The organism is Wocania arenilitoris, assembly GCF_021728535.1.
In the GTDB taxonomy this organism is placed as follows: Bacteria; Bacteroidota; Bacteroidia; order Flavobacteriales; family Flavobacteriaceae; genus Wocania_A; species Wocania_A arenilitoris.
Genome location: NZ_JAKKDU010000015.1, coordinates 1 through 98,888 on the forward strand (window position 1 = coordinate 1; position 98,888 = coordinate 98,888).

Here is a 98,888-nt window from a genome sequence, read left to right on the forward strand (position 1 = left end):
GATTTAAATCCAATAGAGAAAAAATGGGCACAAGCAAAAGCAATTAGACGTAAATACAATTATAATCCTGATGAACTATTTTTTTATGCAAAATTATGACGTTTTATTTTGATTTAACTATAGTTGCTCAAACACGCAACGAAATCATACACTAGACCGTTAAACGAACTTTTCAAAATTAAATCTAAAGCACCAAACATTTAGCCAAAGTATCCTCATAAATGGCTTCGTATTGCGGTACAATGTTATGGATATCGTATTTTAAAGATTCTTGTCTGGCGTTATTTTTAAAAGTATGTAATCTACTTTCATCACTTAAAACATGTAAGGCGTTTTTTGTCATATCATCAACATCACCAACATTACTTAAAAATCCAGAAACACCATGTGTATTTACTTCTGGAATTCCACCTGTGTTACTAGAAATAACAGGTACTCTAGATGCCATAGCTTCTAGCGCTGCTAAACCAAAACTTTCGGTTTGTGATGGCAATAAAAACAAATCACTAAAACATAAAATTTTGTCTATCTCGTTACTTTTTCCAAAGAAAATAACCTTATCGGTAATGCCTAATTGCTGACAACGCCATTCTATTTTTTCACGCTCTGGACCTTCGCCAACCAACATGAGTTTTGCAGGTATTTCTTTTTGAATATTATAAAATATGCTAATAACATCTTGCACGCGTTTTACTTCGCGTAAATTACTAATATGGGTAATTATTTTTTCATCTTCATTTGCCATTATCTCTCGTTGACAATCTGTAAACCCATGATTATATTTATCTAAATCAATAAAATTGGGCACAACACTTATCTTATTTTTAATATCAAATAAACGCTGTGTATCCTTTTTTAAACTCTTTGAAACCGCTGTTACAGCATCCGATTTATTGATACTAAAAGTAACTGCTGGTTTGTAAAATGGGTGGCTACCAACAAGCGTGATATCTGTACCGTGCAAAGTAGTAACAATGGGCACATAAATATTTTCTTCAATTAGCATTTTTTTTGCCATATAGGCGGCGTAAGCGTGTGGAATAGCGTAATGCACGTGTAAAATTTCAATTTTATGAAGCTTTACCATATCTACCAACTTACTTGATAACGCCAACTCATAGGGTTGATAATGAAATAATGGATATTCTGGTACAGTTACTTCGTGGTAGTGTACATGATTGCTTAACAACTCCAATCTAACGGGTAGATTATAAGTAATAAAATGAATTTCGTGTCCGCGTTTAGACAACTCTAAACCTAGTTCTGTGGCAACAACACCACTACCGCCAAATGTAGGATAGCAAACAATTCCTATTTTCATATTTAAGTTTTACGTCTCTAAAATGTCTAAAGTGCCTACAGTTTTTATTCAACTTTAAATACTTTTAACTTTTAACTTTTAACTTTTAACACTAAGTACTTTATTCTTCAATCGCTTCGTAAATTAAACGTTGAATATCTGTTCTTATGTTCTTTTTTAGCAATATATTTTTTCCAGCTCTGGGATAGGTTCTGTTGGCTAAAAACACATAAACAATTTCTTCTTCTGGGTCTGCCCATGCGTAAGTTCCTGTAAATCCTGAGTGCCCAAAACTCGTCATAGATATACAACCACATGTTGGCCCTTCTTCACCTAATTGGGGTTTGTCAAAACCAACACCTCTTCTATTATTATTTTCGCAAAAATAACAGGTGTTAAATTGATCTACGGTTTCAGGTTTTAAAAACCTTTTACCTCCGTAAAACCCTTTTTGCAAGTACATTTGCATAATTTTAGCAACATCGTTAGCATTGCTAAAAACACCTGCATGACCGCCCACTCCATTTTGCATTGCTGCGCCCATATCGTGCACATAACCATGTACTTTTTGATACCTAAAATAATCATCAACTTCTGTTGGAACGATTTTTTTATTACTTATTTTATGGTACGGGTTATACAAGGTATAATTAGCTCCTAATGGTTGATAAAAATGATTTTGAACAATTTCGTCTAAACCTTTGTCGTAATGTTTCTCTATAAATTTCTTTAAAATATAATATGGAAAATCGCTATAGCGATACCTGAGTCGATCTAGTAATTCTGAATCTTTAATAATGCTATTTATTGAATCTTTATAATCGGTTCTTAAAAACAAATTTTTGGTGACTTCTATATTAAATTTATCACTTTTAGTGGTTCGGTAATATTTTGGACTTGGTTGTCTTGTAACCGAATCTAATGTTTTATAATAAAAAGGTTCCCAAGGTCTTAATCGTGCATAATGAGATAACATTTGTTTAATAGTAATATCCTTTTTATTAGATTTTTTATACTCAGGCAAAAGCTCTGAAAGTTTGCTGTTTAGCGATACAAGCCCCTGCTCCACCATTTGCATAAGCACTGGTAATGTTGCTAATATTTTGGTTAATGAGGCTACATCGTAAACATCGTCAAAAGCTACTTTTTCTTTTCCTTTATAGGTATGTTTTCCGAAGTTTTTGTTATAAATAACATTGCCGTGTCTTGCTACCAGTAATTGAATACCTGGTGTCATCATTGAATCTACCGCTTTTTGCGCTATAAAATCTATTCTACTTAGTTTTACCGAATTCATCCCCACACGCTCTGGAATGGTATAACCTAATCGTTTTAATGAAAATGTATTAATGCCATCACCTACTTTAAAAAACTCTCCTGCCGAAACTGGTAGTGTTCCTTTTGCTGCAATAGCTCCAAATATGATTTGCGCCGATTTTTTTTGTGCAATCTCACTATTTTGATAACTCACCACTATGCTTTCAATATTTTCAATCGTTTTTAAATCTGAAAGCGCATACGGCTTAACAAAAACATCTAGTATTACAGTATGTGTCCTAGCTATTTCGTAGAGCCAAACCAATTCTTTATCAGTGAATTTATATGCTTTCCATGGGGTTTCGTTTGAGCGATGTAAACCAATTACAACAGTATTATAAGGTTGCAACTTATTCATTAAATCATCTAACTTTTCAGCTTCAATAGCATGAACTTTAGTGTATTTTTTTAATTCGTTAAAAAATGCTGTACCGCTGTCATCACCTAACTTAACATAAGCCATAGCTTTGGTTTCTAAATTACGAATTGGCAACAAATCATTCTTATTTTTTATTACCGTAATAGCATTTTCAATAAGGTCTTCATACAAAACATTATCTTCAATTCTGTTTAAATCTTCTGCTAAATTCGCTAAACCAATTGGTTTGTAATTGTTTAAACCAACTTTATACTTTGCTTGCAATATTTTTTTCACTGAATGTGCTAAACGCTCTTCTGTAATATCGCCTTTTTCATAAGCTTCGGCAATTTTAGAAATACCTGTTGAAACATCTTTTGAAATTAATAAGCCATCATTACCTGCCTTAAAAGCGGCTAAGTCAATTTCTCCCGATTCGCTAAAATCTGATGCACCTTTCATGTTTAAGGCATCTGTAAAAATAATGCCTTTAAAACCCAAACGTTCTTTTAAAATATCTGCAACAATATGCTTTGATAATGATGACGGATAACCAGGGCGCGATTCTAAACTAGGAATATTTAAATGGGCAACCATCACACTAGATAAACCTTTTTCAATTAATTTTTTATACGGATATAACTCAATAGAATCTATTCGTTTTTCACTAAAACTAATTGTTGGCAAGGTTTTATGCGAGTCCTGATCGGTATCTCCATGACCCGGAAAATGTTTTGCGGTTGCTAAAACACCAGCGTTTTGCATGCCTTCCATAAATGCTGAAGCTTTTGCAGTAACATTATCACGATCTTCTCCAAACGAACGGTTACCTATTATTGGATTTTTAGGATTTGTATTAATATCTGTTACAGGTGCAAAATTAAAATGAACGCCTAAACGTTTACAATGCTCGCCAATATGTTTACCAGTTTGCTTTATCAAATCGTTGTCTTTAATAGCTCCTAGTGTCATATTCCAAGGAAATGAATAGGTAGAATCTAATCGCATACCTAAGCCCCATTCTGCATCCATACCAACTAATAATGGTACTTTAGAGGTTGCTTGTAACAGATTATTTAATTTAGCCTGTTTTACTGGTCCACCAAGAGAATAAATAACACCTCCTAATTTAGTGTCTTGTATAAGTTTAACATTGGCATCAATGGCTTTTTTATCTTGATTAGTAAAAATCATAATCATAAATAACTGCCCTATTTTTTCTTTTAGTGTTAATGAATTATAAATGCTATCAACCCATTTTTTTTGAGCCTCGACATCCTCATGCAGTAAAGGGTTTGATTTGTTTTGACTAAATGACAGTATAATTGTAAAAAACAAAAGCAACGAAAGTACAAAATGGCGCATATAGTAATTCTTAATTATTGACTGAAAATTTTTTACAGAAATAACTATGCCAAAATAATACTTTTAAAAAGAAGAAAAAAAGACTTTATGATAGAATTATAATAAGATTATAAACAGAAGATATACATTATATAAGTTATAAGTTACTCTAATAAATCGATATGCCTGTCATGGTAACCTAGTAAATACAGCACACCATCTAATCCAATACTAGAAATAGCGCTTTGAGCATTATCTTTTACTTTTGGCTTAGCATGAAAAGCAATACCCAAGCCTGCCAAATTAAGCATTTGCAAATCGTTTGCACCGTCTCCAACCGCAATGGTTTGGCTTATATCGATATTTTCTTTTTTAGCTATTTCTTTAAGATATTCTGCCTTTTTATTACCATCTACAATATCGCCAAGGTATCCTCCTGTTAAAACACCATTTTTAATTTCTAATTGGTTGGCGTAAACATAATCTATACCTAATTCTTTTTGTAAATAATTGCCAAAATATGAGAATCCACCTGATAAAATAGCGGTTTTAAATCCATAGCTTTTTAAAGTATCAATAAGTCGTCGTGCTCCTTTTGTTATGGGTAAATTAACAGCAACGCTTTGTAATACATCTTCACTCAAACCTTTTAAAAGTTTCATACGTCTTTTAAAACTTTCGTTAAAATCTATTTCGCCATTCATAGCAGATTCTGTAATAGCTTTTACCTCTTCGCCTACTCCTGCTAGTTCTGCTAATTCATCAATAACTTCAGTTTGGATTAAGGTTGAATCCATATCGAAACAAACTAAACGCCTGTTTCGTCTATAAATATTATCTTCTTGAAAAGCAATATCGACATCTAAATCATGTGATATTTGCATGAATTTTTCTGTGAATTCTGTTTTATTATCAATTTTACCTCTAATAGACAATTGTATTGAAGCTCTTGGGTATTCTTCATCTTTAACAAGAGACAAACGTCCTGTAAGTCTTTTTATAGAATCGATATTTAAATTCTTTTCTGAAATTATTTTAGTAACTTCAGATATCTGTTCTGCAGCTAATTTTTCTCCTAATAAGGTAACAATATACCTGTCCTTGCCTTGTAAGCTCACCCATTTTTCGTAGTCTTTAAGTGAAATGGGTATAAATTTAGCTTTAATACCAAGTTCATAAGATTTAAAAAGTAAATCTTTTAAAACAGGTGAAGATTCCTTACCAGCCTCAATAACAAACATAATACCCAAAGACAGTGTGTCGTGAATGTTTGCTTGACCAATATCTAATACTTTTGCGCCATATTTTGCTAAAACACCAGTTAATCCAGAGGTTAAACCAGGTTTGTCTTGTCCTGAAATTTTTAATAAGAAAATCTCGTTAGCCATAATGTAATTTTACCTTGAAAGACGTAAAAATCATTATTCTATTTGAGAAATAAAAGTTTTTTTAAATTATAATACGCAATAATTTCTATTTTTGATAATCAGCTAATCAAATCGTGAAGAAATAAACAAAACCATAATGAAATGAAAACTATTTAAGAGAAGTGAAAGTAAGCTTATTTTATAAAACGATTATGCCAGCTATCACTTGCAGGGACTTCCCAATTCTCTTTAAATTCGGCAATATTATTTACTAAATTATTAAAAACAATGGTGTTTTTAGATATGGCTTTATCTTTTGCCATTTTTCTAAAATCTGTAAGTGTTTTATATGCTACATACTCGCCTTGTTTGTAGGACACATTCATTTTATCCATTAAATCAACCTTGTAATCCTTTTCTAATTGCTGAATGAAATGAACCGAGGCGTCAATAGAACAGCCCGTTGCTTTATTTAAATCTTGGTTTAAACCAATTACAATAAATCGCTTGTATTTTATAGTATAACCAGCTTGTAAATCACTTCCATGAGCCGTCCAGTTTTCAATAAAAATATTGAGTTTAGATTGAATTTCTTCCAGTTCGGCCTCTGTAAGCGAACGGTTGGCTTGATATATCCAAACACGAGATTCTTCGGGTAATGTGTTAAAATCTACTAACATTTATTTCTCTTTCTTATTTTTAATTCGTGCAACAATAATCATTCCTATTCCAAAAAGAACGAATCCAATAATAAATTTTTTTAAATCAAATTCTTTATCTCTGTAATAATCTACAATAGCAATAAAACCAGCATAAACAAAGCCTGATATAATGCCATAAATAATTTGAGATTTTAAGTCTTTTGGAGTCATTTATAAATCTTGTGCATTGGCAATAAGTTCTGCAACATCCATAACTCGAACTTGGGTTTCTTTTTCTTTAGCTTTTACGCCATCTGTCATCATGGTATTACAAAACGGGCACCCTGCTGCAATAATTTCTGGTTTTACATCTAAAGCTTGTTCGGTACGCTCAACATTAACATCTTTATTACCTTCTTCTGGCTCTTTAAACATTTGTGCACCACCTGCGCCACAGCACAATCCATTGCGTCGGCAGTTTTTCATTTCTATCAATTCTGCTTCTAACTTTTGGATTAATTCGCGTGGTGCTTCGTAAACATTATTAGCACGACCTAAATAACATGGGTCGTGAAATGTAATACGCTTACCTTTAAATTTTCCACCTTCAATTGTTAAACGCCCATCTTCTAAAAGTGTTTTTAAAAATTGAGTATGGTGCATTACTTTGTAATGACCTCCTAATTCTGGATATTCATTTTTAATGGTATTAAAGCAATGCGGACAAGCCGTTACTATCTTTTTTACTTCGTAGGCATTTAAAACCTCAATATTGGTTACCGCCTGCATTTGAAACAAAAACTCGTTCCCTGCTCTTTTTGCAGGATCGCCAGTACAACTCTCTTCGGTGCCTAACACAGCAAACTCAACATTGGCTTTGTTTAAAAGTTTTACAAAAGCCTTAGTTATTTTTTTTGCTCTATCATCAAAACTACCGGCACAACCTACCCAAAATAAGACTTCGGGTTGTTTTCCTTGTGCCATAAATTCGGCCATTGTTGGTACTTTTAGTAATTCGCTCATATTTATAAAAATTAAATTTAATTGCTATTTCACAATCAATCAATTGAATCTTTCTTGTTTATATTGTAAAAGTCTTCTCTTTTTACTCTTATTACAATTGTAAGTCGTTTTTCCCCATTAACCAATCTGTTTTTAGGTTTTTTAACCAGATTGTTAGAAAGTTTTAATCCTGTTTGACCTAATGCTGTGGTTTGTTCTTTAGAACAATAATCACAGAAAACCCTATTTAGTTTTATACTCCTTACACGAGAATCCTTAAAAGTTGCAATAGTATAAACTTTAAATTGTAATGAGTCTTTTGTGTAACTCTGTGCAAAACCATTGTAGTTACATATTGCTAACAAAACCCCAATAGACAAGAAAAATTTATTCATTTTTCCAGTTTAACCTATCCATTTGATTATATGGCCATGGCGCTCCATTATTTTCAATATTAGTCATCATGTTATTAAGCTCGGTTGGTGCCGCGGATTGCTCCATAACTAAATAACGACGCATATCTAAAATAATTGATAAAGGATCAATGCTAACAGGACAAGCTTCTGTACAAGCATTACACGATGTGCATGCCCAGAGCTCTTCGCGTGTAATATAATTATCTAAAAGTTGTTTTCCATCTTCTTTAAACTCGCCTTTATTGATATCTATATTTTTTCCCACTTCTTCTAAACGGTCTCTGGTGTCCATCATAATTTTACGAGGCGATAACTTTTTGCCAGTTTGGTTAGCAGGACATTCGCTAGTGCATCGTCCACATTCTGTACAAGTATAGGCGTTTAATAGCTGTACCCAATTTAAATCTTGAACATCACTAGCTCCAAATTTTTCTGGTGCTTCGCCATCATCTTCAGGCACTGCATAAGGATCGGCATCAGGATCCATCATAAGTTGCACTTCTTTTGTTACCGCTTCTAAATTATCTAATTGCCCTTTTGGTGCTAATTTACCGTAATAAGTATTTGGGAATGCTAATAAAATGTGTAGGTGTTTTGAAAAGTACAAGTAATTTAAAAATACTAGAATACCAATAATATGAAGCCACCAAGCGCCTCTTTCTATAAAATGAAGTGTACCTTCGGATAAACCGTTGAATAATGGTGCGATATGTTGACTAATTACATTACCTGAATTTAACTCTTGAAAATGCACATCGGTAGCATTCATAATTAAAAACAATGTCATTAACACCATTTCGAAATACAGAATAAAATTACCATCATTTTTTGGCCAACTGGTCATCTCTCTTTTCCAAAAACGAGCCAGTTTTATAACATTTCTGCGAACCCAAAAAACAATAACCGATATAAATACCAAAATAGCAAGCACTTCAAAAGCTCCTATTAAAAATCCGTAAACTGATTCTGGCAATACTTTTAATCCAATTCTGTGGGTTCTGAATATGCCATCTATAATAATTTCTAAAACTTCTATATTAATGATAATAAACCCAACATAAACTATAAGATGCAAAAAACCAGCTACAGGACGACGTACCATTTTACTTTGTCCAAGGGCAATCATAGTCATGTTTTTAAAACGTTGTGATTTATTATCACTAACATCAACATCTCGACCTAATTTAATATTGCGAATTAATTTTTTTACATTTTTTGCAAAATAACCAATACCAATAATTAGTAGGATTGCAAAAAGTATATTAGGCAAATATTCCATTTTAATATTTAGTTAGTTTCTGGTTCTTTATAAGGGATTTCTTTTTTCGAAAGAATTCTAAAATAACGCTTTGGATGCAGTTTTATATCTTTTAAAAGTGCTTCTAATTCTTCTGTGGCACCTTCCATATTTTTATACAAACCATCATCCTTAAGTAGTTTTCCTAAAGAGCCTTTGCCATTATCTATAGTTGTTAAAAGCTTGTTTAAATTATTTAATGTTGTATTTAAGGTCTCTACAGTGGCTCCAACATTTGCATCTTTTAATTGAGTTACTAATAAAGATAAATCAGTACTAGTTGTTTTAAAACGCTCAAGAATGGTTGTAATATTATCATCATTCTTAGCTATAACACTATTTAAGGAGTTTGATGTGCTTTTAAATGATATTAAAGTTTTGTTTAATTCTTTTAATGTGCTTTTAAGCCCATTTTCTGAATCATCTGTAACAAATCTATTTAAACTTGTCATTAGTGTGTCTGTTGATCTTAAAGTGGAATTTAACTCGCTGCTTAAACCAGAAAAATTCTTTGAAAGACTAGCTACAAGCCCCTCTTCTACTTCAGATTTTAAAATAGAGCCAGATTTTGCTATGTCGCCATCTTCTGCTAATATTATGGCTATGGCATTGCCTCCCATTAAACCAGCTTCATACATTCTTACAATACTGTTCTTTGAAATTTTTAATTCACCATTTACAAAAAAAGCAACTTTAGTTTTACCTGTTTTATAATCGTAACTTATGTCTTTTATTTTACCGACTGAATTCCCTTTAACAGTTACTAATGAAGACGTGGTTAGTGCATTGTAATCGAATTCTGTATAGTAAACATGACTATCTTCAAATAAATTTTGACCCTTTAAGTAATTGAATCCAAAAATAAAAAGGAATATTCCTGATAATATTAATATACCCGTTTTAACTTCTTTTGATATCTTCAAAATAAAATATTTAGTTAAACAAATTTAAGATAAATTTAAAAAGAATGAACCTAATTAGCAGTTGTTTTTAGCGCTTCGGTTAAAGATATTTTTTTACCGTCTTTAAATGCCACAATATAACCTGTCTTAAAACCAGCAGCTTTTGCTTCTTCTTCAAGCTTTTTTATAGCGCTATAATTTGAAGTTTCACCATAAAAATATTTGTATAAATTATTTTCTTTTGCTCTGGAAATATTATCTAACCCTTTAAAATTATAAGGCTTTGTTTCTAAAGCTTTTGAGCTTGCTGCTATTTGAACTTTAAAAATAATATTGTTATATGTGGTTTCTGGTTGCTCTATTGTTTGCTGTTTTTCTTCAGTATAAACTTGGTTACTCACATTTAAATACAACGCTTTTTTATACTCTAAAATAGCATCTTTTATGGCTAAAGCCATTTCTCGTTGTCCTTTGCTAGAGTTTAGATAAATACCTTCCCTTTTATTAGTTAAAAACCCAAGTTCTACTAAAACACTAGGCATAACAGTTTGGTGCAATACTATAAAACCTGCTTGTTTAACTTTTCTGTCTTTTCGTTTTAATCTGTTAGTAAAATTATTTTGAATTAAACTAGCCAATTGTATGCTTTGATCTAAATACTCTTCTTGCCCCAGCATAAGACTGATAAGTGATTCGGGGGAATTAGGATCGAATCCATTATAGTTTTTTTCGTGATCTTTTTCATAAAAAATAGCAGAATTCTCTTTTTTAGCAACCTCAAAGTTTGTTTTATTCCTATGAGTACCTAAAACAAATGTTCCTGCTCCATAAGCTTGACTAGTATGCGAATCGCAATGCACAGAAACAAACAAATCTGCATTGGCTTTATTTGCTATTTTTCCTCTAACAAACAAATCAATAAGCTTATCTGTTTTTCTAGTGTAAACAACTTTTATACTTGGATCTTGCTCTAGAGCTTTACCTATTGCTAAAACTACTTTTAAAGCAATGTCTTTTTCTTTATAACCATTACCTAAATTCCCTGGGTCTCTTCCACCATGGCCAGCATCTAAAACCACAACAAATTTATCAGAGTTCTGATTATCATCAACATTTATAAAAGATGAAAATGTTAATACTATTATAAAAGATACGAAAACTAATATTTTATTCGTTTGCATAAGTGTTTTAACGCGTAAAAATTCGGTTTATTACTCATTAATATTGAGCAAATATTTAATTTTAAATTTTTCCGTTGAATAATAAATTATCACAGAAAAATATATGTAATTTTGGCAATTCAAAAACCGAGCCATACTTTTACAAAAATACATTTAAAAGCGTTGCATACAAACAACTTTAAAATACTTTTTGCCTTAAGTTTTACAGTGTTTATTAACATGTTTAGCTTCGCTCAAGATATTCCTAAACCAACAGACAGTATTAAGCCTGCTGTTAAAGATAGTTTGGTTATTAATGCTAAAGACTTAATTAAAAACGAAGCTCCTGCTGAAAAAGCGCAAGACACCACTAAAACAGACTCTATAAAACCTAAAAAAGAACTATTAGAGCATATTGTAAAATATACAGCTACTGATTACACATCCTTTAATCAAAAAAAACAAAAACTTTATTTATATAATGAAGCCGAAATTGACTATGGAGACATCAACATTAAATCTGGTAGTATTACCATAGATTATAGCACCAATACGGTTTACGCCAAAGGTATTTTGGATTCTATTGGAGAATATACTCAAGCGCCAATATTTACTCAAGGTAGTAATGTAGTTGAACCCGATTCTATTATTTTTAATACCAAAACCGAAAAAGCTTTAATTTATAATTCTAAAACTGAACAATCTGGTGGTACTGTTATTGCTCAAATAACAAAAAAGGAGAACGACTCTGTTTATTTTATACATCGAGGAAAATATACTACCGCCGAAGATTTAGAAGACCCAGAATATTACATCTTGTTAAGAAAAGCAAAAGTTGTTCCAGGTAAAAAAATTGTAACGGGTTTAGCAAATCTGTTTATTTACGAAGTACCAACACCTATTGGTCTTCCGTTTGCTTTTTTCCCGCAAAGCGAAAAACAAACTTCTGGTATTTTAATACCTAGTTTTGGTGAGCAAAACGATCGTGGTTATTTTTTACAAAATGGTGGTTATTATTTTGCTATAAGCGACTATATAGATTTAGCTGTTTTGGGCGATTATTATACCAACGGAAGCTACGGATTGCGTTTAGAAAACAACTACGCAAAACGTTATAAATTTAGAGGTAATTTAGGATTTCGTTACGAAAATTTAATTACTAGCGAACGTGGTTTCCCCGATTACGCAAGATCTACGGTTTACAATTTGCGTTGGTCGCACAGTCAAGATAGTAAAGCTAGTCCCAGCTCACGTTTTTCGGCTTCGGTAAATTTAGGTAGTAGCACCTATTATCGCCAGTCATTAAATCAAATTAATACAGGTAATTTTTTAAATAACACCTTAGCCTCATCTGTATCGTATTCTAAAACTTTTGAAGGTGAGCCGTCAGTAAATTTTAGTGTTACAGCTACGCATTCACAAAACACAAACACCGAGCAAATCAACATGACACTGCCTACATTTCAAGGTAACGTGAGTAGAATATTTCCCTTTGCACCTAAAGTTGGATCGAAAAAAGGAATTATTCAAAATATAAATTTACAATATAGCGTAAGAGGAGAAAACAGAATTCAAACTACAGATTCGTCGTTCTTCAAAAAGGAAATGTTTGACGATGCCAAAACAGGTTTTCAACATTCTATCCCTATTAGCACAAACTTTAAAGTTTTTAAACATTTTAGTTTAAGTGCTTCTACAAATTTTAATGAAACATGGACTTTTAAAACCATTAATAAGGTTTATGACAATTTAAATGATGAACTTATTACAGAAACTGTAAATGGTTTTGATGCCTTTAGAAGCTATAATTTTAGCACCAGCTTAGGTACCACAATTTATGGTATGTTTAACTTTAAAAACGAAAAAAAGGAAAACCCAAAAATACATGCTATTCGTCATGTTATTCGCCCATCAATAAGTTATAATATTAATCCTGCTTTTGATAGATATTATGAGTCTGCCGAGGTTATTAATGCCGATGGGCTTACACAAGCCGATATTGATATTCTTCAAAACGACCCAAGTTTACAATACTCTAGATTTGAAGGTGGACTTTTTGGAGTTCCTGGCAGAAACTTCTCCAGCTCTATGGGAATTTCTCTTGCTAACAATTTTGAAGCCAAAGTACGCGATAAAGATAGTACCGCAACTGAACCTAAAAAAATAGTTCTAATTAATAACTTAAATTTTTCTAGCTCGTATAATTTTGCTGGTGATTCATTGCAATGGAGCCCTGTAAGAATGAGTGGTGGCACACAATTATTTGACAATAAACTAAGCTTAAACTTTGGTGCAACTTTAGACCCTTATGCTTTAGATAATAACAACAATAGAATAAATAAATTTAATATAGATAACGGAGGAAGCCTTTTTAGATTAACTAGTGCTAATGCTACTATGAGCTACTCCTTATCGGGAGGAAAAGATGGTAAAGGACAAAATGATAGTAGCGATGCAGCATTAAATAACCCTGAAGACGTATTACCCAAAAATTTAGATTTTGCAAATCAGCAAATTGGCGTAGATTCAGATAAGGATGAGGATGACGATGATGAAGCTGAAAAAAGTGCTTTTTATAATTTTAAAATCCCATGGAGTTTACGTTTAGCTTATGCTGTTAACTATTCAAACTCAAGACGACAGAATGAAATATCTTCACACTCACTCATGTTTTCTGGTGATATTGAATTATCCCCTAAGTGGTCTGTTGGTGGGTCTTCTGGTTTCGATTTAAAAAACAAAGGGTTCACTTTTACGCAACTACGATTTGAGCGTGATTTATTAAGCTGGCGTATGAATTTTAGTTGGGTACCATTCAGCGCAAGAAGCTCATGGAATTTCTTTATAGGAATAAAATCGAATATTTTAAAAGATTTGAAATACGAAAAGCGTAGACAGCCTGATCAACGGCTTTAAACTAAAAAGGTAAATACAATAAGATTTCCTCCTTCGAGGTAATAACAAAAATGCCAATTCAATGAAAAAAATAATTTCTACAACAAGTGCTCCTACTCCTATTGGTCCATATAGTCAAGCTGTTTTAACAGGAAACACTCTTTATGCTTCGGGGCAAATTGCATTACATCCAGAAACTGGCATATTGGTTTTAGATGATATTAAAACTGAAACCAAACAAGTTATGGAAAATATAAAAGCGGTTTTAAAAGCAGCAAACATGACTTTTGATAACGTTATAAAATCCTCAATATTTATTAGTGATATGAATAATTTTGGAGAAATAAATGCTGTTTATGGGAGTTATTTTAACGAAGTTAATGCACCTGCTCGCGAAACAGTAGAAGTATCTAGATTACCAAAAGATGTAAATGTAGAAATTAGTATTATAGCTGCTAAGTAACTACGCTGGTCTATCTACTGAAGCATATTTTATAAGTAACTTTTTTAACTTATCAACCTCAATGGGTTTTGCTAAAAAGGCATCAATACCAGCTAATTTAGCATTCTCGATATCCTCTTCAAAAGCGCTTGCAGACACTGCTATAATTGGTGTTTTAAGTTTAGTGTATTTTCTTGTTCTTTTAATTTTTTCAGTGGCTTGGTATCCATCTAAATCTGGCATGTAAATATCCATAAACACCATATCAAAATCAAGTATTTTATACAAGTCAACTGCTTCTAAACCATTTTTAGCAAAGGTACAATCGGCACCTTGTTGCTCTAGCAAAAACTTAATCACTTTCTGGTTCATCATGTTATCTTCAGCAACCAATACATTAAATGTATTAAGAAGTACAGGTTTAACCTCTGCACTAGGCATTTGAATATTTAATGTTTTTTTTAGTTGTAAACTAAAGTAAAATGTTGTGCCTTTGTTTTCTTTGCTTTCAATTTTAAGCTCTCCTCCCATTAATTTTACTAGATCTCTAGAAATTAATAACCCATAACCTCCACCTCTGTAATCATTAAATTTAGAAACATCCACTTTCTTGGAGTTTTTAAGAATTCTTTTAACCTCGTAAGAACGCATACCAACACCAGTATCTTTAATATAAAAAGTAACAATTTGATCGTCTTCAATACCAACTGTTTGATCAACAATAATTGTAATTTTTCCATTATTTGTAAACTTAATCGCGTTATTGATTAAGTTAATAAGTACTTGTTGAATCTTTGCTATGTCGCCTAAAACATAAAACTTTTTTTCGCTTTCAAACAAAAAATCAAACTCAAGTTCTAACCCTTTATCCCAAGCTTGATATTCGAAAATTTTAAACAATCTGGATAAATCAGTTTTTAAATTTATTGCAGCTAAATTAAGTGTCGCATCAGCTTCATCAACTTTAGAATTATCAATAATCATGTTCACTAACTGTAGTAAATGCTCTGAAGAATAATCGGCAATTTCAACTTGTGCTTTTTGGTCAGCATCCAAATTAGTTTGTTTTAGCATATTTAACATTCCTAAAACCGTATTTAAAGGCGTTCTAATTTCATGACTCATATTAGCCAAATAAATAGATTTGTAATCAGCGGTGTCTAATGCATCATTTAATTTTTGCTTTAAATCAATTATAATATTAGTTAAATTATCAACTTCTAACTCGTTTGAGTATTGATTTTTAAAAAAGTGAAATGCAACATTAACCAGAACAATTATTAATACAGCAAATAATAAAGTGATGTTTCGTAAGTCTGTATTCTCATCAATAAAATTAAACCCAACAAAAAAAATAGCCACAAAAGCAATAACTACAAAAACAGACAAAATAACTTTTACTTGTGTAGGTTTTATTTGATTTTTAAAAAAAAGCATGATTGCGTTTAAAATTTATTTATAAATATACTAAATATCAAAGTTATAATTACAAATAAATAGTGCTATAAATTATTACGAAGATTTAATAATATTACCTATCGAACCGGTATTTTTTGGCTGTAATTGATAAATATAATTGGGGTTAATTAAATGCGCTTCATTTCGGTGCGAAACGTACAAAATAGCTGTATTACTCTCTGAAGCTATTTTGTTTACTAATTTGCAAAATAATGCAGCATCGTTATCATCTAAACCATTTGTTGGCTCATCTAAAATAAGTAATGGCGGATGCTTAACCATAGCTCTGGCAATTAGCACTAAACGTTGATGCCCTACAGACAAGCTTAAAAAACTTTTGTCTTTTATATGAAACATGTTTAACACCTTTAGCCACTGATGAGCTAATGTAAGTTGTCTTTCATTTGGAATTTTATAAAGCCCAATAGAATCGAAAAATCCTGATATAATCATTCTTTCAATAGGTTGCAAACGTTCAAAACCTCGTAGATATTCTGAAGAAAAATAACCTATTTTCCTTTTAATATCCCAAACACTTTCTCCGCTCCCTTTTTTAATACCAAATAATGTAATATCTTGATTGTATGCTTTGGGATTATCACCAGAAATAAGACTTAAAAGTGTGCTTTTTCCAGAACCATTTGGACCTATTAATTGCCAAAACTCACCTGGTTTAATTTCCCAATTAATACCATTTACAATTGTTCTACTACCGTAACATATTGTAACATTTTTAAATTTAACCAATGAACTAAACTGGTTGTTGGTTTGATTATAAGGTTTTGGTAAACTTAATAGAAAATCTTTAGGCTTATCATCTATTAAAGAATCTTTATTTTCACATAAAATAGGTATACTATGCTTTAATTTATAAAGCTGATTTACAAAAGGCAGTATATCTTCTACTCTATTAGTAATTTGAATAATAGGTGTTTTTTGACTTAATTGTGTTAGCGTTATTTCAATATTTTTTTGAGACTCAATATCTAAATTTCCAAAAACGTTATCAACTAAAATATATTCTGGATTTTGAGAGATAAGATGCTGTAGTAATGCCTTTTTTCGTTCGCCTTCAGAAGAATTTAACAAACTGTTATTTGCACTTGTAACGACGTTAAATTGACCATGGCGAACTTCTTCATCTATAAACTTATCTAAAGTTTTTTTTGAAAAAATAGCGCCTTTTAAAGTAGTAAAATCACCAATAAAATTCTCTGATATAATGCGCTTGATAAGTTGTTCTTTATCATCATTATTAGAAATATAAAGCGCAATATGCTTATGCAAAAACTAATTTTTTACAGATTATTAGTATGATATGCAACTAAACCTTCAATGGGTCTTCTTTCAAAATTACCAACGGTAAAACCCATTTCGTTAGCAACTTCTTTAATTTCATCTTGAGCAAAAAATGCAATAGAACCAGCAAAATGTACTGGAACTGTTTTTAGCTCTTCTTTGAATTGCATAATCATATTAGTTGCAAATAAACGTATCCCTTTTTTTATAAGATCGATAATATAATCTGAATCTTTATGCAAGAATATAAACTCTGCAAAACTTGCTAAATATGCATTGGGATTGGGTTGCTTGTACAAATTGTATTTTATATAATCGTCTTCTACGTTATATTTTGTTTCAAAAGCAATTCTAATATTTTCTGGCATGTGATTAAAATAATAATCTCTTATTAATTGTCTTCCATAATAATTACCAGAAGCGTCATCCATAATAGAATACCCCAAAGATTTTACTTTTTGATGTTCCTCTTTACCATCAAAATAGCTACAGTTAGAACCCGTACCTAATATACACACAACAGCAGCTTCATCTTTTTTATTTATTGTAGAATATACCGCTGCCAAAGTATCTTCTTTTACTTGAATTTCGGCATTAAAAAAAATATCTTTTAATACTTCTCCTAAAAGTTGATTTGGTTTTTCTGTACCGCAACCTGCTCCATAAAAAAACACGTTGGTTACGGCAGCACGATTATCTTTTAACTCTTGACTATTTTTAATTCGCTTTCTTAGTTTTTTTTCTGGCAATGTTGCTGGATTTAATCCTTTAGTTCGAATTTTTGGTAATAATTTATTCCCATTACTATCTACAGCTATCCAATCAGCCTTTGTAGAACCACTATCAACAATTAAAATCATAAGTCAAAAGAAAAAAATCCACAGAATCATCTTATTTATTTAGGATAACTCTGTGGAAATATATTAATAATTATATAGCACCTATATGTTGTGCTAAATCAACTAATTTAGTTGAGTACCCGTATTCGTTATCGTACCAAGATACTAATTTAACAAAATTATCGTTTAGTGCCATACTTGCATTAGCATCAAATGTGCTCGTTTTTGGTTCTGAAACAAAATCTTGAGATACAACACCCTCTTCAGTATAACCTAAAACACCATTTAATTCGTTTTCTGAGGCATGCTTTAAAGCTGCTTTTACTTCATCAAAAGAAGCGCTCTTTTCTAAACGACAAGTCAAATCAACAACTGATACATCAACAGTTGGTATTCTAAAAGCCATACCTGTTAATTTTCCGTTTAATTCTGGAATTACTTTACCTACTGCTTTAGCAGCTCCTGTAGAAGCTGGCACAATGTTATTTAAAGAAGCACGACCCAATCTGTAATCTTTTCTAGATACACCATCAACAGTAGATTGTGTAGCAGTTGCAGCATGAACTGTTGTCATTAAACCTTCTGCAATGCCAAATTTATCGTTAATTACTTTAGCTAAAGGTGCTAAACAGTTAGTTGTACATGATGCGTTAGATACAATAGTGTCTGCTGCAGTAATCTTATCATGGTTTACACCCATAACAAACATAGGAGCATCTGCAGATGGTGCCGAAATAGCAACTTTTTTGGCACCAGCTTTAATATGTGCTTGTGCTTTATCTAGGGTTGTAAAAATACCTGTACAATCTAAAATAACTTCTGCTCCAACTTCGTCCCATTTTAAATCTTCAGGATTGCGCTCAGCAGTAATTCTAATTTCGTTACCATTTACTATTAGTTTTCCGTTTTTGGTTTCAATTGTACCATCAAACTTACCGTGTACCGAATCATATTTTAATAAATATGCTAAATGCTCTACATCTAACAAATCGTTAATTCCTACTATCTCAACATTTGGTCTTTCAGCAGCTACTCTAAAAGCTATTCTTCCTATTCTACCAAATCCGTTAATTCCAATTTTTAATTTTGACATAATCTTATTTATTAATGTTTAAGTGCTCATAATGTCTGAGACACGCAATAATTCTAAATTTATTTTTGTTTTTCCTTTTATGGCGTTATCGAAAGGTGTTAATTCCATTTTTGTGTTTTGCAAACCAACCATGTAATTAGATTTTCCTTCTAATAATGATTCTACAGCTTTTACACCCATCCTACTTGCTAAAACCCGATCGAAACAAGATGGTGAACCACCGCGTTGCATATGCCCGAGTACAGATACTCTAACATCGTAGCCTTCCATATTATCATCAACAAAATCTTTAAGTTCAAAAATATTTTTACCTATTTTATCACCTTCAGCAACAATAACAATACTCGATGTTTTTCCTGATTTTCTGCTACGTCTTAAAGACTCTACCAATCGATCTAATCCTAAATCTTCTTCAGGAATTAAAATTTCTTCAGCTCCGCCAGCAATTCCAGCGTTCAAAGCAATGTGTCCTACGTCACGCCCCATAACTTCTATAAAAAAAAGCCTGTTATGTGAGCTCGCTGTATCTCTAATTTTATCAATGGCATCGACTACGGTATTTAGAGCTGTATCGAAACCTAAGGTATGTGTTGTTCCAACAATATCATTATCAATAGTTCCTGGAATTCCCATAACTGGAAAATCGAACTCATCATTTAGTATCATTGCGCCAGTAAAAGAACCATCTCCACCTATTACAACTAAACCGTCAATTCCTGCTTCTACTAATTTTTTATAGGCTTTTTGTCTACCTTCTACTGTTCTAAATTCTTTTGAACGTGCCGATTTTAATATCGTACCTCCTTTGTTAATGATACCTTTTACACTTCTGGCATCCATAGGTTTAAAATCTCCTTCTATTAAACCTTCATATCCTCGGTAAACACCTATGCATTCTAAATCATGATATGCACATGTTCTTACAACCGATCGGATTGCTGCATTCATCCCTGGTGAATCCCCTCCAGAAGTTAAAACAGCTATTCTTTTTATCTTTTTTGGCATTAATTTTTTTATTACGAAGTAAAATTAGTAAACAAATGTTATAATTATATAACATATATCATATTTTAACTATAGCTGTTAAACTATAACGTTTTAGTTAATAAAAAAAATAGTTTTTATAAAAAATATGAAGCAAAAAGCTAAAAAACTGCTAATTATCTTTTTTTGAAGATGTTTTATGAGTTACAAAACTTGGGGAAGTATCACTATCATCTTCTTTTTCCTTTTCAGTAGATAATACTTCTTTGTCATCCGTTTTCTTTTTAAAAAGCCTTTGGATTAGTTCTTTGAAAGTATCAAAATCTACATTATATGATAAACCAACGCCTTGTGTATAGCCTATAGCTTCGCCAAAATTACGAATACTATTCTCTCTATTAAAAACTTTTGCGGTTAATGTACCTTCTTCATTAAGTAAAAAATTAATTTCTACATCTCCAGCAATTACAGTTTCGGTTGCTCCGCCAACTGGTACTCCCAACTTACCATTAATAAATACTTTATCGCTTATTTTTGTTTGGATAGTGGCACTTACCCTATCGTCTGTTTTATAATCTGGTCTATTTTCTCCAACTTCATAATTAAAACCAAAGTCGAATTTACCATTTTCACTAGAAAAAATACCATTTACAATACCATTAAGCCTTTCTGCAATGGTTCCAGAAAAATTAAGGTCGTTTAAACCACGTGAAAACGCTCCTGTTGATAATAAATATAAAGCTTGATTTTGTCTATCATCTGGTGATTCTAATCGATATTGTAGCTCCGATTTTATTGCAGAAGTCACTGTTGGAAAATCGAACTCAAACAAAGGGTCTGGTTGTTCTAACTCTCCTGTTAAGCTAATATTTAATTCAACTGGTATACTTCTATTAATAGGATTATCTAAAAGTGGTGATGGGTTAGCATTTGTTTTATAAGTAGCTTGCATATTAATTAGTGCTTTTAAAGGCTCGCCATTCCATGCTAATGTTCCTCCAGGTTGTACAATAAATTCTTTTTGTACAATACCACCAAAAGCAAAATTATAAACACCTTCAAACACCGAAAAATCGCCCCACATATTAAACTTTCCATTGGTATTAATTTCAACTAAAAGTCCGCCGCTTCCTCGTCCTTTTAAAGCGTGTCCTGTATTTTTATCTATAATAATTTCTACTTGGGCATCTTCTGTAATATCTAAGTCAAAGGCTAATTCTAATCCTTTTATATCTTCAAAAACAAGATCTACACCTTGCTCTTTAGCTAATTTTTCTTCTTTAGTAATAAAATGAATAAAAGAATTATCGCCAAAAGACTCCGTATCATTAAGGGGTATATTAAAAATTGTACCTCTCTTAGTTTCGCCAATAACATTAATGGTGAGCTCGTCTGCTGGTCCTTTTATAGTAGCACTACCACCAATAAAACCTGTTCCGTAGTATAATGCTTCTTCTGTCTCTTTGGTGTCTAAAACTAATAACCTGTTGTCTCCAATATTGGTATCAATACTTAAATCTAAAGCCCATTTAGATAAATTCACATGACTTAATTTACCATTTAATGTACCTTGAGAATTAAATTTAGTATCGGTTAATTGTAGATTCTTAAAAACGAAACTCTGATTTTCTAATGTAACTGAGGTTTTATCATTAAAGTTATAATCTACATTTAAATAAGGAATTCCAAGTCCAGATTTATTTAAAGCAAGTTCTCCATTAATATCAGGTCGCTTTAAATTTCCAACAACATTGGCTTTACCAGAAACTTGTCCTCTAATATTACTTAAAACGCCATCTAGCAATGGATTTAGAGGTTGTAAACTAAAGTCATCAAAAGTTAAATTAACATTAATGCTTGATTTTTTACCTACTACATCTATTTCTCCTATGGCACTAAATGAATTAGATAAATCGTTTTTAATAGTGGCATCAACTGTATAGTTCGTTAAATTTTCATTCCCTTTAATATTAGCATCAAAATCTCCTAACGGAAAATTGTTTACTTTAAAATTAGATATATCTATTTCAGATTCTGGCTGATAATTTCCATCAATTTGAAAAATTTTTAAATAACCATTTACATTTCCCGCTAACGACAAGCTATCTATGTCTGGTGTTATTTTAGCAAGATTTACATTTTTAAAATTAAGTTTTAAGTCTTTTTGAGTGGAATCTTTTAAAGATCCTGAAAGCTTAATTTCTTCATTATTATGACTAATCTTGAAGTTATTTAAATTGAATTTGGTCAAGCCTTTATCAAACGACACATTATTAAGAGTGTCATTTTTGTTATTTACAAACCACTTTCTGTTTTTAATGGTGAAGTCTGATTTTTTGAATCCTAAAACAGATTCGCTTTTTTTATTAATAGTATGGTAAAAACTTAAATTAAATATATCGTTATTTCGCTTACCACCCTTAAATTCTGAACGCATAAACAAGGTGTCGTTTACCGTAACGTTAATTAGATTGAATTTTGAGACTTTATAAAAATCGGTATTAATACTATCTACTTCAACATAGGTGTTAAATAGTGGGTTGTTATTATCAACCTGCAATTCTATATTATTTGCAAAGTGCTTTTTGAATTTAATTTTTGGTGATTTAAATGTAAGACCAAATGCATCTTCTTCACTCTCTACAGTACCACGAACAAAAGTATTTTTACCCAATTGAATTTCTGGAAAAAATACTTCAACTATTTTATTATAAATCTTGAAATTAAAATCGATTTTTTGATTTGATGCTACTTTATGAGGAATATAATTAGTGTAAATATGACCTAATGAATTTTCAAATAACTTGCCTATATCTTTAAACCGAAACTTTCCTTCAAGGCTTCCTTTAATAATATCTGGAGAATTTATTTCTATAAATCTTGTATTATTATCAAATCTTGATGAAATGGCAAACTCATCAAAATAGTAAGTGTCTTTTATATTTTTATACGACGTGTTTTGAAACAATACTCTACCAAAAGCATCATCATAATTACTCGCATTCATATTCATTCTAACCTTACTTTTAAAGATTGATATGCTATCTTTTTTAACAAAGTTTAAGGCATTTAAATTGGCATAATCTACATTGGCTGTAAAATCGTATTTTCTTAATTCTTCTGAAAAATCAACAAGTCCATTAAAATTTAATTGTAGGTTTTTATCATTAGCTATTAAATTACCGTCAAATATTTTGTTTTTAACGTTTCCTGCTACTTTAATTCCTTTATAATTATAATTATTATATAAAATTTCAAAAACATCTCCATCTACTTGACTATCAATGTTTTCTAAAATAAAACCTGTGCCATTCACATTTAAGTTAAGTGATGTTAATCCAACTTTTGGATCTTCAATTAAAGTTCCCAAATCAAATTCTTTAAAAATGATTTTACCTCTATAAGACGAGTTATCTATATCATTAACTTTTGTTATTTCAAGTTTAGAATCAACAAAACCTAATTCGGTTTCTATCTCAACATCAGCATTTACTGTAGATGCCGTAATTTGCGATTGTCCAACAATTTTAAACCTACCTAATCTATCAAAAGATGACGGAATAGCATCTCCTAAAACATTAGGTAGTAGTGCTGTTAAATCCTTATATGTAGAGGTTAAATTATTAAACCTACCATCCATATAAAAATCGCCTTCTTCTTTACTAAACAGATTTTTAAAGCCTATATCTCCATAAATTCTGGTATTTCGGCTAGAAGTAAACTTTAAGTTTGTAGCTAGTAAATCGTTTAAAGTACCTGACAAATCAACACTAAATCGTGCATATTGGTTATTGCCAAATTCATTATAAAATGTGTTTAATTCGTTAAGTAAAATATTAGAATCTTTAAAACTTGCAGTAACTAAAACCTTATCTTCAAAAAACTGTAAATCTTCTCTTTTGTACGAAAATTTTAAATCGCCTTTTAATTCTGAATTAGGTGTTTTAATACTCAAATTGTCAAAGGTCATATCTGTTAAAGTATAACTAAAGTTGGTCATTAAATTTTTAACAACCACACCTCTACTATCTTTAAAACCTAGTGTATTAATTCTAGCACTAACATCGCTACCGTTAATTAAAAAATTGGTAGCGTTAATGCTTAAGTCTTCAAAATCAAGTCGTTTTGTAGTTTCTCTATTTTCGTCTGATAATTTAAAATGACCATCGTAAATTGACACATCGCTAGAAGAAAGTAAAAAATCACCACTTTTCGCTTGCGGATTATCGCCTTCTAATTTCGCAACGAAAATATCTAAATTGGTATCGATGGTGTCTTTGTATGTTTTAATATTAAGCACTAAGTCCATAATATCAATATCACCAAAAACCAATTTGCCTTTGTATAAATTTCTAAAACTTAAAATAGATGTGTTAAGTTCTGAAATACTAATTAGGGTATCTTTTTTATAATCTTCAATATAAATACTTTTTAACTCAACATCGCCATTAAATTGTAATCCAACTTTATCAATATTTATATTAGTACCAAACTCGGTATTAATTTTTTTAGTAGCATAATTACCTAACCCCGTTTGAACAAATGGTATAGAAAGCACCAAGACCAAAATGATAAAAAGCAGCAATAAAATGCCTGCTATTTTTGATAGTATTTTTAGATTTTTTTTGATGCCCTTAAAGTTACAATTTAATTAAGAATAAACTACTTTTGTATCTACGTATATTTACATATTACTAGATGCTTATTTTAAATAATACTGGAATATTTAAATCTCGATTATCGAGTCAAAATTAACAATTATTGTGCCTAATTTTTATTAATGTCTTCACAAAATATTTATATACTAGGAATTGAGTCTTCTTGTGATGATACTGCGGCTTCTGTAATACACAACGGTAAAATTTTAAGCAATGTTGTAGCGAGTCAAAAAATACATGAAGAATATGGTGGGGTTGTCCCAGAATTAGCCTCTCGAGCTCACCAACAAAATATAGTTCCTGTGGTGCATCAAGCTTTAAAAAAAGCTAATATTACTAAAGATGAACTTAATGCTGTGGCGTTTACTCGTGGACCAGGTTTAATGGGGTCTTTACTAGTAGGAACATCATTTGCTAAGTCTTTTGCTTACGGCTTAAATATTCCTCTAATAGATATTAACCACATGCAAGCTCATATTTTAGCCCATTTTATTGATGAAGAAGGGTTTGAAAAACCTCCATTTCCGTTTTTAGCGATGACTATTTCTGGTGGCCATACACAAATTGTAAAAGTGGATAATTATTTTGATATGACTGTTATAGGCGAAACCATTGACGATGCCGTTGGCGAAGCCTTTGATAAAAGTGGAAAACTTTTAGGTTTGGGTTACCCAGCAGGACCAGAAATTGACAAACGTGCAAAACTTGGTAATCCAAAAGCATTTCAATTTACAAAACCAAAAGTAAGTGGTTTAAACTTTAGCTTTTCGGGTTTAAAAACGGCTATTTTGTATTTTATTCAACGAGAAGTAAAAGCGAACCCTAATTTTATAACCGAAAACTTAAACGATATCTGCGCATCCATTCAATATACTATTATTGGTATTTTGATTGATAAATTAAAGCTAGCATCAAAGCAAACTGGCATAAAGCATATTGCTATTGGGGGTGGTGTTTCAGCAAATTCTGGAATTAGACAAGCCCTTAAAGATGGTAAACAAAAATTTGGCTGGACAACTTATGTACCCAAATTTGAATTTACCACCGATAATGCTGCTATGATTGCTATTGTGGGCTATTTAAAATATTTAGAAGGCGATTTTGCTAAACAGGATGTGATGGCTTCAGCACGATTGAAGATTTAGTTTTTGCCACAAATGCACGAATAATTCATAGATGAAATTTACTAAACCACATATTTATTTTTGGATAACTGCTATAATAATATTTATCGCTGGATTATTTACTTTTTCTGATAAAAATGCTTTAATTGATATTAACGTTTATGACACTTATTTCATTATTCATCTTTTTCATTTAATTTCCTTAATATCATTATTATATTTAATTGAAGGAAGTATTTATTGGGTTTTAAAGAAACTAAATGTTTGTTTAATAAATTGTTTAACGAAAATACATTTATTCTTTACAGTTGGTGGTTTATTAGTTTACTTTCTTTTAATGATAATTTTTGAGGATGATACTGAAGTTGAACCTGGAGTATTCAATGAAAGCTCTATTTTAGGTTGGGTGATTACAGTTATAATTTGTACTATTCTATTCTCTCAAATTCTTTTTATTTTAAATATAATTTTTTCTACCGTAAAACATTTTATATCAAATAGCAAATCTTAGTATATTCGTTTCATGCAACTCTTCTACAATCCAACCCTTTCAGAAAACACCATACAGTTTACTTTCAGCAAAGAAGAAAGTAAGCACATAGTAAAAGTGTTACGTAAAAATATTGGGGATACTCTATATATAACTAATGGAAATGGCTGGTTATTTAAAGCGGAAATTACCATGCCAAACATTAATAAATGTGTAGCAAATATTGTTTCAAAAACATTACAACCCAAACGAGCTTACAATTTACACTTAGCAGTTGCGCCAACAAAAATAAACGACCGCTACGAATGGTTTTTAGAAAAAGCTACCGAAATTGGAATCGATAGCATCACACCAATTATTTGCGATCACAGCGAACGAAAAATTATAAAACCAGAACGTTACCAAAAGATATTGCAATCGGCAATAAAACAATCATTAAATTGTTATTTGCCAAAACTAAATGAAGCTATACCTTTTAAAAACTTTATAAAACAAGAGTTTAAAGACGATTTATTTATAGCACATTGTGAAGAAACAGATAGAAAATCTTTAAAAAAACAGGTAAAACCAAATCAAAATACTACCATTTTAATCGGACCAGAAGGCGATTTTTCTGTTAAAGAAATAGAAATGGCGTTGTCTAATAATTTTATTCCTGTAACTTTGGGAGAAACCAGATTACGTACCGAAACCGCTGCTATAGTTGCTTGTCATTCTGTGGTGTTTATAAACGAAACCCATAATGGGCATTAATGTATTTTAAACATGAAATTATTTTTTTCTCTTTTCTTTGCTCTCTTTTTCTCATTCTCTTTCAGTCAAGATTTAGCAATCCTAAAATACAAAGGTGGTGGCGATTGGTATGCAAACCCAACAGCATTACCCAATTTAATTGAGTTTTGCAACAAAAATATAAACACTAAAATTAACCCAAAACCACAAACCGTTGAATTGGGTAACCCTGATATTTTTCAGTATCCGTTGCTCCACATGACAGGTCATGGCAATGTGTTTTTTAGCGATACCGATGCAGAAAATCTTCGTAATTATTTAATTTCTGGTGGTTTTTTACATATTGATGATAACTACGGCATGCAACCTTACATTACTAAAGAGCTAAAAAAGGTCTTTCCAAATCAGGAATTAATAGAACTACCTGCAACTCATAAAATATTTAATACAGCATATAAATTCCTAAAAGGCTTACCAAAAATTCATGAACACGATGGTAAACGTCCGCAAGCATTTGGTATGTTTTATAAAGGTAGAATGGTGTTACTGTTTACCTACGAAAGTGATTTAGGCGATGGATGGGAAGACCCAGAAGTACACAACGACACCCCAGATGTTAGAGAAAAAGCATTAAAAATGGGTGCTAATATTGTTAAGTATGCTTTTGAAAATTAAAAAAGTAGCCACAAATTCACAATTGTTTATGAAAGATTTATTGTTAACTTTTGTTGAATTCTTTTTTGAAAATATTTCTAATAAAGATGATTACACTTTAAAGGATTTAATTATAGTAATTCTAAAAGTTAGTGTATTCCTTTTGATATTAACTGTCATTTTATATATACTTTTAAATAAACAAGAAATAGTTATTATTTCAAATTAATAATTTTGATTTCGGAATAAAAACCAACTAAACAACAAACGACTAAACAAATAAACACCACTTGCAACTCACCCACTACAATACCAACTTTAAAAAACACAAATTTCCAATAACATTGGTTTGCGATAATGTTACAAATGCACCAAACATTGGAAGCTTATTTAGAATTGCCGATGCTTTTGGCATTGAAAAAATTATCCTTTGCGGTGAGCATATTGTACTTGGACGAAAAATGGCAAAAACCTCAAGAGCGACAGAAAAAGTAGTGAATTATGAGATTGTGGATTCAGCAACAAAAATTGTTGAATGCTTAAAAAAAGAAAACTATCAAATCATTTCATTAGAAATTACTAATTCCAGCAAACCCATTCACGCATTCAGATTTTCGAATAAAAACCCCATTGCTTTAATTATTGGTGATGAAAATTTTGGAGTTTCAGAAGCTATCCTAAAAATGTCTGATGCAATAATTCATATTGATATGTTTGGGCAAAATAGCAGTATGAATGTGGCGCAAGCTACCAATATTGCCTTTTATGAAATAACCAAACAGCTTTCCTAACGTTATTGCGAGGACAAAGGACGTGGCAATCTGTTGGTTTTTAAACCAATATTTTATTCAATTAAAAAATTACCTTAATTGTACTTATTTCTTAATAACAAATAATATTATATTTACTGTATGAATTCTAACACCATATCAAACGGTATTTTAAAAGCTATCGCCATTATACTCGGCATTGCATTACTGCTCTACTTTTTATACCAAATTCAATCTGTTATTGTTTACGTTGCCATTGCTGCGGTTATCTCATTAATTGGCAGACCAATTGTATTGTTTTTACGCAGAAAATTAAAGTTTAAAAACATTATTGCTGTTATTGTAACTATGGTTGTTTTAATTGGATTATTTATTGGTTTAGTAAGCTTGTTTATTCCTTTAATTATAGAACAAGGTCAAAACTTATCACTTTTAAATATTGAACAACTACAAGGCAAAATAGAAGATTTATACAGAGAAATAATTGCGTATTTTGATTTAAACCAAATTGATATTGAAAAATCGATTAAAGATTCTAACCTTTTATCTAAATTAGATTACTCTATTATTCCAAACTTTTTAAATTCAATAGTTAGTGGTTTAGGTAGTTTTAGTATTGGTCTATTTTCGGTATTATTTATTTCTTTTTTCTTTTTAAAGGACAGTAAATTGTTTGAAAATGGTATGCTTACTTTTATTCCAGATAATAAAGAATCACGTTGGAAAAGCTCTTCAACCAAAATTAAAGATTTACTTTCAAGATATTTTGTCGGACTCATTTTTCAAATACTAATTCTATTTATAATTTATACCATTGGGCTTTTAATTATTGGTGTAGAAAATGCGATTGTTATTGCTTTTTTATGTGCTTTGCTAAATTTAATTCCTTATGTAGGCCCTTTAATAGGTGGTTTTTTAATGATTACATTAACCATGACGAGCAACCTTGGCGAATCATTTAGCGATGTTATTTTACCAAAAACCATTTGGGTTTTTATTGTATTTATTATTGGCCAACTTATTGATAATTTTGGAAGTCAACCCATAATATTTTCAAAAAGTGTAAAGTCGCATCCATTAGAAATATTTCTAGTAATTTTAATTACAGGTATTCTTTTTGGTGTTATTGGTTTAATAATAGCAGTGCCTGCTTATACGGCAATAAAAGTGATTTTAAAGGAGTTTTTATCTGAAAACAAAATTGTAAAAAAGCTCACTAAAGGTCTATAATCTCTATTGAATCATTCTATTCTAAATACTGATATTCAAGAGTTTATAAATAGCAATTTAAATAGTAGTATTTCTAAATTACTTTTAAAAGGCATAGCTTTTAATAGTGTTGAAACTAAAGAGGTTGTCGAACAAATTGAGGCAAAAAAGCGTTGTGAAAAAAAATTATCGACGTGGTTTAATACTGAAAACATTTACTACCCAAACAAATTAAGCATTGAGCAAACCTCATCTGAAATAACTGCAAATTATAAATCTAGCTTAATTTCTGGCGACTCCATTATAGATTTAACTGGTGGATTTGGGGTAGATTGTTATTATTTTTCAAAACGTTTTAAAAGTGTTAAACATTGTGAGATAAACAATAAGCTTTCAGAAATTGTAAAACATAATTACAAGCAATTAGATATTCAAAATATAAAAACATGTTGTATTGATGGTATTGAATATATAAAAACTAGTAAAAAATTATATAATTGGATTTATTTAGATCCATCAAGACGACACGATAGAAAAGGCAAAGTCTTCTTTTTAAATGATTGTTTACCCAATGTTCCTGAACATTTAGATATACTTTTTAAACATTCAAAAAATATATTAATTAAAACTTCACCGCTACTCGATTTTTCAATTGGAATCAATGAATTAAAGCATGTAAAAACAATTCACGTTGTTGCTATAAATAATGACGTAAAAGAATTACTTTGGGTTTTAGAAAGCAACTATTCAGAAAAAATTTCTATTAAAACCGTAAATATTAAAAAAGATAAAGAAGAACATTTTAATTTTTTATTAGGAGAAGAAAAGCTTGCACAATCGAATTACAAATTACCACTCTCCTACTTATACGAACCTAATTCTGCTATTTTAAAAGCTGGTGGATTTCATTCTATTTCTAAAAAAATAGACGTTTTTAAATTGCATCAACATTCTCATTTATACACCAGCGAACAACTTTTAGATTTTCCTGGTAGATGTTTTAAAATTGAAAACATATTGCCATACAATAAAAAAGAATTGAAAAAAGAAGATTTTAAAAAGGCAAATATTACCATTAGAAACTTTCCAGAAACGGTTCAAGGCATCAGAAAAAAATTCAACATCAAAGAAGGTGGAAACCTATATTTGTTTTTTACTACTGATCTTGATGACAATAAAATTGTAATTACTTGTACTAAAACAAATTAAACACAAAAAACCTACTCAATACATGTTATTTTTTCTATAAAAAACGTTTTATAATCTATATGAGTAATCGCACTTGAGCCTTTTGTTCCTTTAAAGAATATTGATTTAATAGGAGAGGCTTTTAGATTTTGCATTTGCGAGTTAGACACCCTTCCTTTAAAATTAAAATTTTCGCAATCAATATTCCAAGAATGATATAACTTAATTGTTTGGTTATTTTCTAGTTGAATTCTTACTGAAGACCTATTACTTGTTAAATAACTAGCGCAACCAAGATTTTCTGATAAATTCAGAAAAACACTTGCGGTTTTACCTTGTTTATATAACTCTACAGTTAGGTTTTTATTTAATCTATAAAGATCTGTCCTAATTAATTGCTCTTTATAAAAATCATCATACTCATTAATTAGATATTTACAAGTATTTGGTTCTTTCGATTTTTTTGAAATAAGTTTTTCTGTTTCCTTAGATTTAGCAATAGAATCTCTTTGGTGTTTTGCCTTTTCTTCTGCCTGTTTGCGTGCTAACTCTTGGGCAGCCAAATGTTGTCTTTCTACTTCTTGATCTTTGGCTATGGAATCACGTTCACGTTTTGCTTTTGCTTCAGCTTGTTTGCGAGCTAACTCTTGAGCTGCTAAACGTTGCTTTTCGGCTTCTTTAACTTTAGTGATTGAATCCTTTATTTTAAGAGCTTGTAATGCTGCTTTTTTTCGCTTGAATTCTTCTTCTGCCAAACGTTGCCTTTCTAATTCTTGCACTTTAGTAATGGAATCTCTTTTACGCTTTGCTTTTGCTTCAGCCTGTTTGCGAACTAACTCTTGAGCAGCTAAATGTTGTCTTTCAAGCTCTTTGGCTTTAGTAATTGAATCGCGTTCACGTTCTGCTTTTTCCTCTGCTTGTTTACTTAACAACGCTTCTGCTGCCAAACGTTGTCTTTCTATTTCTTGAACTTTGGCTATGGAATCACGTTCACGTTTTGCTTTTGCTTCAGCTTGTTTGCGAGCTAACTCTTGCGCTGCTAAACGTTGCTTTTCGGCTTCTTTAACTTTAGTGATTGAATCGCGTTCACGTTTTGCTTTTTCCTCCGCTTGCTTGCGAGCTAACTCCTGAGCAGCTAATCGTTGCCTTTCGGCTTCTTTAGCTTTAGCGATGGAATCCTTTATTTTAAGAGCTTGTAATGCTGCTTTTTTTCGCTTGAATTCTTCTTCTGCCAAACGTTGCCTTTCTAATTCTTGCACTTTAGTAATGGAATCTCTTTTACGCTTTGCTTTTTCTTCCGCCTGTTTGCGAATTAACTCTTGAGCAGCTAAATGTTGTCTTTCAAGCTCTTTGGCTTTAGCAATTGAATCGCGTTCACGTTCTGCATTTTCCTCTGCTTGTTTACGTAACAACGCTTCTGCTGCCAAACGTTGTCTTTCTATTTCTTGAACTTTAGTAATGGAATCTCTTTTACGCTTTGCTTTTGCTTCAGCTTGTTTGCGAGCTAACTCTTGCGCTGCTAAACGTTGCTTTTCGGCTTCTTTAACTTTAGTGATTGAATCGCGTTCACGTTTTGCTTTTTCCTCCGCTTGTTTGCGAGCTAACTCCTGAGCAGCTAATCGTTGCCTTTCGGCTTCTTTAGCTTTAGCGATGGAATCCTTTATTTTAAGAGTTCGTAATGCAGCTTTTTTTCGCTGAAATTCTTCTTCTGCCAAACGTTGCCTTTCTATTTCTTGAGCCTTAACTATGGAGTCCTGTCTACGCTTTTCTTTTTGCTCTGGACTATTATACTGTATATCCTGCAAGCGCTTTTGCCTTTTTTCCCTCTCTTCAATAACTTTTTGTCTTGCTTTATCTTGGTAATCGTAGTAAAGATCCATCACTTCTTCAGAAATTACCAAATAATCTGAACTCACAACCCCAACCCAATCTTTGTATTTTACCCTATAATAATCTTTTCCTAAATAGCTTATAACCTCGCATTTTTGATTCTGTTCAAATTGAGTTATGGATTTTGATGTTTCCGTTGCATCTTCATATAAAGTTCCATCTTCGCTGAACTTAGTTGAAACATAAACCTCTTGAGAAAAGAGACTATTGGATAGAAAAATACAAATAAATAGAATTAGGTTTTTCATAGTATAATGTTGCTAAACTAGTAAATATTATAACTTGTTTAGGAAATAATTTTACAATTTTATTAAACCCAAAAAACAAAAAAGCCTCACTAAAAATAGTGAAGCTTTTTGTGAGCCCTGAAGGATTCGAACCTTCGACCGCCTCCTTAGAAGGGAGGTGCTCTATCCAGCTGAGCTAAGAGCCCTAAATAAAAGTCGGGGTGGCAGGATTCGAACCTGCGACCTCCGCGTCCCAAACGCGGCGCGATAACCGGGCTACGCTACACCCCGATTTAGTTATCTATATAATTGCGGAGAGACGGGGATTCGAACCCCGGGTACCCTTTTGGGGTACGACGATTTAGCAAACCGCTCCTTTCGGCCACTCAGGCACCTCTCCTTTTTAATGAACTTTGCAATAAAATTGCGGATGCAAATGTAATATATCATCTGTAAGAACGCAACTATTTATTTATTTTTTTGTAAAATTTATTCTGGATATTCAATACGCAAATGGTAAATATTTGCAAGCTTGTGTTTTAACACTTTTTTTATAGACTGAATCTCTTTAAAAGTAATATTTGCATTTAAAAATTGTCCTTCCTCTATTTGTTTATTAATTATATTTTCTACAAAGGCATCAATCTTTGTAGAGGTAGGCTCTTTTAAACTTTTTGATGCCGCTTCTACACTATCGCACATCATTAAAATAGCAGTTTCTTTACTAAAGGGTTTCGGTCCTGGGTAACTAAAATTTAATTTATCTACCTCTTTTTGTTGTTCTTTTTCTTTTTTATAAAAATAATAAACAAGGCTTGTTCCATGGTGCGTTCTAATAAAATCTATAACACGATCTGGTAAATTATTTTTTCGAGCTATTTCAATACCATCAATGACATGATCGATTATAATTTTAGCACTTTCTTTTGATGAAAGTTCATCGTGAGGATTAATTCCTGTAGATTGATTTTCAGTAAAATATGTTGGATTTTTCATTTTACCAATATCGTGGTAGAGCGCTCCTACTCTAATCAACATGGCATTTGCACCTATTTCGTTAGCAGAAGCTTCAGCCAAATTAGCTACGTTTAATGAATGATGAAATGTTCCTGGTGATTTATTTGAAAGTTCTTTAAGTAATTTTGAATTGGTATCTGATAATTCTAAAAGTGATACATCTGAAACTAATCCAAAAAGTTTTTCATAAATATAAATTAAGGGCTGTACGAATAAAGTTGCAAGTCCGCAAAGTACAAACCAAATAAACGTTTCCCATTTAATGGTTTCTACGGTGCCTTCGTGTATTACAAAAAAAGCAAAATAAGCAATGATATATATTAATGTAATTTGTCCAACAGAAATAAAGAGATTGGCTCTTTTATATAATTCTGAAACAGTTAAAATTGTAACTATACCAGCAATAATTTGCAGGAACATATACTCATAACTATTAGGTACTATAAAGCCCAATAGTAAAACAGTAATTACGTGTGCAAACAAGCCCAAACGTGCATCGAAAAATGCTTTAAAAACTAATGGCAAAATACATATAGGAACAACGTAAATATATTTAGAATTATAGTTTACAACTAATGTTGTAATAAAAACCATTAAAAGAATATTGAAAAAAATAAAGGTGACTTTAGTATTGTTTTCAAATACATCTGGCCTGTATTTTCTAAGAAATAATAACAGCATTAATAAGGCTAATGCCACTAGCAATGTATAAGCAAATAGTATCCAATTATAGTTTAATTGATTCCAAACCTGAGATTCGTACTCAGATTGTAACGATTTTAAAATTTGATATTTATCTCCTTCAATAACTTCTCCTTTGGAAATAATTAAGGTTTCTTTTTCAATACTTCCTCTGGCATAAACAATCTTATTAAACTCTTCTTGTAAAACTTTATCTGTGGTTGATTTATCAAAAGACAAATTAGGTTCAACTAAATCAAAAAACAGTGATACAAAACTAGTTTTATACTTTAATAAATTTTGATTTGAAAGCTCTTTATCAATAACAGCAACAACTTTATCTTGCTTTATTAAATTAGAAAACAGTGTTTTATTTTTCTCAACGCGGTCATCAAGTATAACTACAAGTTTGCTTTCTGAAAATTTATAATCTTCATTTAAAATACCAAATTGGTACAATTCTTTAATGATTTTATTGCCTGTGTTAAACAAATTATCTAAATCAAATTCAGCAATAGAATCTGTAAATATATTTTTAAATTGAGTTTGAAAAGCATTTGCTACTTTGGTTTCAACTGAGCTATCAATATTAAAATACAGAACTGCGTTATCTGTAATACTTTGCTTTTCTTTATTAATTTCTTCATCTGTCTTTTTAACAGCAAAGTTAAAAGGTGCATATAAATTTTCGGATTGCCAAGGTTTTCCTTTTTCAAAATTGTATTTAAACTTTCCGCTTTTAGGAAATAAATACACAATTAAAAATATTGTCCCTATAAACAATAATCCTTTATAGATTATAGAATGGTTTCGGTAAAGTTTATTGATTAAATCTTTCATTTAACATTTTCAATACTTCAAATGTAATAAATTTCTAATCCTTTTTATGTTTTATAATATTCTAATGATTACTTAGTTCTATTAAAAATTGATTATTTTCGTTGTGTTATAATTAAAGCATAAAAAAATGAGTAAAGAAGTTGTTATTGTATCGGCAGCAAGAACACCAATAGGTAGTTTTTTAGGTGCTTTGTCAACTATTCCTGCTACAAAATTAGGAGCAATCGCAATTAAAGGCGCTTTAGATAAAATTAACCTAAAACCTAGTTTAGTAGAAGAGGTTTTAATGGGTAACGTAATACAGGCTGGCACAGGTCAAGCTCCTGCAAGACAAGCTGCTATTTATGCCGGCATACCTAATACAGTACCGTGTACAACCATAAATAAAGTATGTGCTTCTGGAATGAAATCTGTTATACAAGCTGCTCAATCTATAGCACTTGGTGATGCTAATATTATTGTTGCTGGTGGAATGGAAAACATGAGTTTAATACCGCATTATTTATATACAAGAACAGGTATTAAATTTGGACCAACTACTTTAATTGATGGTATGCAAAAGGATGGGCTAGTTGATGCTTACGACCAAAATGCTATGGGCGTTTGTGCTGACGCATGCGCTAATAAATATGAGTTTTCTAGAAAAGATCAAGACGCTTTTGCTATTCAATCATACAAACGATCTGCTGATGCTTGGAATTCAGGTAAATTTGATAATGAAGTCGTTTCTGTTGAAGTTCCACAACGCAGAGGTGAGCCAATAATAGTAAGCAAAGATGAGGAGTTCACTAATGTTAAAATAGAAAAAATACCACAACTACGCCCTGCTTTTACCAAAGATGGTACAGTAACAGCTGCTAATGCATCTACTATCAACGATGGTGCTGGAGCTATGGTATTAATGAGTAAAGAAAAAGCTGAAAAGCTGGGTTTAAAACCTTTAGCAACCATAAAAAGTTATGCAGATGCAGCACACGAACCAGAGTGGTTTACAACAGCTCCCGCCAAAGCTTTACCTAAAGCATTAAGTAAAGCAGGAATTACAATAAACGACGTTGATTATTTTGAATTTAATGAAGCTTTTTCAGTAGTTGGATTAGCCAATATGAAGATTCTCGGGCTAAACGATAGTAATGTAAATGTAAATGGTGGCGCAGTCTCTCTTGGGCATCCATTAGGTTGTTCTGGCGTTAGAATACTTGTAACACTACTAAATGTTTTAGAACAAAACAATGCTAAAATTGGTGCTGCAGCAATTTGTAATGGTGGTGGTGGTGCATCAGCAATGGTTATCAAACGCTCATAAAGTTATATGTTTTTTTGTTATTATTTATTGATTATGAAATACGTTATTAAATTTTTTATTGGTGAAACGAAAAACATTTTTTTCTGATACTTGCTTAAATAATTAATAGTAATGGTTAATAGAAAATAACTTTATGCAATACGGAATTTGTAATTTAAGCATTGTTTCTCTGCGATTTGAACCTTCGAATAAAAGTGAGCTTGTTTCTCAGGTTTTATATGGAGATTATTTTAAAGTTTTAGAACAACGAAAATTTTGGAGTAAAATTCGACTTGCTTTTGATAAATATGAAGGTTGGATAGATAATAAACAATTCATTAAAATTACTGAAGAGCAATTTAAAGCCTTAGACCAAGAGACTCTCAAACTTTCAGCAGATTTAGTAGAATTTGTTCAAGATAAAAATGAGCAATTACACTCAATTTCTTTAGGCTCATTACTTAACGGTTTATCAATTTTAAACCATCATTTTGATGGCAATCTAGTTTCAGGAGTTTCATCAAAAAACAATCTGATTAATACGGCTTTTTTATATTTAAACACACCCTATCTACATGGAGGTAAAACACCTTTTGGTATCGATTGCTCCGGTTTTACACAAATGGTTTACAAACTTAATGGTTTTAAATTATTAAGAGAAGCCTCGCAACAGGCTACTCAAGGAGAAGCTTTAAGTTTTATTGAAGAAAGTGAACCTGGCGATTTGGCTTTTTTTGATGATAACGAAGGCGTAATTACCCATGTTGGTATTATAATGAAAGATAATTATATTATTCATGCTTATGGTAAAGTAAGAATTGATAGGCTAGATCATTCTGGAATTTATAATATCGATGAAAAAATACATACCCATAAACTGAGGGTTATAAAAAAAGTGATATAAAAAAAAGTCGCAAATTGCGACTTTTTTTTATATAGATTATAACTATATGTATTATTAGTTTCCACCCTCCATGGCTTCAACTCTTTCTTTCATGGCCTTAAATTTATCTGTTTCTCCTAAAACACTATAAATATTCATTAACGTTTTAGCGGCATTTATATTTTTTGAATCAATACTTAATGCTTTATCTAAATAAGGTACTGCAGTTTTGTATAAATCTTGACGCGCTTCACGCAACTCATCATAACGTTTATCATCAGCAGCTGAGGTTCCTAAGCCATTCATTTCATCAACAATAGCTTTCTCACTATTTAAAATCAATGCAGACATATTAATGTAAGCGTTAATGTAGTTAGGGTCTAACTCTATTACTTTGTCATAATATTTTTTTGCAGCCTCATTATCGCCTGATTCACCAGCAATTACTCCTAAATTATATTGCAATTCAGCATTTTTAGGATCCTTTTCAGTAGCAATTTCTAAAAGTCTTTGAAACTCAGCTTTGTTACCCATTTTAAAATGCACATTAGCTTCAGTTAACAATAAATCAATATCGTCTGGAGTTTCTGCTCTAGCATCTTTAATGGCAGCAATAGCTTTTTCATTATCGCCATTGCTTACATAAATAAGTGCTATATTTTTAACAATCTCAGGTTTTTTTGATTCTGTTACTCGTTCTCCTGGTTTAATATGCGTTTTTGTTTTTACATATAAATCGCGTGTAGCTTTATCGAAAACTTCTTCTTCTCCAGTTTCAGCATTAATTGCAAAATATTCTTTTTGAATGCCTGTATATTCTAATGTTTTAAGTTCTTCGTATAATTTTAATGCGCGGTCATATTCTTTAACATTTACAGCTGTAGCTGCAGCATAATAAAGAAATAAAGTATCTCTCTTAGACATTTTGTATGCATGCTCAAAATATTTAGAAGCTGTTGAAAAATCTTTTGCTTCGTAAGCCTTGTTCCCTTTTTTTAAGACACCATTTGTCATGTTCTGTTTTAGTTCACCTACCTCTGCGACATAAGCGTCTTTTACATTTTCTAAACTCTCTAAAGCTTTATCAATATCTTGCATTGAGCCTGCTCCATTTGCATAAAACGCTTGACCCAATAAGTAATAATATTTTGCCTTGCTTTTGTTGTCCATGGAAGACATTAAAGCTTTGGCTTGATTTAAAGCTGCTTTGGCTTCTGCAAAATTGCTTCCTTTAATAGCTTTCTCTGCAGATTTCAATTCTTTTTTTTGCGCAAATGAAAATGCACTTATTGAAAAAGCTAAAGCTATGATTAATTTTTTTTTCATTGTATTAATAATATTTAGTTAATTGTCCTTAATTATTTTCGTTAATGGTATTATCAAGAGTTGTGCCATCTTCAGAATCATTAATATTTTCGGTTGTTTGAACATCTTCAACTTCTTCTTCATCATGCATCACTTTAGCAACAGCAGCAATAGAATCACTTCCTTTAAGGTTAATTAGCTTAACACCTTGAGTGGCTCTTCCCATAACTCTTAAATCTTTAACTGCCATTCGGATAGCTATTCCAGATTTATTGATAATCATTAAGTCGTCATCATCCGTTACATTTTTAATAGACACTAAGTTACCTGTTTTTTCTGTAATAGAAATGGTTTTCACGCCTTTTCCGCCTCTATTGGTAACTCTATAGTCTTCTAAACTAGAACGTTTACCATAGCCATTCTCTGAAACTACAAGAATATTACTTTCCATATCATCAACAGCTATCATACCTACAACTTCATCTGTTTTCTCGTCTTGTAAACGAATGCCACGAACTCCAGAAGCATTTCGTCCCATAGGTCTGGTTTTAGCTTCTTCAAAACGAATGGCTTTACCAGATTTTAATGCTAGCATGACTTGACTTTCGCCAGTGGTTAACTTCGCTTCTAATAAAACATCATCTTCTTTAATAGTAATTGCATTAATTCCGTTAGTTCTTGGGCGTGAATATTGTTCTAAAGAGGTCTTTTTAACCTGACCTTTTTTAGTGGCCATAATAACATAATGATTATTAATGTAATCTTCATCTTTTAAATCTTGAGTACAGATAAATGCCATAACTTTATCATCCTGCTCAATGTTTATAAGATTTTGAATCGCTCTTCCTTTTGAGGTTTTGCTGCCTTCTGGAATTTCGTAAACACGCATCCAAAAACATTTTCCTTTTTGAGTGAAAAACAACATATATTGGTGATTTGTACCTACAAACAAGTTCTCTAAAAAATCTTCGTTACGAGTAGTTGATGCTTTTTGGCCAACACCGCCTCTATTTTGTGTTTTATATTCTGTAAGCGAAGTGCGTTTAATATATCCTGCGTGAGAAATAGTAATAACCACTTTTTCGTTAGGAATCATATCTTCTATACTTAAATCGCCTCCTGCATATTCGATAGTCGAACGACGCTCATCGCCATATTTATCTCTTACAACTTCCAATTCAGACTTAATAATATCCATTCTGCGCTCTTTTTTATCTAGAATGTCTTTTAAATCTTCAATGGTTTTCATTAACTCATCATATTCAGAACGAAGCTTATCTTGCTCTAAACCTGTAAGTTGACGCAAACGCATTTCTACAATGGCTTTGGCTTGAATTTCTGAAAGTTTAAAACGCTCAATTAGTTTTTCGCGAGCTTCATCAGCATTAGATGATGCACGAATAAGCGCTATAACCTCGTCAATATTATCAGAAGCAATTATTAATCCTTCTAAAATATGTGCACGTTCTTCAGCTTTGCGTAATTCGTAAGTCGTTCTTCTAACAACAACTTCGTGTCTGTGCTCTACAAAATAATGAATAAGTTCTTTTAAATTTAATAACTGCGGCCTACCGTTAACTAACGCAATATTATTTACGCTAAAAGAAGATTGCAGTGCAGTATATTTATATAATTTATTTAGAACGATATTTGGAATAGCATCACGTTTTAAAACGTAAACAATACGCATACCGTTTCTGTCAGATTCATCACGAATGGTAGAAATTCCTTCTAATTTTTTCTCGTTTACCAAATCAGCCGTTTTTTTAATCATATCTGCTTTATTAACTTGGTATGGAATTTCTGTAACTACTATAGATTCACGACCTTGAACTTCTTCAATATTGGCTTTACCTCGTATTACTATACGCCCTCGACCTGTTTGAAAAGCTTCCTTTACGCCATCGTATCCATAAATAGTTCCACCAGTAGGAAAATCTGGCGCTTTTACATGCTGTATAAGCTCATCTATTTCAATATTAGTATTATCAATATATGCAATAGTGCCATTTACAACTTCCGTTAAATTGTGTGGCGGCATATTCGTTGCCATACCTACAGCAATCCCAGAAGCGCCATTTACTAAAAGTCCAGGAATACGTGTTGGAAGCACAGTTGGTTCTTGTAGCGTATCATCAAAATTTAATTTATGATCTACGGTTTCTTTTTCTATATCTGCAAGCATGTCTTCAGATATTTTTCGCATACGTGCCTCGGTATAACGCATTGCTGCAGGACTATCACCATCAATAGAACCAAAGTTACCTTGTCCATCTACTAACATGTAACGCAAACTCCATTCTTGCGCCATACGAACCATAGCATCATAAACTGAAGTATCTCCGTGTGGATGATACTTACCCAAAACTTCTCCTACAATTCTTGCAGATTTTTTATGTGCTGAATTTGCTCTAACACCCAATTCGTGCATACCGTATAGCACGCGTCTATGAACTGGCTTTAAACCATCTCTTACATCGGGTAAAGCACGTGACACAATGACCGACATTGAGTAATCAATGTAAGCCGATTTCATCTCATCTTCAATATTAATAGGAATCAATTTTTCTCCTTCTGCCATAAATATTTTAATTAAGTTTTAGTGAGTATTTCAAAACATGCTAATATAAAACTTTCAATAGTCATAGTAAGACTTTCAATCGTATTTTTTCATGTTTTTTATTAACAATTTCGTCCCCTTTTTTAGTTAATAAGTATGCGCATTAAAATTTTGATTTTATAAAGATTTTTTCGTCAATTAGCAATTTAAGGAACGGTTTTTGAATTTAATAAACTATTATTATTATTTTTAATGCAGAAAGGAACAAGTTATGGATGATAATTTTTCACCAAGAGTAAAAGATGTAATTGCTTATAGTAAAGAGGAAGCATTGCGTTTGGGTCACGATTTTATTGGTACCGAACACTTAATGCTTGGACTTTTGCGCGATGGAGATGGTAAAGCTATTAACATACTAAATGCTTTAGAAATTGATTTGAATCATTTAAGGCGAAAAGTAGAAATTTTAAGTCCTGCTAACCCAAATATTACGATAGCTTCAAATCAAAAAAAGAATTTGCACCTTACTAGACAGGCAGAACGCGCTTTGAAAACTACGTTTTTAGAAGCTAAATTATTTCAAAGTTCTTCTATAAATACTGCGCACCTTTTGCTTTGCATTTTAAGAAATGAAAACGACCCAACTACTAAGCTTTTAAATAAGCTTAAAATCGATTACGATAATGTTAAAGAACAATTTAAACATATGATTACTAACGATAGCGATTATATAGAACCCAAAGCAGAATCTTTTCAAGATGATGATTCAGGCTCGCAAGAAGATACTCCTAAAGATAATATCTTTAATACCCCAACTGGAAAAACCAATAAAAAATCTAAAACGCCTGTTTTAGATAATTTTGGTAGAGACTTAACCGCTTTAGCAGACGAAGGAAAACTAGATCCTGTTGTTGGTAGAGAAAAAGAAATACAGCGTGTCTCTCAAATATTAAGTAGAAGAAAAAAAAATAATCCCCTTTTAATTGGAGAGCCTGGAGTTGGTAAATCTGCCATTGCTGAAGGTTTAGCGCTGCGTATTGTAAAACGAAAAGTATCACGTATACTTTTCAATAAGCGCGTAGTAACTTTAGATTTAGCAAGCTTAGTGGCTGGCACAAAATATCGCGGTCAGTTTGAAGAGCGCATGAAAGCCGTGATGAATGAGCTTGAAAAGAATGACGATGTCATTCTTTTTATTGACGAAATTCATACCATTGTTGGTGCTGGTGGCGCTACCGGAAGCTTAGACGCTTCAAACATGTTTAAACCTGCTCTAGCCAGAGGTGAAATTCAATGTATTGGAGCAACAACACTTGATGAGTATAGGCAATATATCGAAAAAGACGGTGCTTTAGAGCGCCGTTTCCAGAAGGTTATTGTTGAACCAACAACAGTTGAAGAAACTATTGAAATACTTAACAATATAAAAGGGAAATACGAAGAACATCACAACGTAGATTACACACCTGAAGCCATTGAAGCTTGTGTAAAACTAACAAATAGATATATGACAGAACGCTTCTTACCAGACAAAGCTATTGATGCTTTAGATGAAGCTGGATCGCGTGTTCATATCACAAACATAGATGTTCCTAAACAAATCTTAGAACTCGAAAACAAGCTTGAAAAAGTTAAAGAGACTAAAAATTCTGTTGTTAAAAAACAAAAATATGAAGAAGCAGCAAAACTTAGAGATGATGAAAAACGCATCGAAAAAGAATTAGCAACTGCTCAAGAAAAATGGGAAGAAGAAACTAAACAACATCGCGAAATAGTTAGTGCAGATAATGTAGCCGACGTAGTTTCTATGATGACTGGTGTACCAGTAAACAGAATTGCACAAACCGAAATTAATAAACTTGCCGAATTACCAAACTTAATAAAAGGAAAGGTTATTGGTCAAGATGAAGCTGTAACTAAAGTTGTTAAAGCTATTCAGCGAAATCGTGCCGGACTTAAAGATCCTAATAAGCCAATTGGGTCATTTATATTTTTAGGTCAAACAGGTGTTGGAAAAACACAACTAGCTAAAGTATTATCACGTGAATTATTTGATAGCGAAGACTCTCTTGTTAGAATTGACATGAGCGAATACATGGAAAAATTTGCCATTTCCAGATTAATTGGTGCACCTCCAGGATACGTAGGTTACGAAGAAGGCGGACAATTAACTGAAAAAGTAAGACGTAAACCTTATGCTGTTATTCTTTTAGATGAAATTGAAAAAGCACATCCCGATGTATTTAACATGCTATTACAAGTGCTAGACGATGGCTATTTAACCGATAGTTTAGGTAGAAAAATTGATTTTAGAAATACTATTATTATTATGACATCAAATATTGGTGCTCGTAAATTAAAAGATTTCGGCACTGGGATTGGTTTTGGAACGGCTTCGCAAAAAGCACAAGAAGATGCAAATGCAGTAAAGATTATTGAAAACGCACTTAAAAAATCATTCGCGCCAGAGTTTTTAAATAGAATTGATGATGTTGTTGTATTTAATGCTCTTGAAAAAGAAGATATCAATAAAATTATTGATATTGAGTTAGAGAAACTATTAGTTAGAATTAAAGATTTAGGCTATATATTAAAACTCAGCAAAAGTGCCAAAGATTATATAGCAGATAAAGGTTTTGATAAGCAATATGGAGCAAGACCTTTAAAAAGAGCTATTCAAAAATATATTGAAGATGCCTTAGCTGAAGAAATCATTTCTTCAAATGCAGAGGAAGGTGATAAAATAAGTATAGATTTAGACAAAAAATCAAACGAACTTAAAATTTCAATAGAAAAAGCTGAAAAGCCTACAGAATCTTAATCTTTAAAACACATTAACACTTTTAAATCCTACAATCTTTATGACTGTGGGATTTTTTTTATTAAAACTGTAACAAATCAAAATATTACCAATCTATATTATAACAACTTGTTTTTTTTGACGTCAACCAAACTAAATACTGAGCAGCTCATACAACTTTGCATATCTGGAAACCAATCTGCACAATTGGAAATTTATAACAGATACTACAAAGCCATGTATAATGCGTCTTTTAGAATTGTAAAAAACAGTTTTTTAGCTGAAGATATTATGCAAGATTCATTTTTGTTAGCATTTACCAAACTAAATGAACTTAAAGACATTAAAATATTTGGTGCTTGGTTAAAACGAATTGTTATAAATAATAGCATTTATCATTATAAAAAAACTAATAAAATTCAAAAAGTTCCTTTAGATGATGTGCTATATAAAGTTGAAGATAATTATAATGGTATTGAAAAAAACAACGAATATTCAAACCAAAAAGTAAAAGACATTTTAAACACGATTAAAACATTAAAAGATAATTATAGAATTGCACTAACTCTTAACCTAATTGAAGGTTATGATTATGATGAAATAAGTAAAATTATGAATATTACAAATGCTAATTGCAGAACAACAATCTCGAGAGCAAAAGAAAACTTAAGACAAAAATTACAACTTAAATTGGCACAATAAAAATTAAGTAATGAGTAACAATAATTTAAACGATTTGTTTGAAAATCTAGAAAACAGGTTTGATGTTGAAACACCTAATTTAGGTCATCAACAACGTTTTTTTAATAAGTTAGTTAAGCAAAATAAAAACAATGAAGTTTATATTAAAACTTTAACTTCTAAGAGCAAACTCTGGAAGCCATTTATAGGAATTGCAGCCTCTTTTGCTTTACTTGTTTCAGTATTTGTATTTATAAATCAACATAATTCACAAATAGATTTATCTGAAATTTCACCTGAAATGGCACAAACACAAACTGTATTTACTACTATGTTTAATAATGAATTAAGTAAAATAAACAGTGAAGAAATGCCAGAGTACCAAGATTTAATTGTAGATGCGCTTTACAATATTAAAGTTATTGAAGAAGATTACAATCAGTTAATTATTGGATTAAATGAAAATCCTAATGATCAATTAATTATGTCGGCAATGATTTTAAACTTTCAAAGCAGAATAGACATCCTGCAAGACGTTATGCAAGAAATAGAAAAAGCAGAAAAATCAACAAAAAACGAACCTAATATTATATAACATTTAAAATCAATTTTTTTCGCTAAAGCGGAAAAGTAAAAAGCCTAAACAAAATGAAAAAAATAATTACAACATCAATTTTTGCATTATTATTAGTTACAGCTACTAATGCCCAAAACTGGGGAAAGAAAAAAATTAAAGGAAACGGCAACGTTACTACTGAAACAAGAACAACTGGAGATTATGACGGTATTAAATGCGCGGGATCTATGGATTTTATATTAGTTTCTGGTAAAGAAGGGCAAATTAAGATAGAAGGCGAATCAAATTTACTTGAATATATAGTAACCGAAATAAAAGACAAAAAACTTATTGTAAAAGTAAAAAAAGGAGTAAATATAAGCTCTAGTAAAAATAAAGGAATTAAAATAACTATTCCTTTTAAAGATATTAATAATGTATCTCTTGCAGGATCAGGCGATGTGGTAAGTCAAGACCAAATAATTACTAATAACCTAAACGTATCATTAGCTGGTTCCGGTGATATTATACTAGATATAAAAACACAATCTGTTAAAGGTGCAGTTGCTGGTTCTGGAGATATTTCTCTAAAAGGAAGCACTAATAAGTTGGTGGCTAAGGTTGCTGGTTCTGGAGATTTTAATTCGTACGGTTTAAATTCTAATGATGCAGAGGTTTCTGTTGCTGGTTCTGGCGATGTAAAAGTATCTGCTAGTAACAACCTTAAAGCAAGAGTTGCTGGTTCTGGTGATGTTACTTACCGTGGTAACCCAAAAGTAGACAAAAAAGTAGCGGGCTCTGGAGACATTTCGAAAGATTAGTCTTAAACAAATCATAAAAAAGGCGATACAAATTGTATCGCTTTTTTTATGCCATTATTTTTTTATTTCTTGTTTTGGCACTCTAAATAACAAAATAATTCCACCTAAAAAGAAAATAAACAAGAATAGAATTCCGTTTCTCATACTTCCCGTTATTTGGTCTATAAATGCGAAAATTACCATACCTATAACAATACCTATTTTTTCGGCTACATCATAAAAGCTAAAAAAAGACGTAGTATCATCGGTTTCTGGTAAAAATTTAGAATAGGTTGATCTCGCTAAGGCTTGAATACCACCCATTACTAAACCAACTACTGATGCCGCAATATAAAACTGAATTGGTGTTTGCATAAAATAAGCGTAAAAACATAGGCACATCCAAATACCATTTATTGCAATAAGCGTTTTTATATTTCCATATTTATTTGAAGCTCTTGATGTTAATATAGCACCAAAAACAGCAACTATTTGTATTACTAAAATACTAATAATTAAACCCATTGTTTTTTCGCTATCTCCCCCCCAATCAATCTCTTCTTCACCAAAATAAACTGCTACTAGCATAATGGTTTGTACGGCCATACTAAATACAAAAAACGCATACAAATACCGTTTTAATCTTAAGTTTTGTTTGAGTTGTTTCCAAACTAGCTTTAATTCTTTTAAGCCATTAAAAATAACAGCTCGTGTTACTTTATGACCAGAAGACATACCTTTTGGTAAATAATAAAATGAGTACTGACTAAATAAAGCCCACCAAATACCAACGGTTACAAATGAATATCTCATAGCTACTTGAGCCGCTGTCTCTATAACTTCTCCATTTTCAGCAAGCTTATCCTTTAATGAGAAAACATCAGGATACATAGTCATAGCTAAATTTAAAATTAGTAATAACACACTACCAATATATCCCATAGAAAAACCTTTAGCACTAATGGCATCCTGCTGCTCTTCAAAAGCTATATCTGGCAAGTAAGAATTGTAAAATACCAAACTCCCCCAATACCCAATAAGTCCCATAAAATAAAACAACAAGCTTAAATGGATATTTTCTATACTAAACCAATACAGACCAATACACCCAACACTTCCTAGATAACAAAAGAATTTTAAAAAGTTTTTCTTGTTTCCAACATAATCTGCAATACCAGACAAAATTGGTGACGTAAAAGCTACTACCAAAAACGTAAATGCAGTAACAAAAGTTATTAGAGCAGTACTTTTAAAGTCCATCCCAAAAGCTTGAACATTTTTAGTTTCTGATATAAATAGTGATGAATAAAAAATCGGGAATATCGATGATGCTATGGTAAGCGTATAAACGGAATTTGCCCAATCGTAAAACGCCCAAGCATTAAGAAGTTTTTCACTCCCTTTTTTAAGTTGATTCATAAAAAGTATTTAGCTTTAATAAATAAACTTTTATCACATGATTGATGAGATCCCAACCTGCATTGGGATTATTAAAACAAGACATTATCATTTCTTATTTTAATAAAAAAAGCTGCTCTTTTTATGAGCAGCTTCTAAGGTAATCAAATATTTTAAAAAAGATAAATTTATTATCTGAATGATGTTACACCAAACTTTTTAGCTTCATCTTTTGCTTTAGGTGCCAATGCTTTTAAGTTTGCAATACGCGAATCGTTTGATGGATGTGTGCTTAAAATTTCTGGTGGTACTTGTCCGCTACTATTAGCTTTCATACGTTTCCATAATTCGGCAGCTTCATCTGGGTTATATCCAGCAACAGCCATTAAATACAATCCTATTTTATCAGCCTCAGTTTCATGGCTCCTGCTAAAAGGTAACATTACACCAACTTGAGAACCAACTCCATAATATTGGTTAAAAGCATTTCTAGATTTTTCATCTTTAATAGCAACATTCCCAGCAATAGCAACACCTGCTTGTAAATAAGCTGCACTCATACGCTGTTGACCATGATTAGCTAAAGCATGAGCCACTTCGTGACCCATAATAGCTGCAACGCCTGTTTCACTTTTAGCAATGGGTAATATTCCAGTATAAAAAACAATTTTACCGCCAGGCATACACCAAGCATTTACTGTTTTATCATCAACTAAATTATATTCCCATTTGTAATCTTTTAAATATCCTTGATACCCATTTGCGTTTAACCAACGCTCTGCAGCAACAGCGATACGTTGTCCTACACGCTTAATCATTTCTGCATCTTTTGTTCCTGTTAACACTTTATTTTCAGTTAAAAACTGATCGTATTGAGCAAAAGCCGTTGGAAATAACTGAGAATTTGGCACTAACGCCATGGTTTTTTTTCCTGTAAATGGGTTTTCAGCACACGAAAAAATCAATAATGCTATCCCAAATAGTGCTAGTATATTTTTTAGTTTCATTATTTATAGGGTTTAAATATTTTATAAAAATACAAAAATTGTACCTTTAATTTTTTAGACACAACGTTTATTAAATGGTCACATAAAATTTTAAAGCTTATCTCTTTTATTTTGTTAAGTTTTTAAATAGTGTTCGACCAATATTAAAAACCTCAATTATTCAAAACTTCATATGAAAAAGTTATTATTATTTTGCATAACTACCATGTTTATTAGCTGTAACAGTTCTGCTCAAAAAAAAGAGGACAAAAAACCAAAAACCTTTAAAGTTATTAAAAGTGAAAGTGAATGGAAAGCTGAATTATCTCCTGAAGCTTTTTACGTTTTACGAAAAGCGGGAACTGAGCGCCCATTTACCAGCCCTTTAAATAAAAACTATAAAGAAGGTACCTATCAATGTGCTGGTTGCAATACACCCTTGTTTAAAAGTAAACATAAATTTGATTCTGGTAGCGGTTGGCCTAGTTTTGATAGAGAAATAAAAGGTAATGTAAGTTTTTCTACAGATTACGATTTAGGCTATGCTAGAACTGAGGAGCATTGTGCTACCTGTGGTGGACATTTAGGGCATGTTTTTAACGACGGACCAAAAAATACTACAGGAAAAAGACACTGCATTAATGGAGTTTCTCTAAAATTTGTTCCAGAAAAGTAAAGCATCAAATTTCAACAATGAACTACCCCGCAGCAAGCTGACGAGGTATCAGAATTACTCAAATAACCTTAACTGGCTTGAGTGAATCTGTTTATACTCTTTTTGTTTTCCTTGGTTTTTCAAATATGCAATTATAACCTCTTATTAGCGTACTGATCAACAGTATTAACATAATAACCATCTGACCAAAATTGACCTCCCCATAATTGTTCCTTTACTTCTGGATGAAATCGAAAAACTTCACGTGCTATTATACTTTTTACTGTTTGAACTATTTGCTTTGGTGAATACATCGGTACGCTCTGAACTAAAAAATGAACATGATTCTCATCCAATCCAACCTCCACAAAATATATGTCATATCGAAATTCTATCTCTGAACATGTTTGTACAACACATTTACTTACTTCTTCTGTCAAAATTGAGCGCCGATAATTTATTGGACAAACCAAATGGTATAACAATAAACTCTTATTGTGTCTCTTGTAGATATGATCACTCATAAATCCAATATACACTTTTTCAAAGTGTTTTGAAAAACCATCCGTTTTTCAAACTTTTCCTTTGAACCCCGCAGCAAGCTGCGAGGAATTCTTTAGATTAAAAATTAGAAAAACAAAATCTTTTACTACTTTTGAGTTTATGAGTAAATACACAAGAAACAAATGGCGACTAAAACTTCATGAAATTATTTATGAGGCTGACACTCCAGAGGGTAAGCTGTTCGATGTGGTTTTACTAATTACCATTCTAGCTAGTATTTTACTGGTCATGCTAGAAAGTGTTAATAGCATTGATAAAAACTTTCATAATTTTCTAAATATTTCAGAATGGGTTATTACCATATTATTTACTATTGAATATATCGCAAGAATTTTAACTGTTAGAAAACCTTTAAAGTACATTTTTAGTTTTTATGGTGTTATAGATTTATTATCAACCATTCCTAAATACATTTCATTAATCGTTGGTGGTGTACATGCGCTTGCTGCTTTACGTGCTTTACGATTATTGCGTGTTTTTAGAATATTAAAGCTAGCTAGATATTTGGGTGCATCAAACAATCTGGTAAATGCATTAAAAGCTAGTAAAGCAAAAATATCTGTATTCTTATTTGCAGTTATTATTGTTGCTATTATTTTAGGTACTATTATGTATTTAGTTGAAGGTGAAGAAAACGGTTTTACCAACATCCCTAAAAGTGTCTATTGGTGTATTGTAACCCTTACAACTGTGGGCTTTGGAGATATTGCACCGCAAACACCTTTAGGTCAATTTATTGCCTCGTTAGTTATGATTTTAGGTTATGGCATTATTGCTGTACCAACTGGTATTGTCTCTGCCGAATATACTAATCAAAACAAATCTGATAAAGCAAAAGAATCTAATAATGAAGAAAAAGAGGAACCTGTTCATCTTAACTCGCAATGTTGTGTAAATTGTTTATCAGAAAAGCATCAAGATGATGCTAAATTCTGCTTTAAATGTGGTTGTGAATTAAACCATGACTAAATTTTTAATTTCCATTGTTGGTCCTACTGCCATTGGCAAAACAGCTTTAAGCATTAAGCTGGCACAACATTATAACACAGATATTATTTCTGCTGATTCCAGACAGTTTTTTAAAGAAATGCAAATTGGAACTGCTGCTCCAACAAAAGAAGAATTAACAGCTGCGAAACATCATTTTATTCATCATAAATCTGTTCAAGATCATTATAACGTTGGTGCTTTTGAAAAAGATGCTTTACGCTTTTTAAACATACTTTTTAAAACTAAAAATGTGGTTATTATGGTTGGAGGTTCTGGCTTGTATGTAGATGCTGTTACTAAAGGTTTAGATGATTTTCCAGAAGTTGATAAAACTATCCGTAAATCATTAAACACAGATTTAAAAACTAAAGGGCTAGAACATTTACAAAACCAATTAAAAGCACTTGATGAAGCAACATACAATTCCATTGCTATAGATAATCCTCATCGTGTAATTCGTGCCCTAGAAATTTGTTTAGGTTCAGGCAAACCCTATTCTTCATTTATAAATAAAGAGAAAAATAAACGCCATTTTAAAACCATTACAATTGGCTTGAAAGCTGACCGCGAAATTATTTATAACCGTATAAATCAACGTGTGGATTTTATGGTTGATAGCGGGTTACTTGAAGAAGTAAAAAACCTATTACCTTTTCAAGAATTAAATGCATTAAATACAGTAGGTTATAAAGAATTATTCAATTACTTAAATGGAGAGTGGACTTTAGATTTTGCAATTTCAGAAATTAAAAAAAATACACGCCGTTTTGCAAAACGACAGCTAACGTGGTTTAAAAGAAACGAAAACACCCTATGGTTTGATTATTTATCAAATACTGATAATATTATCAACTCTATTGAAAAAGAAATGGGTTAAAATAAAGTAATTTGTCCTTCATCATCGATTTCGAGGTCATTAGAATCGTTTGCTTCTTTTTTATCTTTAGAATCTTCTGTAGAAATTTCGGTTTCATCTATCACTTCAATCTCATCAGCTGGAGTAGTTTCTGGAGCCTCAAAAGGGATTGGATCTAACAAATTAATTTGATTAACTTTTTCTTTTGTAAGTTGATTTCCCAGAGCATTAATACCTTTAATAGCAATAAATTCTTCAAGATTAATTTCTAAATTGTCTTTTCTGACCTTACCACGTTCTTTAGCAAAAACCAATTCTGCCATAGGTTTCCAATCGGTTGAAACAATTTCTAATTGGGATTTTGGATGATCGGAAATGAATAATTCTTCTCTACCTTCATTTTCAATTAAAAAGCGTTTAACGTAGTACAATTCTTTTTCTCCATTAAAATAAATAGCAGAAACAGGCTTTTTCGGAATCCATTTTTCCATAACAATCATGTCATCATCAAAATGCATCGTAACTTCTGGAGTTACTGTTTTAACAATACCAGATTGCGTAATGATTAACAATTTATCTTCACCTCTAAACTCACCTACTAATTCTCCTCTTCCATCAACATTTAAACGCTGTACTGCATCATCAAACCATATTTTACGGGGCTTTAAAGTAGATACACCTTTTTCCTTTAACTCAACACGTTTTATGGTATATTTGGTTACCAAATTACCTTTTGATGTACGCCCTTTAATTAAAATATCAGCAAAATCAATATCCCATTTAAGCTTTTTAATGCTACCCGTATGTCTTAAATTTACCGATACGACCTCAGCTTCTCCATTAGGGTTTGCAGAGAAATATAATACTACTGAGTTTTTATTACCATTGGTTAAATCGTAATCTTTATCGCGTGTAATACTGGTTACAGCAAAACGTTTTATATATGACGGACCACCTTTTCCATCACGATAAATCATATTATAAATAGTACGCTTATCTTTCTTTTTAAATACCGCTACATGAATAATATCTTTACCAATAAAGGTTTTACTATCAACTTTGGTCACCATCATTTTACCTTCTTTGGTAAAAACAATAATATCGTCTATATCACTACAATCACAAACATATTCGTCGCGTCGTAACGATGTACCAATAAAACCTTCTTCTCTATTTACATAAAGTTTGGTGTTTCTAATCACAACTTTAGTAGCATCAACGTCATCAAAAATTCTTATTTCGGTTTTACGCTCTCGTCCTTTACCATATTCCTTTTTTAATCTTGTAAAATAGGCAATAGCATAATCAATAAGATTTGCTAAGTGATGTTTTATCTGGGCTATTTGATCTTCTAAAGCATCAATTTTTTGTTGCGCTTTATCGATATCGAATTTAGAAATACGTTTGATTCGAATTTCAGTTAAACGCACAATATCGTCTTCGGTAATGGCTCGTTTTAAATGTTTTATATGAGGTTGAAGCCCTTTATCAATAGCCGAAATCACCCCTTCCCAAGTTTCTTCTTCTTCAATATCTCGGTAAATTCTATTTTCAATAAAAATACGTTCTAAAGATGCGAAGTGCCACTGTTCTTCTAATTCATTAAGCTTAATTTCTAGCTCTTGTTTTAAAAGTTGAACCGTGTTATCTGTTGAACGACGTAGCATTTCTGTAACTCCAATAAATAGAGGTTTATTATCTTCAATTACACAACCTAAAGGTGAGATTGATGATTCGCAACTTGTAAATGCATACAACGCATCGATTGTTTTATCTGGAGATAAACCTGATGGTAAATGAATTAAAATTTCAACCTCGGCAGCTGTATTGTCTTCAATCTTTTTAACTTTAATTTTACCTTTATCGTTGGCTTTTAAAATAGAATCTATTAATGTTGTTGTTGTTGTGCCGAAAGGAATCTCAGTAATTACTAAAGTGTTTTTATTTAGCTGAGAAATTTTTGCGCGTACGCGTACTTTTCCGCCACGGTTTCCATCATTATAATTAGAAAAATCTGCAATGCCTGCTGTTGGAAAATCTGGTAAAATAGTAAAACGCTTACCTTGTAAGTGCTTTATAGAAGCCTCAATTAGTTCAATAAAATTATGAGGCAATATTTTAGTTGATAAACCTACTGCAATGCCTTCGCCGCCTTGTGCCAAAAGCAACGGAAACATAACGGGAAGATTAACTGGCTCTTTACGTCTGCCATCATAACTAGCTTGCCACTCGGTAATTTTTGGATTATAAACAACATCTAATCCAAACTTAGAAATTCTAGCTTCAATATAACGCGATGCTGCTGCCCTATCACCTGTTAAAATGTTTCCCCAGTTTCCTTGAGTATCTATCAACAAATCTTTCTGACCAATTTGTACCATGGCATCGGCAATACTTGCATCACCATGCGGATGATACTGCATCGTATGCCCAACAATATTTGCAACCTTGTTGTAACGTCCATCATCCAAATCCTTCATGGAATGCATAATACGACGTTGCACAGGTTTAAAGCCATCTTCAATTGCTGGTACAGCACGCTCTAGTATAACATAAGAGGCATAATCTAAAAACCAATCTTTATACATGCCCGTAACTCGGGTTATGGTTTCTTGAGGCTCCTCTTGATTGTATTTGTTTTCTAAATCGTCGTTTTCTTCTATCATTACTCCTATTCCTGCGCAGGCAGGAATCTTATTGTTTTAAACTCAATTTTAATAAAATGGATTCCTGCTTTCGCAGGAATGACAACCACATTATATTTTTTATTTTGCCACGAATTCACAAATATAAATTCTAAAGTAATTAAAAAACATTCGTGTATTTGTGGCTATTGTTCTTCAATTAAATCCAACTCCACCTTCAAATTATCAATAATAAATTCTTGTCGTGTTGGTGTGTTTTTTCCCATGTAAAAAGACAATAATTCTTCAATAGACATATTATCATCTAACATAATAGGGTCTAAACGAATATCATCTCCAATAAAATGCTTAAACTCATCTGGTGAGATTTCACCTAACCCTTTAAATCGTGTAATTTCTGGTTTAGGCTTTAGTTTTTCAATAGCATTGCGTCGTTCGTCCTCAGAATAACAATAAATGGTTTCTTTTTTGTTACGCACTCTAAATAGTGGTGTTTGTAATATATATAAATGCCCTTCTTTTATAACTTCAGGAAAAAATTGCAAAAAGAAAGTTATTAATAGCAAGCGAATATGCATCCCATCTACATCGGCATCTGTAGCGATAACAACATTATTATAGCGTAAATCCTCTAAAGATTCTTCAATATTTAACGCCGCTTGAAGCAGGTTAAACTCTTCATTTTCATAAACAATCTTTTTGCTTAATCCATAACAGTTTAATGGTTTTCCTTTTAAGCTAAAAACTGCTTGAGTGTTAACATCTCTAGACTTTGTAATACTACCAGATGCTGAATCTCCCTCGGTAATAAACAAGGTGGTTTCTAAGTTTCTTTCATTCTTAGTATCTCCAAAATGAATACGACAATCGCGTAGCTTTTTATTATGAAGATTAGCCTTTTTCGCTCTATCTTTTGCTAGTTTTCTAATACCTGATAATTCTTTACGCTCACGCTCAGCTTGAAGAATTTTACGCTGAATTTTCTCAGCAGTATCAGCATTTTTGTGTAAAAAATTGTCTAACTGTGTTTTTACAAAATCGTTAATATAGGTGCGTACCGTAGGTAAATCACCACCCATATCTGTTGAGCCTAATTTGGTTTTTGTTTGACTTTCAAAAACAGGTTCCATTACTTTTATAGCAATGGCACTTACTACCGATTTTCGAATATCTGAAGCATCATAGTTTTTACCAAAATATTCTCTAATTGTTTTAACCAAAGATTCTCGAAATGCATTTAAATGTGTTCCTCCTTGAGTAGTATTTTGTCCGTTTACAAATGAGTGATATTCTTCACTATACTGCGTTTTACTATGGGTTAAAGCAATTTCGATATCATCACCACGAAGATGAATTATTGGGTATAACCTATCTGATTCATTAATATTTTCACTTAATAAATCTTTTAATCCGTTTTCACTAAAATATTTTTCGCCATTAAAAACTATGGTTAAACCTGGATTTAAATATACATAGTTTTTAAGCATTTTAACTATGTATTCATTCCTAAATTTATAGTTTTTAAAAATTATTTCATCTGGAATAAAAGAAACTTTAGTACCTTTTCTACGTGAGGTATCTTCTAATAACTCTTGGTTAGTTAAATTACCTTGTTCAAATTCTGCAGAAGCGCTTTTATTATCTCTTGTAGACTCTACGCGAAAAAATGATGATAAAGCATTTACAGCTTTAGTACCAACACCATTTAAACCTACTGATTTTTTAAAAGCTTTGGAGTCGTACTTACCCCCAGTATTCATTTTAGAAACCACATCAACCACTTTCCCTAAAGGAATCCCACGACCATAATCGCGCACTGTAACTTTAGCGCCTTGAATGGAAATTTCTATAGTTTTTCCAGCTCCCATAACATACTCATCAATAGAGTTGTCAAGTACTTCTTTTAAAAGAATATAAATACCATCGTCTGGAGATGAACCATCACCCAATTTACCAATATACATACCTGGACGCATACGAATATGCTCTTTCCAGTCTAGCGAGCGTATATTATCTTCAGTATAATTGGATTGTACAGCCATAAAATTAAGCGAAATTTAATGATAGGACGCTAATATAACACAACGCTTTAAAAAATAAAATAGCGCATCAACAAAGTAATTAACAATATAAAATTGTTTTTGTTGAGAACGTTAAATTATATGGTATTCTGCTTTTTAAGAGATACCATTAAAATACCCACAATAACGACAAAAGCTCCAAATAGTTGTAATAATGTAAGTTTTTCGTTTAAAAATATAGCGGCTAAAATTATTGTAGAAATTGGACCTACACCTGCTAGTATAGCAAAATTTGAAGAACTTATCATTTTAATAGATTGTGAGACTAAATACGATGGAATAACAGTTGCAAAAATAGCAATTAAAAACCCTAAAATGTAAACTTGCCAAGGGTAGCCCAAAACACTTGTATTAGGTGTTAAAATAAAATGAATAAACACACAAAAACAAGACACTAGCATTGCATAAGATGTAAACTTTACAACTCCAAACTTAGGAATTAACCATCCGCTGCCAACTAAATATGATGCGTATGTTATAGCACTTAGTAAAATAAAAAAACCTCCTAAATAAGCATTTGTACCAGAAATAACAACTTCATCCCAAAAAGCTATTATAATCCCAAAATAAGTCAATACTATTGCACCTTTTTGAATATTTGAAATCTGCTTTTTTAGAAATATTCTATTTAATAACAAAACAATAGTTGGGTATAGAAATAAAATAATGCGCTCTAAACTTGCCTTGATATAAGTTAGTCCAACAAAATCAAAATAACTAGCTAAATAATACCCAACAAATCCAAAAAATATGATCCAAACGTAATTACGCTTTGTAATGACACTATGAGTTTGTTTTTTTCTATAAAACAAAACAATAGCAAGGTAAAAAGGAAAAGCAAATATCATTCTTAAAAGTAAAACATTTATTGCATCAACATTGTATTGATATGCTAGTTTTACCATTACAGCTTTTGATGAAAAAAGGACAATTCCTAGTAGCCCTAATAAAATCCCGTATATAAACGTTCTTGGTTTTTGCATAGAACGAATATAGATGAGTTTAAATTATAAGTTTTCTTGTAAGAGTTTGTTTTACGACGTTCAAAACGAGAAAAAATAGAACATCAAATAGATTCGGCTTTCTGTTTTAAAAATTGATTTCTTGTTTTTAGAAGTTTACTCATATACCTTTTTAAAAACAGCCAATTTGCTAATTTGCCAAAAATACCATAAGGCGATTCAAAATTAAATTTATCAATCATTATGGTTTTATTTTCGTTTTCGCGGAAGATATGTTCGTGACGAAACGATTTAAAAGCGCCAAAAACCATTTCGTCTACAAAATAATTTGGAGCGTTAAATTCAGTAATTTTTGAGGTTAGATGCTGTACAAAACCGAAATGCTTAGCTTCCCAACTTACCCATTCTCCTAATTCTATTAAACCAGATATTTTTCCAGCAATAGCTTTTTCGTTTGAATGTTTTAAGGATTCTTGATGAGAATCAATATTACGAGCTAAATCGAAACAGGTTTTAATGTCTGCTTTAATTTCAGTTTCAATCTCTATTAATGGCATTCTTGTTGAATTTAAGAGAGTTAAAATATTAAAATTCTTACGATTAAAAAACAGTTAAGAACTTATTAAGTTTTAAACGTTAAACAAGAAATGCATCACATCGCCGTCTTTAACAATATAGTTTTTCCCTTCAACACGCATTTTACCAGCTTCTTTTACTTTAGATTCGCTACCTAAATCGACATAATCGTTATAAGCAATAACTTCTGCTCTAATAAAACCTTTTTCAAAATCGGTATGTATTACGCCTGCAGCTTGTGGCGCATTAGCTCCAATATCTATAGTCCAAGCGCGAACTTCTTTTTCACCAGCCGTAAAATAGGTTTGTTGGTTTAGCAGTTTATAGGCAGAACGGATTAATTTAGCAGAACCTGGTTCTTCAAGACCAATATCTTGAAGAAACATTTGGCGTTCTTCGTAATCATCTAATTCATTTATATCAGCTTCAGTTCCAACGGCTAGTACTAAAACCTCAGCTTTTTCATCTTTAACAGTTTCTTTTACTTGCTCTACGTACGCATTACCAGAAACCGCTGAGCCTTCTTCTACATTACAAACATACATAACTGGTTTATCGGTAATAAGTTGCAACGGTTTAACAAAATCGTTATAATCATCTTCAGAAAATTCTAAAGCTCTTACTGAAATTCCAGCTTCTAAACCTTCCTTTAATTTTAATAAAATAGCTTCTTCTTTTTGAGCTTCTTTATTACCAGTTTTTGCAGCACGTTTTACTTTATCAAACTTTTTTTCAACCGTTTCTAAATCTTTAAGTTGTAATTCCATATCGATGGTTTCCTTATCTCTAATAGGGTTTATATTACCATCAACATGCACTATATTATCATTATCAAAACATCTTAAAACATGCAGTATTGCATCGGTTTCTCTAATGTTTGCTAAAAACTGGTTACCTAAACCTTCTCCTTTACTAGCGCCTTTCACCAGTCCAGCAATATCTACAATCTCAACAGTTGCCGGTATAACGCGCTCTGGATTTACCAAAGATTCTAATTTTTCTAAACGTGGATCTGGTACATTTACCACACCAATATTAGGCTCGATAGTACAAAACGGAAAGTTTGCACTTTGGGCTTTAGCATTTGACAAACAATTAAATAAGGTTGATTTTCCAACGTTTGGTAATCCTACAATACCTGCTTTCATTTTTCTTTAGATAAATTAGATTAAAGATACAAGAACCAAGACTTTGGTTTTTGCGAGTGCAAATGTAGGTATTTAGAAATTTAGAATAAAAAAGGTTTTAATAATTGTTTAATAACAATTATAAAACGCTTGTGTAGGCAAAGCTTATTGTTTTACCTCAACAATTGTTAAATCTTGGTATTTAACTAAGTATACGCTATCGTTGTAATACCCTCCAAAAAGTTTCTTTTTGTAGCCAAACTTATTTTCTACATATTCTGTTAATGGTATATTGTTAACAGAAAGATATAAGTCTTCTGAAGTTACTATGCGTAAAACAACATCCATAGTTAAATCGAAGCCTTTTACTGCAGCACTATTTGGCGTGGTATTGTAAATTTGATTATAACGTTTTACAAAAGCATTATTATCATCTTCACTGTAAGGTTTTGATGTAGCGGCATAATGAAATTGTAATTTAGACAAATGTTCGTTTGAAACACCATCGCCATTAAAAGCATTATTCATATTAGTGGTAACCAAAGTAATTTCTACCGCTTCGGTTTTTGTTTCTTTATTTTCTTGTTTTATTAATGAAGCTAAAATACTTGTAACACCTGATATAAATCCTGAATCTTTAGTTTCAAAAAATACAATATTTTTGCCGGGTTTTAATATGTCTTCAATATCTTGCTTTGTAACATAAAATTCATCTTTACCAGTTTTCTTATTTTTTCTTGAGTATACTTGCCTTGCTTGATTAAATTCTTTTTTTAAATTATTAGATATCTCGGTATGTTTTGAATCTGAAATAATGACGATATTATCTACTAGAGTATCAGCTTTAACAAAATTAATTAAAGTAGTTTTTAAACGCTCATCGAATGGTTTAGATTGAAAAACATTATCATATAATTTTAAATCTGAACGTGTTGGAGATATCACTGGCACTTGAAAACGCCTTAGCTGAGATGCTACCCGCTCAAATGTAGGTTTAGCTAGTGGACCTATTACGGCATCAACTGTTTCAAAATCGTTATCGTCTAGTATTTTTACAACCTCACCAACTTCATTTTTAGTATCGTAAATATCTATTTTAAGTGAAACCCCCAAGGTTTTTAAAGAATCTACAGCCATTAAAACGCCTGAGTAAAAATCTAGCGAAGCATTTAAATAAAGGTCGTTAACAATACTACTTTTTGTATCTTCTTTAGATTGGAAATCTACTTTATTTAACCTAAAAGGCAGCATAACAGCAATATGTTTCGTGTTAAAATCTACAATACTATCGGTTAAATTAATTTTGTTTGATTCTTCAATTAAAACAGATTCTGAAAACGGTATTTTTAAAATCATTCCAACTTTTAAACCGCTTTCTGCTAAACCTGGATTTAAAGCTTCTAATTGTTCTTTTTTTAAACCAGTCTCTTTCTCTAAGCGATAAAAACCTTGTTTTGGCCTTACTTTATAATAACTATATTTTTCGTCAACTTCTCGCTCTTTATCATCATCAATATTAGGCACTATAATTTCTTGACCATCTTGTAAAACGTCTCCCATTTCCGGGTTAAGTTCTTCTAACTCTTTTACAGAAATTCCAAATTTATAAGCAATTCGCCATTTACCTTCTTTAGGCTGTACTATGTAATTTTTTGTTGGTTCTTCTACAATTTCTTCAGTTATTTTAAATATGGGTATTTGAAGTTTATCACCTTTTCTTAGTGTTTCTGCATATAAAAATTTGTTATACTTTTTTATATCGTCTTCAGATACATTGTACTTTTTAGCTAAACTATACAAAGTTTCTTTTCGTTTTGTTTTATGATTTTTAAAGCCTTGTAAATCTTTAACTATTTTAATTTTAGGTTTTTTAGCTTTTGAAATTGGAATAATAAGAACTGTATTGGGTTTTAGTTCGTTTTTCGCATCTGGATTTAATGCATAAATTTCTGATGGTGCTATATAATAACGTTTAGCAATAGCCTCAATAGTTTCTCCTTTTTTAACTTGATGCGTGCTGAAGTTTTGAGCATTAACATTAGAAAAACTAAAGAATAATAATAAACATAAAACGGAAAGAATTTTATTCATGTAATGTATTTTTAATTACTATACTAATACCTTTTATTTATACATATAATATGCCAAAAGAGTAAAAAACATGTTACAAATTAATAATGCTTTATTGAACTATTAATTTATATACGAACATTTTGCAAAAAACAGACAGCCTGCTTTGTGTAAATATATAATTTTATAGCACTTAATTAATTATCAAGTCACCAAATATTATTCCCATTCAATGGTTGCTGGCGGTTTAGAACTAATATCGTACACTACTCTATTAACGCCCTTTACTTTATTTATTATATCGTTTGATGTTTTTTGAAGAAACTCGTATGGCAGGTTTACCCAATCGGCAGTCATACCATCTGTACTTTCTACAGCTCTAAGGGCTACACACTTTTCGTAAGTTCGCTCATCGCCCATTACACCAACACTATTAACAGGAAGTAACATGGCGCCTGCTTGCCAAACTTTATCGTATAAACCCCAAGATTTTAATCCGTTAATAAAAATAGCATCAACCTCTTGAAGAATACGTACTTTTTCGGCAGTAATGTCACCTAAAATTCGAATCCCTAAACCAGGTCCTGGAAAAGGGTGACGACCTAATAATTCTGGATCGATACCTAAAGTACTACCAACACGCCTTACCTCATCTTTAAAAATAGCCCGAAGCGGCTCTACAATTTTAAGTTTCATAAAATCAGGTAAACCTCCAACATTATGGTGCGATTTAATAGTTGCTGATGGTCCTCCTGTGGCAGAAACACTTTCTATTACATCAGGATAAATAGTTCCTTGTGCTAACCATTTTACTTCTTCTAACTTATGTGCTTCATCATCAAAAACTTCAATAAATGAGTTTCCTATAGCTTTACGTTTTTTCTCTGGGTCTTCAATTCCTTTTAGTGCTTCTAAAAATCTATTGGAAGCATCAACGCCTTTAACATTGAGTCCCATGCCTTCATATTGTTTTAGCACACTTTCAAATTCATTTTTTCTAAGCAAACCATTATTTACAAAAATGCAATATAAGTTTTTACCAATCGCTTTGTTTAATAAAACTGCTGCCACAGTTGAGTCTACACCTCCAGAAAGCCCTAAAACAACTTTATCGTTTCCTACTTTTTCTTTTATAGCTTCAACGGTTTCTTCAACAAAAGAATCAGGGGTCCAATCTTGTTTTAAACCTGCAATGTCAACCAAGAAATTTTCTAACAATTGTTTTCCATCGGTGGAATGATATACTTCAGGATGAAATTGAATAGCGTAAGTTTCTTCGCCATTAATTCTATAAGCTGCATTTTCTACGTCGTGCGTACTTGCTATTAAAACCGCATTATCTGGTAATTTTTTAATGGTATCACTATGACTCATCCACACTTGGCTACCTGTATGAATATGAGCTAAAAAAGGCTCATTACTTTTTATAAAAGACAAGTTAGCTCGCCCATATTCACGGGTGTTTGATGGTGCTACTTCACCTCCAGAAAAATGTGCCAAATATTGTGCTCCGTAACAAACGGCTAGCATTGGTTTTTTTCCTCGAATATTACTTAAATCTGGATGAAGTGCCTCTTCACTTCTTACAGAAAATGGGCTACCTGAAAGAACTACAGCTTTGTATTCTTCTATATTTGTTGGAATTTTATTGAATGGGTGTATTTCGGAATATATGTTAAGTTCTCTAACTCTACGCGCAATAAGTTGTGTGTATTGCGATCCGAAGTCTAAAATTAATACCTTGTCGTGTTGCATGCGCAAAAGTAATAATTCATTTTATATTGACGAATAGCCTTTGCTTTTTTTTTGTATTAAATTGTTAACACCAAAAATTCGCTTTTTAAAGGTTTTAAACTTTCAATTAAACTAGGAATAAGCTGCTCTCCATACCCCAAATAAAACTCAGATAAATTAGAATGTCGCTCTTGTAAACTACCATTAGGAAATAACTTATTTTGAAGCTCTATCATTCTAGCCACATGGTCTGATAAAGCTTTTTTCTGTGCTTTTAGCAAACGTTTCTCTAATGCATCTATTCCTTTTAGTTGTTTTTGTTCTTGTGCTTTAACAGCTCCTAAAAATGATTTATCGGTTTGCTCTGCTAATTGATATAATTCTTCAAATTGCTTTTTTAATTGTGCTTTTTGTGGAGAAAAATCGATTTCTATATTTGAAATTTGTCTTACTTTTTTATTGATAAAAGCATCTCGTTTTAAAAAAACATCTGTTTTTGAAATATTTAATTTGTCAAGTTTTTTCTGCTGATTTTTAGTTTGAATTAAAACCGAATTTCGTAACAATAACACTGGAAAAGGTATTTTAACTTTATTAAAAAACGGCTTTAACTGAAACCAATACGCCAATTCGCCGCCACCACCAATATAGCATAGGTTTGGTAAAATAACTTCTTGATAAAGTGGACGCATAATTACATTCGGCGAAAACCGCTCTGGGTGCTCTAAGAGCACTTTTTGTATCTCACTCAAACTCCAAGAAATATCGGTATTTAGTACCCTATAAACCTCATCTTCGCAAATAATACGCTCTCGCAAATTTTCTTTTAAATAAAACAAGTTAATCTCTCGTGGATTTACTTGAATTCCATAATCTTTAGAAAGCTTCTCGTTTGTTTTTAAAACTTCTTTAAAAGACGTATTATTTACCAACTCATCTGCGATATAAGGTGCAAGTTGCTTTTTCAACTTGGCATCATTAGCATCAATAATTACTAAGCCATATTCTTTAAATAATGCATTTGCTAAAAAACGCGTAGCATCGGCTAAATTATTATGTTTTATATAGGCATCATCAAATAATTGCTTTAAATAACTAGCGTTTATAGTATTGCCCAACTCTTTTGAAAACAATGCAAAAACCCCATCTAACCCATCCGTTGACAGCTCTCCAACTGCTCCGCTAACCTTTTTATTCCACTGTATTTTTTTTCCTTTAAAATTGAAAAAATTAATCTCTTCAAAGTCATGATCTTCAGTTGCCATCCAATACACAGGAACAAAATTGTACTTTTTATAGGTTTCCTTTAATTGCTTTGATAGGTTTATTGCAGAAATTATTTTATAAAGAAAATACAAAGGGCCTGTAAATAAATTAAGTTGATGCCCAGTGGTAATTGTAAATGTGCTATCAGATTTTAATAATTCAATATTTTGAAGTGTACTTTTTGAGGCATCAATATCTTGATATTGCTTGTTTAAACTTTCAACTAAAACAGTTCTCGATTGTGCAGAAAAAGCATGTTGCTTCTCCTCTATTTGATTTTTAAAACTATTAAGGTTAGGAAAACGATTATAAAACGGTTTTAATTCGGGTTTTTCTTCTAAATAGTCACAAATTAAAGATGAAAAGTAACCAGTATCTCGAAACGGAATATAATTTTGATGCATATTTTAATTAATAAATTATGTAAATATACAGTTATTCCATTTTTATGATTCTAAAAATAAGTTAAGAGTTATAAAGAAAAGTAAAATATTTCAAATTGAAACTCTCATGAATCTGAAGTGTTTTCTTAAGGAATCTTTGGTTATTACTTTCTAGTAGTAAATACCTGAAGATAGCGTCACTACCAATTAGTATTTAAATCGCTCGAAAATAAAGCAGGTTTATAATTAACTCCAAAATACTCATCGTATCATCTAGAGATACCATCATCAACATCGCTACTTGCCTAATCAACAAGAAAAATCTATTTAAAATTAATAGGTACACTTATTTAAGTTAGGTGTAAATTTTTAAATTAAGTAAATTAGCTCTCCATTTTATACAATCGATTTTTATGAAACATTTTTTATGTAGCTTTATTTTTTTAGCATTTTTATCATTTGCATATAATGCAAATTCTCAAAATTTTCAATCTCCTTCTCAATTTTTAGGTTACGATTTAGGAACTCAATTTTCAAGACATCATCAAGTAGTAGATTATTTTAAACATGTTTCTAAACAATTACCTAACCAAGTAAAACTTGAAAATTATGGTAAAACATACGAGCGAAGACCTTTAATGGTTGCATATATTTCATCTGAAGAAAATTTAAAAAACCTTGAAACTATCCGCCAAAATAATTTAAAAAATGCTCTCTTAAATACTGGTACTCCAACAAATACAGATGTGGCAATTGTATGGCTAAGTTATAATGTGCACGGTAACGAAGCATCGAGTACCGAAGCTGCAATGAAAACAATATACTCGCTTTTAACCGAGAAACAAGATTGGTTAAAAAACACTGTTGTTATTATAGACCCATGTATAAATCCAGACGGACGCGATAGATACGCAAATTGGTTTAACGAAACAGCTAGTAACCCTTACAGTATTAATCAGCAAGCTAGCGAACACAATGAGCCTTGGCCAGGAGGAAGACCTAACCATTATCTTTTTGATTTAAACAGAGATTGGTTTTGGGCAACTCAAATTGAATCTACTTCTAGATTAAAATTATATAACAAATGGTTACCACATATCCATGTAGATTTTCATGAGCAAGGAATTAATGAGCCTTACTATTTTGCCCCTGCTGCAGAGCCTTTTCATGAAATAATTACCAATTGGCAACGCAATTTTCAAACACAAATTGGTAAAAATCATGCTAAATATTTTGATGCTGCTGGTTGGCTTTATTTTACCAAAGAACGTTTCGATTTACTATATCCAAGTTATGGCGACACATACCCAACTTATATGGGCGCTATTGGCATGACTTACGAACAAGCTGGCCATGGTCGTGCAGGTTTAGCTATTTTAAATGATGAGGGCGATGTTTTAACGCTTAAAGATAGAATTGCGCATCATACAACTACTGGTTTATCAACTGTAGAAATAGCTTCAAAAAATGCTAAAAAATTAAACACTGAGTTTAAAAAATTCTTCGGTAATTCAAACTTTAAATACAAAAGTTATGTAATGCAAGGCCATGCAGATAAAATTGAATCATTAAAAAACTTGCTTGATAAACACGAGATTAAATATGGTTTTGCCAAAGGCGGAAAGGTTAGCGGCTATAATTATAACATGACTTCTCAAGGTCAAATAAATAGTACATCAAAAGATTTAGTAGTAAACACTAATCAACCCAAAGGAAAAATGGTAAAAGTCCTTTTTGAGCCTCAAACTAAACTTAGCGATTCTATAACTTACGATATTACAGCATGGGGCTTACCTTACGCATACGGTTTAAATACTATTGCTAGTAAAAATCTAGTGCAATTAAGTTCAAAACAAGAAACTACAAATCTTAAAAACACTATTAGCAAAACTGCAACAGGTTATATTGTAAAATGGAATCATATAAAAGATGCAACCTTTTTAGCAGACTTATTAAAACAAAATATTAAAGTTAGATTTACCGAAAAACCATTAAAAACAGAAAACAAATCTTTTAATAGAGGCTCCCTAATTATTGTTAGAGGTGATAATAAAAAGATTGGTGATTTTGACAATATTATTTTAAAATCTGCAAACAAATATAATCGGATATTACATGCTGTGCAATCTGGTTTTTCAAGCAGTGGACCAGATTTTGGTTCGCCCGAAATTAAATTAATCAACAAACAAAAAATAGCCATGTTATCTGGTAATGGTACTTCATCTTTAAACTATGGCGCACTTTGGCATTTTTTTGAGAGGCAATTACATTACCCTATAACAAATTTAAATACCGAACAATTTACACATACAGATTTAAACAAATTTAATATACTTATTATTCCAAATGGAAATTATAGAAGTATTTTAAACGAAAAAGGGCTAGAAAAAGTTAAGTCTTGGGTTACAAAAGGTGGAAAAGTAATTGCCATTAGCGGTGCGCTTAATGCTTTTGCTGGTAAAAAAGGATTTAAGCTAAAAAAGAATGAAACCGACAAAAAGAAAAAGGATACTACCAACTTAATACCTTATGCTAACAGAGAACGCGAATCTATAAAAAATCTAATTTCTGGTGCTATTTTCAAAACAAAAGTAGATAATACGCATCCTATGGCTTTTGGTTATAGCAACACTTACTTTACACTAAAATTGGGTGCCAGCTCATATAATTTATTTGGTGGAAACAATTACAATATTGCTTATTTAAACAATAAACCAGCAACTATTTCTGGTTTTGCAGGAAGTAACACTCTAAAAAAATTAAATAACTCTTTAGTTTTTGGAGAAGAACGAATTGGTAAAGGAAGCATGATTTACATGGTAGATGATGTTATGTTTAGAAGTTTTTGGGAAAACGGAAAACTGTTTTTAGCTAATGCCATTTTTTTTGTCAATAATAATGTTTTTGAATTATAACTTATTTGTTTAAATTCTTTCACTGAATAATTGTAAACTTTTTTTACTCTTTTTTTATTAGTTTTGCAGGGCTTATATGATAAATAATACAATTATTTTATTAAATGAAACATCCATGATTAATATTTAATTACACAACCAAATGATTATTTAGGATGTTACATGTGACCGTTGAATAACAATAAATATAAACACATGAAACAAAAAGTATTAATCATACTTATCTTAATGGGTTTAATAAGCCTGATTTACGCTATAAAAAAAGGCATCTTTAGTAAAGATGATGATAGTTACACTAGTTTAAAATTACCTGATGTTGTAGATTATAATTTTCATATAAAGCCTATACTTTCTGATAATTGCTATACCTGCCACGGACCCGACGCTAACAAAAGAAAGGCAGGCTTGCAATTAAACACTAAAGAAGGTCTTTTTGGAGTGCTTCCTGAAAATCCAGACCACTTCTCCGTTGTTCCAAATAATGCATCAAAAAGTGCTATTTACAAACATATTACTTCAAACAATCCAGATGAAATCATGCCTCCGCCTGATTCTAAATTAAGCTTGAACAGCTACGAAAAGAAGCTTATTAAAAAGTGGATTAACCAAGGTGCTCCTTATGCAAAACATTGGGCATTTATTCCCCCTGAAAAAGCACCCTTGCCAGAAAATGAGTTTAAGGAATGGGAACAGAATGAAATTGATGCTTTTGTACTTAAAAAAATTGAAGACAATAACCTAAAACCATCAGAGAAAGCAAAAAGAAGTACTTTAATAAGGCGCATAAGTTTAGATTTAACTGGACTTCCTCCAAAACCAGAACACATTAAAAAACTTACCGACGATTTATCAAATGAAAGTATCGAAAAAATTATTGATGCGTTTTTTGCGTTACCAAGTTATGGCGAACAAATGGCTCAAAGCTGGTTAGATGTAGCTCGATATGCCGATTCTCATGGGTATCAAGATGATAGCTACAGAACGATGTGGCCATGGCGCGACTGGGTAATTCATGCTTTTAATAAAAACTTGCCTTACAATAAATTTCTTATATGGCAATTAGCAGGCGATTTACTACCCAACGCTACGAAAGAGCAAATCTTGGCAACAGGATTTAATCGAAATCATCCTATTACTCAAGAAGGCGGAGTAATTCAAGAAGAATACCGCTCTGCATATGTTTCTGATAGAACTAATACTTTAGGAAAAGGGCTTTTAGGTTTAACTTTAGAATGTGCTAAATGTCATGACCACAAATACGATGCACTTTCTCAAAAAAACTATTTTGAATTGTATGCCTTCTTTAATCAGGTAGATGAAATGGGGCTAAGAATGGATGCTGTAGAAGCTAAAAACCAAAAATATTTTGCTGATGCACCATATTTAAAGCTTTCTGATGAAATGATTGAAAAGGAGTTGCCCTTTGTTAAGAAAAAAATAGGAGATACTATTAACGTTATGATTATGAATGATTCCGCTCCAAAAGCTACTTATGTACTTAACAGAGGGAATTACGATGCCCCTTCAGTAGAAGTTAAACCCAATGCACCTGAAAATATTTATCCTTTTTCTGAAGACTTACCAAAAAACCGTTTAGGATTAGCAAAATGGACTACAGATGTTAACAATCCACTTACTGCAAGAGTATTTGTAAATCGGATTTGGAGTCTTTTATTTGGAGAAGGGTTAGTTATTACATCTGAAGATTTTGGTGTACAAGGCAGTTTACCTTCTCATCCTGAATTATTAGATTGGTTGGCACGAGATTTTATGGAGCATGATTGGGATATACAATATCTCTTAAAAAAAATAATGTTATCAGCAACATATCAACAAAGTTCAGAAATAACACCAGAATTAAAAAAAGTAGATCCTGAAAACAAGTTACTAGCACGTGCATCTCGGTTTAGAATGAGTGGTGAAATGATTAGAGATTATGTGCTTACAACAAGTGGTTTATTAAACAATAAAGTTGGAGGCCCAAGTGTAAAGCCTTATCAACCAGAAGGCTTATGGGAAGAAACTAATGCTGGAGGCGATCGAGGAGTGTTAACAAAATACGTACAAGATAAAGGAGATAAACTATACCGCAGATCTTTATACACGCTATGGAAAAGAACCTTGCCACCGCCAAACATGACTATTTTTGATGCACCTAACAGAGATTTATGCGAGGTTAGACGACAAAAAACGAATACACCTCTGCAAGCTTTGGCTTTACAAAATGATGAGCAAATGTTAGAAGCTGCTCGAGTATTAGCGCAACAAGTTGCTCAAAAAAATGAGGATAGCACTGAAATGCTTACAAATATTTTCCAAAGAATATTAGTAAGAAAACCAGACCAAAATGAACTAGATACATTAAAACAATATTATACAGATGCAACAAATGTATTTAAGAATAATAAAGAAAATGCAGAAAAATTATTAGCTCAAGGTGAATATAAAAAGGTAGATACCGATCCAATAAAAACAGCCGCATTAATGCTAACCACGCAAGTAATTTATAATCTAGACGAAACCATTACAAAAGAATAACACTATGGTAAACAAAAAAGATAATACAGAAAATCCTCTAAAAATAAATAGACGTCATTTCTTTTCACAACTTAGTGTTGGTATAGGTTCTATCGCATTGGGTTCCTTATTAATCCCTGATTTATTCAAAAGCAACAATCAAACTTTAGGTAGCAAACCCTTGGGTATTCCCCATTTTGCTCCAAAAGCAAAACGGGTTATTTATCTATTTCAAGCGGGCGCGCCATCGCAATTAGAAACTTTTGATTATAAACCAACCCTTATTAAAAGAATGGGTGAAGATTTGCCAGACTCTGTGCGCAATGGACAACGCTTAACAGGAATGACTTCTGGTCAAGACAAGTTTCCTTTAATGCCATCGGCGGCTGGATTTAAGCAGTACGGACAAAGTGGTGCATGGATTAGTGATTTTTTTCCACATATGGGAAAAATCGCTGACGAGCTATGTATCATAAACAGTATGCATACAGATGCGATTAATCATGATCCTGCCATTACCTTTTTTCAAACAGGGTCACAACAATCAGGAAGGCCCAGTATAGGGTCGTGGTTAAGCTATGGTTTAGGTAATGAGAATCAAAACTTACCTTCATTTGTTGTGCTTACATCAAGAGGTAAAGGCAATAGTCAAGGTTTATATTCAAAATTATGGTCAAGTGGGTTTTTAGACTCTAAACATCAAGGTGTTTTAATGCGTTCTGGTAAAGAACCTGTTTTATACTTAAATGATCCAGATGGTTTATCAAGATCTGATAAAAGACATTTATTAGACCACGTTTCATCACTTAACAAAATGCATCACGTTGAAACAGGTGATGATGAAATTGAATCTCGTATTGCTCAATATGAAATGGCATATCGTATGCAAATGTCTGTTCCAGATGTTATGGATATTAAAAAAGAACCAGAATCAATAACTAAATTATATGGAGAAGATGTGCAAGTAGCTGGTACTTTTGCCGCAAATGCTTTACGTGCAAGAAGACTTGCAGAAAGTGGCGTACGTTTTATTCAATTGTACCATCAAGGATGGGATCAACATGGTAACCTTCCTTCAGAAATGGCTGGACAAGCTAAAGATGTAGATCAAGCCTCGGCAGCACTTATTTTAGATTTAAAACAACGTGGTATGCTAGATGATACTTTGGTTATTTGGGGCGGAGAATTTGGGCGCACTAATTATTGTCAGGGTAAATTTGATCCAAAAACATTTGGTAGAGATCATCATCCAAGAGCCTTTAGCATTTGGATGGCTGGTGGCGGAATAAAACCTGGCATAACATATGGACAAACAGACGAGTTTGGTTATAATGTAGTTAAAAACCCTGTACATATGCATGATTTTCATGCTACTTTAATGCATGCTATGGGTATAGATCATGAGCAATTGACTTATAAATATCAAGGGCGGCGATTTAAACTAACAGACATTGCTGGTAATGTTATTAATGATATTTTAACTTAAAACTACTATGGCCTTTACTATAAAAAAAAGTTGGTCTGACGCTTTAGTTTTTGGGCTCTCTGTATTTCTAATTTTTTGTTTAATTTTCGAATCTTATATCGAGTTACCTCTTCTAGTTGCTTGGTTAGGAAATTGGCATCCTTTAGTACTACATTTTCCAATTGTATTACTAATTTTAACTGTATGCATAAGTCTATTTAATAAAAATATTCCTGGTAATTTACTTACCATTACAACTTTAACGTCTTTATTTACTGCTATTACAGGTTTTTTTTTAAGTCTTGGAGCTAATACTAAAGGTGATATTTTATTTTGGCATCAATGGTTAGGTGCTGGACTTGCCTTACTTACAGCCTTATGGTATTGGTTGGATGGCAACCAACTTGGGCAACATATGCTCACTAAAATACTGCAACTTTCAATAGTTATAATTACTGTTTTTACAGGACATTATGGAGGCATGATTACACACGGAGAAGATTTTTTAGCATTACCTAAGCGAGATGATTTTAAGGATATTCCAAAAAAACCTATAATTTATGAGCATATTGTTGCTAGAATTATAGATGAGAAATGTGCTTCTTGTCATAATCCGAACAAACAAAAAGGCGAATATATTATGACCTCTTTAAGTGATTTAATTAAAGGAGGAAAAATAGGTAAAGCTATTGATTTAGAACATCCAGAAAAAAGTGAATTATTAAAACGCTTACATCTACCTAGAGAAGATGAAGGCCATATGCCACCTTCTGAGAAAAAGCAATTAACAAGTATTGAAATAAAATTGATTGAAGAATGGATTCGTTTAGGCGCTTCAGACACATTACAGCTTAATCATTTAAAAAGTGATTCCCCTTTAGAGGCTTTAGTAAAAACCTATATACAACCAGATGAAAAGTTATCATGGAGTAAACTCCCAGAGATTGACAAAAATATTATTAAAAATTTAAGCACCGAATATTTGACTATCAAGAGATTAGCAAGCAACAATGATGCTTTAAGTTTAAATATGTACAGTCCGCCAAAATATTCAAGTGAAATGGTTACTGACTTGTCTCCAATTGCTCAAAACATTATCACAATGGATTTAAGCAGTCTTCCTATTTCAGGAAAAGAGTTAGCTTTTATTAGTACTTGTATTAACCTCGAAAAGTTAGAAATAGATAGAACTTTAGTAAACGACTCAACAATTACACATTTAAAAACATTAAATAAACTTAAAGTTTTAAAAATTTTTGATACTAACATTACAGATGCTAGTATTGAAACTTTAAATGAACTACAAAATTTAGAAAAGTTGTTTATAAAGAATACAAAAATTACTGATAAAGGTATTTCTAGGCTACAAAAATTGAGTTCTTCAATTCAAATTTCACATGGAATACATGAAGATATTTTATCTTATTTTGTAAAAGATTCCGTTGTAAAAAGCATTAAGGAAAAAGAATAACGCTCTTCGCGTATTATTTCATTTTTAATACTGCAAATTTTCCTTTATTCCAACCATGTACTAAAAGGTATAACTGTTTTGAACCATCAGGATTAACAACTATATGTGGCCATACTTGATGTATATTAGTTAATGTAGGAATATCTAAATCTCCTGGAATTACAGTCGAGACAAGCTCATCTCCAGAATGCACATATATTGGTGCCGATTTTTGTTTCCCTATTGCACTTAAAGCATTAAAAAAATAATGCTCGCTTTTGTATGCTACATTACAAACTAAACTTCCCTTTGGGATTCCGTTAAAAATTTCAATAAACTTTCCCTTTTTTGTAAACTTTACTACTTGACCAGCAGCACGATTAGCAACTAAAATACGGTTTTTATGTGCATATATACCATGTGCTGTTTTAAATTGACCAGGGCTATCTCCTTTTCCTCCCCATGCCAGTTTACCCCAACTCCAAACACCATTTTTTTCTTTTATGGTCATTACAAAATCTCCAGCCGAATACCCATGTGCAACATATAAAGTACCCTTTAAATATGTTACATCAGTAACACCAAAATTACTATCCTCTGAAGCAAAAAATTTATTAGCTTCTTCAAACTTAAATTCAGTTCCAGTAGGTTTTAAAATTTCACTTACAATCTTTCCATCTAAAGTTATTACTAATACTCTTTTGCCTTCTTGTGCAACTGCAAGGTACTTAACGCCTTTATGAACAAAAAATACAATGCCATGAATATTATCTTTTAATCGTGCATCAGTTCCAATAGTTTTCCATTGTTTAAGATCTGGAGTAATCTTACAAAGCCCATAACCAGGAATTCCTGTATATACAATACCTGTTTCAGGATCTTCATTAAAACCTCCATGCATCCCAGGTTCAAATTCATGTGCTTCTTTGGGGAAGGCATAAGTTAAAGCTTTATCCCATGAAAAAATATAATCACCTTGTCCTGTTACTAATTTTGCTTTTTTTGCTACTATATTAGAGTTAGTTGTATTATGCTCATGACTATGGGCAATACCATGTTCGTGATCGTGTGAATGACCATGACTTGAATTTATGCTCTGAGCAACTAAAGAAAATGAAAACCCTAAAAAGAAAATAATTAATAACCCCGCAAGTGATATTTTTTTTGACATGATAAACTTTTATAAATTTTTTGAAAAGTTAATCATTTCTATCTTAATATTCAACAGGTTTTAATATTTAGTATACCCGCTTTAAATATTTAAAAGTAATTTAATTGAGAACTTAAGTTTTTTTAGATATATATTTGACTCATTAAGAGCAATTGACAAACTAGTTTAAAACCTCTGCATAAAGGTCAAAATCTTCAGCTTCAATAATCTTTACATTTGTATACTCGCCAGTTTTTAAATAGGTTTTTGTAGCATCAATAAGCACTTCATTATCCACATCTGGTGAATCAAATTCGGTGCGCCCAATAAAATAGTTGCCTTCTTTTCTGTCTATTACCACTTTAAACTCCTGCCCTATTTTTTGTTGATTTAATTCCCAAGAAATCTGAGATTGAATTTCCATAATCTGATTTGCCCTATCAATTTTTATATCTTCAGCTACATCATCTTCTAAATTATAAGCATGTGTATTTTCTTCATGTGAATAAGTAAAACAACCTAGGCGTTCAAAACGCATATCAGAAACCCATTGTTTTAACTCTTGGAAATTTTGTTCTGTTTCTCCAGGATAACCAACAATAAGGGTTGTTCTTATAGTCATATTAGGAACTCTAGCTCTAAATTCTTTAAGTAGTTTTGTGGTTTTTTCTTTCGTTGTACCACGACGCATACTTTTTAATATATTATCTGAGATATGCTGCAAAGGAATATCTAAATAATTACAAATTTTTGGTTCACGGTTCATTACATCCAACACATCCATAGGAAATCCTGCTGGAAAGGCATAATGTAAACGAATCCACTCTACACCGTCAACTTCAACTAACGCTTCAAGTAATTCGGCTAAATTTCGCTTTTTGTATAAATCTAGTCCGTAATAGGTTAAATCCTGTGCAATAAGAATTAATTCTTTAACACCATTGGTAGCAAGTTTTTTAGCTTCAGTAACAACATCTTCAATAGGTGTGCTTTTATGTTTTCCGCGCATTATTGGAATGGCGCAAAACGAACACGGTCTATCGCAACCTTCTGCAATTTTTAAATATGCATAGTTTTTTGGGGTTGTGGTTAAACGTTCTCCTACTAATTCATGCCTATAATCTGCACCTAAAGCTTTTAATAAACCTGGTAACTCTGTAGTGCCAAAATACTCGTCTACATTAGGGATTTCTTTTACCAAATCTGGTTTATAGCGCTCACTTAAACACCCTGTTACAAAAACTTTATCAACATCACCTTCTTCTTTTTTCTGCACATACTCTAAAATAGTATTCACACTTTCTTCTTTGGCATTATTTATAAAACCACAGGTGTTAATTACTACAATATTACCTTCTTCCTCATGTGTCACATCTTTCCCGTTGGCTTTTAACTGCCCCATTAAGACTTCGCTATCGTAAACATTTTTACTACAGCCCAGAGTTACTACATTAATTTTATTTTTTTTAAGCGTTTTTGTGCGCATATATTGTAAATCAGGGCGCAAAGATACAACTTAATTAAACCTTTTATATATTTTGATAGTCCAAATTTGAAAACGTAGATTCAAGTTACAAGTGCATCATTTATGAAGCTAATTTATAAAAATACTAAATCTCAATAGAAAATATGTTACAAAAAACTTAAAGGCTATGTCCTCTTAAAAAGTTTTTTATTTAAAAAAAGAATCAACAAACTCAAACTTATTAAAAACCTGCAAATCTTCAATACCTTCTCCCACACCAATATACTTTACTGGTATTTGAAACTGGTCTGAAATACCAATTACAACGCCGCCTTTTGCTGTACCATCTAATTTAGTAACGGCCAAACTTGTTACCTCTGTAGCTGCTGTAAATTGTTTAGCTTGCTCAAAAGCGTTTTGCCCTGTAGAACCATCTAAAACCAAAAGCACATCGTTTGGCGTATCATCAACCACCTTTTGCATAACGCGTTTTACTTTGGTAAGCTCGTTCATTAAATTTACCTTATTGTGTAATCGACCAGCGGTATCTATAATAACCACATCGGCATCTTGGGTTACAGCACTTTGTAGCGTATCGAAAGCTACAGATGCAGGATCACTACCCATAGATTGTTTAACTATAGGTACATCTACGCGATCTGCCCATACTTGCAACTGGTCTATGGCTGCAGCTCTAAAAGTATCAGCAGCCCCTAAAACCACTTTTAAGCCTTGTTTTTTAAATTGATGTGCGAGTTTACCAATAGTCGTAGTTTTACCAACACCGTTAACACCTACTACCATAATTACATATGGTTTTTTGTCTTGCGGAATAGTAAATTCTGTATCTTCACCAGAATTGGTTTCACTCAATAATCCTGCAATTTCTTCACGGAGAATTTTATTAAGCTCGTCAGTCCCTAAATATTTGTCTTTTGCTACGCGTTCTTCAATACGGTCAATAACTTTTAAAGTGGTATTTACGCCAACATCTGAAGAAACTAAAACTTCTTCTAGATTATCTAAAACTTCATCATCTACTTTAGATTTTCCTGCTACGGCTTTACTTAATTTACCAAGGAAACTGGACTTAGATTTTTCTAATCCTTTGTCTAGTGTTTCTTTCTTTTCTGATGAAAATATTTTTTTTAAAAAACTCATTGTTTTGTTGGTTGATTGTTGTTGAGCTGTTAGGCTCAATATCATTTTGCTTTTGCGCTAGGGATTGAGGTTTTGTTGAAGCTCTTTTTGTGTTGTTGCTTCCCTATCTGCCGACTGGTAAGTATGTAACTCAAAAAAGCGCCTGCCGAAAGCCCGACCCTTGTGGTAACACTCATATTGTTATTGTCAATTTTCGCACCACATTTTTTTACTGCAATTATGACAGAAAACGACTCAAATATAAACATAAAAAAACTGCTTTCTTAATGAAAGCAGTTTATAATATTTTATGTAATTAGTTTTACTTTTTATTTAAAAAGTCGTTTACTAAATCTGGACTCATAATAGACTCAACAAACGTGTAAGCTCCTGTTTTAGGAGACTTTACCATCTTTATAGCTTTTGTTAATCTTTTTGATCCTGTTTGTAATGATGCTACTGCTTTTTTTGCCATGACTATTACTTATTATTTTATCTCTTTATGAACTGTCATACGCTTAAGAATTGGATTAAATTTTTTAATCTCCATTCTATCTGGCGTGTTTTTTTTGTTTTTTGTAGTAATGTAACGAGAAGTTCCTGGTTTTCCAGACTCTTTGTGTTCTGTACATTCTAATATTACTTGTATTCTATTACCTTTCTTTGCCATGTCTTTTACTTATTAAATAAATGCAGCTGTTTTTATAAAAACCCTTTAGATTTTGCTTCTTTAATTGCTGCAGAAACACCAATTTTATTAATTGTTTTTAAAGCAGATGTAGAAACTTTTAAAGTTATCCATTTATCTTCTTCTGGAATGTAAAAACGTTTCTTAACTAAATTAGCATTAAACCTGCGTTTAGTTTTGTTCATTGCATGAGACACATTGTTTCCAACCATTGCCTTCTTTCCTGTAAGTTCACAAACTCTTGACATTATTTATAACTTTAGTTTTTTGTTTCTTAAAATCGAGGTGCAAATATACAAATTCTTTATATTATCCCAACCTAATTTTTATCTATTTTTTAAAATTTCTTTTTGAAGCATTTCAAAAGCTTTATTTACTGCTTTATTTATAACTTTTGTACGGTGATTTCCCATATTAAACCCTTCTGAAAACACACCTTTTTTTGTTGCTATAGCAATAAAAACGGTACCAACATTAGCATTTGAATCACCTTTTTCTGGACCAGCATTTCCTGTAGTGGCGATAGCATAGTCTGATTTAAATAATGTTAATGCATTTTTTGCCATGGCCTCGGCTACTTTTAAACTAACAACAGTATAGGCATCAATAATATCTTTTGACACCCCCAAAACATCAATTTTAGATTGGGTTGCATAGGTTACTAATCCACCTTTAAAATATGCTGAAGCACCTGCATTTGCAGTTATATGCTCAGCAATTTTACCGCCTGTACAGCTTTCGGCTACAGCGAGCGTTTTACCAAATTTTACTAATTGCTTTCCTAAAACGACTTCAATAGATGACTCTTCATCTTCAAAACCTACAAATTCATCTTTTATTAAAGGCAATAGTTGATCTATTTGCTGCTGTACTTCGCTATTAATTTGCTCTTTATTTAATCCTTTTGCAGTTAAACGCAATCTTAATTTTCCTAGGTTTGGTAAATAAGCAAGCTTAATGTGCCTTGGCAAAGCATCTTCCCAATCTTCAATTCTTGCAGCCAATGTACTTTCGCCAACTCCATAAACCAACAGAGTTTTATGTAATATGTATGGGCAATTAAAAGTGGTTTTTAATTTTGGAATAACCTCGTCTTCCATTAAAGCTTTCATCTCAAAAGGCACTCCTGGTAGGGAGATAAAAATCTTATCGTTTTTAGGAATCCACATCCCTGGTGCGCTACCAAATTTATTCATTAAAGCAGTTGCCTTTGATGGAATTAAAGCTTGATCTTTATTGACTTGAGCAAGTGGTTGTTTTATATGTTTTTCCCAGAGAAGTTCGATGTTTTTTAATACGGAAGCTTCGCGAACTAAAGTATCATTAAAATATTTAGCAATGGTTTTTTTAGTAACATCATCTTTTGTTGGCCCTAATCCACCTGTTAAAATAATGATATCTGCTTTTTCTTCGGCCTCTTTTAACGCTTTAATAATGTGATCCTTATCATCTGGTATGGAAGTAATTTGACAAACAGAAACCCCTATTTTATTAAGCTTTTTTGATATAAATGCAGAATTAGTATCTATAACTTGACCAATAAGCAACTCGTCGCCTATGGTAATTATTTCAGCTTGCATTACAGATTAAAATCAGATTTTATCTCAACTAAAGCCTTGTTAACAGCAGTTATAACAATATCAAGTTGAGCCGTAATATCCATATCTGTTTTAGTGAATTTCCCCCAATCTTGCACTTCTATTAATGTGTCAAGCACACCCAATTCAAACAAATCTACAGTTGGTTTCATTTTGTGTGCTGCTTGATAAGCTTCATGAAAATCTTTTTCAGCTACCGCCTTTTTTAGGCGATCAGCATCAACCGAAACTTCTTCTATAAATGTTTCTGCTAATGTTTTAATAAAATCTTCATCGTTATCAGCTAACTCGCGTACTCTAAATAATTTATAATGTTGCTCCATTTATTTTACTGTTATTGAAAACATTTCTTTATCCTCTATAAATCCTTTTAATTTATCGTTAGCAACAACTTTGCCAACTCCAGATGGTGTGCCTGTAAATATAATATCTCCAATCTTTAAAGTAAAATATTTTGACACATATTCTATTAATTCATCTATTTTCCACAACATATGACTTGTATTTCCTTGCTGTACTATACTATTGTTATTTTGTAACGAAAAATTGATATCGTTTACATTTTTAACAGTATCAACAGATAGCCAATTACCTACTACTGCTGCACCATCAAAAGCTTTTGCTTTTTCCCAAGGTAGCCCTTTGGCTTTTAATTGCGCTTGCAAATCGCGAGCTGTAAAGTCTATTCCAAGTCCGATTTCATTATAATATTTATGGGCAAATTTTTTATCGATATGCTTCCCTACTCTATTTATTTTTACCAAAACTTCAACTTCGTGGTGCACATCTTCTGAAAAATCTGGAATAAAAAAGGGTTGTTTTTTAAGAAGAATTGCCGTATCAGGTTTTAAAAATAGAACTGGACTAGAAGGTTTTTCGTTTTCTAGTTCTTTAATGTGTTCGGTATAATTTCTACCAATGCAAATAAGTTTCATCTCTAGATTAATTAGATTTTTAAAAAAAAGACAATTTAGAAATCACCCTAGTTTGTTATTTAAACTTTTAAGTTTTATTGCAGTTAATACCTTTTTAGTGTATAATGGAAAATCAGCATTTAGCAACCATCCAAAATACCCAGGCTCTTTCTCTAAAACTTCAGTTACTAATTTACCTTTATGCTTTCCGAAAGAAAAACATTCTTCGCCTTCTTTATTATATGCAATAAATCCTGCAAAGTCTGCAAACTTTTTTCGTGAGCTAAATTCTGCTAAAAATTTGGTATCGTTTTCTACTTCTTCATATTTAGCAATTTGTGCTTTTAAAACTTCATATGTAGCATTTGTATCAGCCTCAGCACTATGCGCTCCATCTAAATTTTTATCACAATAAAATTTGTATGCAGCACTTAATGTACGTTGTTCCATTTTATGAAAAATAGTTTGAACATCAACTGATAAACGGTTTTTCATATCAAAATCTACCTCAGCACGCAGCATTTCTTCTGCTAAAAGCGGAATATCAAATCTGTTGGAATTAAATCCACCCAAATCTGAATCTTTAATAAGGTTATAAATTTCTTTGGCTAATGCTTTAAACGTTGGCTTATTTGCCACATCTGCATCTGAAATACCATGAATTTCGGTAACCTCTTTAGGGATTGGGATTTCTGGATTTACCCGCCATGTTTTGCTTTCTTCTTTTCCGTTAGGGTAAACTTTTAGTATAGCAATCTCAACAATGCGGTCTTTGGTAATATTTATTCCTGTGGTTTCAAGGTCGAAAAAGCAGATGGGTTTTGTTAGATTTAATTGCATTAGCTAATTTTTAAGTGTAAAGGTATTAAACTTGTTAAAGTGAGAAAAAATAAAAGAGGCTATCTTAAATATTGTTTTATTAATTTTCATATTTCTCTATCACTATCCCAAGCTTCTAAATAATCTTTAACTGCTTTTACAAATTGCCCTCCTAAAGCACCATTTACAACACGGTGGTCGTAAGAATGCGATAAAAACATTTTATAACGAATACCAATAAAATCACCTTCTGAAGTTTCGATAACTGCTGGTACTTTACGTATAGCTCCTAATGCCAAAATACCTACCTGTGGTTGATTGATAATTGGTGTTCCCATAATGCTACCAAATGTGCCCACGTTAGTAACTGTATAAGTGCCACCTTGAATATCGTCTGGTTTTAATTGATTTAAACGCGCTCTATTTGCTAAATCGTTAACCTGCTTGGTCATACCAACTAAATTAAGCTGGTCTGCATTTTTTATAACAGGTACAATTAAATTACCATCTGGTAAAGCCGCAGCCATACCCAAATTAATATTTTTCTTTTTTATAATAGTATCGCCCTTTACGGAAATATTCATCATTGGAAAATCACGCAGTGCTTTGGCAATGGCTTCCATAAAAATTGGGGTAAAGGTTAGGTTTTCTCCTTCGCGCTTCATAAAACCATCTTTAACTTTCTTTCTCCAATTCCAAATTTTAGTTACATCGGCTTCTATAAAACTTTGTACATGCGCTGAAGTTTGAATAGATTCAACCATATGATGTGCAACAAGTTTGCCCATTCTGGTCATTTCAATAATCTCATCTTCACCACTTGCAATTACAGGTACTGGTACTGTTTTTTGTTGTGGCTCCGCTTTTACAACTGGTTTTGTAGATGCCTTTTCTACCTTAGTAGAACCTCTATTTTCTAAATAAGCTAAAATATCATTTTTAGTAACGCGTCCGTCTTTTCCTGAACCTGTAATGGTGTCTAATTCATTTTGAATAATCCCTTCTTGTTTGGCTATGCTCTTTACCAAAGGCGAATAAAAACGTCCTTTAGCAGAACTAATTGAAGTTACCTCATCTTTTGCAACAGATATTGTTTGTGCTACAGCTTCAACTGCTACTCTTTCCTTATTTTCACTTTCAGTAACTACCTCTCTTTGAGTATCAGAAACATCATCTCCTTCAGTTTCTATAACGGCAATAACTTGACCTACTTGTACAACATCATCAACATTAAAACGTTTTTCTATTAAAACACCATCAACCTCACTGGGTACTTCGCTATCAACTTTATCTGTTGCTATTTCTAACACAGCTTCATCCATTTCTATAGTGTCTCCAACTTCTTTTAACCAAGACGTTATTGTTGCTTCTGCAACAGATTCACCCATTTTTGGTAATTTAAGTTCAAACTTTGCCATTTCAATAATATAATTCTTGTATTTTAATTTTAGTTTGCAAAATTAATAAAAAATAGACTATTTTTTTAAATTATCTACAATAATAATTATTCCAAAATAATAATTTCTCCCCTACTTGTTGCATCATTACTACCTAATATAAAATTAGAATTTTCAGGTAATATTTTATAGGTTATAGATTTGATTTTATTAACATTTTCAATCATACTAATAATTCTTTTATAACCCAATACTTTAGCATCAAATATAACTTCTGTATGCTTTTGAATTGTAATTAAATCTGATTTTAAAATCACATCTTTCTTTAATGCAAATTTAAGCTTTTCGTTACTCTTATCAGAAATAAAAACATATTCTTCTATAGGTGTCTCTTTTTTAACTGGTGTTTTTCTAAATACATAAGCCAATTTAATACCAAACCAAACCAATACATCTACCAACCAATTCTTTTGAAAGTGTTTTTTATAAAATATTTGCATAGCACTATAAAAACGATGCGCATAAAATCTGTCTCTTAAAGTACTTTCTCCTTTAAAATGAATAATTGTAGTATCAGAATAATAGTAATTATCATAGCCTTTTTTTAAAATTTTATATGATAAATCGATGTCTTCTCCATACATAAAATAATCTTCATCAAAACCATTTACTTTATTATAAATGTCTCGTTTCATAAACATAAAAGCTCCAACTAATATATCAACTTTTCCTGTTTCGTTTTCATTTAAATGATTTACATAATAATCTTTAGAATTACCTAATAATTTTTTTAAGGCTACTTTTACATAAGGAATATTTCGTTTACTTTCTGGTAAAAAATCGCCTGCTCCATTTATTAGCTTACATCCTACAATACCTAATTTTTCTTTATTTTGAACAAACTGTAACAGTTTAGAAAAAGTATCTTCTGCAACAACTGTATCTGGATTTAATATACAAATGTATTCGCCCTTGGACTGTAAAACACCTATATTATTCCCTTTTGAAAAACCAATATTTTTTTTATTTTCAATGAGTTTTACATTTGGAAATAAGGCTTTTACCATGCTACAACTGCTATCTTCAGAATTATTATCTACCACAATAATTTCTGCATCAATGTTTAAAATAGCAGCTTGTACACTTTTTAAACAGAGTTGTAAAAAGTAATGCACATTGTAATTAAGTATGACAACTGAAAGCTTCAAATTGAGAGATTATAATTTTAAAGAGGTTTCAAACGGAATTCTATTTACAATACTTCTTCCTAACGTAATTTCATCGGCATACTCTAGTTCATCGCCAACCGAAATACCCCTTGCAATAGTTGATGTTACAACATTATACTCTTGAATTTGTTTATAAATATAAAAATTGGTGGTATCTCCTTCCATAGTAGAACTTAACGCAAAAATAAGCTCTTTAACATCACCTTGCTTTACTTTTGCAACTAATGTTTTAATATTCAAATCGTGTGGTCCAATGCCATCTATTGGAGATATTTTTCCACCTAAAACGTGGTAAAGCCCCCTAAAAGAACTTGTGTTTTCAATAGCCATTACATCTTTAACATCTTCAACCACACAAATAATGGTTTCGTTTCTATTTGGGTTTGCACATATTTCGCATAAATTAACATCACTAATATTATGGCAAGATTTACAAAACCTTATTGTATTACGCATAGTTTGTAATGCTTGTGAAAGTGCAGTAGTTTGCTCTTTAGGTTGCCTTAATAAATGCAACACTAAACGCAATGCAGTGCGTTTACCAACCCCTGGTAATTGAGACATTTCGTTAACAGCACGCTCTAATAATTTAGAAGAAAACTCCATGGTTGCGAATTTACTATTTATTCTGAACTTGTTTTAAAATCTTATTAACTTTTACGTATTTTGTGAATTGAAAACAACTTTATATGACTGCTGCACAAATTCTTTTACTTATTGCTGGCTATTTTGGCTTACTCATTATAATATCTTATTTAACTGGAAAAGACGACAGTAACGATGTGTTTTTTAAAGCTAAAAAGCAATCACCTTGGTATTTGGTAGCTTTTGGAATGATTGGAGCTTCTCTTTCTGGAGTAACTTTTATATCAGTACCAGGAATGATTGGCGGTCAAGAATTTGCCTACATGCAAGGTGTTTTTGGTTTTTTCGTTGGTTATTTATTCATCTTATTAATACTACTTCCATTATATTATAAGCTAAATGTCACATCTATCTATCAATATTTAGAGCAACGTTTTGGAAAGGTAAGTTATAAAACAGGTGCTTTTTTCTTCTTACTTTCTAGAGTAACTGGTGCTTCATTTAGATTGTATCTAGTAGCTCTATCAATGCAGTATATTGTTTTTGAACAACTAGGGGTTCCTTTTTGGTTAACTGTTGTGGTTTCTATTGCTTTAATTTGGCTATACACTAATAGAGGTGGTATAAAAACTATTATTTGGACTGACACTTTACAAACATTAGCAATGCTAGTTTCAGTTGCGGTTGGTATTTATTTGATAAACCAAAAATTAGATTTTACAGTATTTAGTATGTTGCAATCTGAATCGTTTTCAGCAAAAAGTCAGATTTTCTTTTTCGATGATCCAAATGCTACAACTTATTTCTGGAAATACTTTATTGGCGGCATTTTTATAGCTATCGCCATGACTGGTTTAGATCAAGATATGATGCAAAAAAATTTAACTTGTAAAAACAAAAAAGAAGCCCAAAAAAATATGTTTACTATGGCTGCTTTAGTAGTTGTTGTAAATTTTGCCTTTTTATCCCTTGGTGCTTTATTATTTATATACGCCGATAAATTTAACTTACAAATACCTGTTGTTAACAATATTACAAGAACCGATTTGTTGTTTCCAGAAATTGCCATGAACCAAGGTTTGGGTGCTGCCTTATCTGTAACGTTTCTTATTGGTTTAATTGCTGCTGCTTATAGTAGTGCAGATAGCGCATTAACATCATTAACCACTTCGTTTTCTGTAGATTTTTTAAACATTCAAAAAAGACCACAAGCAGAACAAAAACCTCTGCGTAAAAAAGTGCATATTGCTGTTTCTTTTTTACTTATAATTGTTGTTATTATTTTTAACAATCTTGAGGGCAATGTGGTTAACAATTTATTCAAATTTGCTACTTATACATATGGCCCGTTATTAGGGTTATTCGCTTTTGGTATTTTAACTAAGCGCCTAATAAAAGACAAATATGCGTGGATTGTTGCTATTTTTTCTATTATCATTAGCCTTGTAATAACGTCTTTACCAGAAAGTGTTTTAGGTGCTTATAAGTTTCATTGGGAAATTTTACCACTAAATGGGCTTATTACGTATTTAGGTTTAATACTGATTAGTAGAAAGCAAAACTAAAGTACAAGCTGCTTCAAAATCAATATTGTTTTCTTTCAATATTTTATAAAACCCTGGGTTTTCTGTTCCTGGGTTAAAAATTACACGTTTGGGTTTTAAAGACACTAAATAGTCGTAATAATATCTTTGTTGCTTAGGGTTTAAATACAACGTTACTGTATTAATATCTGTATATTGTCTTAATTCGACATCAATATTTATCCCTGCAACTTCTCCTGCTCTCAAACCAAAAGCTAAAACCCTAAAACCTTTATTTACAAGCTTTTGAATTACAAAATTAGAATACCTATTTGGCTTTAACGAAGCTCCAAATACCAATGTTTTTTTACTCATATGTTAAAAAGATGTTAATACTTGTAAATATAGTAACATAATTCAAGATTAAGCGTCTACTTAATATCATTAAATAATCAATCAAAAAAACAAACAGAGTTCGAATGAAAAATTTATTTTTCGTGTGCTTATTATTATTTTCAATAGTCGCACAAGCACACACAACAGACCCAGAAAATAACGCCGACAAAACGGGTACAATCTCAGGAACAGTATTAGATGCCAAATTAAAGCAGCCCTTACCTTATGTAAATGTTATTATTAAAAACACTTCAGGCGAAATACTAACTGGTGGTATTACTTTAGATGATGGTTCTTTTGAAATTAAAAATATAGCCGAAGGGAAAGTAAAAGTTAATATTCAATACATAGGATATAAAGCCATTACTAAAAATGTTACTATTGGTAAAGAAAACTACAAAGTAAATCTTGGTAATATTTTGTTAGAAGAAGAAGTTGAAGGTTTAGATGAGGTAACAGTAATAGCAGAAGTCTCTACAATACAACAAAAGGTAGACAGAAAGATAATTACTGTTGGAAAAGACTTAACTACTGCAGGAGCTACAGCTAGTGATATTATGAATAACATCCCTTCTGTAAACGTAGACCAACAAACAGGCAATATTAGCTTACGCGGTAACGAAAATGTAAGAGTAATGATAGATGGTAAATTAAGCAATGTACCTGTTGCACAATTACTTAAACAAATTCCGTCTACTTCTATTAAATCGATTGAATTGATTACCAACCCCTCTGCAAAATACAATCCTGAAGGCATGAGTGGTATAATAAATATTAAGCTTCATAAAAATACGCAAATTGGTTTTAATGGAAACATAAATTTTGGGTTAACCAAAGAAATATTTGCCAAATTTAATAGCTCTGTCGACTTGAATTACCGCAACGGAAAATTCAACTTTTATGGCAATTATGGAAATAATATTGGTAAATACGACAACTTTGGAGGCATAAACCGTTTAGATGATAATTCGCGTCAAGATTTTAAATTTGGCAACAATAACAAATCCCACCTATACAAATTTGGTGTTGATTTTTACGTAAACGATAAAAATACCATCTCGCTTTTTACCAATCAAAACACCTTTTCTGGTGATGGCTTTGGCAATACACTTATTACATTTCCCTCACTATCTCAACGGCAATTGTTTAACAATATAAGTGAGAATAGATCTAGTCAATATAATGTAGTCTACAAACATAAATTTTCTAACGAAGATGAAACTTTAGATATTGAGATAGATTATAACGATTTTAATAGCGATGAAGATGCTAACTTTAATTTTATTAACTTTAGTTTTCCTCCAAGCTATAGCGATTTTGTAGACACCAACCGAGGTCAAACTACTATAAACATAGATTATGTAAACCCATTAAATGAGGAGTCTAAACTAGAGATAGGCATAGAAGCACGTTTATTTAGCACAGATGTCGATTATACGTCTACAGGACAAAGTTTTTCTAGTTCTGGAAACATTATTCAAACTCCAAGCACTGATTTTGAGTACAATCGGGATATTTATTCTGCATATACAACTTACAGCAAAAGTTTTAAAAAATGGAGCTACCAAGTTGGTGCCCGTATAGAAACTGTTACCGAAGACGCCAATGCGTTTAGAGCATTTAATAACAATACTAATGAAACCATCCCTTTTAAAAATGATTACTTTCAAGTATACCCATCAATATTTATAAGTTACGAAGCCTCAGATAAAAACACATATCAAGTTAGTGCAAGTCGTCGGGTAGATCGCCCAGGGTTACAACAAGTAAACCCAATTCGAGAATGGAGTACACCTAGGGTTTCTTCCTACGGAAATACAGAATTACAACCACAATTTACAAACTCTATTGAAGCAAACTATACACGTAAATTAGAAAAAGGTAGTATAACTGGCGGTGTGTTTTTTAGAATTATTGAAGATAACATTAATAGATATGTGCGAATTGACAGAACCGATATTACTTCTGGAAATGTTATTTTATCTTATAACAACTTTAATAACACCACAGCATATGGTATAGAACTATCTAGCAATTACCGCCCAACAAAATGGTGGAGTTTAAATGGTAGTTTTGATTTATACTCGCAAGAACAAACAGGTATAACAGAGTTTATTGATAACTCAGATATCCAAAATGCAACGATTAATGATATTAAAACAAATAAAACTACGGTAAATAACATTGCTTGGAATTTAAGAGTATTTAACAACTTTAAGGCTTCTAAAAAATTAAGCTTTTCTTTATTTGCTATGTATCGTGGGCAAGAAAAAGGAGTACAATTTACTAGAGAACCTATGGTGATGCTAAATACAGGAATGCGTTACAGTTTTCTTGAAAACAATAGAGCAACATTTAGCTTTAATTACAGTGACATTTTAAATAGTATGAAATTTGAATTTGAAGCAAGAAGTCCTTTTCCTAGTAATGGTATCTTTAATTGGGAAAGCAACACATGGAATATTGCTTTATCATACAGGTTTGGCGGTGGCAAATACAAGGCCTTAACAAGAAAACAACGTGATAACAACGAAAAGTCTGGCGGCGGAGGCTTTCTGTAAAAATAATTTAATTACCTGCATAATAGTTGATGGTTAGTGTTAATGCACGGTTATTAAATAAGAAAACCCAAAGGAGATATCTTTTGGGTTTTTGTTTATCTATTTGTTAATACATTTTGTAAAAAAAAAATGTTAAAACTGTTAAAACTATAGTGTTTAATGCAATAAAAATTAAAATTAAACGTTATAAATATAGGGCGAAAAAGTAATTATTTTAAGAGTTAGTCACCTTCATTTAACAAAATTTTCGTTAATCATGACTTCACATGATTAAAAAACCTAAGTTGTTAATATTAAAGTTGTTAAAAAATATAATAAAATTAAATCCTCTTTAACGTCATTTAAATACAGTTTATCAAGTTTAGCTTAGCGAAACCAATGTTGCTTATTAGGGTGTTAAAATATTTTGACAGGCTTTATATGACAAAAAAATTACTTTTAAGACAACCTCTACTTTTGTTTTAACATATTACCACTTAACAATAGCACTCCCCCATGTAAAGCCACTACCAAAAGCAGCTAAAACAACATTATCTCCAGATTTTATTTTACCTTCTTCCCAAGCTTCTGTTAAAGCAATAATTACGGATGCGGCAGTAGTGTTACCATATTTTTGAATATTATTAAACACCTGATCATCACTTAATGCAAATTTCTTTTGAATAAATTGAGCTATACGCAAATTAGCTTGATGCGGAATAAGCATATCTATATCATCTTTATTTAATCCATTCTTCATTAAACCTTCCATAATAACTTCACTAAAACGCACTACGGCATGTTTAAAAACAAATGTGCCATCCATATATGGAAAATACGACAAATCCTCTTCTTTAGCTTCTAATATTTGAGGCACCCAATGTTTAATACTAGGCGATTCAACAATAAGTTTATCGGCATACTTACCTTCACTATGTAAATGGGTAGACAATATTCCTTTTGATGTATCTTCTTCTCTCGATAGAACACAGGCACCGGCTCCATCACCAAAAATAACTGTAACACCTCGACCTCTAGTTGTTTTATCTAACCCATTAGAATGGTACTCTGCACCAACAACCAAAATATTTTTGTACATGCCTGTTTTTATAAATTGATCGGCAACCGAAATAGCATATATAAAACCAGAACATTGATTTCTAATATCAATAGCTCCAATATTTTTTAAACCTAGTAGTTCTTGTATTTGCACACCGCATCCTGGAAAATAATAATCTGGTGTCATAGTTGCAAATACAATAAAATCGATATCGTCATTTGAAAGTCCAGAACGTTCTATAGCTATTTTAGAAGCTTTTGCACCCATAACTGCAGATGTATCATCGGTGCCTTCTTTTATCCAGCGGCGTTCTTTTATACCTGTTCGCTCTTGTATCCAAGCATCATTTGTATCCATCATTTTGGATAAATCATCATTTGTAACCACATGCTCAGGAACATACTTACCTAAACCTATTATTTTTGAGTTATACATAATTTATATTTTTGATAAACATAAAATTACAAATTATGAACTTAATAAAACCAAAAGCTTTAAACAAATATTAATTCACACATTTTTACAAATAACCTCTTATACTTTATTAACACTTTTATAACTTTTTAATTTTTTTTAAAGAACCCAACGACAGTTTTAGGGCTCAACTTGTTGCTAATGGAAAAGCTGCAATTGATGCTGTTGACAATCTGGGATATATTGACAGAACTAGAGTAACCGTTGGCGGACATTCTTAAGGCGCATTTATGGTTGCTAACCTTTTATTGCATTCAAATCTTTTGCTGCAGGAATTGCCAGAAGCGGAGCCTATAACCGTACATTAACACCTTTTGGTTTCCAAAGTGAAGAGTGCAGCTATTGGGAAGCACCAGAAGTTTATTATACCATGTCTCCATTTATGCATGCCGACAAAATGAAAACACCTATGCTTTTAATACATGGCGAAGCCGATAATAATTCGGGCACATACCCTCTACAAAGCGAGCGCTATTTTAATGCATTACAAGGCCTTGGAGCTCCAGTAAGGTTAGTAATGCTACCAAAAGAAAGCCACGGCTACAGAGCTAGAGAATCTGTAATGCACTTACTTTGGGAACAAGACCAATGGCTTGAAGAATACGTAAAAAATAAGCCAAGTGTTACAACACAAAAAGAAACATTGAAAAAATAATTCATTTAAAAAGGCTGTATTAAAAGTAATTTTTTGTCATATAAAGCCTGTCATAATATTTTAACACCCTAATAAGCAACATTAGTTTCGACAAGCTCAACCTATAAATTGAATTACAATAATTTTTAAGGCAGCCTATTTTTTATGCCAACTTGTCATTAAAACATAGTTGGCATTTTTGTTGTCTAGTAATGTAGCAAACAATATATAACATAAAATTTACATATTATGACAAAAGGAAATATTAATGTTTCGGTAGAGAATATCTTTCCTCTCATTAAAAAATTCTTGTATAGCGATCACGAAATATTTTTACGCGAGCTAATTAGTAATGCCACAGACGCTACTTTAAAATTAAAACATTTAACCAATATTGGTGATGCTAAAGTTGAATATGGCAATCCGCAAATTGAAGTTAAAATAGATAAAGAAGGCAAAAAACTTCATATTATCGATCAGGGTTTAGGAATGACAGCTAATGAGGTTGAAAAATACATTAATCAAGTTGCGTTTTCTGGAGCTGAAGAGTTTTTAGATAAATACAAAGACTCTGCTAAAGATTCTGGAATTATTGGGCATTTTGGTTTAGGCTTTTATTCTGCATTTATGGTTGCTGAAAAAGTTGAAATCATTACAAAATCTTATAAAGATGAACCTGCAGCACATTGGACGTGCGATGGCTCGCCAGAGTTTACTTTAGTTGAAGCCGACAAAAAAGACAGAGGCACAGAAATTATTCTTCATATTACCGATGATGACAAAGAGTTTTTAGAAGAAGCCCGTATTCGTGAGTTATTATTAAAGTACAATAAGTTTATGCCTGTTGCAATTAAGTTTGGAACAAAGGAAATAAACGACCCAGATTTTACGCCTAAAACCACAAAAGATAAAGACGGTAAAGAAACTACAGAACCGCATAAACAAATTACAGTTGATAATATTATTAACAATCCAAATCCTGCGTGGACTAAACAGCCAACAGATTTGAAAGATGAAGATTACAGTGGTTTTTACAGAGAGTTGTACCCAATGCAATTTGAAGAGCCGTTATTTAATATTCATTTAAATGTAGATTATCCGTTTAATTTAACTGGGATTTTGTATTTCCCAAAAATGACAAACGATTTAAACATTCAAAAAGATAAAATTCAACTGTACCAAAATCAGGTTTTTGTAACCGATAATGTTGAGGGTATTGTACCAGAATTTTTAACCATGTTGCGTGGTGTAATTGATTCTCCAGATATTCCTTTAAACGTATCGCGTAGTTATTTACAAGCCGATGGTGCTGTAAAAAAGATTTCATCTTACATTACCAGAAAAGTAGCCGATAAACTAAAATCTTTGTTTAATAATAACCGCGAAGATTTTGAAGCCAAATGGAATGATATTAAAATTGTTATTGAGTACGGTATGCTTTCTGAAGAAAAATTCTTTGAAAAAGCTGATGCCTTTGCATTATACCCAACCGTAGATGGCAAATATTACACTTACGAAGAGCTTTACAACAAAATTAAAGCAAAACAAACCGATAAAGATGACAAGCTAGTTATACTTTATACTTCAAATAAAGACGAGCAGCATAGTTATATTGAAGCAGCTAAAGCCAAGGGGTATGAGGTTTTACTTTTAGATTCGCCAATAGTATCGCATTTAATGCAAAAGTTAGAAACCACTAAAGAGAAGATTTCTTTTGCACGTGTTGATGCCGATCATATTGATAAAATTATTCAAAAAGACGAAAACAAAATTTCTAAGCTAGACGAAGATCAAACTAAAGCATTAGACGAGCTTTTAAAAGCCGTTATTCCTTCTGAAAAATTTACGATTCAATTAGAACCTATGGATAGCGATGCTGCTCCTTTTATGATTACGCAACCAGAATTTATGCGCAGAATGAAAGAAATGCAAGCTACTGGCGGCGGCGGAATGAATATGTTTGGTAACATGCCCGAAATGTACAACCTTGTTGTAAATACCAACTCTGAATTGGTTGGCGAAATTTTAGGCACTAAAACCAAAAAGAAACAAGAACGTTTAATAAACCAAAGCTTAGATTTAGCGCGATTATCTCAAGGTTTGCTTAAAGGTGAAGAATTAACAAACTTTATTAAGCGTAGCTACGATATGATAAAGTAATACCTTTTCTTATTAGATTATGGTATAAAGTTAATTTACAATTAATAATTTTTAAATAGTAAACAAGGCTATCTTGACAATAAGTTTTATGCTATAATAAGCCTATTAAAATATTTTCAAGACAGCCTTTATTTACTTATAATGAATCTAAAGGGCTTTTTATTTTAGACATACTTCTTGGTGTTACTTTGGTATATACCTGGGTCGTTTTAATAGAATTATGCCCCAATAACTCTTGAATAAAACGCATATCTGCTCCAGACTCTAAAAGATGTGTTGCATAACTATGTCGCAAACCATGAATGCCAATTTCTTTTTTTATCCCAGCTTTAATCATAGATTTTTTAAACACTTGCTGTAAACTAGATTTTGCATAGGCACCACCATATTGTCCTTCTAGCAAATATATATTAGGTTTATAGGCTTTGTAATACGCTCTTAATAAGCTTAAAATACTAGTGGGTAATGGCACATAGCGATCTTTTTTTCCTTTAGCCCCTTGTATATGTACAACCATTCGTTTACTATCAATATTGTTTATTTTTAATGCTACGACTTCAGAAACCCTTAAACCCATCCCGTAAGATAACTGTAAAGCCAATTTATGTTTAAGATTGGTTGTAACTCTAAAAAGCTTTTTAATTTCAGTTTTACTTAACATTTTAGGAAGTGTAAGTGGCTTTTTAGGTCTAGGAATATCGAAAAACATTCTAGGTTTGTGTAGTACTTGCTCAAAGAAAAACTTAATAGCATTTATTTTGCCATTCATTTTGCGTTCGCCCATTTTTTCGACCTCAATACAATAAAAAAAATAATCCTTTAAGCGTTTAGGCGACAAATTGCCAACATAAAAATCATCTAATAAATTTAGCAAGTGATTAAACTCAGCCAAATAGATACGTTTTGTGCTAGAGCTATATTTTTTTAGTGTTAGTTGCTTATCTAAATCTAAATAGGCTTTTTGATTTATAGGATGAATTTTAAACACCTTATTTGCAGCATAATTTTTGGCTTTTATATTTAATGCCTCTCTAACAACGGGTAAATCTGGCAAATACCAGGCTTTTTTTGTAGAACTCCATTTGGCTGATGGGAAGCGCTTACGTAAATCATTTATTAAACCTTTATTATAAGGAAACTTAATAAAAACAACCTGTTTTTGTTTATGCTCAGCACATTGAAATGTATAGTTTTTAAAATTCATACAGGCATTTTATATAACAATATTGTAAAAATAATAAAAATGTTATACAAAATACATGACTTAACAACTTCTTTTAAACTAGATATATTGTACGTTTTAAAATAATTAGTATATTTGAAATAAGACATATAAATACAGAGTTATTTATGTGTTGTGTGCCATTTGAAAAAACGACCTATTGACAAAGACAATTCAAATAATATTTAAGCATTACTTAATTGGATTGACCGCCATAATAATTGGAACGTGGATAATTGGAGAAATCCCAAGATGGTATACGATAGAACGAGATCTTATGCAGTGGATTGTTTCCATTCTATCAATTCCGTTAATCGGACTGTTCTTCTCATGGAGGACAAACATCCGACTTCAACGAATTGAACGTAAACTGTATCTCTATTCAGTTCTTATTCTCTTCATGACTTGGATATTGACATTGTATTCAAAAGCGGTTGTCATGGGACTTTACGCGACTTTTGAAAAAGGACAAGAGCAAGTTCTTGAAGCTATTGCAGGATATACAATTTATCAGCTTTGGATTTATGGCGGACTCGGACTAATCCATGGTTTATTAGGCGGAATATTATTGAATTACGACTTGAAAAATAATTTAGAAAAAATAAAAAACGGCACACAACAACGGGTATAGTGCATGCCCTGCGGGACACGCACCATACCCAGAACGTTGTGTGTCATACTGAAAAACTGAATGGAATTAATAATCGCTTTTTTAATCATAATAATTTTAGTTATCGGAATTCCAATTGGAATTTCTTTTTTGATTTACAAGTGGATTAAGAAAAAAGGATTTGACAAAAGATTAAGAATCTTTGCTCTAACTCCAATTTTAATCGTCGGATATTTTATTTATGGAGCAATTTATCCTTCTTCGGACTTTTATAAAACGGACTTTAAAGAAGTCACGAATATGGATTTCCCAAATAGCGGAATAATAAAATATAAAACAGCCTCATATCCTGACCATTTCGGAGATTATACTTCCTCCTTTTTAGCCGAGTTTGAGCAAGCGGACTTAAAAAAACTCGAAAATCAACTAAAAGAAAACGGATTCGAGAAAAAGGAAAATAAAATGCATTCTAACGAACTTGAATACATTGAGCAAAAAAAAGGTAGAAAAAACTACTCAAAACAATATATAAAAGTCACAATTGCTAGTAAGCATTATTCTGTCGGATTTTTGGATGATAATAAATCAATAATTGTAACAAGAGTAAGTTGGTAAAAGTACGAACACACAACACCGGCTATAGTTCATTGCTTCTGACTTTCCTCTCGGAAAGTCCTCGCAAATTTGCTATCTTCGATTTACGGCGGAAAATCCTCGCGGATTTTCACGCAACGAAACCATAGCCAAACACGTTGTGCAACATATGAAAAAACTCATACTGACAATATTATTTCTAAATTCTATAATCGGATTTTCACAAGAAAAAAGTGAAATACTGATTAAAGGAATTGTATTGTCAGAAGTCAACGGAAAACCTCTTGAGAATGCTTATATAAGTTATAAATCGAGATATAGATATTCAATGACAAACGAAAAAGGAGAATTTGAATATCGATACAAAATTCGAGAAAGAGATAGTTTGGAAACTATTGAATTAACAGCTTTAGGATATGAAAATATTGATACAATAATCCGAGTTGACAAGCCAAAAGAATACGTGTTTGAATTTGTTATGAAACCAAGATTTGGACTAAACCGAGAAAAAGCACTTGCAGACATCGAAAATGGAGAAATAAATATATTGGAATCAAGTGGAATCGCACCTGTATTTTATAAATCTGACTCAAAATTTGCGAAAAAATATAACGTCAATTTTGTTGAGTATGGCTGTGAAGCAATTGCAGAGGAAAGTCTCTATGAATATAACAGAACAGTTTTCGAGTATTTGGACAAAAAATACGGAAAGAAATGGAGAAAAAAGATTCGAAAAGACATTGTTGGACTTAATGAGAAAAATGAATAAAATACGTTGCACAACAATGTATAACCGCAATTACGGCGGATTCGACTACGTCCGAATCCACTCGGAATTGCTAAAGCCAGTTCTAAACCGAAAATTAACGCATATTAACCCGTAACTGACGGTTATACGAGACCGTTGTGCGTCATTTTGACCCATCCTGAATAAAATAATTAAAGAAAACATCAACCTTTAAAGAATTTAAAAAAATAAGCCGAAAATCTATGAAAAAAATAATTATAATCGCATTATCACTTTTAACAATTGCCTGTACTAAAATCAAAAATAAGGAATCAATAATATTAAATGGAAAATATTCTATAGTGGATTTTAGAATGACGCCTGAATTCTCAAAAGACTCAATTGGAAAAAAAGAATTAATGACAATTTTAAATAATAGTAAATATAAATTTGACTTTTCGGAAATTGACTCAATTGTTCGAATTGACTCTGAATTTGGAATGAAATATTTTGGAGACTCAATTTTCGAATATAAAATTGATAATAAATTTATTGCACTGAAGAATCCTGATAAAAAAATAAATCTTCCATATAGAAATGACAAAGGAATTATTAGATTATTAGTTAATCAAAAGGGAATTGAATTGTTTTCAATAATACCTAAAAAGGAATAAAAAACGAACGCACAACACCGTATAAAAATAATTGCGGCTTAGTGCTAAAACAAAGGTAGTTGCGTGTTTGCTACATCTGATTTTCCTTCGGAAAATCCTCGCACGCAAACCCGCAACTATTCTTATACATAAACGTTAGGTGCAAGCCGAAAAAACCAACCAGTCAAAATTTATGATTAGGATAATTGAAATTGAAAACATAAAAGGAATTGACCAAAAAACCTTTGAACTTGGAATCTATCCTAACAAACCAAGTCTACTTGTTGCACCAAATGGATTTGGAAAAAGCTCGTTAGCTACCGCATTTAATTCAATGAATAGCAGAAGGATTACACTTGCGGAAGATGATTTACACGCTGAAAATGTTGCAAATCTACCACGAATAGCAATTGAATACACAGATGTAAATGGAACAACACATAATTTAGAGGCAACTAATAATTCTAATACGATAAGCTCGCATTTTGACTATTTCGTGATAAATAACTTAACTAAACCAAAAGGAATTGGTTCACGTTTTGGTAATGCAACAGCAAGGTTAGAAATAAAGGATGTTGTTTTAGTTGATAGAATTCCTGCAAATACTCAATTCGGTTATTCTTATAGAAATAATCAAGTTGATTTCGGTAATTGTGGTAAAGTTCTTCCAAATGCAAATTCTGTTTTAACAAATTTGGTTTTGGTAGAAAAATTGAGTGAGAACTACCTAGCATTGCAGCGTGCAAATGGAAATAGAATACAACAAAGGCTAAATCTTATAATCGACTCAATAAATGCTCAAGATTCGGGAGCAACAGCTAACGTCTTAAATAATTGGGTTTCTCTAAACTGTCTAGACGACTTAAAACAGATTGACTATTTAAACACAATTGGGGATTTAATTAATGAATTTGATATTGGTTATAATTGTGAAACCAAAAGCTATTTGGCAGCTATTCAAATAATTTCACTTTATAACAACGACCCAAATAATTTTAAAGCCGCTTGTACTTTTAGTAATTACCGGTTAGACAAGCAACGCTTTGACCAAACTCTTACAACTTTCAATTGTACTTGGAGAAATATTAGCACAAGTCAAACAGCTGGAAAACTAGTAGTGAAATTTCCACAAGCGATACATATTTCAAATGGTCAAAGGGATATTTTGACATTTATATCAATGCTATTTAGAGCTAAAAGGCATTTAAAAAAGGATGTAAATATTTTAATAATTGATGAAGTATTTGATTATTTAGATGATGCTAATCTAACAGCAGCTCAATATTACATCACTCAATTTATAAAGGATTTCAAACTTGCCGATAAAAAGATTTACCCTTTAATATTGACACATTTGAACCCTAATTATTTTAAAAATTTCACATTTAGTAATCAAAAGGTCTATTATCTAAACAAGTCCACTATTCAAGTTGCTCAAGGACTAATTAACCTTTTGAGAAATAGAGAAGATTTGACCATCAAAGATGATGTGTCTAAGTATTTACTTCATTACGACCCAGGAACTATTAACAAGCGAAATGAATTTAGAGCATTAAACATACCTGAACTTTGGGGAGAAAATGACAATTTCAAAAACCACTTAAACAATGAAGTACAAAACTACTTAACCGACCAACCTTACGACCCTTTTGCTGTATGTGGTGGTTTAAGATTAAGAATAGAAGAAATCGCTTACAACAAACTTCAAAGTCCTGATGCCAGAACTGCCTTTCTAGGTACTCATAAAACTAGAAGTAAATTGGAAAAAGCAGAGGAAATGGGTTTTACCTCACCAGAATCTCACTATTTATTGGGAATCATATATAATGAAGGAATGCATTGGAAGTTGAATCAAGATAATGTTTCACCAATTGCAGCAAAATTGGAAAACCTAACAATCAAAAAATTAATTGCGGACGTGTTCGCTTAAGAGAAATATGGAGAAAGGCCAGCACCTAACAATGTATAAAAATAATAGCGGTTTAATCGCTAAAACAAAAGAAGGTAATAATAAAAAAGGTCTGTGTTTAACCGAAAAGTTAGTGCTTGAAAATCCGCTACTATTCTTATACTAGACCGTTACCTGCAATCTCCCTACTAAAAAATCAGTTGAGTTTTTTTGCTAACGAATCGTATCTTTATGGAGGCTCCTTGTCGAGGCCGGTTTTCGCATTGGTACATTTAAGTCCGACCGCAATCAAGGTTC

76 protein-coding genes, 3 tRNA genes and 2 pseudogenes are annotated in these 98,888 nt (G+C 31.7%); 31 read left to right on the top strand and 50 right to left on the bottom strand.

The genetic code is table 11. From position 1 onward, the window contains the following. Nucleotides 1-184: 184 nt before the first annotated feature. The 10 genes from bshA to L3X37_RS12255 form a co-directional block, all read right to left on the bottom strand. Nucleotides 185-1,321, bottom strand: coding sequence for an N-acetyl-alpha-D-glucosaminyl L-malate synthase BshA (bshA, locus tag L3X37_RS12210; RefSeq protein ID WP_237240459.1), 1,137 nt, complete (start codon nucleotides 1,319-1,321; stop codon nucleotides 185-187). Nucleotides 1,322-1,421: 100 nt separating this feature from the next. After that, nucleotides 1,422-4,340 carry a serine hydrolase domain-containing protein gene (locus L3X37_RS12215; protein ID WP_237240460.1) on the bottom strand — a complete coding sequence of 973 codons (2,919 nt, stop codon included), beginning with the start codon at nucleotides 4,338-4,340 and terminating at the stop codon, nucleotides 1,422-1,424. A 143-nt stretch (nucleotides 4,341-4,483) separates the two neighbouring features. Continuing rightward, on the bottom strand, nucleotides 4,484-5,707 hold the full coding sequence (serB, locus tag L3X37_RS12220; protein WP_237240461.1) for a phosphoserine phosphatase SerB: 1,224 nt from the start codon (nucleotides 5,705-5,707) through the stop codon (nucleotides 4,484-4,486). A 173-nt stretch (nucleotides 5,708-5,880) separates the two neighbouring features. Continuing rightward, complete coding sequence (locus L3X37_RS12225) at nucleotides 5,881-6,366, bottom strand: ABC transporter ATPase (RefSeq protein WP_237240462.1); 486 nt, start codon at nucleotides 6,364-6,366, stop codon at nucleotides 5,881-5,883. Further along, nucleotides 6,367-6,558, bottom strand: coding sequence for a hypothetical protein (locus L3X37_RS12230; RefSeq protein ID WP_237240463.1), 192 nt, complete (start codon nucleotides 6,556-6,558; stop codon nucleotides 6,367-6,369). Further along, a complete protein-coding gene (locus tag L3X37_RS12235) occupies nucleotides 6,559-7,350 on the bottom strand; it encodes a (Fe-S)-binding protein (protein WP_237240464.1) in 792 nt (263 codons plus the stop codon). 35 nt (nucleotides 7,351-7,385) lie between these two features. Then, nucleotides 7,386-7,724: a hypothetical protein gene (locus L3X37_RS12240; protein WP_237240465.1), complete on the bottom strand. Its 339-nt coding sequence runs from the start codon at nucleotides 7,722-7,724 to the stop codon at nucleotides 7,386-7,388. Then, nucleotides 7,717-9,024, bottom strand: coding sequence for a 4Fe-4S dicluster domain-containing protein (locus tag L3X37_RS12245; RefSeq protein WP_237240466.1), 1,308 nt, complete (start codon nucleotides 9,022-9,024; stop codon nucleotides 7,717-7,719). Before L3X37_RS12245 ends, L3X37_RS12240 begins: the two co-directional genes overlap by 8 nt. An 8-nt stretch (nucleotides 9,025-9,032) precedes the next feature. Further along, nucleotides 9,033-9,965: an MlaD family protein gene (locus L3X37_RS12250; protein WP_237240467.1), complete on the bottom strand. Its 933-nt coding sequence runs from the start codon at nucleotides 9,963-9,965 to the stop codon at nucleotides 9,033-9,035. A gap of 50 nt (nucleotides 9,966-10,015) precedes the next feature. Beyond that, a complete protein-coding gene (locus L3X37_RS12255) occupies nucleotides 10,016-11,125 on the bottom strand; it encodes an N-acetylmuramoyl-L-alanine amidase family protein (RefSeq protein ID WP_237240468.1) in 1,110 nt (369 codons plus the stop codon). Nucleotides 11,126-11,236: 111 nt separating this feature from the next. On the opposite strand from L3X37_RS12255, the gene L3X37_RS12260 reads away from it, so the two are divergent. After that, nucleotides 11,237-14,020, top strand: a complete 2,784-nt coding sequence (locus L3X37_RS12260; RefSeq protein WP_237240469.1) for a putative LPS assembly protein LptD — start codon at nucleotides 11,237-11,239, stop codon at nucleotides 14,018-14,020. 61 nt (nucleotides 14,021-14,081) lie between these two features. Next, complete coding sequence (locus L3X37_RS12265) at nucleotides 14,082-14,462, top strand: RidA family protein (RefSeq protein WP_237240470.1); 381 nt, start codon at nucleotides 14,082-14,084, stop codon at nucleotides 14,460-14,462. Here L3X37_RS12265 and L3X37_RS12270 read toward each other — a convergent pair whose 3' ends face one another. The 6 genes from L3X37_RS12270 to L3X37_RS12295 form a co-directional block, all read right to left on the bottom strand. Next, entirely contained in the window at nucleotides 14,463-15,878 is a 1,416-nt protein-coding gene (locus tag L3X37_RS12270) for a response regulator (protein WP_237240471.1), read from the bottom strand. Between the two features lie 75 nt (nucleotides 15,879-15,953). Continuing rightward, nucleotides 15,954-17,186, bottom strand: coding sequence for an ATP-binding cassette domain-containing protein (locus L3X37_RS12275; protein ID WP_237240472.1), 1,233 nt, complete (start codon nucleotides 17,184-17,186; stop codon nucleotides 15,954-15,956). A gap of 11 nt (nucleotides 17,187-17,197) precedes the next feature. Continuing rightward, nucleotides 17,198-18,058: an N-acetylglucosamine kinase gene (locus L3X37_RS12280; protein ID WP_237240473.1), complete on the bottom strand. Its 861-nt coding sequence runs from the start codon at nucleotides 18,056-18,058 to the stop codon at nucleotides 17,198-17,200. 70 nt (nucleotides 18,059-18,128) lie between these two features. Next, nucleotides 18,129-19,130 (bottom strand): type I glyceraldehyde-3-phosphate dehydrogenase, encoded by a 1,002-nt coding sequence (gene gap, locus L3X37_RS12285; RefSeq protein ID WP_237240474.1) that lies wholly within the window; start codon nucleotides 19,128-19,130, stop codon nucleotides 18,129-18,131. Nucleotides 19,131-19,148: 18 nt separating this feature from the next. Further along, nucleotides 19,149-20,135, bottom strand: a complete 987-nt coding sequence (pfkA, locus tag L3X37_RS12290; RefSeq protein WP_237240475.1) for a 6-phosphofructokinase — start codon at nucleotides 20,133-20,135, stop codon at nucleotides 19,149-19,151. Between the two features lie 151 nt (nucleotides 20,136-20,286). Further along, nucleotides 20,287-24,699 (bottom strand): translocation/assembly module TamB domain-containing protein, encoded by a 4,413-nt coding sequence (locus L3X37_RS12295; protein ID WP_237240476.1) that lies wholly within the window; start codon nucleotides 24,697-24,699, stop codon nucleotides 20,287-20,289. Nucleotides 24,700-24,894: 195 nt separating this feature from the next. On the opposite strand from L3X37_RS12295, the gene tsaD reads away from it, so the two are divergent. From tsaD to L3X37_RS12330, 7 genes are all read left to right on the top strand, one after another. Beyond that, the gene (tsaD, locus tag L3X37_RS12300) at nucleotides 24,895-25,917 is read left to right on the top strand and encodes a tRNA (adenosine(37)-N6)-threonylcarbamoyltransferase complex transferase subunit TsaD (RefSeq protein ID WP_237240477.1); all 1,023 of its coding nucleotides are present in this window, start codon (nucleotides 24,895-24,897) and stop codon (nucleotides 25,915-25,917) included. A 31-nt stretch (nucleotides 25,918-25,948) separates the two neighbouring features. Next, nucleotides 25,949-26,407, top strand: coding sequence for a hypothetical protein (locus L3X37_RS12305; RefSeq protein WP_237240478.1), 459 nt, complete (start codon nucleotides 25,949-25,951; stop codon nucleotides 26,405-26,407). Nucleotides 26,408-26,419: 12 nt separating this feature from the next. Continuing rightward, nucleotides 26,420-27,139, top strand: a complete 720-nt coding sequence (locus L3X37_RS12310; RefSeq protein WP_237240479.1) for a 16S rRNA (uracil(1498)-N(3))-methyltransferase — start codon at nucleotides 26,420-26,422, stop codon at nucleotides 27,137-27,139. A gap of 12 nt (nucleotides 27,140-27,151) precedes the next feature. Next, nucleotides 27,152-27,793 (top strand): DUF4159 domain-containing protein, encoded by a 642-nt coding sequence (locus L3X37_RS12315; RefSeq protein WP_237240480.1) that lies wholly within the window; start codon nucleotides 27,152-27,154, stop codon nucleotides 27,791-27,793. 269 nt (nucleotides 27,794-28,062) lie between these two features. Further along, nucleotides 28,063-28,563, top strand: a complete 501-nt coding sequence (locus L3X37_RS12320; protein ID WP_237240481.1) for a TrmH family RNA methyltransferase — start codon at nucleotides 28,063-28,065, stop codon at nucleotides 28,561-28,563. 120 nt (nucleotides 28,564-28,683) lie between these two features. Continuing rightward, nucleotides 28,684-29,772 carry an AI-2E family transporter gene (locus L3X37_RS12325; protein WP_237240482.1) on the top strand — a complete coding sequence of 363 codons (1,089 nt, stop codon included), beginning with the start codon at nucleotides 28,684-28,686 and terminating at the stop codon, nucleotides 29,770-29,772. Between the two features lie 6 nt (nucleotides 29,773-29,778). Continuing rightward, nucleotides 29,779-30,960 carry a THUMP-like domain-containing protein gene (locus tag L3X37_RS12330; protein ID WP_237240483.1) on the top strand — a complete coding sequence of 394 codons (1,182 nt, stop codon included), beginning with the start codon at nucleotides 29,779-29,781 and terminating at the stop codon, nucleotides 30,958-30,960. 11 nt (nucleotides 30,961-30,971) lie between these two features. On the opposite strand, the gene L3X37_RS12335 is transcribed toward L3X37_RS12330, so the two are convergent. From L3X37_RS12335 to L3X37_RS12355, 5 genes are all read right to left on the bottom strand, one after another. Then, nucleotides 30,972-33,077, bottom strand: a complete 2,106-nt coding sequence (locus tag L3X37_RS12335; RefSeq protein WP_237240484.1) for a hypothetical protein — start codon at nucleotides 33,075-33,077, stop codon at nucleotides 30,972-30,974. 111 nt (nucleotides 33,078-33,188) lie between these two features. After that, a tRNA-Arg gene (locus L3X37_RS12340) sits at nucleotides 33,189-33,262 on the bottom strand. Nucleotides 33,263-33,272: 10 nt separating this feature from the next. Beyond that, nucleotides 33,273-33,347, bottom strand: a tRNA-Pro gene (locus tag L3X37_RS12345). Nucleotides 33,348-33,368: 21 nt separating this feature from the next. Continuing rightward, a tRNA-Ser gene (locus tag L3X37_RS12350) sits at nucleotides 33,369-33,456 on the bottom strand. A gap of 89 nt (nucleotides 33,457-33,545) precedes the next feature. Then, nucleotides 33,546-35,594, bottom strand: a complete 2,049-nt coding sequence (locus tag L3X37_RS12355) for an HD family phosphohydrolase (protein ID WP_237240485.1) — start codon at nucleotides 35,592-35,594, stop codon at nucleotides 33,546-33,548. 127 nt (nucleotides 35,595-35,721) lie between these two features. Between L3X37_RS12355 and L3X37_RS12360 the strand changes: the two genes are divergently transcribed. Next, nucleotides 35,722-36,900 (top strand): acetyl-CoA C-acyltransferase, encoded by a 1,179-nt coding sequence (locus tag L3X37_RS12360; RefSeq protein ID WP_237240486.1) that lies wholly within the window; start codon nucleotides 35,722-35,724, stop codon nucleotides 36,898-36,900. 133 nt (nucleotides 36,901-37,033) lie between these two features. Next, the gene (locus L3X37_RS12365; protein ID WP_237240487.1) at nucleotides 37,034-37,783 is read left to right on the top strand and encodes a C40 family peptidase; all 750 of its coding nucleotides are present in this window, start codon (nucleotides 37,034-37,036) and stop codon (nucleotides 37,781-37,783) included. Nucleotides 37,784-37,837: 54 nt separating this feature from the next. Here L3X37_RS12365 and L3X37_RS12370 read toward each other — a convergent pair whose 3' ends face one another. Together L3X37_RS12370 and gyrA are read right to left on the bottom strand one after the other, a co-directional pair. Beyond that, nucleotides 37,838-39,088 (bottom strand): tetratricopeptide repeat protein, encoded by a 1,251-nt coding sequence (locus L3X37_RS12370; RefSeq protein ID WP_237240488.1) that lies wholly within the window; start codon nucleotides 39,086-39,088, stop codon nucleotides 37,838-37,840. A 28-nt stretch (nucleotides 39,089-39,116) separates the two neighbouring features. Then, nucleotides 39,117-41,648 carry a DNA gyrase subunit A gene (gene gyrA / locus L3X37_RS12375; protein WP_237240489.1) on the bottom strand — a complete coding sequence of 844 codons (2,532 nt, stop codon included), beginning with the start codon at nucleotides 41,646-41,648 and terminating at the stop codon, nucleotides 39,117-39,119. Between the two features lie 250 nt (nucleotides 41,649-41,898). On the opposite strand from gyrA, the gene L3X37_RS12380 reads away from it, so the two are divergent. The 4 genes from L3X37_RS12380 (at nucleotide 41,899) to L3X37_RS12395 (ending at nucleotide 46,485) form a co-directional block, all read left to right on the top strand. Then, on the top strand, nucleotides 41,899-44,448 hold the full coding sequence (locus tag L3X37_RS12380; RefSeq protein ID WP_237240490.1) for an ATP-dependent Clp protease ATP-binding subunit: 2,550 nt from the start codon (nucleotides 41,899-41,901) through the stop codon (nucleotides 44,446-44,448). Nucleotides 44,449-44,565: 117 nt separating this feature from the next. Then, nucleotides 44,566-45,129 (top strand): RNA polymerase sigma factor, encoded by a 564-nt coding sequence (locus tag L3X37_RS12385; protein ID WP_237240491.1) that lies wholly within the window; start codon nucleotides 44,566-44,568, stop codon nucleotides 45,127-45,129. A gap of 10 nt (nucleotides 45,130-45,139) precedes the next feature. Next, the gene (locus tag L3X37_RS12390) at nucleotides 45,140-45,703 is read left to right on the top strand and encodes a hypothetical protein (protein ID WP_237240492.1); all 564 of its coding nucleotides are present in this window, start codon (nucleotides 45,140-45,142) and stop codon (nucleotides 45,701-45,703) included. A 53-nt stretch (nucleotides 45,704-45,756) separates the two neighbouring features. Beyond that, nucleotides 45,757-46,485: a head GIN domain-containing protein gene (locus tag L3X37_RS12395; RefSeq protein WP_237240493.1), complete on the top strand. Its 729-nt coding sequence runs from the start codon at nucleotides 45,757-45,759 to the stop codon at nucleotides 46,483-46,485. A 54-nt stretch (nucleotides 46,486-46,539) separates the two neighbouring features. On the opposite strand, the gene L3X37_RS12400 is transcribed toward L3X37_RS12395, so the two are convergent. Together L3X37_RS12400 and L3X37_RS12405 are read right to left on the bottom strand one after the other, a co-directional pair. Further along, on the bottom strand, nucleotides 46,540-47,883 hold the full coding sequence (locus tag L3X37_RS12400; protein ID WP_237240494.1) for an MFS transporter: 1,344 nt from the start codon (nucleotides 47,881-47,883) through the stop codon (nucleotides 46,540-46,542). Between the two features lie 170 nt (nucleotides 47,884-48,053). After that, nucleotides 48,054-48,869 (bottom strand): M48 family metallopeptidase, encoded by an 816-nt coding sequence (locus L3X37_RS12405; protein WP_237240495.1) that lies wholly within the window; start codon nucleotides 48,867-48,869, stop codon nucleotides 48,054-48,056. Nucleotides 48,870-49,041: 172 nt separating this feature from the next. Between L3X37_RS12405 and msrB the strand changes: the two genes are divergently transcribed. Then, a complete protein-coding gene (msrB, locus tag L3X37_RS12410; RefSeq protein WP_237240496.1) occupies nucleotides 49,042-49,524 on the top strand; it encodes a peptide-methionine (R)-S-oxide reductase MsrB in 483 nt (160 codons plus the stop codon). Nucleotides 49,525-49,578: 54 nt separating this feature from the next. Here the strand turns inward: msrB and tnpA are convergent. Then, nucleotides 49,579-50,027, bottom strand: a pseudogene (gene tnpA / locus L3X37_RS12415) (IS200/IS605 family transposase). A gap of 139 nt (nucleotides 50,028-50,166) precedes the next feature. Here tnpA and L3X37_RS12420 point away from each other — a divergent pair. Together L3X37_RS12420 and miaA are read left to right on the top strand one after the other, a co-directional pair. Then, on the top strand, nucleotides 50,167-51,036 hold the full coding sequence (locus L3X37_RS12420) for an ion transporter (protein WP_237240497.1): 870 nt from the start codon (nucleotides 50,167-50,169) through the stop codon (nucleotides 51,034-51,036). Next, on the top strand, nucleotides 51,029-51,934 hold the full coding sequence (gene miaA, locus L3X37_RS12425; RefSeq protein ID WP_237240498.1) for a tRNA (adenosine(37)-N6)-dimethylallyltransferase MiaA: 906 nt from the start codon (nucleotides 51,029-51,031) through the stop codon (nucleotides 51,932-51,934). The genes L3X37_RS12420 and miaA overlap by 8 nt, the downstream gene beginning before the upstream one ends. Here the strand turns inward: miaA and L3X37_RS12430 are convergent. The 8 genes from L3X37_RS12430 to bshC form a co-directional block, all read right to left on the bottom strand. After that, nucleotides 51,931-54,579, bottom strand: coding sequence for a DNA gyrase/topoisomerase IV subunit A (locus L3X37_RS12430; protein WP_237240499.1), 2,649 nt, complete (start codon nucleotides 54,577-54,579; stop codon nucleotides 51,931-51,933). The two genes, miaA and L3X37_RS12430, sit on opposite strands and share 4 nt — an antisense overlap. A gap of 164 nt (nucleotides 54,580-54,743) precedes the next feature. Continuing rightward, on the bottom strand, nucleotides 54,744-56,600 hold the full coding sequence (locus L3X37_RS12435) for a DNA topoisomerase IV subunit B (protein WP_237240500.1): 1,857 nt from the start codon (nucleotides 56,598-56,600) through the stop codon (nucleotides 54,744-54,746). A 116-nt stretch (nucleotides 56,601-56,716) separates the two neighbouring features. Beyond that, nucleotides 56,717-57,622 (bottom strand): DMT family transporter, encoded by a 906-nt coding sequence (locus tag L3X37_RS12440; RefSeq protein WP_237240501.1) that lies wholly within the window; start codon nucleotides 57,620-57,622, stop codon nucleotides 56,717-56,719. Between the two features lie 83 nt (nucleotides 57,623-57,705). Further along, nucleotides 57,706-58,158 (bottom strand): SRPBCC family protein, encoded by a 453-nt coding sequence (locus L3X37_RS12445; RefSeq protein WP_237240502.1) that lies wholly within the window; start codon nucleotides 58,156-58,158, stop codon nucleotides 57,706-57,708. 72 nt (nucleotides 58,159-58,230) lie between these two features. Beyond that, on the bottom strand, nucleotides 58,231-59,325 hold the full coding sequence (gene ychF, locus L3X37_RS12450; RefSeq protein WP_237240503.1) for a redox-regulated ATPase YchF: 1,095 nt from the start codon (nucleotides 59,323-59,325) through the stop codon (nucleotides 58,231-58,233). A 144-nt stretch (nucleotides 59,326-59,469) separates the two neighbouring features. Then, nucleotides 59,470-61,395 (bottom strand): PBP1 and LysM peptidoglycan-binding domain-containing protein, encoded by a 1,926-nt coding sequence (locus L3X37_RS12455; RefSeq protein ID WP_237240504.1) that lies wholly within the window; start codon nucleotides 61,393-61,395, stop codon nucleotides 59,470-59,472. 198 nt (nucleotides 61,396-61,593) lie between these two features. Next, nucleotides 61,594-63,129 carry a glutamine-hydrolyzing GMP synthase gene (gene guaA / locus L3X37_RS12460; protein ID WP_237240505.1) on the bottom strand — a complete coding sequence of 512 codons (1,536 nt, stop codon included), beginning with the start codon at nucleotides 63,127-63,129 and terminating at the stop codon, nucleotides 61,594-61,596. Between the two features lie 56 nt (nucleotides 63,130-63,185). Further along, entirely contained in the window at nucleotides 63,186-64,778 is a 1,593-nt protein-coding gene (gene bshC / locus L3X37_RS12465) for a bacillithiol biosynthesis cysteine-adding enzyme BshC (protein ID WP_237240506.1), read from the bottom strand. 392 nt (nucleotides 64,779-65,170) lie between these two features. On the opposite strand from bshC, the gene L3X37_RS12470 reads away from it, so the two are divergent. The 4 genes from L3X37_RS12470 to L3X37_RS12485 all read left to right on the top strand — a co-directional run bounded on the left by L3X37_RS12470 (nucleotide 65,171) and on the right by L3X37_RS12485 (nucleotide 73,125). Then, nucleotides 65,171-67,672: a M14 metallopeptidase family protein gene (locus tag L3X37_RS12470; protein ID WP_237240507.1), complete on the top strand. Its 2,502-nt coding sequence runs from the start codon at nucleotides 65,171-65,173 to the stop codon at nucleotides 67,670-67,672. Between the two features lie 195 nt (nucleotides 67,673-67,867). Further along, nucleotides 67,868-70,210, top strand: coding sequence for a PSD1 and planctomycete cytochrome C domain-containing protein (locus L3X37_RS12475; RefSeq protein WP_237240508.1), 2,343 nt, complete (start codon nucleotides 67,868-67,870; stop codon nucleotides 70,208-70,210). Nucleotides 70,211-70,214: 4 nt separating this feature from the next. Beyond that, nucleotides 70,215-71,675, top strand: coding sequence for a DUF1501 domain-containing protein (locus L3X37_RS12480; protein WP_237240509.1), 1,461 nt, complete (start codon nucleotides 70,215-70,217; stop codon nucleotides 71,673-71,675). 7 nt (nucleotides 71,676-71,682) lie between these two features. Further along, the gene (locus L3X37_RS12485; protein ID WP_237240510.1) at nucleotides 71,683-73,125 is read left to right on the top strand and encodes a c-type cytochrome domain-containing protein; all 1,443 of its coding nucleotides are present in this window, start codon (nucleotides 71,683-71,685) and stop codon (nucleotides 73,123-73,125) included. 13 nt (nucleotides 73,126-73,138) lie between these two features. Here L3X37_RS12485 and L3X37_RS12490 read toward each other — a convergent pair whose 3' ends face one another. The 13 genes from L3X37_RS12490 to recR form a co-directional block, all read right to left on the bottom strand. After that, entirely contained in the window at nucleotides 73,139-74,275 is a 1,137-nt protein-coding gene (locus L3X37_RS12490) for an NHL repeat-containing protein (protein WP_237240511.1), read from the bottom strand. Nucleotides 74,276-74,435: 160 nt separating this feature from the next. Then, nucleotides 74,436-75,740 (bottom strand): 30S ribosomal protein S12 methylthiotransferase RimO, encoded by a 1,305-nt coding sequence (gene rimO, locus L3X37_RS12495; RefSeq protein ID WP_237240512.1) that lies wholly within the window; start codon nucleotides 75,738-75,740, stop codon nucleotides 74,436-74,438. A 186-nt stretch (nucleotides 75,741-75,926) separates the two neighbouring features. Then, on the bottom strand, nucleotides 75,927-76,880 hold the full coding sequence (ftsY, locus tag L3X37_RS12500; protein WP_237240513.1) for a signal recognition particle-docking protein FtsY: 954 nt from the start codon (nucleotides 76,878-76,880) through the stop codon (nucleotides 75,927-75,929). 301 nt (nucleotides 76,881-77,181) lie between these two features. After that, nucleotides 77,182-77,334, bottom strand: a complete 153-nt coding sequence (locus tag L3X37_RS12505) for a DUF4295 domain-containing protein (RefSeq protein ID WP_237240514.1) — start codon at nucleotides 77,332-77,334, stop codon at nucleotides 77,182-77,184. Nucleotides 77,335-77,346: 12 nt separating this feature from the next. Continuing rightward, nucleotides 77,347-77,529, bottom strand: coding sequence for a 50S ribosomal protein L33 (gene rpmG, locus L3X37_RS12510; RefSeq protein WP_072764828.1), 183 nt, complete (start codon nucleotides 77,527-77,529; stop codon nucleotides 77,347-77,349). A gap of 32 nt (nucleotides 77,530-77,561) precedes the next feature. Next, nucleotides 77,562-77,795, bottom strand: coding sequence for a 50S ribosomal protein L28 (rpmB, locus tag L3X37_RS12515; RefSeq protein ID WP_237240515.1), 234 nt, complete (start codon nucleotides 77,793-77,795; stop codon nucleotides 77,562-77,564). A gap of 78 nt (nucleotides 77,796-77,873) precedes the next feature. Continuing rightward, nucleotides 77,874-79,127 (bottom strand): competence/damage-inducible protein A, encoded by a 1,254-nt coding sequence (locus tag L3X37_RS12520; RefSeq protein ID WP_237240516.1) that lies wholly within the window; start codon nucleotides 79,125-79,127, stop codon nucleotides 77,874-77,876. Continuing rightward, nucleotides 79,127-79,468, bottom strand: coding sequence for an Hpt domain-containing protein (locus L3X37_RS12525; RefSeq protein WP_237240517.1), 342 nt, complete (start codon nucleotides 79,466-79,468; stop codon nucleotides 79,127-79,129). Before L3X37_RS12525 ends, L3X37_RS12520 begins: the two co-directional genes overlap by 1 nt. Then, entirely contained in the window at nucleotides 79,469-80,080 is a 612-nt protein-coding gene (locus L3X37_RS12530) for a fumarylacetoacetate hydrolase family protein (protein WP_237240518.1), read from the bottom strand. Between the two features lie 42 nt (nucleotides 80,081-80,122). Next, nucleotides 80,123-80,899, bottom strand: a complete 777-nt coding sequence (locus L3X37_RS12535; RefSeq protein WP_237240519.1) for a 3'-5' exonuclease — start codon at nucleotides 80,897-80,899, stop codon at nucleotides 80,123-80,125. Nucleotides 80,900-80,985: 86 nt separating this feature from the next. Continuing rightward, a complete protein-coding gene (locus L3X37_RS12540; RefSeq protein ID WP_237240520.1) occupies nucleotides 80,986-82,296 on the bottom strand; it encodes a dihydrolipoamide acetyltransferase family protein in 1,311 nt (436 codons plus the stop codon). An 86-nt stretch (nucleotides 82,297-82,382) separates the two neighbouring features. Next, nucleotides 82,383-83,483: a glycosyltransferase family 2 protein gene (locus L3X37_RS12545; RefSeq protein ID WP_237240521.1), complete on the bottom strand. Its 1,101-nt coding sequence runs from the start codon at nucleotides 83,481-83,483 to the stop codon at nucleotides 82,383-82,385. 9 nt (nucleotides 83,484-83,492) lie between these two features. Beyond that, the gene (gene recR, locus L3X37_RS12550) at nucleotides 83,493-84,110 is read right to left on the bottom strand and encodes a recombination mediator RecR (protein WP_237240522.1); all 618 of its coding nucleotides are present in this window, start codon (nucleotides 84,108-84,110) and stop codon (nucleotides 83,493-83,495) included. An 83-nt stretch (nucleotides 84,111-84,193) separates the two neighbouring features. Here recR and L3X37_RS12555 point away from each other — a divergent pair, with 83 nt between their 5' ends. Next, a complete protein-coding gene (locus L3X37_RS12555; RefSeq protein WP_237240523.1) occupies nucleotides 84,194-85,654 on the top strand; it encodes a sodium:solute symporter in 1,461 nt (486 codons plus the stop codon). On the opposite strand, the gene L3X37_RS12560 is transcribed toward L3X37_RS12555, so the two are convergent. After that, nucleotides 85,625-85,987, bottom strand: a complete 363-nt coding sequence (locus tag L3X37_RS12560) for a CoA-binding protein (RefSeq protein WP_237240524.1) — start codon at nucleotides 85,985-85,987, stop codon at nucleotides 85,625-85,627. The genes L3X37_RS12555 and L3X37_RS12560 overlap by 30 nt on opposite strands. A gap of 104 nt (nucleotides 85,988-86,091) precedes the next feature. On the opposite strand from L3X37_RS12560, the gene L3X37_RS12565 reads away from it, so the two are divergent. Continuing rightward, nucleotides 86,092-88,569, top strand: a complete 2,478-nt coding sequence (locus L3X37_RS12565) for a TonB-dependent receptor (protein WP_237240525.1) — start codon at nucleotides 86,092-86,094, stop codon at nucleotides 88,567-88,569. Nucleotides 88,570-89,038: 469 nt separating this feature from the next. On the opposite strand, the gene L3X37_RS12570 is transcribed toward L3X37_RS12565, so the two are convergent. After that, on the bottom strand, nucleotides 89,039-90,043 hold the full coding sequence (locus L3X37_RS12570; RefSeq protein WP_237240526.1) for a 3-oxoacyl-ACP synthase III family protein: 1,005 nt from the start codon (nucleotides 90,041-90,043) through the stop codon (nucleotides 89,039-89,041). Between the two features lie 140 nt (nucleotides 90,044-90,183). Between L3X37_RS12570 and L3X37_RS12575 the strand changes: the two are divergent. Together L3X37_RS12575 and htpG are read left to right on the top strand one after the other, a co-directional pair. Continuing rightward, a pseudogene (locus tag L3X37_RS12575) lies at nucleotides 90,184-90,737 on the top strand (alpha/beta hydrolase family protein); the annotation flags it as partial. Nucleotides 90,738-90,965: 228 nt separating this feature from the next. After that, on the top strand, nucleotides 90,966-92,876 hold the full coding sequence (gene htpG / locus L3X37_RS12580) for a molecular chaperone HtpG (RefSeq protein WP_237240527.1): 1,911 nt from the start codon (nucleotides 90,966-90,968) through the stop codon (nucleotides 92,874-92,876). Nucleotides 92,877-93,012: 136 nt separating this feature from the next. Here htpG and L3X37_RS12585 read toward each other — a convergent pair whose 3' ends face one another. Beyond that, nucleotides 93,013-94,080, bottom strand: a complete 1,068-nt coding sequence (locus L3X37_RS12585) for a tyrosine-type recombinase/integrase (RefSeq protein ID WP_237240528.1) — start codon at nucleotides 94,078-94,080, stop codon at nucleotides 93,013-93,015. A 457-nt stretch (nucleotides 94,081-94,537) separates the two neighbouring features. On the opposite strand from L3X37_RS12585, the gene L3X37_RS12590 reads away from it, so the two are divergent. From L3X37_RS12590 to L3X37_RS12610, 5 genes are all read left to right on the top strand, one after another. Continuing rightward, entirely contained in the window at nucleotides 94,538-94,729 is a 192-nt protein-coding gene (locus L3X37_RS12590) for a hypothetical protein (protein ID WP_237240529.1), read from the top strand. Between the two features lie 60 nt (nucleotides 94,730-94,789). Continuing rightward, a complete protein-coding gene (locus tag L3X37_RS12595; RefSeq protein ID WP_237240530.1) occupies nucleotides 94,790-95,323 on the top strand; it encodes a hypothetical protein in 534 nt (177 codons plus the stop codon). Nucleotides 95,324-95,471: 148 nt separating this feature from the next. After that, entirely contained in the window at nucleotides 95,472-96,071 is a 600-nt protein-coding gene (locus L3X37_RS12600; protein WP_237240531.1) for an FEKKY domain-containing protein, read from the top strand. A 221-nt stretch (nucleotides 96,072-96,292) separates the two neighbouring features. Further along, nucleotides 96,293-96,703: a hypothetical protein gene (locus tag L3X37_RS12605; protein WP_237240532.1), complete on the top strand. Its 411-nt coding sequence runs from the start codon at nucleotides 96,293-96,295 to the stop codon at nucleotides 96,701-96,703. Nucleotides 96,704-96,875: 172 nt separating this feature from the next. Further along, complete coding sequence (locus L3X37_RS12610) at nucleotides 96,876-98,612, top strand: hypothetical protein (protein WP_237240533.1); 1,737 nt, start codon at nucleotides 96,876-96,878, stop codon at nucleotides 98,610-98,612. Nucleotides 98,613-98,888: the final 276 nt, after the last annotated feature.

Coding starts and splice junctions, on each gene's coding strand:
- L3X37_RS12430 (WP_237240499.1), bottom strand. CDS start 54,579: ATGATAGAAGAAAACGACGATTTAGAAAACAAATACAATCAAGAGGAG.
- ychF (WP_237240503.1), bottom strand. CDS start 59,325: ATGAAAGCAGGTATTGTAGGATTACCAAACGTTGGAAAATCAACCTTA.
- L3X37_RS12585 (WP_237240528.1), bottom strand. CDS start 94,080: ATGAATTTTAAAAACTATACATTTCAATGTGCTGAGCATAAACAAAAA.
- serB (WP_237240461.1), bottom strand. CDS start 5,707: ATGGCTAACGAGATTTTCTTATTAAAAATTTCAGGACAAGACAAACCT.
- L3X37_RS12395 (WP_237240493.1), top strand. CDS start 45,757: ATGAAAAAAATAATTACAACATCAATTTTTGCATTATTATTAGTTACA.
- L3X37_RS12445 (WP_237240502.1), bottom strand. CDS start 58,158: ATGCCATTAATAGAGATTGAAACTGAAATTAAAGCAGACATTAAAACC.
- L3X37_RS12490 (WP_237240511.1), bottom strand. CDS start 74,275: ATGTCAAAAAAAATATCACTTGCGGGGTTATTAATTATTTTCTTTTTA.
- L3X37_RS12360 (WP_237240486.1), top strand. CDS start 35,722: ATGAGTAAAGAAGTTGTTATTGTATCGGCAGCAAGAACACCAATAGGT.
- L3X37_RS12240 (WP_237240465.1), bottom strand. CDS start 7,724: ATGAATAAATTTTTCTTGTCTATTGGGGTTTTGTTAGCAATATGTAAC.
- L3X37_RS12355 (WP_237240485.1), bottom strand. CDS start 35,594: ATGAAAGATTTAATCAATAAACTTTACCGAAACCATTCTATAATCTAT.
- tsaD (WP_237240477.1), top strand. CDS start 24,895: ATGTCTTCACAAAATATTTATATACTAGGAATTGAGTCTTCTTGTGAT.
- L3X37_RS12365 (WP_237240487.1), top strand. CDS start 37,034: ATGCAATACGGAATTTGTAATTTAAGCATTGTTTCTCTGCGATTTGAA.
- L3X37_RS12570 (WP_237240526.1), bottom strand. CDS start 90,043: ATGTATAACTCAAAAATAATAGGTTTAGGTAAGTATGTTCCTGAGCAT.
- L3X37_RS12505 (WP_237240514.1), bottom strand. CDS start 77,334: ATGGCAAAAAAAGCAGTAGCATCATTACAAACAGGATCAAAAAGATTA.
- L3X37_RS12215 (WP_237240460.1), bottom strand. CDS start 4,340: ATGCGCCATTTTGTACTTTCGTTGCTTTTGTTTTTTACAATTATACTG.
- L3X37_RS12400 (WP_237240494.1), bottom strand. CDS start 47,883: ATGAATCAACTTAAAAAAGGGAGTGAAAAACTTCTTAATGCTTGGGCG.
- pfkA (WP_237240475.1), bottom strand. CDS start 20,135: ATGCCAAAAAAGATAAAAAGAATAGCTGTTTTAACTTCTGGAGGGGAT.
- L3X37_RS12455 (WP_237240504.1), bottom strand. CDS start 61,395: ATGAATAAAATTCTTTCCGTTTTATGTTTATTATTATTCTTTAGTTTT.
- ftsY (WP_237240513.1), bottom strand. CDS start 76,880: ATGAGTTTTTTAAAAAAAATATTTTCATCAGAAAAGAAAGAAACACTA.
- L3X37_RS12440 (WP_237240501.1), bottom strand. CDS start 57,622: ATGCAAAAACCAAGAACGTTTATATACGGGATTTTATTAGGGCTACTA.
- L3X37_RS12310 (WP_237240479.1), top strand. CDS start 26,420: ATGCAACTCTTCTACAATCCAACCCTTTCAGAAAACACCATACAGTTT.
- L3X37_RS12610 (WP_237240533.1), top strand. CDS start 96,876: ATGATTAGGATAATTGAAATTGAAAACATAAAAGGAATTGACCAAAAA.
- L3X37_RS12405 (WP_237240495.1), bottom strand. CDS start 48,869: ATGAAACTAAAAAATATACTAGCACTATTTGGGATAGCATTATTGATT.
- L3X37_RS12370 (WP_237240488.1), bottom strand. CDS start 39,088: ATGAAAAAAAAATTAATCATAGCTTTAGCTTTTTCAATAAGTGCATTT.
- bshC (WP_237240506.1), bottom strand. CDS start 64,778: ATGCATCAAAATTATATTCCGTTTCGAGATACTGGTTACTTTTCATCT.
- L3X37_RS12565 (WP_237240525.1), top strand. CDS start 86,092: ATGAAAAATTTATTTTTCGTGTGCTTATTATTATTTTCAATAGTCGCA.
- gap (WP_237240474.1), bottom strand. CDS start 19,130: ATGTCAAAATTAAAAATTGGAATTAACGGATTTGGTAGAATAGGAAGA.
- htpG (WP_237240527.1), top strand. CDS start 90,966: ATGACAAAAGGAAATATTAATGTTTCGGTAGAGAATATCTTTCCTCTC.
- L3X37_RS12560 (WP_237240524.1), bottom strand. CDS start 85,987: ATGAGTAAAAAAACATTGGTATTTGGAGCTTCGTTAAAGCCAAATAGG.
- L3X37_RS12255 (WP_237240468.1), bottom strand. CDS start 11,125: ATGCAAACGAATAAAATATTAGTTTTCGTATCTTTTATAATAGTATTA.
- L3X37_RS12235 (WP_237240464.1), bottom strand. CDS start 7,350: ATGAGCGAATTACTAAAAGTACCAACAATGGCCGAATTTATGGCACAA.
- L3X37_RS12315 (WP_237240480.1), top strand. CDS start 27,152: ATGAAATTATTTTTTTCTCTTTTCTTTGCTCTCTTTTTCTCATTCTCT.
- bshA (WP_237240459.1), bottom strand. CDS start 1,321: ATGAAAATAGGAATTGTTTGCTATCCTACATTTGGCGGTAGTGGTGTT.
- L3X37_RS12380 (WP_237240490.1), top strand. CDS start 41,899: ATGGATGATAATTTTTCACCAAGAGTAAAAGATGTAATTGCTTATAGT.
- L3X37_RS12420 (WP_237240497.1), top strand. CDS start 50,167: ATGAGTAAATACACAAGAAACAAATGGCGACTAAAACTTCATGAAATT.
- L3X37_RS12280 (WP_237240473.1), bottom strand. CDS start 18,058: ATGATTTTAATTGTTGATAGTGGTTCTACAAAGGCTGATTGGATAGCT.
- L3X37_RS12305 (WP_237240478.1), top strand. CDS start 25,949: ATGAAATTTACTAAACCACATATTTATTTTTGGATAACTGCTATAATA.
- rpmB (WP_237240515.1), bottom strand. CDS start 77,795: ATGTCAAGAGTTTGTGAACTTACAGGAAAGAAGGCAATGGTTGGAAAC.
- recR (WP_237240522.1), bottom strand. CDS start 84,110: ATGGAGTTTTCTTCTAAATTATTAGAGCGTGCTGTTAACGAAATGTCT.
- L3X37_RS12480 (WP_237240509.1), top strand. CDS start 70,215: ATGGTAAACAAAAAAGATAATACAGAAAATCCTCTAAAAATAAATAGA.
- L3X37_RS12605 (WP_237240532.1), top strand. CDS start 96,293: ATGAAAAAAATAATTATAATCGCATTATCACTTTTAACAATTGCCTGT.
- L3X37_RS12590 (WP_237240529.1), top strand. CDS start 94,538: ATGGGACTTTACGCGACTTTTGAAAAAGGACAAGAGCAAGTTCTTGAA.
- gyrA (WP_237240489.1), bottom strand. CDS start 41,648: ATGGCAGAAGGAGAAAAATTGATTCCTATTAATATTGAAGATGAGATG.
- rpmG (WP_072764828.1), bottom strand. CDS start 77,529: ATGGCAAAGAAAGGTAATAGAATACAAGTAATATTAGAATGTACAGAA.
- guaA (WP_237240505.1), bottom strand. CDS start 63,129: ATGCAACACGACAAGGTATTAATTTTAGACTTCGGATCGCAATACACA.
- L3X37_RS12540 (WP_237240520.1), bottom strand. CDS start 82,296: ATGGCAAAGTTTGAACTTAAATTACCAAAAATGGGTGAATCTGTTGCA.
- L3X37_RS12270 (WP_237240471.1), bottom strand. CDS start 15,878: ATGCTTTTTTTTAAAAATCAAATAAAACCTACACAAGTAAAAGTTATT.
- L3X37_RS12535 (WP_237240519.1), bottom strand. CDS start 80,899: ATGCAATTAAATCTAACAAAACCCATCTGCTTTTTCGACCTTGAAACC.
- L3X37_RS12435 (WP_237240500.1), bottom strand. CDS start 56,600: ATGGCTGTACAATCCAATTATACTGAAGATAATATACGCTCGCTAGAC.
- L3X37_RS12485 (WP_237240510.1), top strand. CDS start 71,683: ATGGCCTTTACTATAAAAAAAAGTTGGTCTGACGCTTTAGTTTTTGGG.
- L3X37_RS12525 (WP_237240517.1), bottom strand. CDS start 79,468: ATGGAGCAACATTATAAATTATTTAGAGTACGCGAGTTAGCTGATAAC.
- L3X37_RS12390 (WP_237240492.1), top strand. CDS start 45,140: ATGAGTAACAATAATTTAAACGATTTGTTTGAAAATCTAGAAAACAGG.
- L3X37_RS12555 (WP_237240523.1), top strand. CDS start 84,194: ATGACTGCTGCACAAATTCTTTTACTTATTGCTGGCTATTTTGGCTTA.
- L3X37_RS12225 (WP_237240462.1), bottom strand. CDS start 6,366: ATGTTAGTAGATTTTAACACATTACCCGAAGAATCTCGTGTTTGGATA.
- L3X37_RS12520 (WP_237240516.1), bottom strand. CDS start 79,127: ATGCAAGCTGAAATAATTACCATAGGCGACGAGTTGCTTATTGGTCAA.
- L3X37_RS12470 (WP_237240507.1), top strand. CDS start 65,171: ATGAAACATTTTTTATGTAGCTTTATTTTTTTAGCATTTTTATCATTT.
- msrB (WP_237240496.1), top strand. CDS start 49,042: ATGAAAAAGTTATTATTATTTTGCATAACTACCATGTTTATTAGCTGT.
- miaA (WP_237240498.1), top strand. CDS start 51,029: ATGACTAAATTTTTAATTTCCATTGTTGGTCCTACTGCCATTGGCAAA.
- L3X37_RS12600 (WP_237240531.1), top strand. CDS start 95,472: ATGAAAAAACTCATACTGACAATATTATTTCTAAATTCTATAATCGGA.
- L3X37_RS12230 (WP_237240463.1), bottom strand. CDS start 6,558: ATGACTCCAAAAGACTTAAAATCTCAAATTATTTATGGCATTATATCA.
- L3X37_RS12530 (WP_237240518.1), bottom strand. CDS start 80,080: ATGAAACTTATTTGCATTGGTAGAAATTATACCGAACACATTAAAGAA.
- L3X37_RS12475 (WP_237240508.1), top strand. CDS start 67,868: ATGAAACAAAAAGTATTAATCATACTTATCTTAATGGGTTTAATAAGC.
- L3X37_RS12245 (WP_237240466.1), bottom strand. CDS start 9,024: ATGGAATATTTGCCTAATATACTTTTTGCAATCCTACTAATTATTGGT.
- rimO (WP_237240512.1), bottom strand. CDS start 75,740: ATGCGCACAAAAACGCTTAAAAAAAATAAAATTAATGTAGTAACTCTG.
- L3X37_RS12335 (WP_237240484.1), bottom strand. CDS start 33,077: ATGAAAAACCTAATTCTATTTATTTGTATTTTTCTATCCAATAGTCTC.
- L3X37_RS12595 (WP_237240530.1), top strand. CDS start 94,790: ATGGAATTAATAATCGCTTTTTTAATCATAATAATTTTAGTTATCGGA.
- L3X37_RS12265 (WP_237240470.1), top strand. CDS start 14,082: ATGAAAAAAATAATTTCTACAACAAGTGCTCCTACTCCTATTGGTCCA.
- L3X37_RS12325 (WP_237240482.1), top strand. CDS start 28,684: ATGAATTCTAACACCATATCAAACGGTATTTTAAAAGCTATCGCCATT.